General features: G+C 67.6%; 106 protein-coding genes, 3 pseudogenes and 2 riboswitches (2 of these 111 cut by a window edge). Of the genes and pseudogenes, 44 read left to right on the top strand and 65 right to left on the bottom strand.

Features of this window, described 5'->3' with window-relative positions:
* Positions 1-128, bottom strand: the 5' end (the start) of a protein-coding gene (locus K4G53_RS08965; protein ID WP_221385354.1) for a 3-hydroxybutyrate dehydrogenase. The gene continues 622 nt to the left of window position 1, outside the view; the window shows 128 of its 750 coding nt (coding positions 1-128); the start codon lies at positions 126-128; its stop codon lies off the left edge, out of view.
* 49 nt (positions 129-177) lie between these two features.
* Positions 178-1,554: an MFS transporter gene (locus K4G53_RS08960; RefSeq protein ID WP_221385353.1), complete on the bottom strand. Its 1,377-nt coding sequence runs from the start codon at positions 1,552-1,554 to the stop codon at positions 178-180.
* Between the two features lie 127 nt (positions 1,555-1,681).
* Here K4G53_RS08960 and K4G53_RS08955 point away from each other — a divergent pair, with 127 nt between their 5' ends.
* Positions 1,682-2,578, top strand: coding sequence for a LysR family transcriptional regulator (locus tag K4G53_RS08955; RefSeq protein ID WP_221385352.1), 897 nt, complete (start codon positions 1,682-1,684; stop codon positions 2,576-2,578).
* Here the strand turns inward: K4G53_RS08955 and K4G53_RS08950 are convergent.
* The 11 genes from K4G53_RS08950 to K4G53_RS08900 all read right to left on the bottom strand — a co-directional run bounded on the left by K4G53_RS08950 (position 2,575) and on the right by K4G53_RS08900 (position 14,486).
* On the bottom strand, positions 2,575-3,492 hold the full coding sequence (locus K4G53_RS08950) for a spermidine synthase (protein WP_221385351.1): 918 nt from the start codon (positions 3,490-3,492) through the stop codon (positions 2,575-2,577). The two genes, K4G53_RS08955 and K4G53_RS08950, sit on opposite strands and share 4 nt — an antisense overlap.
* Before the next feature lie 32 nt (positions 3,493-3,524).
* The gene (gene rfaE2 / locus K4G53_RS08945; RefSeq protein WP_221385350.1) at positions 3,525-5,060 is read right to left on the bottom strand and encodes a D-glycero-beta-D-manno-heptose 1-phosphate adenylyltransferase; all 1,536 of its coding nucleotides are present in this window, start codon (positions 5,058-5,060) and stop codon (positions 3,525-3,527) included.
* Positions 5,057-6,484 carry an aldehyde dehydrogenase gene (locus K4G53_RS08940; RefSeq protein WP_221385349.1) on the bottom strand — a complete coding sequence of 476 codons (1,428 nt, stop codon included), beginning with the start codon at positions 6,482-6,484 and terminating at the stop codon, positions 5,057-5,059. The genes rfaE2 and K4G53_RS08940 overlap by 4 nt, the downstream gene beginning before the upstream one ends.
* Positions 6,485-6,551: 67 nt before the next feature.
* Positions 6,552-7,268 carry an SDR family oxidoreductase gene (locus K4G53_RS08935; RefSeq protein WP_221385348.1) on the bottom strand — a complete coding sequence of 239 codons (717 nt, stop codon included), beginning with the start codon at positions 7,266-7,268 and terminating at the stop codon, positions 6,552-6,554.
* A gap of 51 nt (positions 7,269-7,319) precedes the next feature.
* Positions 7,320-8,753 (bottom strand): PfkB family carbohydrate kinase, encoded by a 1,434-nt coding sequence (locus K4G53_RS08930; protein ID WP_221385347.1) that lies wholly within the window; start codon positions 8,751-8,753, stop codon positions 7,320-7,322.
* Positions 8,750-9,475, bottom strand: coding sequence for an SIS domain-containing protein (locus tag K4G53_RS08925; protein WP_221385346.1), 726 nt, complete (start codon positions 9,473-9,475; stop codon positions 8,750-8,752). The genes K4G53_RS08930 and K4G53_RS08925 overlap by 4 nt, the downstream gene beginning before the upstream one ends.
* Positions 9,472-10,725 carry a glycosyltransferase gene (locus K4G53_RS08920; protein WP_221385345.1) on the bottom strand — a complete coding sequence of 418 codons (1,254 nt, stop codon included), beginning with the start codon at positions 10,723-10,725 and terminating at the stop codon, positions 9,472-9,474. The genes K4G53_RS08925 and K4G53_RS08920 overlap by 4 nt, the downstream gene beginning before the upstream one ends.
* Complete coding sequence (locus K4G53_RS08915) at positions 10,722-11,756, bottom strand: glycosyltransferase (RefSeq protein WP_221385344.1); 1,035 nt, start codon at positions 11,754-11,756, stop codon at positions 10,722-10,724. The genes K4G53_RS08920 and K4G53_RS08915 overlap by 4 nt, the downstream gene beginning before the upstream one ends.
* Positions 11,753-12,841, bottom strand: coding sequence for a glycosyltransferase family 9 protein (locus K4G53_RS08910; RefSeq protein WP_221385343.1), 1,089 nt, complete (start codon positions 12,839-12,841; stop codon positions 11,753-11,755). Before K4G53_RS08910 ends, K4G53_RS08915 begins: the two co-directional genes overlap by 4 nt.
* Positions 12,841-13,377, bottom strand: coding sequence for an HAD-IIIA family hydrolase (locus K4G53_RS08905; RefSeq protein ID WP_221385342.1), 537 nt, complete (start codon positions 13,375-13,377; stop codon positions 12,841-12,843). Before K4G53_RS08905 ends, K4G53_RS08910 begins: the two co-directional genes overlap by 1 nt.
* A gap of 146 nt (positions 13,378-13,523) precedes the next feature.
* The gene (locus K4G53_RS08900) at positions 13,524-14,486 is read right to left on the bottom strand and encodes a sigma-70 family RNA polymerase sigma factor (RefSeq protein WP_260323449.1); all 963 of its coding nucleotides are present in this window, start codon (positions 14,484-14,486) and stop codon (positions 13,524-13,526) included.
* A gap of 146 nt (positions 14,487-14,632) precedes the next feature.
* On the opposite strand from K4G53_RS08900, the gene K4G53_RS08895 reads away from it, so the two are divergent.
* Complete coding sequence (locus K4G53_RS08895; protein WP_221385341.1) at positions 14,633-15,676, top strand: NAD-dependent epimerase/dehydratase family protein; 1,044 nt, start codon at positions 14,633-14,635, stop codon at positions 15,674-15,676.
* A gap of 49 nt (positions 15,677-15,725) precedes the next feature.
* Here the strand turns inward: K4G53_RS08895 and K4G53_RS08890 are convergent, their stop codons facing one another.
* Positions 15,726-16,490: a hypothetical protein gene (locus K4G53_RS08890; RefSeq protein WP_221385340.1), complete on the bottom strand. Its 765-nt coding sequence runs from the start codon at positions 16,488-16,490 to the stop codon at positions 15,726-15,728.
* A gap of 187 nt (positions 16,491-16,677) precedes the next feature.
* Here K4G53_RS08890 and K4G53_RS08885 point away from each other — a divergent pair, with 187 nt between their 5' ends.
* From K4G53_RS08885 to K4G53_RS08865, 5 genes are all read left to right on the top strand, one after another.
* Positions 16,678-17,640 (top strand): hypothetical protein, encoded by a 963-nt coding sequence (locus K4G53_RS08885; protein ID WP_221385339.1) that lies wholly within the window; start codon positions 16,678-16,680, stop codon positions 17,638-17,640.
* Positions 17,640-18,071, top strand: a complete 432-nt coding sequence (locus tag K4G53_RS08880) for a phage holin family protein (protein WP_221385338.1) — start codon at positions 17,640-17,642, stop codon at positions 18,069-18,071. Before K4G53_RS08885 ends, K4G53_RS08880 begins: the two co-directional genes overlap by 1 nt.
* Positions 18,068-18,730 carry a DUF3618 domain-containing protein gene (locus tag K4G53_RS08875; RefSeq protein WP_221385337.1) on the top strand — a complete coding sequence of 221 codons (663 nt, stop codon included), beginning with the start codon at positions 18,068-18,070 and terminating at the stop codon, positions 18,728-18,730. Before K4G53_RS08880 ends, K4G53_RS08875 begins: the two co-directional genes overlap by 4 nt.
* Before the next feature lie 102 nt (positions 18,731-18,832).
* Entirely contained in the window at positions 18,833-20,038 is a 1,206-nt protein-coding gene (locus tag K4G53_RS08870) for a YihY/virulence factor BrkB family protein (protein WP_221385336.1), read from the top strand.
* Between the two features lie 344 nt (positions 20,039-20,382).
* The gene (locus K4G53_RS08865; RefSeq protein ID WP_221385335.1) at positions 20,383-20,640 is read left to right on the top strand and encodes a hypothetical protein; all 258 of its coding nucleotides are present in this window, start codon (positions 20,383-20,385) and stop codon (positions 20,638-20,640) included.
* Positions 20,641-20,738: 98 nt separating this feature from the next.
* On the opposite strand, the gene K4G53_RS08860 is transcribed toward K4G53_RS08865, so the two are convergent.
* From K4G53_RS08860 to K4G53_RS08835, 6 genes are all read right to left on the bottom strand, one after another.
* Entirely contained in the window at positions 20,739-21,518 is a 780-nt protein-coding gene (locus K4G53_RS08860) for a glycosyltransferase family 2 protein (RefSeq protein WP_221385334.1), read from the bottom strand.
* On the bottom strand, positions 21,505-22,896 hold the full coding sequence (locus K4G53_RS08855) for a bifunctional PIG-L family deacetylase/class I SAM-dependent methyltransferase (protein WP_221385333.1): 1,392 nt from the start codon (positions 22,894-22,896) through the stop codon (positions 21,505-21,507). Before K4G53_RS08855 ends, K4G53_RS08860 begins: the two co-directional genes overlap by 14 nt.
* Positions 22,890-23,900: an acyl-CoA dehydrogenase family protein gene (locus K4G53_RS08850; RefSeq protein WP_221385603.1), complete on the bottom strand. Its 1,011-nt coding sequence runs from the start codon at positions 23,898-23,900 to the stop codon at positions 22,890-22,892. The genes K4G53_RS08855 and K4G53_RS08850 overlap by 7 nt, the downstream gene beginning before the upstream one ends.
* 116 nt (positions 23,901-24,016) lie before the next feature.
* Positions 24,017-24,496, bottom strand: a complete 480-nt coding sequence (locus K4G53_RS08845; protein ID WP_221385332.1) for a Dps family protein — start codon at positions 24,494-24,496, stop codon at positions 24,017-24,019.
* Positions 24,497-24,595: 99 nt separating this feature from the next.
* Positions 24,596-25,273, bottom strand: a complete 678-nt coding sequence (locus tag K4G53_RS08840) for an O-methyltransferase (RefSeq protein ID WP_221385331.1) — start codon at positions 25,271-25,273, stop codon at positions 24,596-24,598.
* 61 nt (positions 25,274-25,334) lie between these two features.
* Positions 25,335-25,658: a thiamine-binding protein gene (locus tag K4G53_RS08835; protein WP_221385330.1), complete on the bottom strand. Its 324-nt coding sequence runs from the start codon at positions 25,656-25,658 to the stop codon at positions 25,335-25,337.
* 124 nt (positions 25,659-25,782) lie between these two features.
* Here K4G53_RS08835 and K4G53_RS08830 point away from each other — a divergent pair, with 124 nt between their 5' ends.
* On the top strand, positions 25,783-26,430 hold the full coding sequence (locus K4G53_RS08830) for a TetR/AcrR family transcriptional regulator (protein ID WP_221385329.1): 648 nt from the start codon (positions 25,783-25,785) through the stop codon (positions 26,428-26,430).
* Between the two features lie 194 nt (positions 26,431-26,624).
* Positions 26,625-26,849, top strand: a complete 225-nt coding sequence (locus K4G53_RS08825) for a hypothetical protein (protein WP_221385328.1) — start codon at positions 26,625-26,627, stop codon at positions 26,847-26,849.
* 152 nt (positions 26,850-27,001) lie between these two features.
* On the opposite strand, the gene K4G53_RS21300 is transcribed toward K4G53_RS08825, so the two are convergent.
* The 7 genes from K4G53_RS21300 to K4G53_RS08790 all read right to left on the bottom strand — a co-directional run bounded on the left by K4G53_RS21300 (position 27,002) and on the right by K4G53_RS08790 (position 31,871).
* A complete protein-coding gene (locus K4G53_RS21300; protein WP_260323448.1) occupies positions 27,002-27,430 on the bottom strand; it encodes a hypothetical protein in 429 nt (142 codons plus the stop codon).
* An 85-nt stretch (positions 27,431-27,515) separates the two neighbouring features.
* Positions 27,516-27,773 (bottom strand): hypothetical protein, encoded by a 258-nt coding sequence (locus tag K4G53_RS08815; protein WP_221385327.1) that lies wholly within the window; start codon positions 27,771-27,773, stop codon positions 27,516-27,518.
* Between the two features lie 128 nt (positions 27,774-27,901).
* Positions 27,902-28,213 (bottom strand): AzlD domain-containing protein, encoded by a 312-nt coding sequence (locus K4G53_RS08810; RefSeq protein WP_221385326.1) that lies wholly within the window; start codon positions 28,211-28,213, stop codon positions 27,902-27,904.
* Positions 28,210-28,998 carry an AzlC family ABC transporter permease gene (locus K4G53_RS08805; protein ID WP_308287853.1) on the bottom strand — a complete coding sequence of 263 codons (789 nt, stop codon included), beginning with the start codon at positions 28,996-28,998 and terminating at the stop codon, positions 28,210-28,212. Before K4G53_RS08805 ends, K4G53_RS08810 begins: the two co-directional genes overlap by 4 nt.
* Positions 28,995-29,510, bottom strand: coding sequence for a hypothetical protein (locus tag K4G53_RS08800; protein ID WP_221385325.1), 516 nt, complete (start codon positions 29,508-29,510; stop codon positions 28,995-28,997). The genes K4G53_RS08805 and K4G53_RS08800 overlap by 4 nt, the downstream gene beginning before the upstream one ends.
* Positions 29,511-29,558: 48 nt before the next feature.
* Positions 29,559-30,965, bottom strand: a complete 1,407-nt coding sequence (locus tag K4G53_RS08795) for a CoA transferase (protein ID WP_221385324.1) — start codon at positions 30,963-30,965, stop codon at positions 29,559-29,561.
* A gap of 6 nt (positions 30,966-30,971) precedes the next feature.
* Positions 30,972-31,871: a glycerophosphodiester phosphodiesterase family protein gene (locus tag K4G53_RS08790; RefSeq protein WP_221385323.1), complete on the bottom strand. Its 900-nt coding sequence runs from the start codon at positions 31,869-31,871 to the stop codon at positions 30,972-30,974.
* A 49-nt stretch (positions 31,872-31,920) separates the two neighbouring features.
* Between K4G53_RS08790 and K4G53_RS08785 the strand changes: the two genes are divergently transcribed.
* Both K4G53_RS08785 and K4G53_RS08780 read left to right on the top strand, forming a co-directional pair.
* Positions 31,921-33,282 (top strand): DUF445 domain-containing protein, encoded by a 1,362-nt coding sequence (locus K4G53_RS08785; RefSeq protein WP_221385322.1) that lies wholly within the window; start codon positions 31,921-31,923, stop codon positions 33,280-33,282.
* A 126-nt stretch (positions 33,283-33,408) separates the two neighbouring features.
* Positions 33,409-34,942 (top strand): annotated as a pseudogene (locus tag K4G53_RS08780) (DUF222 domain-containing protein).
* Between the two features lie 82 nt (positions 34,943-35,024).
* Here K4G53_RS08780 and K4G53_RS08775 read toward each other — a convergent pair.
* From K4G53_RS08775 to K4G53_RS21295, 6 genes are all read right to left on the bottom strand, one after another.
* Positions 35,025-35,774, bottom strand: coding sequence for a LamB/YcsF family protein (locus tag K4G53_RS08775; RefSeq protein WP_221385321.1), 750 nt, complete (start codon positions 35,772-35,774; stop codon positions 35,025-35,027).
* 18 nt (positions 35,775-35,792) lie between these two features.
* On the bottom strand, positions 35,793-36,575 hold the full coding sequence (locus tag K4G53_RS08770) for a hypothetical protein (RefSeq protein ID WP_221385601.1): 783 nt from the start codon (positions 36,573-36,575) through the stop codon (positions 35,793-35,795).
* Positions 36,576-36,712: 137 nt separating this feature from the next.
* Positions 36,713-37,549, bottom strand: coding sequence for a methylenetetrahydrofolate reductase (locus K4G53_RS08765; RefSeq protein ID WP_221385320.1), 837 nt, complete (start codon positions 37,547-37,549; stop codon positions 36,713-36,715).
* A 93-nt stretch (positions 37,550-37,642) separates the two neighbouring features.
* A complete protein-coding gene (gene purU, locus K4G53_RS08760; protein ID WP_221385600.1) occupies positions 37,643-38,506 on the bottom strand; it encodes a formyltetrahydrofolate deformylase in 864 nt (287 codons plus the stop codon).
* A 59-nt stretch (positions 38,507-38,565) separates the two neighbouring features.
* The gene (gene cycA, locus K4G53_RS08755; RefSeq protein WP_260323447.1) at positions 38,566-40,077 is read right to left on the bottom strand and encodes a D-serine/D-alanine/glycine transporter; all 1,512 of its coding nucleotides are present in this window, start codon (positions 40,075-40,077) and stop codon (positions 38,566-38,568) included.
* A 154-nt stretch (positions 40,078-40,231) separates the two neighbouring features.
* Positions 40,232-40,329, bottom strand: a riboswitch (glycine riboswitch).
* A gap of 11 nt (positions 40,330-40,340) precedes the next feature.
* On the bottom strand, positions 40,341-40,472 hold the full coding sequence (locus K4G53_RS21295) for a hypothetical protein (RefSeq protein WP_260323446.1): 132 nt from the start codon (positions 40,470-40,472) through the stop codon (positions 40,341-40,343).
* 135 nt (positions 40,473-40,607) lie between these two features.
* A riboswitch (glycine riboswitch) is annotated at positions 40,608-40,707 on the top strand.
* 158 nt (positions 40,708-40,865) lie between these two features.
* Between K4G53_RS21295 and gcvP the strand changes: the two genes are divergently transcribed.
* From gcvP to K4G53_RS08720, 7 genes are all read left to right on the top strand, one after another.
* The gene (gcvP, locus tag K4G53_RS08750) at positions 40,866-43,727 is read left to right on the top strand and encodes an aminomethyl-transferring glycine dehydrogenase (RefSeq protein ID WP_221385319.1); all 2,862 of its coding nucleotides are present in this window, start codon (positions 40,866-40,868) and stop codon (positions 43,725-43,727) included.
* Between the two features lie 8 nt (positions 43,728-43,735).
* A complete protein-coding gene (gene gcvT / locus K4G53_RS08745; RefSeq protein WP_221385318.1) occupies positions 43,736-44,848 on the top strand; it encodes a glycine cleavage system aminomethyltransferase GcvT in 1,113 nt (370 codons plus the stop codon).
* A gap of 45 nt (positions 44,849-44,893) precedes the next feature.
* Positions 44,894-45,277: a glycine cleavage system protein GcvH gene (gene gcvH / locus K4G53_RS08740; protein ID WP_221385317.1), complete on the top strand. Its 384-nt coding sequence runs from the start codon at positions 44,894-44,896 to the stop codon at positions 45,275-45,277.
* On the top strand, positions 45,274-46,605 hold the full coding sequence (gene glyA / locus K4G53_RS08735) for a serine hydroxymethyltransferase (RefSeq protein WP_308287852.1): 1,332 nt from the start codon (positions 45,274-45,276) through the stop codon (positions 46,603-46,605). Before gcvH ends, glyA begins: the two co-directional genes overlap by 4 nt.
* A 291-nt stretch (positions 46,606-46,896) precedes the next feature.
* Positions 46,897-48,294 (top strand): L-serine ammonia-lyase, encoded by a 1,398-nt coding sequence (locus K4G53_RS08730; protein ID WP_221385316.1) that lies wholly within the window; start codon positions 46,897-46,899, stop codon positions 48,292-48,294.
* 13 nt (positions 48,295-48,307) lie between these two features.
* Positions 48,308-49,321, top strand: a complete 1,014-nt coding sequence (gene lipA, locus K4G53_RS08725) for a lipoyl synthase (RefSeq protein WP_221385315.1) — start codon at positions 48,308-48,310, stop codon at positions 49,319-49,321.
* Positions 49,322-49,413: 92 nt separating this feature from the next.
* Positions 49,414-50,730 carry an MFS transporter gene (locus K4G53_RS08720; protein ID WP_221385314.1) on the top strand — a complete coding sequence of 439 codons (1,317 nt, stop codon included), beginning with the start codon at positions 49,414-49,416 and terminating at the stop codon, positions 50,728-50,730.
* Between the two features lie 47 nt (positions 50,731-50,777).
* Here the strand turns inward: K4G53_RS08720 and K4G53_RS08715 are convergent, their stop codons facing one another.
* The 3 genes from K4G53_RS08715 to K4G53_RS08705 all read right to left on the bottom strand — a co-directional run bounded on the left by K4G53_RS08715 (position 50,778) and on the right by K4G53_RS08705 (position 54,832).
* The gene (locus K4G53_RS08715) at positions 50,778-53,123 is read right to left on the bottom strand and encodes a glycoside hydrolase family 65 protein (protein ID WP_221385313.1); all 2,346 of its coding nucleotides are present in this window, start codon (positions 53,121-53,123) and stop codon (positions 50,778-50,780) included.
* Between the two features lie 150 nt (positions 53,124-53,273).
* A complete protein-coding gene (locus tag K4G53_RS08710) occupies positions 53,274-54,011 on the bottom strand; it encodes an HAD family phosphatase (RefSeq protein WP_221385312.1) in 738 nt (245 codons plus the stop codon).
* Positions 54,012-54,214: 203 nt separating this feature from the next.
* Positions 54,215-54,832, bottom strand: coding sequence for an alpha/beta hydrolase (locus tag K4G53_RS08705; protein ID WP_221385311.1), 618 nt, complete (start codon positions 54,830-54,832; stop codon positions 54,215-54,217).
* Positions 54,833-55,001: 169 nt separating this feature from the next.
* Between K4G53_RS08705 and K4G53_RS08700 the strand changes: the two genes are divergently transcribed.
* From K4G53_RS08700 to K4G53_RS08680, 5 genes are all read left to right on the top strand, one after another.
* The gene (locus K4G53_RS08700) at positions 55,002-55,253 is read left to right on the top strand and encodes a DUF6458 family protein (protein ID WP_221385310.1); all 252 of its coding nucleotides are present in this window, start codon (positions 55,002-55,004) and stop codon (positions 55,251-55,253) included.
* Between the two features lie 292 nt (positions 55,254-55,545).
* On the top strand, positions 55,546-56,352 hold the full coding sequence (locus K4G53_RS08695) for a DeoR/GlpR family DNA-binding transcription regulator (RefSeq protein ID WP_221385309.1): 807 nt from the start codon (positions 55,546-55,548) through the stop codon (positions 56,350-56,352).
* Positions 56,349-57,341, top strand: a complete 993-nt coding sequence (locus tag K4G53_RS08690; RefSeq protein ID WP_221385308.1) for a 1-phosphofructokinase family hexose kinase — start codon at positions 56,349-56,351, stop codon at positions 57,339-57,341. The genes K4G53_RS08695 and K4G53_RS08690 overlap by 4 nt, the downstream gene beginning before the upstream one ends.
* A gap of 2 nt (positions 57,342-57,343) precedes the next feature.
* Entirely contained in the window at positions 57,344-59,437 is a 2,094-nt protein-coding gene (locus K4G53_RS08685; protein WP_221385307.1) for a fructose-specific PTS transporter subunit EIIC, read from the top strand.
* 63 nt (positions 59,438-59,500) lie between these two features.
* Complete coding sequence (locus tag K4G53_RS08680) at positions 59,501-59,776, top strand: HPr family phosphocarrier protein (RefSeq protein ID WP_221385306.1); 276 nt, start codon at positions 59,501-59,503, stop codon at positions 59,774-59,776.
* Positions 59,777-59,925: 149 nt separating this feature from the next.
* Here K4G53_RS08680 and K4G53_RS08675 read toward each other — a convergent pair whose 3' ends face one another.
* The 3 genes from K4G53_RS08675 to K4G53_RS08665 all read right to left on the bottom strand — a co-directional run bounded on the left by K4G53_RS08675 (position 59,926) and on the right by K4G53_RS08665 (position 62,525).
* Positions 59,926-60,360 carry an SRPBCC domain-containing protein gene (locus tag K4G53_RS08675; RefSeq protein WP_260323444.1) on the bottom strand — a complete coding sequence of 145 codons (435 nt, stop codon included), beginning with the start codon at positions 60,358-60,360 and terminating at the stop codon, positions 59,926-59,928.
* Positions 60,357-61,202 (bottom strand): class I SAM-dependent methyltransferase, encoded by an 846-nt coding sequence (locus tag K4G53_RS08670; protein WP_221385305.1) that lies wholly within the window; start codon positions 61,200-61,202, stop codon positions 60,357-60,359. Before K4G53_RS08670 ends, K4G53_RS08675 begins: the two co-directional genes overlap by 4 nt.
* A 219-nt stretch (positions 61,203-61,421) precedes the next feature.
* Complete coding sequence (locus tag K4G53_RS08665; RefSeq protein WP_221385304.1) at positions 61,422-62,525, bottom strand: Ku protein; 1,104 nt, start codon at positions 62,523-62,525, stop codon at positions 61,422-61,424.
* A 40-nt stretch (positions 62,526-62,565) separates the two neighbouring features.
* Between K4G53_RS08665 and K4G53_RS08660 the strand changes: the two genes are divergently transcribed.
* Positions 62,566-65,046, top strand: a complete 2,481-nt coding sequence (locus tag K4G53_RS08660) for an ATP-dependent DNA ligase (protein ID WP_221385303.1) — start codon at positions 62,566-62,568, stop codon at positions 65,044-65,046.
* A gap of 122 nt (positions 65,047-65,168) precedes the next feature.
* Here the strand turns inward: K4G53_RS08660 and K4G53_RS08655 are convergent, their stop codons facing one another.
* Positions 65,169-65,426 carry a hypothetical protein gene (locus K4G53_RS08655; RefSeq protein ID WP_221385302.1) on the bottom strand — a complete coding sequence of 86 codons (258 nt, stop codon included), beginning with the start codon at positions 65,424-65,426 and terminating at the stop codon, positions 65,169-65,171.
* Between the two features lie 433 nt (positions 65,427-65,859).
* Here K4G53_RS08655 and K4G53_RS08650 point away from each other — a divergent pair, with 433 nt between their 5' ends.
* Positions 65,860-67,449, top strand: a complete 1,590-nt coding sequence (locus tag K4G53_RS08650) for an MFS transporter (protein ID WP_221385301.1) — start codon at positions 65,860-65,862, stop codon at positions 67,447-67,449.
* A 215-nt stretch (positions 67,450-67,664) separates the two neighbouring features.
* Positions 67,665-68,789 (top strand): FUSC family protein, encoded by a 1,125-nt coding sequence (locus K4G53_RS08645; RefSeq protein WP_221385300.1) that lies wholly within the window; start codon positions 67,665-67,667, stop codon positions 68,787-68,789.
* On the opposite strand, the gene K4G53_RS08640 is transcribed toward K4G53_RS08645, so the two are convergent.
* Genes K4G53_RS08640 through K4G53_RS08620 form a run of 5 tightly spaced genes read right to left on the bottom strand, consistent with a single transcriptional unit; the run spans position 68,757 to position 74,893 of the window.
* Positions 68,757-69,530, bottom strand: coding sequence for an SDR family oxidoreductase (locus tag K4G53_RS08640; RefSeq protein ID WP_221385299.1), 774 nt, complete (start codon positions 69,528-69,530; stop codon positions 68,757-68,759). The two genes, K4G53_RS08645 and K4G53_RS08640, sit on opposite strands and share 33 nt — an antisense overlap.
* Before the next feature lie 26 nt (positions 69,531-69,556).
* A complete protein-coding gene (locus K4G53_RS08635) occupies positions 69,557-71,434 on the bottom strand; it encodes an IucA/IucC family siderophore biosynthesis protein (RefSeq protein ID WP_308287861.1) in 1,878 nt (625 codons plus the stop codon).
* Positions 71,435-71,436: 2 nt separating this feature from the next.
* Positions 71,437-72,000, bottom strand: a complete 564-nt coding sequence (locus K4G53_RS08630) for a GNAT family N-acetyltransferase (RefSeq protein ID WP_221385298.1) — start codon at positions 71,998-72,000, stop codon at positions 71,437-71,439.
* Positions 71,997-73,337, bottom strand: a complete 1,341-nt coding sequence (locus K4G53_RS08625; protein ID WP_221385297.1) for a lysine N(6)-hydroxylase/L-ornithine N(5)-oxygenase family protein — start codon at positions 73,335-73,337, stop codon at positions 71,997-71,999. Before K4G53_RS08625 ends, K4G53_RS08630 begins: the two co-directional genes overlap by 4 nt.
* Positions 73,334-74,893 (bottom strand): aspartate aminotransferase family protein, encoded by a 1,560-nt coding sequence (locus K4G53_RS08620; protein WP_221385596.1) that lies wholly within the window; start codon positions 74,891-74,893, stop codon positions 73,334-73,336. Before K4G53_RS08620 ends, K4G53_RS08625 begins: the two co-directional genes overlap by 4 nt.
* Positions 74,894-75,326: 433 nt before the next feature.
* Between K4G53_RS08620 and K4G53_RS08615 the strand changes: the two genes are divergently transcribed.
* Positions 75,327-75,656: a hypothetical protein gene (locus tag K4G53_RS08615; RefSeq protein ID WP_260323443.1), complete on the top strand. Its 330-nt coding sequence runs from the start codon at positions 75,327-75,329 to the stop codon at positions 75,654-75,656.
* A gap of 43 nt (positions 75,657-75,699) precedes the next feature.
* On the opposite strand, the gene K4G53_RS08610 is transcribed toward K4G53_RS08615, so the two are convergent.
* The 7 genes from K4G53_RS08610 to K4G53_RS08580 all read right to left on the bottom strand — a co-directional run bounded on the left by K4G53_RS08610 (position 75,700) and on the right by K4G53_RS08580 (position 82,857).
* Entirely contained in the window at positions 75,700-76,029 is a 330-nt protein-coding gene (locus K4G53_RS08610; RefSeq protein ID WP_221385296.1) for a GNAT family N-acetyltransferase, read from the bottom strand.
* A gap of 15 nt (positions 76,030-76,044) precedes the next feature.
* A complete protein-coding gene (locus K4G53_RS08605; protein WP_221385295.1) occupies positions 76,045-77,382 on the bottom strand; it encodes an acyltransferase in 1,338 nt (445 codons plus the stop codon).
* Positions 77,383-77,467: 85 nt separating this feature from the next.
* Complete coding sequence (locus tag K4G53_RS08600) at positions 77,468-77,872, bottom strand: DUF1304 domain-containing protein (RefSeq protein WP_221385294.1); 405 nt, start codon at positions 77,870-77,872, stop codon at positions 77,468-77,470.
* Between the two features lie 46 nt (positions 77,873-77,918).
* Positions 77,919-78,782, bottom strand: coding sequence for a class II fructose-bisphosphate aldolase (locus tag K4G53_RS08595; RefSeq protein WP_221385293.1), 864 nt, complete (start codon positions 78,780-78,782; stop codon positions 77,919-77,921).
* A complete protein-coding gene (locus K4G53_RS08590; protein WP_260323442.1) occupies positions 78,782-80,248 on the bottom strand; it encodes a GntP family transporter in 1,467 nt (488 codons plus the stop codon). The genes K4G53_RS08595 and K4G53_RS08590 overlap by 1 nt, the downstream gene beginning before the upstream one ends.
* Before the next feature lie 172 nt (positions 80,249-80,420).
* The gene (locus K4G53_RS08585; RefSeq protein ID WP_221385292.1) at positions 80,421-81,320 is read right to left on the bottom strand and encodes an NAD(P)-dependent oxidoreductase; all 900 of its coding nucleotides are present in this window, start codon (positions 81,318-81,320) and stop codon (positions 80,421-80,423) included.
* 52 nt (positions 81,321-81,372) lie between these two features.
* The gene (locus K4G53_RS08580; RefSeq protein WP_221385291.1) at positions 81,373-82,857 is read right to left on the bottom strand and encodes a four-carbon acid sugar kinase family protein; all 1,485 of its coding nucleotides are present in this window, start codon (positions 82,855-82,857) and stop codon (positions 81,373-81,375) included.
* A 173-nt stretch (positions 82,858-83,030) separates the two neighbouring features.
* Between K4G53_RS08580 and K4G53_RS08575 the strand changes: the two genes are divergently transcribed.
* Positions 83,031-83,735 carry a FadR/GntR family transcriptional regulator gene (locus tag K4G53_RS08575; RefSeq protein WP_221385290.1) on the top strand — a complete coding sequence of 235 codons (705 nt, stop codon included), beginning with the start codon at positions 83,031-83,033 and terminating at the stop codon, positions 83,733-83,735.
* Positions 83,736-83,855: 120 nt separating this feature from the next.
* Positions 83,856-84,068, top strand: coding sequence for a dodecin (locus K4G53_RS08570; protein ID WP_221385289.1), 213 nt, complete (start codon positions 83,856-83,858; stop codon positions 84,066-84,068).
* Between the two features lie 93 nt (positions 84,069-84,161).
* On the opposite strand, the gene K4G53_RS08565 is transcribed toward K4G53_RS08570, so the two are convergent.
* Entirely contained in the window at positions 84,162-84,368 is a 207-nt protein-coding gene (locus tag K4G53_RS08565; RefSeq protein WP_221385288.1) for a hypothetical protein, read from the bottom strand.
* A 133-nt stretch (positions 84,369-84,501) separates the two neighbouring features.
* Positions 84,502-85,401 (bottom strand): helix-turn-helix transcriptional regulator, encoded by a 900-nt coding sequence (locus tag K4G53_RS08560; RefSeq protein WP_221385287.1) that lies wholly within the window; start codon positions 85,399-85,401, stop codon positions 84,502-84,504.
* A gap of 197 nt (positions 85,402-85,598) precedes the next feature.
* Between K4G53_RS08560 and K4G53_RS08555 the strand changes: the two genes are divergently transcribed.
* The 10 genes from K4G53_RS08555 (at position 85,599) to K4G53_RS08510 (ending at position 96,190) form a co-directional block, all read left to right on the top strand.
* Positions 85,599-86,420, top strand: a complete 822-nt coding sequence (locus K4G53_RS08555) for an aldo/keto reductase (RefSeq protein WP_221385286.1) — start codon at positions 85,599-85,601, stop codon at positions 86,418-86,420.
* 68 nt (positions 86,421-86,488) lie between these two features.
* The gene (locus K4G53_RS08550; protein ID WP_221385285.1) at positions 86,489-87,460 is read left to right on the top strand and encodes an aldo/keto reductase; all 972 of its coding nucleotides are present in this window, start codon (positions 86,489-86,491) and stop codon (positions 87,458-87,460) included.
* Entirely contained in the window at positions 87,454-88,479 is a 1,026-nt protein-coding gene (locus tag K4G53_RS08545) for an SDR family oxidoreductase (protein ID WP_221385284.1), read from the top strand. The genes K4G53_RS08550 and K4G53_RS08545 overlap by 7 nt, the downstream gene beginning before the upstream one ends.
* Positions 88,480-88,528: 49 nt before the next feature.
* Positions 88,529-89,260 (top strand): TetR family transcriptional regulator, encoded by a 732-nt coding sequence (locus tag K4G53_RS08540; RefSeq protein WP_221385283.1) that lies wholly within the window; start codon positions 88,529-88,531, stop codon positions 89,258-89,260.
* Positions 89,261-89,400: 140 nt separating this feature from the next.
* Positions 89,401-90,657, top strand: coding sequence for an acyl-CoA dehydrogenase family protein (locus K4G53_RS08535; RefSeq protein ID WP_221385282.1), 1,257 nt, complete (start codon positions 89,401-89,403; stop codon positions 90,655-90,657).
* A 37-nt stretch (positions 90,658-90,694) separates the two neighbouring features.
* On the top strand, positions 90,695-92,257 hold the full coding sequence (locus tag K4G53_RS08530) for a long-chain fatty acid--CoA ligase (protein ID WP_221385281.1): 1,563 nt from the start codon (positions 90,695-90,697) through the stop codon (positions 92,255-92,257).
* Between the two features lie 38 nt (positions 92,258-92,295).
* Entirely contained in the window at positions 92,296-93,129 is an 834-nt protein-coding gene (locus tag K4G53_RS08525; RefSeq protein ID WP_221385280.1) for an aldo/keto reductase, read from the top strand.
* A 133-nt stretch (positions 93,130-93,262) separates the two neighbouring features.
* Entirely contained in the window at positions 93,263-93,529 is a 267-nt protein-coding gene (locus K4G53_RS08520; protein WP_221385279.1) for a GlsB/YeaQ/YmgE family stress response membrane protein, read from the top strand.
* Between the two features lie 127 nt (positions 93,530-93,656).
* The gene (locus tag K4G53_RS08515; RefSeq protein ID WP_221385278.1) at positions 93,657-94,064 is read left to right on the top strand and encodes a YtxH domain-containing protein; all 408 of its coding nucleotides are present in this window, start codon (positions 93,657-93,659) and stop codon (positions 94,062-94,064) included.
* A 236-nt stretch (positions 94,065-94,300) separates the two neighbouring features.
* Positions 94,301-96,190 (top strand): HNH endonuclease signature motif containing protein, encoded by a 1,890-nt coding sequence (locus K4G53_RS08510; RefSeq protein WP_221385277.1) that lies wholly within the window; start codon positions 94,301-94,303, stop codon positions 96,188-96,190.
* A 64-nt stretch (positions 96,191-96,254) separates the two neighbouring features.
* On the opposite strand, the pseudogene K4G53_RS21290 reads toward K4G53_RS08510, so the two are convergent.
* Positions 96,255-96,440: pseudogene (locus K4G53_RS21290) on the bottom strand (IS256 family transposase); the annotation flags it as partial.
* A 175-nt stretch (positions 96,441-96,615) separates the two neighbouring features.
* Here K4G53_RS21290 and K4G53_RS08505 point away from each other — a divergent pair.
* On the top strand, positions 96,616-97,209 hold the full coding sequence (locus tag K4G53_RS08505; RefSeq protein ID WP_221385276.1) for a hypothetical protein: 594 nt from the start codon (positions 96,616-96,618) through the stop codon (positions 97,207-97,209).
* Positions 97,210-97,278: 69 nt separating this feature from the next.
* Here K4G53_RS08505 and K4G53_RS08500 read toward each other — a convergent pair whose 3' ends face one another.
* Positions 97,279-98,082 (bottom strand): putative protein N(5)-glutamine methyltransferase, encoded by an 804-nt coding sequence (locus tag K4G53_RS08500; RefSeq protein ID WP_221385275.1) that lies wholly within the window; start codon positions 98,080-98,082, stop codon positions 97,279-97,281.
* Positions 98,083-98,516: 434 nt separating this feature from the next.
* Here K4G53_RS08500 and K4G53_RS08495 point away from each other — a divergent pair, with 434 nt between their 5' ends.
* Together K4G53_RS08495 and K4G53_RS08490 are read left to right on the top strand one after the other, a co-directional pair.
* Positions 98,517-99,563, top strand: a complete 1,047-nt coding sequence (locus K4G53_RS08495) for a beta-propeller fold lactonase family protein (protein ID WP_221385274.1) — start codon at positions 98,517-98,519, stop codon at positions 99,561-99,563.
* A 300-nt stretch (positions 99,564-99,863) separates the two neighbouring features.
* Complete coding sequence (locus K4G53_RS08490) at positions 99,864-102,872, top strand: alpha-amylase family glycosyl hydrolase (protein ID WP_374226158.1); 3,009 nt, start codon at positions 99,864-99,866, stop codon at positions 102,870-102,872.
* 98 nt (positions 102,873-102,970) lie between these two features.
* Here the strand turns inward: K4G53_RS08490 and malQ are convergent, their stop codons facing one another.
* Positions 102,971-105,172 (bottom strand): 4-alpha-glucanotransferase, encoded by a 2,202-nt coding sequence (malQ, locus tag K4G53_RS08485; RefSeq protein WP_221385272.1) that lies wholly within the window; start codon positions 105,170-105,172, stop codon positions 102,971-102,973.
* 257 nt (positions 105,173-105,429) lie between these two features.
* Complete coding sequence (locus K4G53_RS08480) at positions 105,430-106,164, bottom strand: GAF and ANTAR domain-containing protein (RefSeq protein ID WP_221385271.1); 735 nt, start codon at positions 106,162-106,164, stop codon at positions 105,430-105,432.
* 119 nt (positions 106,165-106,283) lie between these two features.
* On the opposite strand from K4G53_RS08480, the gene K4G53_RS08475 reads away from it, so the two are divergent.
* A complete protein-coding gene (locus K4G53_RS08475) occupies positions 106,284-106,868 on the top strand; it encodes a DUF488 family protein (protein ID WP_221385270.1) in 585 nt (194 codons plus the stop codon).
* Between the two features lie 35 nt (positions 106,869-106,903).
* Positions 106,904-107,083: pseudogene (locus tag K4G53_RS21285) on the top strand (DUF3040 domain-containing protein); the annotation flags it as partial.
* On the opposite strand, the gene K4G53_RS08470 reads toward K4G53_RS21285, so the two are convergent.
* From K4G53_RS08470 to K4G53_RS08440, 7 genes are all read right to left on the bottom strand, one after another.
* Positions 107,039-108,226, bottom strand: a complete 1,188-nt coding sequence (locus K4G53_RS08470) for a DMT family transporter (protein WP_221385269.1) — start codon at positions 108,224-108,226, stop codon at positions 107,039-107,041. The pseudogene K4G53_RS21285 and the gene K4G53_RS08470 sit on opposite strands and share 45 nt — an antisense overlap.
* Entirely contained in the window at positions 108,226-108,819 is a 594-nt protein-coding gene (locus K4G53_RS08465; protein WP_221385268.1) for a TetR/AcrR family transcriptional regulator, read from the bottom strand. The genes K4G53_RS08470 and K4G53_RS08465 overlap by 1 nt, the downstream gene beginning before the upstream one ends.
* A gap of 67 nt (positions 108,820-108,886) precedes the next feature.
* A complete protein-coding gene (locus tag K4G53_RS08460) occupies positions 108,887-109,435 on the bottom strand; it encodes a gluconokinase (protein WP_221385267.1) in 549 nt (182 codons plus the stop codon).
* Positions 109,432-110,499: an L-idonate 5-dehydrogenase gene (locus tag K4G53_RS08455; RefSeq protein WP_374226153.1), complete on the bottom strand. Its 1,068-nt coding sequence runs from the start codon at positions 110,497-110,499 to the stop codon at positions 109,432-109,434. The genes K4G53_RS08460 and K4G53_RS08455 overlap by 4 nt, the downstream gene beginning before the upstream one ends.
* Positions 110,500-110,504: 5 nt before the next feature.
* Complete coding sequence (locus tag K4G53_RS08450) at positions 110,505-111,275, bottom strand: SDR family oxidoreductase (protein ID WP_221385265.1); 771 nt, start codon at positions 111,273-111,275, stop codon at positions 110,505-110,507.
* Positions 111,272-112,240, bottom strand: a complete 969-nt coding sequence (locus K4G53_RS08445) for a 2-hydroxyacid dehydrogenase (protein WP_221385264.1) — start codon at positions 112,238-112,240, stop codon at positions 111,272-111,274. The genes K4G53_RS08450 and K4G53_RS08445 overlap by 4 nt, the downstream gene beginning before the upstream one ends.
* 64 nt (positions 112,241-112,304) lie before the next feature.
* On the bottom strand, positions 112,305-112,450 hold the 3' end of the coding sequence (locus tag K4G53_RS08440) for an SDR family oxidoreductase (RefSeq protein WP_221385263.1). Its footprint extends 613 nt past the window's final position; the window shows 146 of its 759 coding nt (coding positions 614-759); the start codon falls outside the window, past its right edge; it ends in the stop codon at positions 112,305-112,307.

Below are 112,450 nucleotides of genomic sequence, written 5' to 3'. Positions count from 1 at the left end.
GCGGCGGAGTCGACGTCGGCCACCACCACCTTGGCACCCCGCGCCGCGAGCTCGCGGACGCAGGCGGCGCCGATCCCGCTGGCACCGCCGGTGACCAGCGCCTTGCGTCCGTTCAACGTGTTTTCCATTGCAGATCTCCTTTGTAGCCGAAGTGTCCAGTACGTCCGGTGTCCAGCGTCAGCGGCTGGCGGTGAGCAGCCCTTCGCGGGCGGCGTCTTCCTTGTCCACGTCCTCCAGGGCGATGCCCTTGGTTTCCTTCAGGCTCAGCACCGCTGCGGCGGTGATGGCGCAGGCAACCACCAGGTAGATGGCGGTGGGGACCCAGGAACCGGTGTCCTTGAGCCACTGCGTGGCGAGCAGGGGTGCCAGCGAACCGGCGAAGATCGACGTCACCTGCGAGCCGAGGGATGCGCCGGAGTACCGCATCCGGGTGGGGAACATTTCGGCCATGATGGCCGGCTGCCCGGCGTACATGAGGCCGTGCAGGCACAGGCCGATCGTCACCGCGAGGACAATGACCAGCGGGTTGCGGGTATCGAACATCGGGAAGGCAAAGAAAGGCCAGGTGGCACCGGCGATGGCGCCGGCGAGGTAGACGGGCTTGCGGCCGATCCGGTCGGCCAGCCGGCCGTACTGCGGAATGATCGCGAAGTGGATGACGTGCGCGATCAGCAGCGCCAGCAGCAGCGACGAGGTGTCGTACTTGTGCACGCTCTTGAGGTAGACGATCGCGAAGCTGACCACCAGGTAGTACATGATGTTTTCGGCGAACCGCAGGCCCATGGCCTGAAAGATGCCCTTGGGGTACTTGCGGAGCACCTCGAACACGCCGTAGCTGACGGCCTGTTCCTTCTCCACCAGCTCCTTGGCCTCGAGGAAGATGGGCGACTCGCTGACGTTGGTGCGGATGTAGTAGCCCACGAAGACGATCACGGCGGAGAGCCAGAAGGCGACGCGCCAGCCCCATCCAAGGAAGGCCTCACTGCTGAGGGTGGTGGACATGATGTACAGCACCAGGGTGGCCAGCAGGTTGCCCACCGGGACGGCGGCCTGCGGCCAGCTGGACCAGAAGGCACGCGTCTTGTTCGGGCTGTGCTCGGCCACCAGGAGGACCGCGCCGCCCCATTCGCCGCCCAGGGCGAAGCCCTGGATGAACCGCAGCACCACCAGCAGGGCGGGGGCAAGGTATCCGATGTCGGCGAAGCCGGGGAGGCAGCCCATCAGGAACGTGGACACACCAATAATGATGATGGTGAGCTGCAGGGTGGGCTTGCGGCCCAGCTTGTCGCCGATCTGGCCGAAGACAATGCCGCCCAGGGGCCGGGCAATGAAGCCCACGGCGTAGGTCAGGAACGCCTGGATGATCCCGTCCAGCTCATTGCCGGTGGACGGGAAGAAGTACTTGCCAAAGACCAGGGTGGCGGCGGTGGCATAGAGGAAGAACTCGTACCACTCCACCACCGTGCCCACCATGGAGGCGGCAACAATCTTCTTCAGTCCTGATCCTTTGGGTGCATGCCCGGCTTCATTGGCCTGGCGTTGCTCAACGCTCATGGTTCTCCTCAGTGTCCACATTGACACGTGCTGTGACCTCCAGCACAAGTGACTCAGATGAGTATTGCTGCACAATCCCTGCTCTTCAATGACCAAAGAGGCAGTTGGTGTGTGCACAATTGCAGATATGAAAGCGAACCCAGATGACCTGCTGGTCCTTCTCGCGGTATCCCGCTCTGCCAAATTCACGACGGCGGCCCAGGCCCTGGGCTTGAACCACACCACGGTCTCACGCCGGATCGCCGCCCTCGAGAAGTCGCTCGGCGGACGGGTCCTCGCCCGGGCGGCCGGCGGGTGGGAACTGACGGAACTCGGCGAACGGGCAGTACAGGCGGCAGAGCAGGTGGAGTCGGTGCTGGGGACGCTGGGACCGTCGGGCCAGGCACCGGACCCCATCACCGGCGTGGTGCGCATGACGGCGACGGACGGCTTCAGCGCCTACATCGCCGCGCCGGCCGTGGCGCGGCTGCGGCGGAAGCACCCCGGCCTGAGCGTGGAAGTGGTGACCATGACCAGGCGCGCCCTGCAGCAGCGCTCCGGCCTGGACATCGAGGTGGTGGTGGGCGTGCCGCAGGTGCACCGGGCCGAGGCTATCCGGCTGGGCGAATACCGGCTGGGGATGTACGCGTCCAGGGAGTACCTGGCCGAGTACGGAACCCCCGCGACCGTCGCCGAACTCAACGGCCACCCGCTGGTCTACTTCGTCGATTCCATGCTGCAGGTGGACGACCTCGATGCGCCGCGGCGGCTGGTTCCCGCGATGCGCGAGGGGCTGACGTCCACCAACGTGTTCGTCCATGTGGAGGCCACCCGGGCCGGTGCCGGGGTGGGGTTCCTGCCCTGCTTCATGGCCGACCTCCATGACGACCTGGTCCGGGTGCTGCCGGACGACATCGGCGAACTGCTCCCCTACTGGCTGGTCCTCCGCCCGGACTCGCTGCGCCGCCCCGCCGTGGCCGCCGTCGTCAAAGCCCTGCAGGAACGGATGGCCGAGCACCGCGAGGTGCTCCTGGGCCGGGGTTAGACCGCGGCGGGGTCATGGCGGACGGGTGTGCCGGCGGCGAAGGCCCGCACCTGCGCATCGTCCCAGAGGTGCGCCGGGACGGCCCCGCCCAGGAGGCGTCGGCGCAGCTGCGGGTCGTCGCCGAAGGGTACATCGCTGCCAGCCATCACCATGTTTCCGTAGCGTCGGCCCTTGAGCATGGCGGGGTCGGCGACGATCACCGTGTGCTTGAAGGCGGCCGCGATGGTCGCGGCGTCCTCACGGGCATTCTTCAAGTCCGGGGCATCGCCGGAATTGACGACGTACAGCCCGCCCGGTGCCAGGACCCGCTTCGCCTGGGCGGTGAATTCCGCGGTGGTCAGCGGCCGCGGGGTATGGGCGCCGGCAAAGACATCACGGATGATGAAGTCCCGGGTCTGGGCTGTGAGTGTCTCCGTCACCGCGCGGGCCTCGCCCACGCGGATCCGGAGCAGCGGCGCCTTGGGGAGGTCGAACCAGCCCCGGACGTACTCTGCCAGCTTGCCGTCCAGCTCCACCACCACCTGCCGCGCATCCGGGTACACGGCGGCGAAGTAGCGCGCCATGGAGCAGGCGCCGCCGCCCAGGTGCAGGCCGCGCAGCTTGTGCGCCGCCCCGGCAGGGGAAGGGCCCGACGGCGGCCAGCGGGACTCGATCAGCGCCGCCATCCACCGCATGTACTCGAAGTCCAGGAACAGGGGGTCGGCGAGGTCGATGTGGGAGCTCATCACGCCGTTGATCTTCAGGAGCCAGCCCGTGCTGTTGTCCTGGTCCGCGATCAATTCGCAGTCACCGGTATCGATGGGGTAGACGCCCTCAACGGGCCCCGCAGCACCCCTGGGTCCCGGGCCCTTGGGCGCCTCCACAGCGGCCGCTGCCGGCCGGCCCCGGCCTCCCGACTTTCCGCGTTTGCCCATTACCCGTGCCCCGCTTCAGTCATGCCTCAACCCTAGTTGACCGGGCTGGCGGCCCCCTCGCCGTCGCTGATCCTCTTCACCACGGCCGTAGTGGACCGCTCGGCCACGTAGTCGAGGATGGCCACCCTGCCGCCGTACTCCTCCACCGCGGACGTCTCGGCCAGCATCTCGGGGGTGTAGTCCCCGCCCTTGGCATACACCTCCGGCTGGAGCCGCTGGATCAGCGGCGTGGCGGTGGGGGTGTCGAACACGGTCACGTAGTCCACGCAGCTGAGGGCGGCCACCACCGCGGCGCGGTCTGCCATGGTGTTGATGGGCCTGCCGGCACCCTTGAGCCGGCGCACCGAGTCGTCGCTGTTGAGCGCCACCACCAGGATGTCGCCCAGCTGCTTGGCCTGGTTCAGGTAGCGGGTATGGCCGCTGTGCAGCACGTCGAAGCAGCCGTTGGTCAGCACGATCCGCTGGCCCTGGGCCCGGTGCAGCTCCACCTGGCGCTGCAGTTCGTCCCCGCCGAGGGCCGTGTCCGCGAACGCCTTGAGGTAGCGGCTCAGCTGGGCGGTGCTGCAGACGGACGTGCCGGGCTGGTGGACCACGACGTCGGCCGCCGCCTGGGCCAGGTCGAGGCTTGCCGTCAGGGGCAGGCCGGCGGCACGGGCCAGTGTCAGCGCGGCCACGAAAGTGTCTCCCGCCCCGGAGGCCTGTTTCTCGGCGGCCGGCCGTGCCCATGTCCGGTGCCGCACGCCGTCGGGCGTCAGCAGGACGGTGCCGTCCCGGTCCAGGGTGACCACCACCGCCCGCGCGCCGGTGCTTTCCAGCACAGCGTCCGACTGGGCCCCCACGGCCTCCACCCGCTCCTGCCCCTCCGGCAGCTTCCGGTCGAGGAGGCGCGCGGTTTCCTGCGCGTTGGGCGTCACCAGGTCAGGCTTCAGGGCAGCCCAGGGGCGCGGGTCGTGGGCGTCGACCACCACCAGCGGACGGTTCCCGCTTGCAGTGCCCTCCGCGAGGACGGCGGTGAGCGCGGCGCGGACGGGACCGTCCACCACCCCCGTGCCGTAGTCGCACACCAGCACGGCGTCCTGGCGTTCGACGGCGGCACCCACCGAAGCGGCCAGCGCGGCGAGGGCATCGGCCGGCACGGTCCTGGCCGAGTCGTCGAGGCGCAGCATCACCTGGCCGCCGCTGCTGATCCGGATCTTGGTGGTGGTCACCATGTCCGGGTGCGCGTGCAGGTTCCGGACATCGATGCCTGCCGCAGACAGCTGCCGCCGCAGGTCCTCGCCGGCGTCGTCGGTGCCGATGATGCCGGCAACGGAAACCTTCGCGCCCAGGGCCGCCAGGTTCATGGCAGTGTTGGCGGCTCCGCCGGGCACCGATTCACGGGACTGGATCTCTACCACGGGCGCCGGAGCTTCCCGGCAGAGCCGTTCGATGCTGCCGCTCCACCAGCCATCGAGCATGACGTCGCCGATCACCAGGATGGATGGCTGCTCCTCGGCCAGCCTGCCGGGCAGCCACTCGGACAGGGCCCGCTGGGTGGAGAGGTCGATGGATTCCGGGGATACGCTCATGGCAGGTCCTGCCCTTGGCTGGCGGCCGGTGGCGCAGCGATGTGCACCACCTTGACCTGCGTGAATTCGTCCAGCAGCTCCGGCCCGTACCCGAACCCGGCACCGCTTTCCCCGCGCGGCTGGGCCGCACCGCCGGGAGCGCCGCCAAAGACCTCGTTGATCTTCACGGTTCCCACAGGCAGCGACGCCACGGCCTGCTGGATATGGGCAATGTTGGCACTGAGGACGGTGGCGGCCAGCCCGTACTTGCCGCTGCAGGCCAGGCGCAGGCCGTCGTCGAACGAGTCCACCACCTGTACCGGCGCGACCGGACCGAAGGTTTCCTCCGCCATGACCTGCATCCCCTCGGTGCAGCCGAGCAGGACAGTGGCTGGGTAGAAAGAACCCGGCCCGCCCGGAAGGACGCCGCCCTCAGCAGCCGTGGCACCCTGGTCCAGGGCCCCCGCAACGTGGGCGTGGACTGCATCGCGCATCCGGCGGTCAACCAGGGGCGCCACCGTGCCGTTGCTGTTCCGGCGCGCGGCCTCGGCTTGGAGCGCACTGCAGAACCCCTCCGCGATATCCCGGTGGACGTAGATCCGCTCCACCGAGGTGCAGATCTGTCCGCTGTTGCTGAAGGCGCCGATGGCCGCCTGTTCAGCCGCCCACACAGGGTCCACGCCGCTGTCCACGAGCAGCGGATCATTGCCGCCGTTTTCCCGGATGACGTGTGCACCGGTCAGGGCCGCTGCCTTGGCGATCCGGGCGCCGGACGCGCTGGAGCCGACGTGGGCAATCACGTCGACGTCCGCCTGCGAGAGCTGCGCTCCCACCTCCGCGCCGCCCGAAACGGTCAGGAAGACGCCGGCCGGGAAGGCCGGCGCCAGGACCTCGCCCAGCGCCTCGCCCAGCCGCGGACACCGCTCACTGGGTTTGTGGATGACGGCGTTGCCGGTGGCCAGGGCGGCCCCGATGAGGCCGCAGGCTACCGCCACGGGATCGTTCCACGGAGTGAGGAGGACGGCAACGCCGCGCGGCTCGGCCACGGTGTAGTCGGACGCAAACCGGTTGCCGCGCAGGCTGTGTCCGCGGTGCACCGGACCCAGCTCTGCATACTGTTCCAAGGTGGAGACGGCGGCCCCGATCCCGGCGAGCGCTTCCTCCACCGGCCTGCCGGTTTCGCTGGCGTTGAGCCCGGCGAGTTCCTGTGCGGCGGCGTCGAGCGCCTTGGCGGCGGTGCGCAACGCGGCGCCCCGTTCTGCCGGGGCGGTGGCTGCCCAGCCGGCAGCGGCGCTGCGTGCCACCTTCACGGCATGGGCAATCTCCTCGGTGGAAGCCTGGGGCACGGTCCAGAGTTCTTCACCGGTTCGCGGGTCCTGGATGGTGATGCCGGAGCCCTCGACTGTTGCACTGCCCGGGGTTGTTTCGGTGGCTGTGGTTGGCATGGTGTTCCTCCCGCCTTTCGATGCTGGATAGGTCGGTGCTGGATGGATGGGTACTGCTGGTGCCGGTTTAGGGCCAGGAGCCCTCTTCCTCATGGCAGATCAGCATTTCGCGCACCTCGCAGCCCCTGGGCTGGTTCAGCGCGAAAAGGATGGCCTGCGCGGTGTTGGCAGGATCGTTGAGGCGGGAGTCGTCCTGCGGCTTGTACTGCTCGGTGCGGTCATCGAAGAAGCGGGTCTTCATGCCGCCGGGGATCATGGTGGTGACGCCGATTTCCCCGCCGGTTTCCGCGGCGAGGGCGTGGCTGAATCCCACCACGCCGAATTTGGAGGCACAGTACGCGGTGGCGTCGGCCACGGCGCGCTTGCCCAGGGTGGAGGCCACGGTGACCACGCGGCCGTGGGTTTCCTTCAGGTACGGCAGCGCGGCGCGGACCACGGAGACGGTGCCCATCAGGTTGACCCCGATGACCTTCTCCCATTCGGTGGCCTCGACGTCGGCGAGCTTGCCGCACCGGTCGATGCCGGCGGCGGTGACCACCGCGTCCAGGCCGCCCAGGGTCTCCGCGGCTTCCCGGACGGCGTGCTCCACGGCCGTTCGGTCGGCCACGTCCACTTCGAAGGCTTTCACTCCGGAGACGCTGCTGATGTCGCGGTCCAGGACCACCGGGGTGCCGCCCGAGCGCAGGACGGCGTCGACGACGGCGGCCCCCAGCCCGGAGGCTCCTCCGGTCACCAGGACGCGTCCGGGCGTGGGCGTGGCGTTGGCAGTTGACTCTGCGGTCATGGTGTTCCTTTCAACGGGGAAAACAAGACAGTTCGAAAATCGGGAATCCGGTCAGCTGACCTTGGCGAGTGCGTTGGCCAGGCCGGTGGTGGAACGGGCCGGATGGAACGGGACGGTGAGGCATTGGCCGCCCCAGCTTTCCACCAGGCCGGCTTCGGGCAGGCGGGCTCCCTTGTAGTCGCCGCCCTTGACCCAGATGTCCGGCCGGAGGCGGTCCAGTGCGGCTTCGGGAGTGTCCTCGTCGAAGACCATCACCGCGTCCACGCATTCCATGGCCAGGAGCAGTTCGGCCCGGTCGTGCTGGCCGATGATGGGGCGTTCCGGGCCTTTGAGCCGCCGCACGGAGTCGTCGGAGTTGAGGCAGACGATCAGGCAATCCCCGAGTTCCCTTGCCGCGGCGAGGGACCGGACGTGCCCGGCGTGCAGCAGGTCGAAGCAGCCGCCGGTGGCTACCACCTTTCCTCCGCTTTCCCGCACTGAGCGGGCCAGGAGCAGCGGTTCGGTGGTGCGCCGGCCGGAGGCGCCAGGTCCCGGCTTTCCGGCAGCAGCGTCATCGGCGCCGGTATCGGGCAGCGCCGACACTCCCCCGGCGGCGAGGAAGTCGGCTGCGTCATGCACTGCCAGGGCCGCGGCGTCCGGAAGATCGCGGCCGGCCAGGAGGTGCATGGCTAGGCTGGCGGCGAGGCGGTCGCCGGCGCCGCAGGGGTCGCCTGCTTCCACCCTCGGCGCGGGAACAGCATGGGCGTACGGGTCGCCCTGGCGCAGCAGGACGGCCCCTTCCTCGCCCCTGGTGACCAGCACTGCGCGGCTCTGCCAGCGCTCCAGCAGGATCGCGGCCACCTCCGCGGCCTGGTCCCCGGAGGAGCCTTCCGCCGCGGCAGGCCGGGCCCCGGACGTTTGTGCCGCGGCAACCGACTGCGCGGCCTTGGTGGCTTCGGAGATGTTGGGTGTCACCACGGCCACGCCCGGTACCGGGTCCGGGCCGGAGGGGTGGGGGTCCCAGACAATGGGGACATCGGGTGCCAGGCGGGACAGGAGCTCCCGCAGCCGGGGGTTGGCGGCCAGTCCCCTGCCGTAGTCCGCCACGATGATCACGCCGGCTTTTTCCACCGCCCGGAGCATGGCTGGGCTGACGTCGGGAACCGGGGTTTTCGCGCACCCCTGGTCGAAGCGGACCACGGGATGGGATCCGGCCCGTACCCGGGTCTTCACCGGTGACGGGTAGCCCGTGGTTCCGGCGACGAGCCGCACCCCGGCGAGGTGCGAGCGCAGCTGGCTGCCGGCGTCGTCCTCCCCCAGTACCGTCACCAGGGTGACGGGCCAGCCGTCCTGGGCCAGCATCCGCGCCACCAGGCCGGCACCGCCGGCACGGCGGCGGACGCCGGAAACATCGACGACGGGAACGGGCGCGTCGGGGCTGAGCCGGGTTGCCTCGCCGGAGAGGTCCACGTCCAGCATCACGTCGCCCACCACCACGACCCTCATGGCCTGCCGCCGTTCCGCCACCCGCCGTTGGCCGCACCTGGTCCGGCGTCCGGGGTGTGCCTGCCCACCTCGAGGTCGAAGGCGCGGCAGACCGCATGCAGGGCAATCAGGTGCCCTTCCTGGGCGTTGGCGTTGGGGGCGTCGACCATGACGGCCTCATCGCAGGCGTCTGCCAGTGGGTTCGGGCCGGTGCCGGTGAGTGCCCAGGTGGTCACGTTCAGCCGGCCTGCCGCCTCGGCGGCGCGCAGCAGGTTGGGGCTCTTGCCGCTGGTGGACAGCAGCATCAGCACGTCGCCGGAGCGTCCGTGCGCACGCACCTGGCGGGCGAAGACGTCGTCGTACCCGTAATCGTTGGCGATCGCCGTCACCGCGGACGATTCCGCGTGCAGGGAGATGGCGGAGAACGGGACGCGCTCGCCGTCGAACCGCCCCACCAGTTCGGCGGTCAGGTGCTGCGCCTCGGCGGCGGAACCACCGTTTCCGGCGGCGAGGAGCCGCTGTCCGCGCAGCAGCCGCTGCGCAAGCTCCACACCCCAGGCGGCCAGATGGCCGGACTGGCTCCGCAGGGAGTCCAGGGCCGGCAGCACGCTGTCCAGGTGCGCGCGGACGGCATCGGCACTGTCGGGATCCACGAAGGTGGCACCGGGCAGTACCGCCGGCAGTGCGGGGGGCGTTGTCAGGGCGCGAAGGTCGGCTTCACGCAGGGACCACTCGGCAGTCACAGGGCCGCTCCTTCCATCGGAATGGCGCCCGCCGGGGTTCCGGCGGCGGCAAGCTGGTAAGCCTTCTCGGTTTCGGCGGCAACCCGGTCCCAGGAGTAGCGGGTGCGGGCCCGCTGCTCGCCGGCGCGGCCAAGGCTGGCCCGCAGGGTGGGGTTCTCCAGCAGCAAGGACAGGGCCGAGCCGATGGCCTCCGGATCGCGCGGCGGCACGTGCAGGCCCGTGGCGTGGTCCACCACGGTGTCGCGCAGACCCCCGACGGCGGCGGCCACCACCGGCACACCGCAGGCCATCGCCTCCAGCGGCACGATCCCGAACGGCTCGTACCACGGGGCGCAGACCACGGCGTCGGCGCTGCGGAAGATGCCGGGCATTTCGCTGCGCGAAACCTGGCCCTGCAGCGTGACCTGTTCCGAGACACCCAGCTCGGCGGCAAGGCCCAGCAGGCGGCGGATCTCCGGATCATTGTTCAGGGTGTTGCTGTCCCCGCCGCCGCCGACGATCAGGAGTTCAACGTCGTCGAATCCTGCCGCTTTCAGGTACGGCAGGGCGCGGATCACCAGGTCGACGCCCTTGCGCGGCACCAGGCGGCCCACGGACAGGATGCGGTAACGGCGGATCCTGGGGGCGACGGGGCCGCTGGCTCCGAAGACGTCCAGGTCCACGCCGCAGGGGGCGATGGAGATCTTGCCCGTCGCGATGCCCATGGCCTTGAGTTCGAAGACCTCATCGGAGCAGGTGGCGATGATGCGGTCCGCGGCCCGGCCCACTCCGGGTTCCAGCCATTGGCGTTCCTCCGGGCTGGTGTCCTCGGCGCCCTGGTGCCGCCGCTTGACCGTCCCGAGCGCGTGGAAAGTCTGAAGCATCGGCACCCGGTACCCGGTCTCCGGCCGCCTTGCCGCGTCCAGCGCAGCGAGCCCGGACATCCAGAAATGGCCGTGCACCACGTCCGGCGGCCGCTGCCCCCAATCCCTGGCAACGCCGTCCGCCAGTTCACCCATGTAGGGCAGCAGCTCGTCCTTGGGCACGTGCCGTGCTGGCCCGGCGTCGACGTGGACCACCTCGAACCGGCGCCCCACCCGGACCCTTTCGGGAAGCTCCGTCGCATCCCTGCGCGTGTAGACGGTGACGTGGTGGCCCCGTTTGGCGAGCGCCTCGGATAATGCGGCGACGTGCACGTTCTGGCCGCCGGCGTCTACTCCGCCCAGTGCCGCCAGCGGGCTTGCGTGCTCGGAAATCATGGCGATTTTCATGAAATCTTCCTCTCCCCGGCCGGCACGAGGATCCGCTCGTCCCGGCGCTCGTTGACGGATCGGCGGGGCCGGTTGTGCAGGTCTGCCAGGAGCTCGTCCCAGCGGTCCTGGAACTTGCCCAGGCCGTAGCGTTCCAGCGCCGCCTCCCGGGCGGCGAGCCCCCGCCGCCGGGCTTCCTCCGGATTGGCGACCAGCCGCGCCGCGCAGCGGAGCAGCTCGTCGACGTCGGCGGACACCACGCCGGCTTCCTGCGGCACCGCACGCGGGGCCTCGGTAGCGGCAAGGACCACCACCGGCATGCCCAGGTGCATGGCCTCCAATAGCGAGAGGCCCAGTGATGTCCAACGCATAGGGTGCACATAGGCCCGGCAGCGTGCCAGTTCCCGGTGCAGGTCCTTCGTTTGCAGGTCGCCGCGGGCCGTCAGCCGGGACGCGTCGATCCCGGTGGCGGCGGCAAGTCCGTCGGTTTTCATCCCGAAGACCTGCAGCGGTGCCACTCCTGCGAAGGCCGGCAGCAGGTCCGTTCCTGTCACCCGGCCGCGCCGCACCGGCTCATTGACGACGACGCCGAGTTCCGGCAGCTCACCGGTGTAGAGGTGGCCCGGGTCCGGGATTCCGTGCTCGATGACGGTGGTGGGTGCGGAGCCGTTGTCCCACGCGAGCCGGTTGAAGTGGGTCACGTGGACGACCGGAATGAGGTCCTGGTCCGCCAGCGGGTGGGGGATGTTGGGGAAGTTTCCCTTGGGCGTGTTGTGTTCCACGAAAACCGCGGGCAAGTCGACGCCGGGGGTGCGTCCCAGCGAACGCGCCACTTCGTTGATTTCTTCGGGCCGTTGCAGCACGACGGCGTCCACGGCGTCTGCGTCGAGCGTCGCCAGGTCCACCTCCCGGACCGATTCGGGCCAATTCCGGCCCGCCCGGCCCAGGCCCCAGGCTCCGCCTTCGGGCAGGACGGGCAGCAGGTATTCATGGCGGCCGCGGACGAAGGCGTCCGTCCAGGATCCGTGGACATGCCAGAGCAGGATTCTCATCTGTTGCGGGCCTTTCTACGGGTGCTGACGTGGGTGCTGAAGGAGCTCACTCCGCTGATCAGGCGTTCCACTGCCGCCACTACTTCCTCCGGTGAGACAGAGTCCAGGCAGGGGTGGCCGGGGACCGGGCACACCCTGGCCCGGGTCATCCGGCAGGCCGCATTCTGGTCGCCCAGGAGCTCCAGCGGAACCCCGTAGGGTGCCCAGCGGATGGCCGGGACCACGGGGGAAAACAGGCAGGCCACCGGGGTGCCCACGGCGGCGGCAAGGTGGGCGGGGCCGGTATTACCCGTGACCACCGCCTCCGCGCCGGCCATGACGCCGGCCATGGTGTCAAGGTCGGTACGGCCGCCGAGGTCCAGTGCCGAAGGGCCCGCAACAGTGGCGGTGAGTGAGGTTTCACCGGGTCCGCCGGTGACCACCACACGGTGCCCCGCACCTTGGAGGAGTTCGACGGCGGCGGCGTGGTGCAGCGGGGGCCAGGCCCTGGCAGGGACCGCTGCTCCCGGGTGGACCACGATGTAAGGATCCGCCCCGACCAGCCCGGTGACGTCAGGAACAGATTTCACGTGCAGCTTTCCGTCGTCCCCGGCGGGCAGCCGGAATCCCGCGGCCTCGGCAATGCCAAGCGCGCGCTCCGCCTCCGGCTGGTCTTCGGGGAAGTCTTCCCCGGGCTTTAACCGGATGTCCAGGAGGGACCCGGCGTAGTCGGTGGAGGCCCCGGTGATGCGTTTCACGCCCGCGAGCCGCAAGAGCAGTGCCAGCGGCAGCGGCGACTGGTGGAAGGACGTCAGGATCACGGCTTCGGTGATCCTTGAGTTGCGGACGTAATCGATCAGCCGGTCTGCGTGCGGGCCGGTCATCTTCGGGGCCGGGTTCATGATCCAGGGGCTGTCCCAGCTGTAGACCTCGGCGACACCCGGCAGCAGGGTGGCGGCGGATTCCCCCTGCCGGCCGCACAGCATCACGACATGGTTGTTCCCACTGCCGCCATGGCCCCTTCCGTTTGCTACCGCCCGGACGGCGGGACCAGCGAGCAAGACGTCGCCCATGCTGTCCAGCCGGGCCACCAGCACGCGCCCCATCAGGGCGCCGCCTGGAGCAGGCCGACGGCGGAGGCGAGGTCAGCGGCCACCAGCCGCGCCCGGGCCACTTCCTCCGCGCGGGTGACGGGAGTGGGAACAAGGACGCCGATGGCTCCGGCGGCTTCCGCGGCTCCCACGTCGGCTCCGATATCGCCGATCAGGGCAGTCTGGGATGCGCTGATCCCGAGTTTGTGGCACGCATTGTGCACCATCCCCGGTGCAGGTTTGCGGCAGGCGCAGCGGTCCTGTTCGGAGTGGGGGCAGATTTCCCACACATCGAACGGGCCCAGCAGTTCTTCCACTTTGGCGTTGACCCTGGCCACGTCGCCGGGAGTTATCAGGCCCCGGGCGATGCCGGACTGGTTGCTGATGACGCCCGTGGCGATGCCTGCGGCCCGGAGGCCGTCCAGGACCTCCTTGGCTCCAGGCATTGGCTGGACCAGGTCCGGATCGCCGTTGTATGGCACATCGACCACCAGGGTCCCGTCCCGGTCGAACAGGACAGCCCTGAGGTTGGAGGTTTCGGAGCTTTCCATAACCACCCTGTTCCCTCCTCCTGCTGCTCCTAAACAGGGCCGCGGGCTTTTCCCGGCCCCCGGACCATGGCCAGGGGCCGCCACTGAACAGGCAAGATAAGGTTTTGCTGGTGCTGGTGCGCAGTCCCGGACCAACCCGCAGGCGACTAGTTCGCCCTGGTCCCGCCGCCGAACCGGCGGCGGGTTGCACCGCCCCCGGCGGACGGCTTTCCGGCGGTCCGCAGGTGCCGGAACGGCGTGCCGGAACCAGCCAGCCGGCCTGTGCCGAAAGCCCTGCTTTCGACTCCCATGCCGCCGTCGGCTTCGTGGCCGCAGGTCTGCGCGCTGGCCTCCAGCCGGCGCTGCAGTTCCACCAGGACCTTGGCCAGGCGGCGGGACACCTGCATTTGCGACATGCCCAGCCGTTTGCCCAGCTGGACCTGCGTTTCCTCGCAGAAGTAGCGGCGGTAAAGAAGCTCCCGGTCCGAGTCATCCAGGTCCTGCATGGCGTCGCGCAGGCACGCCAGTTCTTCGAGCCGTTCCAGCGGCGCGTCCGGGCAGGCCAGCATCTCGCCGATGGAGGGTGCCTCCGAGTTCGGGTTCACGGCATCCAATGAATCCGGGTGCATGCTGCTGGAGGCCGAGATAGCTTCCTGCACCTCTGCCGGGTCCGTTCCCAATTCGCCGGCCAGTTCCTCCACGCTGGGGCTCCTGCCGAGCGACTGGGTCAGCTCCGGCTCTGCCCGGAAAAGCCGGGTCCTCAGGTCCTGGATGTGGCGGGGCGGGCGCACAACCCACGTCCGGTCACGCAGGTACCTTTTGAGTTCACCTGTGATGGTTGGCGCGGCATAGGCGGGGAAGCTCTCGCCCTTGGCCTGGTCAAAGCCGCGGGCAGCCTTCACGAGGCCCAGGTAGGCAACCTGGTTCAGGTCTGCCCGTTCCCGGCCACGGGCCTCGAAGCGGGCAGCCAAGGCCTCGGCCAGGTCCAGGTACCTCAGGACCAGCTCATTCTCGAAGGTTTCCCGCAGCCGGCCCGACGAGGAGGGCGGGGCTGGATTCTGTTGTGGTTCTGGATGCTGTTCCTGGACTCGCGTAGTATCCACGGCAAGTGCGGCAAAGGATTCGGGCATGGATCGTTGTCCCTCAATCTGGGTTCCGAAAGCCTGCGGCAAGACTTAGAAGCAGCAAATCATAAGGTTGCTTATAATTCAATCCTTCCCAGTTGTAGGCTCGGGATGTAAGCGGCAACCGCCCCCACCTCCAAGGAGCCTTCGTCATGCGCATTGCCATCACCGGAGCCAGTGGAAACGCAGGGACCGCACTGCTGCGCAACCTCCAGGGCCAGCTTTCCCGGAAGCCCGGCAGCCTGCAGCTGGTTGGCATCAGCCGTCGCCTTCCGGACACCTCGGCGCCACCGTATGACGGCGTCGAGTGGCACACGCTGGACGTGGGCGCCGAACAGGACCGGCCACTGCTGGAACGGGCACTCGCCGGAGCCGACGCCGTAGTCCACCTTGCATGGCAAATCCAGCCGAACCGCGACCTTGAGCAGCTGCACCGGACGAATGTCACCGGAACCGCGAACGTCCTGGAAGCAGCACGCACAGCGGGCGTGAAGCAGATTGTCTGCGCCTCCTCCGTTGGTGCCTACAGCAGCTCAAGCAAGGACCAACGCAGGGACGAGTCCTGGCCGGCCACGGGTATGCCCGGCTCCCACTACAGCCGGCACAAAGCCGAACAGGAAAAACTCCTGGATCAGTTCATGGCCAGTGAACCGGCTATTTCCGTGGCCCGGCTCCGGCCGGGGCTGATCTTCCAGGCGAATGCCGGCAGCGAAATTGGGCGGTATTTCCTGGGGCACGTCATTCCGCGGCTCATTCCAGGGAAGCCCTGGACCCCACTGCTCCCAGCGCCGGACAACCTCATATTCCAGGCAGTGCATGCCGATGACGTTGCGGAGGCTTACTGGCGCGTGGTTGACCAGCGTGCCAGCGGCGCTTTCAACATTGCCGCTGAGCCGGTACTCAACCCACAGGAACTGGCACGCATCCTTGGCGCCAAGCGGATCCTCCCCATCCCCATGCGGCTGCTGCATGCGGTGGTGGACCTCACCTGGCGGGCCCGGATCCAACCCACGGACGCAGGCTGGGTTGTAATGGCGGCAGGGGCGCCCATCATGGATACGGACCGGGCGCGGCGAATCCTGTGCTGGGAGCCGAAAGTGTCCTCGGTTGACGCTGTGAAGGAAGTGCTCGCCGGCCTGGGAACCGGGACAGGAGTGCATCCGTCTCCGGTCCTCAGGCCGCGCCGCCAGCCTTAAACACGACGCACCGCCCGGCGTCCGCCGGGCGGTCGTCGAATTCCGGCCGCTAGATTCCGTCGCCGCGGTCCCGGTCCCTGGCTTCCCGGTTGGCTTCCTGGGCGTCCCGGCGCACGTCGTCTGGCGAAGCGGCAGCTCCTCCGGCGACATCCCGCTGGCCGGCGTCATCGCGCCGCACGTCCCGCCGGGACACCTCATCGTCCCGCAATCCATCGTTTCGCAATCCATCGTCCCGCAATCCGTCGTCCCGCGATTCCGCAGTAGCGTCGACGGGCCGCTCCTCCCGACGCGGGTGACCCGACAGGGCTTCACCACGCAGGCCATCCCTGCGGGCTTCGGGGTAGGCATCCCCGGCTAAACCTTCGCGGCGTCCGCCCCCGGCATGGCCACCGCCGGCATATCCGCCGTCGGCCCCTGCGCCCTCCACTGCCCCGCCCTGGGTACGGCCGCTCCGGGTGCCATCGACGGTGACGTCCGGATCAAGCTCGTCGGCCTTGCGGGCACGGCTGGCAACATCGCTGCGCAGCGACTGCGCCTCCCGGGCCTGCTGTTCCGCTTCCTGGCGCAACCGGGCCGCATTGACCTGCGCCTGCTCGGCATCGGCACGTGCCCTAATGGCCTTGGCTTCCCGTTCCCGGGCATCGATTTCCATGTTTTCGGCTTCGCGCCGGATTTCAGCGGCCTTTTCCCGGTGTTCCCGGTCGCGCTTTTCCTGCATTGCCCGCCGGCGCCTCCCGCCGGCCAGGAACAGCACGGCGACCAGCACCACTACGACAACGGCAACAATGACCCATACCCAGGGAGCTGTATCCATTTTTCCCACCACTTCCCACTTCGTTGTAACCGGGCAGGCCCGCGCCATTCCGGCTGTCTTATTCGTGAACGTTACATTCGGGTTAGCAAGGGTACTTACCTTTTATTAGTAATCATGCTTATTATTTTACGGCCAGTATTGCTGGTTCTTGATCAACAACCGGCCTTCTTGGAAAGAGAGAGCGAAGATGACAGAGAACCAATGGCCCGAGGACCCGACGTACACGGCGCCCCCGGCCAGCACAGGACTTCCTGGTGAGCGGAACGCCGCCACCTTCCCATCCGCCGCCACTCCAGGTGCCAGTGAGGCCGGTTACGGCACAGACGGCTCCGGGCCGTCCCGCAAGGACGCAGCCAAGGAAGAAGCAGCCGACGTTGCCCGCACCGCCGCTGGTTCCGCCCAGAACGTTGCCCAGACGGCGAAAGAGGAAGCCGCGAATGTTGCTTCCGAGGCAAAGGCCGGCGCGCAGGACCTGCTGCACCAGGCCCGCGCGGGGTTGACCAGCCAGGCCGGCGCCCAGCAGCAGAAGGCGGCCGAGGGCATCCGCAACATCTCCAGCCAGCTGCACAGCATGGCCAGCGCCCCTGACCAGCAGGGCGTCGCCGGCGACCTGATCCGCCAGGCGGCCGAGCGCACCTCGTCGATGGCCACCTGGCTGGAAAACCGCGAACCGGGCGACCTGCTCACTGAAGTCCAGCGGTTTGCCCGCAACCGCCCCGGCACGTTCCTGCTCCTCGCCGCCGGCGCCGGCGTCCTCGCCGGGCGCCTCACCCGCGGCCTCACCGCCGGAGCCCCCGAAAGTTCCACTTCCCGTACCGGCCAGGCCGGCTTGTACCCGGGCACACCCCGCGCAGACCAGTACAGCGGCACGTATGCTCCGGCAGGCGGGACAGTCCCGCCCCCGCCGGTCCAGCTCCCCGGCCCGGCAACCACAACGGCCGGCTACGACGGCGGGGCCCCGGGCAGCAGCTACCCGGAGACTGCAGGTACGGCCAGCGGCCTCGACAGCCCGCAACTGGTGGAGGAACCATGGTCCGGCAACCAGCTGTCCGATGACCCGCTGCGCGACCGCGCCCTCGCCGACGATCCGATGGCTAACGACCCCCTTACCCGGGACCGCACCAGGGGCGGCCAGACGGGTGGGCTCTGATGAGCAGCCAGATTCCTGAGACGCCGCCGAGTGCGGCGCATCTGAAGGCCGATACCGCCTCGCTGGGCGAACTGCTCGGGGACGTCACCCGGGACCTGTCCACCCTGATGCGCCAGGAAGTGGAACTGGCCAAGGCCGAAGCCAAGCAGTCAGCCACCCGCGCCGGGAAAGGCGCCGGCATGCTCGCCGGCGCCGGCGTCGGCGGACACTTCGTCCTGCTCTTCCTCTCCCTGGCCCTGATGTTCGCCCTCGGCGCCCTCATGCCCCTGGGCTGGGCCGCGCTGATCGTCGCCGTCATCTGGGCCATCATCGCCGCGGTCCTGGCCAGCATCGGCCGCAAGGAACTCAAAGAGATCAAGGGCCTGCCCCGAACCAGCGAAACACTCTCCGAAATCCCCCCAACCCTAAAACCAGGTGAGGTAAACCGATGAGCGAGAACCCTGACGTCATCCGCGCAGACATAGAAGCCACCCGTGCCCGCCTGGGCACCAACGTGGACGCCGTCGCCGACAAGGTCACCCCGTCCAACATCGTCCACCGCCAGACCGACAAGGTCCGCGACGCCGTCACCGGAGTCAAGGAGAAAATCATGGGCGCAGCCGACACCGCCACCACCAAAGTCCACGACACCACCACCACCGGCGCAGGACACACCACCAACGCCCTGCACAACGCCGGAGACAGCCTCCACGACGCCAAAGACACCGTCTCGGCCAAACTCACCGACGCCGGCCAGGCCGTCTCCCACACCCCCGACCAGGTCAAAGCCAAAACCCAGGGCAACCCCCTGGCCGCCGGCCTGATCGCCTTCGGCGCCGGCCTGCTCGTCTCCTCCCTGATCCCGCCAAGCCAGAAAGAACGCGAAGCCGCGGACCAACTCAAAACCGCAGCCCAGCCCCTGGCCCACGAACTCACCGACGCCGCGAAAAACATGGCCCAGGACCTCAAGGAACCCGCCCAGGAAGCCATGGAAAACGTCAAAGCCACCGCCACCGACGCCGCCCAAAACGTCAAAGCCGAAGGCCAAATGGCCGCCACCGACGTCAAAGACCGCGCCACCGACGCCAAAGACAACGTCCAAAACACCTAAACCAGGGCGCTGCACCGCAAGCAACAGAACTGTTCGACAGGCCGGCACCGCCTTCGCGGGGCCGGCCTGTCCGCTTCAGCCACTTGATGGAGAGGACACCCCATGGCCACTCACGACTCATCCGAGACCAGTACCGCGAAGGCGGGCCAGGCTCCGGATCCAAATGATGCAAGGAAGCCTGGCAGCCCCCGGGACCTGGATAAGCCGTCGTGGAAGTACATCACCAGGAAGACGTTCCGGGAGTTCAGCAAGGACCAGTGCCCTGACCTGGCGGCCGGGCTGACGTACTACGCGGTCCTGTCCCTGTTCCCCGCCCTGCTGGCGCTTGTGTCGCTGCTCGGCCTCTTCGGAGATCCGCAGAAGACCACCACGGCCCTGCTGGAAATCGTGCGCGGCTTTGCGCCCGCGGAAACCGTGAACACCATCAGCGGCCCCGTCTCGGAGCTCACGAATGCCCCGGCAGCCGGGTTCACCCTGGTCATCGGCCTTGTCACCGCGCTCTGGTCGGCGTCCGGATACGTAGGTGGTTTCGGCCGGGCGATGAACCGGATTTACGAGGTGGATGAGGGACGCCCGTTCGTGAAGCTGCGGGGCACCATGCTGGCCGTCACACTCCTTGCCGTGGTGATCGTGGCGCTCCTCGCGGGCATGCTGGTGCTCAGCGGTCCCATCTCCGAGGCCGTCGGCGGGCTGATCGGGCTCAGTGGCGCCTTCCTGGCTGTCTGGAACATCGCCAAGTGGCCGGTCATGGTCATTCTCATCATCGCCATCATCGCGGTCCTCTACTACGCCACCCCCAACGTCAAGCAGCCGAAGTTCCGCTGGATGAGCATGGGTTCGGCCATCGCCCTGGTGGTTTTCCTGGTGGCGTCCCTTGCCTTCGGTTTCTATGTTGGAAACTTCGGAAACTACAACAAGACCTACGGCGCGCTGGGCAGCGTGATCATCATGCTGCTGTGGCTCTGGATCCTGAACATGTCGCTGCTGTTCGGCGCCGAATTCGACGCCGAAGTGGAGCGTGGGCGTGAGCTCCAGGCCGGCATCAAGGCGGAAGAGACCATCCAGCTGCCTCCGCGGGATACCAAGAAAAGCGAAAAGATACAGCAGCAGATCGAGGACGACATTAAGCACGGGCGTGAACTGCGGGAGAAGTACGCGGCAGACAACGGCGACGGGCAGGATGTGCAGGACCGGCAGGCCGAAAGCAATGCCGGGGAAAGCCACCGGGACCGGGTCCGTGACAAAGTGCAGCACCGCGCCGGCGATGCAGGGTCCGACGCCGGCGGCCGGCAGGGCGGCCAGAGCTAGTCCGGGCCGGAGGCTGAGGAGAGGTACTAGGCAGGACCTCAAACTTGGAGGAAAATTGAGGTGGAGGTCCTGCCAGGGTTTCCCGGGCTGGGGGAGCCCGGGGCGATGCGGGGCCGGCGGTGAGATGGCCTCTTCTGAGACCGAGGCCAGTCCCCCCAGTCGCCGTCGGCCCCCTCAACCTGGAGTAGTCCGCAGCGGCCGGGCGGCCCGGCCGGATACCAGCGAGTTGGACAAGGTGGGCCGCCCTGTCATAATTTCTTCCATACCTTGCGGGTCCCTTCCAGGGGCCGCAAGGCCGCTGAAGCAGATACGGCGGCATCACGGTCGACCCTTAATGAGCGGACATGCCTGCTACCCATTTTGAACAATTTCTTGCCGAAGCAGTTGTCCCGGACAAAGAGCCCGGACTGGGCCTCGGACGCGATGAGCTCTATGGCCTGTACACAAGTTGGTGCCTTCTGCACAAGGCCGAGCTCCAGGCTCCTGCTGCCCTTTGGGAGGCATTGCAGGAGCACGGAATCGATCCTGACAGCAACAACCTCTCCATGACCGGACCTGCCGCAGCCGACTACATCGTGGCCAGCGCTCCGGACCTGGTGTAACGGGCACAGTCCCACGAAGTTTTAAGCGGAAGGGTGCTGCCGGCGCTGTGAATTTTCACTGGCTGGCGGCACCCTTTTCTGTGCAACCGTCTGTCGGCCTATTGTTGGGCAAGCGCCAGGAGATAGGCGGCGAACCCACGCGGTGCCCTCCCCAGCGTCCTGCCCGATGTGAGGACCCGCACGGTGTCCGTGGCAACAATCCGCGCCCCGCTGGCGCGCAGCCTGTCCACTAGAACCCGGTCCTCACTGGAAGCAAGGCCTGGAAAACCGCCTGCCCGCAGGTAGGACGAGCCACGCACGCCCAGGTTTGCCCCGTACACATGGGAGTGGTTTTCGGCCAGGATATGCCGGGCATGCCAGCGGGCAATGAGGGCGTTCTGCATGCCATCGCCGTCGGGTTCCACCGAGCCGAGGACGACGTCGGCGCCGGTGGCCGCCAGGTCCAACTGCCGTGACAGCCAGTTCGGGGGCACCATCGAGTCGGCGTCGGTGTTGGCCAGCCAGGCACGCGCCGCGGCAGCACGGCCGTTCAGCCCGAGGGCTTCCGCGCCGGCCCGGCGGCTCATCCCAACATTCCGGAAGCCGACAGTCATAACGTTGAAACGGGCATCGGACGCGGCGAAGTCCGTGGCAAGCCGAAGGGAACCATCAGCGCAGCTGTCCAGCACCATCAGGACGCGCACACTGACGCCCGGATGGTAGGCCGCCACCTCGTCTGCCGCTGTCCGGACGCCCGCGAGTGCCCGTCCGAGGTGCTGCTCCTCGTTGTGTACCGGAATCACCACTGCCACGTCCCCGATGGACGCGCCCTCCCGGCATCGCTGGCCGGAAGCTGGAGCGTCCAGGCCTGTCCGGCAGCCCGCGTCAGCCTCCTGCATGAAGGTCCCCGGCGGTTGTCGGCGCAATGAGGATTTCCAGGACGAAGTCCCGCTCCTGGTACAGCCCGGCGCTCCGCCAGCCCAGCCGCTTCCGGGCAAGGGCGTGCACGGCGTCGCCGTCAAGCTCCCAGCCGTCGATCGGATGCCGCCAATGGCACAGCACCAGGGTCCCGCCTGGTTCAAGTGATCCTTCGACGCGGTCCCAGAGCACCGCCAGTTCCTCCGGTGCCAGGTAATAGCCCACCTCGGATACCACCAGCAGCCCGAACGTGCCTTGCGGCCAGGAGCCCGGCACCACCCGCTGTTGGACGCTGACGCCGGGGTATTCCGCAAGCCGCCGCTTGGCTTGCCGGACCGCAGCGCTGCTCGCGTCCACGGCAAGTAGTGCCCGGCACCGGGACGCCAGGTCAGCGGTGAGCGTGCCGATCGAGCATCCGATTTCCAGGCCGCGTTCATAGGACTCCACCGGAAGGGCGGCCAGGGTGAGGGCGCGCTTACGCCTCTCATACCAGCTGGCTGTGTAGTTCCAGGGGTCCTCGGCTCCGGCGTGGACGGCGTCGAAGACCCGTTCGGCGTCACCGCTGCGGTGCGGCGCCACACTGGTGTCCCGCGCCGGGGTCCAGGCGAAGACTTCGAAGGTGCGTGCAAAGTGCCCCAGGAACTCCGCATGCAGGAGTGCTTCGTCACCGGCCGCCGGCGAAAGCGGCAGGATCTGGGAAGCGTGGGCAAGCATGGCGTTGCCCTTCGCTTCGCGGGCCTGCCGGCTGAGGTGGAACCGGACCCATTCCTGCCAGTCGTCCCGGTCCGGCGTGGCCCAGTGCCAGTACCAGACGGGGTATTCCAGCAAGCCGTGCCCGTCCTGGCCGGCCACCGCTGCTGCCGCCGCTCCCAAGGCATCATGGTCGGCGTGGCCGTCTGCCCGGTAGGGCGCCACCAGCACAATCCGCCGGCCGTCCCGGGAGAGGCGCTGGGCAGCTTCCCGCACGGCGCGGCTGATCACGCCGGTGCGCCCGGCCAGCCCGCGGTCCGGCAGGCCGAGGAACCGCCAGTTGTCCTTCATGCCCAGGGCGGAAAGGCCCGCTCCGAACTCGGCCAGGCGGATCCCCGCGAGCCGCTCAGCAGTGATGGTGGTGGACTCGGGATGCGAGCCCTCCCCCGCGGTGCACAGGATGACTTCCACCGTGGCCCCGAGAGCGTGCAGGGAGGCGACGAGCCCTCCGGCACCGAGGGTTTCGTCATCCGGGTGGGCGGCCAGGACCACGAATCCCATGCCGCCAAGTTCGGCAGGCCCGAGCGGCAGCTCGGGCAGCGTCTGCAGTCCGCTCGCGGCCCACGCCGCCTCGGCGGTTCCCTGGTCCGCGTGCGAGAAGGTCACCATTGGCAGTCTCCGGCCAGGACCAGGTTGCCCAGTTGCGCATCGTCCCGATGGCCGTGGTGCTGGCGCACGTAAAGGGCCAGGTCCGCCATCCTCTTGGCGTAAGGCTCGTCGAAGGCCAGCGGACCGGGCCCCCTGTTGGTGCCCACCAGATGGAGGACGCGTTCGACGGCGGCCGCGACAGTTCCCCGCACCCGCTGGGCTTCGCTCCAGGTGCTTTGGCCCGCGCCGGTGGCCAGGGTGCCGTCGTCAAGGCGCGAGGCCGTCCGGGCCAGGTACTGCAGGGCCGCGGTGATGACCCTGTCCGCCTCACCCAGCGCCGCGAGTGCCAGCTGGTCCGGCTGGCGTCCGGCGTCCGCGCCGGCCTGCAGGCCGTGCCGGAATTCCCGGGCAGCTCCCACCGCACCTCCCAGCCAGCAGGCGGCGACCCCCATGCCGCCCCACGCGAAGCCGGGCCTGCTGTGGTACCAGCCCGTTCCGCCCACCGGTACCGCCGGAACCTGGTCGAAATGGACAGTCCCGCTGGGTATCTCCCGCAGCCCGCGGGCCACCCATTCGGGCTCCTCGCAGTCCACACCGGGGTGGCGGAGGCTGACGGCGAAAGCTGCCCGGCCGTCGTCCGTGTGTGCCGTGACCACCGCATTGTCCAACTGCCCCGCCAGGGAACACCAGGGCTTGGACCCACTGAGGACCACTCCGGCCCCGGCAAGCGTGGCGTCCAGCCTCATACCGGGCCCTTCCGCGGCGAACACGCCCCAGCTGCCCCCGGGAGCCGTTCCTGCGGGAGCCGTTACCCCGGCCTGCTGCAGGATTGCCAGGGCGTCAAGGTGCGGCTCAAAGATGCGGGCCGCTGCGACGTCGGCTGCAGCCACGGAGGCCAGGAGCTCCCACAGGGTACCGGTGCCCCCGCCACCTGGGAGCGGCCAGCTGCCGCCCGCCTCGGCGGCAAGGCCGAGCAGCGCGGGAGGGTTGCCCACGAGCGGGCCCACCCGCCCCAGGAGCGGCATCCACTGGGCGAACTCCTCCGGAGTGGATGCCGTCAGCACGGGGGCGGCGGTCCCGGTGCCGCGCGCTGCCTGCTCCGGGCGGCCCGGGCTGTTGGCGGGAGCCGCGGGGGACGCCACTACTTCCCGGCCGGCTCGGTAACGGCCGCAGTGGGCGCCATGGTCTCGGCGTTCACCATCCAGGCCAGTTGTTCCAGCCGCTCGATGATGGCGTGGAGAAGGTCCGCGCTGGTGGGGTCTTCGCCGTCCACCTCATCATGGACGTCCCGCATGGTCTGCACAGTGCGTTCCAGGCGTTGGGTGATCAGCTTCACGGTGTCCTTGGTGGAAACCAACCCCTCCGGGAACTCTTCCAGGCGCGTGCCGGCCGCCACTGCGCTGCTGCGGCCGTCGGGGAGGGCATGGAGGGCGCGCATCCGTTCAGCTGCCTGGTCGGCGAAGAGCCGGGCGGCCGCGACGATTTCGTCGAGCTGGAGGTGCAGGTCGCGGAAGTTGGTGCCCACGAGGTTCCAGTGGGCCTGCTTTCCCTGCAGGTGCAGCTCGATCAGGTCCGTCAGGACCATTTGGAGATTGCTGGCCAGAGTGGGTGATGCCTTCATGATGTCCTCCGTTGCTGCTCTTTCAGGCCGGCACGGCCACTGGCCCTAAGCATACTTACCGCTTGCGTCCCGCGACTCCGCCGCAGCGTGCAGGCCAGCTCAGGTGATCCGTGCCAGGGCGAACCCGTCCCAGCCTTTGGAACCCACGGTCTGGATGACGGTGGCGTCCAGCCGGGGATGGTCCCCCAGCAGTTTGAGGGCTTCGATGATTCCGGGAGCGTTGACCGGGTCCATGCCGGGATCCAGGATGGCCCCTTCCCAGACGGCGTTGTCCAGGACCACTGCTGCACCGGGCCGGCCTAACCGGACGGCCCAGTCGAGGTAGCGGCTGTCGTTTTGCTTGTCCGCGTCGATGAAGATGAAGTCGAAGGGTTTGCGTTCCTCCTCGGCGAGCGCGGCGAGGGTGTCCAGCGCCGGGCCCAGCCGGATCTCCACCTTTTGGCCCAGCCCGGCGGCATCGATGTTGGCCCACGCCACTTCTGCGTGCTGGGGCAGGTACTCGCAGGTAACGATGCTGCCGCCAGGGGGAAGGCCCCGGCCCATCCAGATGGTGCTGTAGCCGGCGAGCGTTCCGATCTCCAGGATCCGGTGTGCGCCCGAGAGCTGGACCAGGAGCTTAAGCAGCTTCCCGGCATTGGGTGCCACCTCGATAGCGGGCATCCCGGCCTCGGCGGCCGACGTGACGGCACGCTGCAGCGCCGGGTCCGGATGAACCACGGTTGTGGACAGGAACTCTTCAGCGGCTATCCATTCCGGCCGGGGTTTGTGCTCGAACATGGGCACAGTTTGGCACGGGCCGTCCTGCCGGTCCAGATGCTTCCGGCCGCTTGCTCCCGGGTCAGGAATCCCGCGCGAGTGCACCTTCCAGGCGGTCCACCTTGGCCGTGAGCTCACCGGCGTAGCCGGGCCTGATATCTGCCTTGATCACCAGGGAAACGCGGCTGCCGAACTGCCCCACGGCCTCGGTGGCGCGTTTGACGACGTCGAACACTTCGTCCCACTCCCCCTCGATGGTGGTGAACATCGAATCCGTTTGGTTGGGCAGCCCGGACTCGCGGACGATCTTTACGGCGGCGGCAACGGCGTCGTGCACGGAGGCATCGTTGGGGCGCGAACCCCCGGCAGGAACGCCTGACGGGGCGACAGAGAATGCAAGCAACATGCCCCCAAGTGTGCCACGCAGCCATGGACCACCGCAGGGCAGCGTCCCTGGCTGCGGCCGTCACATAAGCGGCTACCCTCCGGTAACGGTGAACGCCGCAGGCTCCGTTGCTACCCTTTTGGGCATGAGCCTCGCAGTCGCCCGCAAACCCCTCCGTGCAGACGCAGCGCGGAACGTGGACAAAATCATCACGGCGGCGCGCCAGTGTTTCCGGGAATTCGGCCCCGAAGTTCCGCTGCAGACCATCGCAGCCACCGCAGGCGTTGGTCCCGCCACCCTCTTCCGGAACTTCGCGGACAAGGAAGAACTGGTCCTCGCAGCACTCAACCGGCAACTGCGGCTCACCGTGGACCCCGTCATGGACGGCGCGCTGGCGGACATCGACGCCGCCGCCGGCCTGCTGCGCGTGCTTGAGGCGCTGATGGCGGCTGCAAGCGAGGACGCCAACCTGCTGTGCGCCGTCGCGGGGCGCCGCGAACTGCTCACCGGGATTACCGGTTCGCTGATGGATTCGATCAGCGTGCTGCTGGTCCGCGGCCAGGGCCAGGGCAGCCTGCGGGCGGACATTTCGATGACGGACATGTTCCGGCTGCTGGCCATGCTGATCGGCGTGGTGGACACCATGGAACCGGGTTCGGACGCCTGGCGGCGGCCGCTGGCCCTGGTGGAGGACTCCATCCGGGCTGTCCGGCCGGCGCGCCCCCTCCCTCCGCATGTCCCTGTCCCGGCCGCTACGGCACTCGGCGCCGGGCTCCTGGGTCCCCGGGCATGATGGCCGCGTCCTGACACCTGCGGCCTTTTCCCTCAGGCTGCCCGCGCGTTTGTGGGCTGCCACGCCATTGTGGGCCTCCCCCCAAGTGCAATAGACTCAGGACGGGTTACGCAGACAGCCTGGATTCTTTCTTCCGAGATGGAGCGACCCATGCAGAAATCCGCGCGTTCCGGCCGGACACCGGTTCCCCAGCTATGAACGGCTCGAAACTTTCCCAGTACCTCACCGACCCCCGCGGTCCCGAGGAAGTGCTGCCCACCCTTAGCGCCGGGGAACTTGCCGAACTTTTGGATGCCCTCTACCAGAACCTTGATACTCCCGAGCCCGAATTCGGTGCCGACGTCTGGTACGAGATGGGCGTCGAAGAAAGCAACCGCCGGAGCGTAGGCGCGGAAGGCGCCGCCCACGGAGTGGCGTAGCAGCACCGGTTCCCCAACTCTCTGCACGCATCAACAACGCTGCACGCACCAACACCCTGCACTGGAAGCCAACCCTGCACTGAAAGCCACCTGGCAGCCGGCCACCGCCGCCCGGCTGCCAGGCCCACTTTCAGGACGTGGTTCCTGGACTTTCAGGACTGGTGACCGTCAGGGCCCTCCGCCTGGGCTTCACCGTCGTTCCCGGCTTTACCTTTGTGCAGGGTTTCACCTTCGTGCAGGGTTTCACCGTCATGCCCGGCTTCACCTTCGTGCCCGCCCGGTTGTGCCCGGCGGTCCCCCTCGTGCGCGGCCTTGTGGTGCGCGTGGAACTCGTTGGGGACGTGCTCCTTGGCTTCCATCAGGTGCTGCTGGAGTTTCTCTTCGGCGTCCCTGCGGCGCCGGGCGGTATCCCTCAGTTCCCTGGTGGCCTCGGATCCGCGCGGATCAAGGTAGGCGGCCCGGGTCCGGCCGGTCTGCTCGGCGGCGGGTACGTCCGCACCCCGTTTTTCGGCGCTTCTTCCTTCGGCGTCCGCGGTTCCCTGGCCGTCGTCCGGCGCCGTTGGCCGTGACTGTTCGCTCATCCCGATTCCTCCTTGGTGGCTGCCGCCGATGTGGGCTGCCTCTCTTCCAGTGCACCACATCCGGCCCGGGCCCTGCCGAGGGCCGTTAGCCCCTGGCGGCGTCCCGCCGTTTCCTGATCTCCCGGCCCACCAGGGCCTGCAGCGATGGAATTGGCGACGACGGGTCCAGGTCGAGTGCGTGCCGGAGCCTTTGGGACAACAACTCCAGGTCCTCCGCCGGGACGTCGGAAAGGCGGGCGAAGTGGGTAAAGAAACGCTTGGCAGGCAGCCCTGCCCGGCGTCGAATGATTTGACGTTGCGGCCGGCCTGCCCTCTCTCCTGCCGCGTGCAGCTTATTGTCCATGGTTGCCGTTCTGAAGGAGTCCTTGGCCAGCTGCATAGCCGATCTCATAGTACAACCGGCGGGACGCCGCGGCAGTGGCCAGGACCCCCCTTTTGCGGTGGGTTTTTGCGCCGGCAGGGGACGGCCGGTCAGCTCCAGCCGAGGAACCTCAACAGCGCCGCGGTGCCGGCGCCGGCGATCACCACCACCAGGAAGGGTGCGCGCAGTGCCAGCGCAACGGCTGCCGCGCCGAGTGCGCCGAGCCGTGCGTCCGCCGCCAGCGCCTGCCCTGATGCCACCGCGTTGACTACGGTCAACGACGCCAGCAGGCCGATTGTCATGGTGCCCGCAATTCTCGACGTCCGCGGGTCTTCCAGGAACTTGGCAGGGACGAAGTAGCCGACGAGTTTCCATGCATACGCCAGGACGCAGGCCAGGATCAGCCAGATCCACAGATTCATGAGCCCGCTCCCGGCTGTGCGCTGCCTCCGTGCTCCGTCCGCTGTCCGGGGCTCCCGCAACCGTGACGCCCGTAATGATGCTCCGCGTACGGCTCGATGTCGGGTTCCAGTCCTTCGTCGCGGCGTCCGTGGCTGAACCAGCCGGCCAGCGCTGCCACGACGGCGGCCACCAGGATGGGCACGCCCGCCGGCACGAACGGAACGGCAATCACCGTGGCCACGGCACACACCACCGCGATGGCGACCGGTTCCCGTCCCTTGAGGCGCGGCCACAACAGCGCCAGGAAAGCTGCCACGGCGGCACCGTCCAGTCCCCACTGCTTGGGATCGCCAAGCCCGCTGCCGGCAAGGGCACCGATGGCGGTGAAGACGTTCCACAGCACGTAGATGCCGATGCCGGCGGCCCAGAACCCGCGGCGCTGCTCCGCGGGATCCTCCTGGCCGGTGCTGGTGGCCGTGGACTCGTCAATGGTCAGCTGGGCGCCAACGTACTTCCGCCAGCCGCGGGGCCGCAGCAGGGCGTTGAGCTGCATCCCGTAGATGCCGTTGCGCATGCCCAGCAGGGTGGCGGCGCTCATGGCGGCGATGCCCGAACCGCCGCCGCCCACGACTCCGATGAACGCGAACTGCGAGCCGCCGCTGAACAGGAGCAGGCTTAAGGCCATGGTCTGCAGGATGCTCAGGCCCGACGTGACCGAGAGCGCCCCGAAGGACACCCCGTACAGGCCCGTGGCGATGCTAATGGAGATCCCCACCCGGACCGCGGGAGAGGCCAGCAGCTTCACGGCCGGACCGGCCAGGCAAGGCCGGGAACGGCTGGCTTCCGCAGGCCCGGCTTCCGGAGGCCCGGCTTCCGCAGGCTCCAGGCCCACAGGATGAGCGGTGCCTGCAACGGGAGCCGTGCGGTGTGGATTTTCCGTTGCCGTGGGGTTCCGTCGGGACCATAGGCCCGTATGAGTGCGTCGACATGCCCTGCCAGGAATGCGGTGAACAGCCCGGCGAGGGCGGTGGCGGCCACCTTCCGCGTGGGCGGGAGGAGGATTCCGACGGCGGCGGCCAGCTCAAGCAGGCCGGTGGCAGCGACCCATTCCTCGCGGGACAGGACGGCCAGCGGATGCCGGCCGTCAGCTTTATTGGCTTGGCCTGAAGCCGCGCCGTCCCGGCAGAGGTAGCCGGGAACCACGTCGCCGTAGAACATCGGGTCCCGGAAATGCTTGTTGGCGCTGGCCAGCAGGAGGACTCCCATGGCGGCAGCGGACAGGCTCTGGACGGCAGGTCCGGACCGGGGAAAAAGCATGGAACCACTCAACCACAGCCGGCACTGGCGGCCGAAACCGGCGTGGGCTCAGGTCCAGGTGAGGTCCGAGCTGCCGTAGGGTGGCGGCGGAGCCGAGTAGTCCAGGATCCGGCCGGACATGAGCAGCGGCGGCGGAACATAGCGGAGCGGCCCGTAGGAGCTTTCCATGGAGCGATAGCCGGGCTCCGGCAGTTGCGCCGTGTCCGCTGTCTCTGGGGACAGGGAATGCAGGGGTCCGGAACTAAGGGGCCTGGGATTAAGGGGCAGGGCAAAGAGTTCCTCGGCGGTGCGTGCAAGCGAAAGGCGGGCCGCACCTCCCCTTCCCGTTTTCCTGCGTTCAGCCAGCAGGAGCACCACTGCCGCCGCCGCGCCGTACCCGGTGGCGTGATCCAATGCCTGGACCGGCAAGGCACCCGGGCGCCATCCGCCGTCGTCATCTTCCCTGCCATAAAGGTGGGCGATGCCACTGGCCGCCTGGACGATGCTGTCGAAACCGCGCAGGCCGCTCCATGGCCCCGCCCTGCCCCAGCTGTCAAGGGTGACCACCACCAGCCGCGGATGCGCGGCCAGCAGGTCCCGGGGATTGAGGCCAAAGCGGTCCAGGGCGCCGCCCCGGTAGCCGGTGACCACCACGTCGGCGTCCGTCAGGAGCTGCTGCAGGTGCTGTCGCGTCGAGGGCAGCCCAAGGTCCGCTTCCGCGCTGCGTTTTCCGAAGGCCGTGTCCACGAACTGGTCCACGATCTCGGGCAGGGCCGGCGGGTCGACGCGCAGGACGTCGGCCCCCAGCGCCGCCAGCAGCCGGGTGGCGACAGGTCCGGCGATGACCCTCGTCAGGTCCAGCACCCGGAGGCCCGCCAGGGGCAGCTGCTGGCTGCCGCCGGCGGCCTGGGCAGGGCCGGCAGCCGCGTCTCCTGCAGGCCCTGCTGCGCCGGCCGGGAAGTCCTTCAGCCCCCAGCCGGGTGTGCTGCCGCCGTCGCGAATGATCCACGGGCCGGTGGCGGCGGCCCGGCCCATGTCCGAGGCAAGCCATTCGCCGCGGGTCCTGACGGCCGCGGCGATCCCGCCATGGTCCTGGATGGCCGCTTCTGCCTCCAGGGACGTCATGGAACCAAGGGCCGCCTCCACGCCTGCTGCCGTGGCCGCCCCCAGGGCCCGCAGCAGCCGCTGCTCGTGGTGGGGGTAGTTTGCATGGAGCCTGATCCAGCCGTCGCTGGTGCGGCGGAAGCCCGACAGGGGCGCGAAGCCCTGCAGGGCCCGCCCGCCGATCCGCAGGTGTCCAAAGGAATCGAAAGCGGCGGCTGCCAAAGCGGGTGCAGTGCGGAACCTGCCCGGCGCACCGGTATACAGGTTCAGCGCCTCCGCCGCGGCTCCCACCGAGCGCAGGGCCAGCCCCTCAACGTCCAGCGGCCCGGCCCACCAGCGGAGCGGGGAAGGTGCGTCTGCCGCGGCACCCACTCCGGCCTACTTTCCCTGCGGTGCGCCCAGCCGGAGCTGGTCAAGGACCCGGGCCGGCACGTTGCTGGTGATCTCCTGGATGCCCAGGTCGCGGCACAGCGCCACGTCCTCCTCAGAATCCACCGTCCACACCCGGAAGCGGCGGCCGGAATCCAGCCATCGGCGGACGGTGTGCGGGCGCTCCCGGACGTAATCGATGCCCGGCCCTGCCATCCCCACCAGGCCGTCGTCCAGGATCTGCTCACCTTCAAGCTGCGCGGCCTTCATCAGGTTGGTGACCGCTCCGCCGGCGATCGGCCCCAGGCCCAGGCCGCCGCGGATCTCATGGATGGTGAGGTCGTCCACCAACTGGCAGATGAACTGCGGCGGGACGGAGTGCAGCAAGTGCCGGACGGAGTCGGGGCTGAAGCTCATGAAGGTCACGGCCACGTTGTCAACAGTGGAGCTTTCCGGGTCCCAGCCTTCGCTGCGGAGCACCTCAAGCACCCGGTCTTCCAGTTTGAGCTGGTACGGGCTGGGATGTTTGAGTTCGACGGCAAGCCGCACTGGCCGCCCAGCACCCCGGAGGATGTCCAGCAGTTCGGAGAGGGTGAGGAACTGATCGGAGCGTGCCCCGTATTCCTCGGGGATGCGGACGCCCTTCCAGGAGGAAAAGTCGAGCTGGCGCAGCTCGTGCAAGGTCCGGTCAGCCACCGGCCCGGTCCCGTCGGAGGTGCGGTCCAGGTTGGCGTCATGCAGCAGGACCACGTGCTGGTCCCGGGTCAGGTGGACATCGCACTCCACCCCGTCCGCCCCGTCCGCCAGGGCCTGCAGGTAGGCCGCGCGGGTGTGTTCGGCAAAGGCTCCGCTTGCGCCACGGTGGGCAAAGACCAACGGCCGCTGCGGCATTGACTCGTCAGTTGTCATGGACACACGGTAGCCGACCGGCCCAGGCCTTCGGGGCTAGGCTTGGCACATGCAGGTGAACTCTGAGGCAACAACTGAGCCAACTACTCAGGATGCACACAGCCGGCCCGCACCATCCGCCGGCCCGGGCAGCACGGTGCCGGCCGCCGTCGTACGCCAGCACCTTGGTGCCGGAGACGCCGAAAAGGCGGCAGCGCTGCGGAAAATGAAGCTCGTGGCGCTGGGCCTGCTGATCGCCATGGCCGTGATCTTTGTCTTTGCCTTCGCGCTGCAGAAGGACTATCCGTGGCTGCAGTACGTGCGCGCGGCCGCGGAAGGCGGCATGGTGGGCGCGCTTGCTGACTGGTTCGCGGTGACCGCCCTCTTCAAGTACCCCATGGGCATCAAGATCCCGCACACAGCCATCATTCCGCGCCGGAAGGACCAGATCGGCGCCTCACTGGGCGAGTTCGTGGAAACCAACTTCCTCTCCGAGCAGGTGGTGCAGGACAAGCTGGCCACCGTCAACGTAGCCCGGCGGGCAGGCCAATGGCTGGCTGGGCCGGGCGGTGCTGAGCGCGTCGCCAAGGAGGGGGCCGCCGTCATCCGGGGCGCCTTCACCGTGCTGAACGACGACGACGTCCAGGCCGTGATCGAGGGCATGGTCCGCAAGCACTTGCTCACTCCGCCGTGGGGGCCGCCCGTCGGCAGGCTGGCGGAGCGGATCTTCCACGACGGGCACCACCACACGCTGGTGGACCTGCTGGTTGACCGCGCTGCCGACTGGGTGGACGACAACCACGAGACCGTCACCCGCCTGGTCTCCGACCGCTCCCCCACCTGGGTTCCGCAGTTCGTGGACGGGCTTGTGGGAGACAAGGTCTATGTCGAGATCCTCAAGTTCGTCCGCGCCGTCCAGGCCGATCCCAACCACCAGGTGCGCCAGTCGATCGACAAATACCTCAACGACCTCGCCCGGGACCTGCAGCACGATCCCGCCATGATCGCCCGTGCCGAGGTCATCAAGGCACAGGTACTGGGCGATCCCGAGGTGCGTGAGCTCGCTTCCCGGACCTGGGGGACGGTGAAGAATGCGCTGCTGGGCGCGGTGGACGATCCCCACAGCGAACTCACCATCAAGTTCAAGGCAGCGGTTCGCGACTTCGGCTCGCGGCTGGTTGACGACCCCGAGCTGGCGGGGAAGGTCAACTCCTGGATTGCCGATGCCGCCGGGTACCTGGTGCGGACCTATCGCTCGGACATTGCAGGGGTCATTACGGACACGGTGGCGCGGTGGGATGCCGAGGAGACCTCGCAGAAGATCGAACTGCAGGTGGGCAAGGACCTGCAGTTCATCCGGATCAACGGCACGGTGGTGGGTTCCCTGGCCGGACTCGCGATTTTCACGGTGGCGCAGCTGATTTTTGGGTGAGGGTTCCGTGGCGCCCTGTCAGCAGTGGCTTGGGCGGCGGGCCATGAAGGTCTGAATGTCACACCCCCGTTGGATGATGTTCGTATGGGAATCAGCGGCGGCGCAGTGAGCGTTTCAGGGGCGGGGATGGAGGGTGTTCATGCCTCTGTTGCAGCCCTTGATGCACTGTTCCTGGAGGAGGCTGCGCTTTGCTCCGCTGGCGCTGCTGATGGTCACGGTGCTGGCTCCGGTGTGGATGTGTTGCAGCGGCAGTACGGGATCCTGTTGGAGCGGATGGAACTGAGGTCCAGGCTGGAAGCCCAACTCAAGGCCGGGCAGGCGCAGGACGCGGCCGACTGCATCCGGATCCAGCAGGCCATGACGCCGCCGGAGGCGTCCGCGCCGGAACACACCTACGCCGAGATGTCCGCGGTGGAGGAAATCGCCGGGGTCCTGACCATCAGTTCCGCCTCGGCCGGGGCGTTCGTCCACCAGTCGCAGCAAGTCTGTTCGCTGCCGCCGGTCACGGACGCACTGGCCGCCGGAGCCATCTCGTGGCAGCACGCGCGCGTCGTCGTGGATGAAACCGAAGGCCTCAGCCCTGCCGGGGCGGCCTCGTTGGTGGCGCACTTCTTCGACCCCGGAGCACCCTGCCCGCGGCGCGGCCCCCGGGAAGCTGGTCCCATCACGGTTCCGGGCCAAGGCCCGCGCCTGGCGCGAACGCCACCACCCCGAGTCTTTGGAGAAGCGGCACACCAAAGGGATCGCGGACCGGCGGATGGAATACCGGCCCGACCGGGACGGCATGGCCCGGATAACGCTCCATCTGCCCGGCGACACCGCCAGCGCGATCTGGAACCGCACCACCGCCACCGCCCGCGGCCTCCAAGGCCCAGACGAACCCCGCACCCTCACCCAGCTGCGCCCCGACATCGCAGCCAGCCTGCTCCTCGGCGCCGGAAGCTCTCCCCACTCGGGCAATACAGACCCCGGCAAGGTCCCCGTCCCGCGGGCGGATGTGCTGGTGATGGTTCCGGTGTTATCTCTCCTTGGCGTCACCGAGGAACCCGCCATCCTCGACGGCCACGGACCGATCCCCGCCTCCATGGCACGGCGGCTGGTCGCGGACGGCGCGGAGTCGTTCTACCGCGTCCTGGTCGACCCCCGCGGCGGGGCGCCGCTGGAGATCGGGCGCAGAAGCTACCGGCTCCCCGGGACAATCAAACGCTGGATCAGGATGCGGGACGGCAAATGCACCTTCCCCGGCTGCACCAACCGATCACTGGACAACGACACCGACCACCTCACCGCCTGGCACAACGGCGGAGAAACCGGCGCCTCCAACCTGGGACAGCTCTGCCCCAAGCACCACCGCCTCAAACACCACAGCGGCTGGACCCCCACCCCGGCCACCGCCAAGGAACCACCCGGCTGGACCTCACCCACCGGCCGCCACTACGACGCCGAACAACCCGACCCCGAACCAACCCACTGGCCTCATTGGCCGACGTTCGGGGCCAGCCCATTTGAAGATGCCAGCCCGCGTGAAGATGCCAGCCCGGGGGACGTCCCGCAGTGGGAACCCGAGGACGACAACCTCATCGACCCCGACGACTTGTGGCCGGACGACCCCCTCTGGGCGGAATTCTTCGCAAAGCCATTTGCCCTGTTGACGTGCTAGCCCTGCCGCGATCCGTGGCCTGGCCCCGGTGTGCCGCCGCGGCCTATGGTCATGTCGTTGTGCTGCAGAACTGCAGCAGGCGCTAGGCGAAGGATTCCAGTTCCACGCCGGCAGCCTCCAGCCCCGTCCGCACGCGTGCGGCCATCTCCACCGCGGCGGGAGTCCCGCCGGAGAGGCGCAGGGAGTCCGGGCGAACCTGCACCACTGTCCCGTCCACGGCTGCCACTTCCCCCTTGAGGGCCATGCGCACGGCCCGCTCGACTACCGCGTCGGCGTCGAACAGCACTGCGCCCTCCTGGGAACGCGGAACCAGACTGCCGTCGGCAAGGTAGGCGCGGTCGGGGAACGCTTCGACAAATACCGGGAGTCCCGCCTCCCCGGCCTGCTTCAACAGCTCCGAGCCAGGGAAGCCCAGAATGGGGAGGCCGGGATCGTAGGCACTGACTGCAGCCACCACGGCGGCGGCCTGCTCGGCGTCGTCCACCAGCCTGTCGTACAAGGCACCATGCGCCTTGACGTAGTCCACGGATGCACCCACCGCGTGGGCCACTCCGTCGAGAGCGCCCAGCTGGTACAGCACGTCCCCGAACAGCTCGTCGAAACTCACATCCAGGGCGCGCAGGCCAAAGCCAGCCAGGTCGCGGTAACCCAGGTGCGCGCCGACGGTGACATCCAGTTCGTACGCTGCCCGGCAGCTGTCCAGCATGGTGACGGGGTCGCCCGCGTGGAAGCCGCACGCCACGTTGGCACTGGTCACCAGCTGGAACATCGCGGCGTCGCCGCCCATGGTCCAGGAGCCGAATGCTTGGCCAAGGTCAGCGTTAAGATCCACGTGTTGTGCCTTCCAGCGTCAGGGTGTCAGCGCCTGGTTATCCGGCGCCGCGGCCGCCGTCAGCTCGCCGGGAATGGTGTCCGGCATTGGCCCGAACGCCTCCCGGGCGTTCGCTGCCACCGCACGGCCCATCACGAGGTTACCCGCTCCGCCCACCACCGCGCCGATGCCGAACGGAAGGGCCCTGCCGAACAGCGCCGTCCCCTGCCGCTTGAGCAGGTTCTTCAGGAAGGCGTGCTGGATCCTTTTCCGGACATTGCCGAACCCGGGAAGCGAGGACCTGGACAGGATGTTCCCCCAGACGTCCGTGGGCTTGGCCCCACCCGCTGCCTGGCCGCTGAGGGTCCCCAGCAGCGCGGTGCCCTCCTCGCCCAGCATGATCGCCATGACCATGGTGCCGGCCTTCTCGGGATTGGTAAGGCGGATGCCGTGCAGTTCGGCAAGCGAAGTGGCATAGAGGGCCGTTGCCTCCAGGAAGCCAACGGTTGCGGCCGCGGAAAGTCCCAGCGATGCCACGGTTCCCACGCCGGGGACGACGGCGGTCGCACCCACCAGGGCGCCGCCGCCGGCGACCGCGCGCAGGTAGTCGCGCTCGGCGATGTCAGCCAGTTGCGCAGCGGTGGCACGGGGGTGCTTCTTTTGCAGCCGCCGGATGTAGGCAACCACGAGCGGCCGCTGGATCTGCACCGCTTTCAGGAGCACGTTGTGCACCCCAGGTTTGGGCTTGCCGTCGGCATCGAACATTGCGCTGTGGGCGGTTTCCTGTGCGATTCGTACTGCGGGATTGCTGCGCCTGGCCATGGTCACCTTCATTCAAATCGACCTGCAGCGGGTGGCTGCCGTGCCTTTCCATCCTATGTGGATAGACACTAAGCATGCTTAACTTTCGGCTCCGGCTTCCCAATCAAGCGGCCGCCGGTACGGCCCCGGTTTCCGTTTCACACACCCGTCACGTTGTTAAAGGTGCAAAGGTGCACCCCGTCCACGGCCCCGCTGTCCCGCAGTTCCGCGAGCATCGCCTGGGGTGAATACTGGCCGCCAGTAACCAGCCGTCGGCCAAGGGGACCCCGTCGGCTCAGCAATTTGAGCGATGGACCCACCCCGATCCTGGTCACAACGGAAATCAACTGGGCCCGCGGAACCGCTCCCGCGACTCCCGCCCAGACCGGCAGCCGGACTCCTTCGCGGCGCAGCGTTTCGGCATACCACCGGACGCGTGCCGCCGAAAAGCACAGTTGCGTCACCACCGAGGACGCCAGATGCTGCTTTTCCAACAGGGCATCAAGCATGTGCAGTTCGCTGTGGCCCGGGTGTCCTTCCGGGTAGCCTGCAACACCTGCACCGATCCGGCCGCCGGACAAGTCGGCGAGGTCCTCAAGCAGCGGAAGGCTGCTGGCGTACGGCCCGGCAGTTTCACCCGCATCACCACCGACGACGAACACCTCGCTGATGCCGGCGTCGTGGAAATTGTGGACAAGACCTAGCAGTTGCTGCCGGCTCTCGATGCTTCGTGCGGCCAGGTGCGGTACAACCTCGAAGCCAAGGTAGGCAAGCTCGATAGCCGTCCTGACCGTGGCACCCACACCTTGATGGGGCAGGCACGTCACCGTCAGGACAGACCCTGCAGGTGTGCTGCCCTGGACCAGGGCGACAATGCCCTCAGCAGGAGTTATCTCCAGCCGGACAGGGAGAATGTCCTTCTCTTCGGAACCAGGGGCCCGCCCTTCCGCGGGGCGTGAACGAGTGGTTAGTGCCTTAAGGGATTGAATCGTCATGAGGAACTCCAGGTTCGGCCGGCCACCGGTGGTGCGGCCGGCGCCTGCCCCTCCGGATGGGGAGCAGGCACCAGCCACGTAGATGACCCGCAATTAGCGGAGGATGACCGTCCGGTTGCCGGAGAGGACTATCCGTCCTTCAGCGTGCCAGCGGACGGCATTCGTGAGGGCCTTGCACTCGGCATCGCGGCCAACGGTGACCAGGTCCGGGGCGGAGTACGTGTGGTCCACCTCGATGACCTGCTGCGAAATGATGGGCCCCTCATCGAGCTCCGAGTTCACGTAGTGGGCTGTGGCGCCCACCGTCTTGACGCCGCGCTCGTAGGCCTGGTGGTAGGGCTTGGCACCCTTGAAACTGGGCAGGAACGAGTGGTGGATGTTGATGGCCCGGCCGTCCAGCTTGCGGGTCAGGCCGTCGCTGAGCACCTGCATGTAGCGGGCAAGCACCACCAGCTCCACGGAGTAATGGTCCACCAGGCCCAGCAGGCGCTCCTCCGCATCCGTCTTGGTGTCCGGCGTCACGGGGATGTGGTGGAAAGGAACACCGTGCCACGCTGCAAGCGGTTCCAGGTCCGGGTGGTTGGACACCACGGCAGCGATCTCCACGGGCAATTCCCCGCTGCGGGCGCGGAACAGGAGGTCGTTCAGGCAATGCTCGTACTTGGAGACCATCACCAGGATGGGCTGCCTGCGTCCGTGGCGTTCCAGGCGCCAGTCCATCTGCCATTCCTGGGCCACCTGCCCGAAACCGGCACGGAGGCGGGCAAGGTCAATGTCAACTTCGGAGGTGACGTGGACGCGCATGAAGAACCGGCCGCTTGCCCTGTCGCCGAACTGCTTGATGTCCACGATGTAGCATTCCTGATCCAGCAGGAATGCCGCCACCGCCTGGACAATGCCCAGGGCATCCGGGCAGTGGAACGTCAACACGAATTCCTTGCCCGTTTCCGGCGGCATGGGCTGGAGCCGCCCGGCTGCAGACACACTGGTCCCGGCGGTGCGGTCCTCGGTGCCGATCACCGCTTGACCCGTTCGTCCGCGGCTTCAGCGGCGGCACCCGGCCGGACAGCCTTGCCTGATGCTGCCTCAGCGAAGTCCTGGTCTGCCTGGAGTTCAGCGTGGAAGGTGGCATAACGGGCCTGGTGCGCGGGCCGGCGCCGGAGGACGAACCATGCAGCGCCCAGCATGATGAACCACACCGGGGTAACCAGCAGCGCCATCAAGGTGTCCGGCTGGGTGGTGAGGGCCCAGATCACGAAGGCGAAGAAGGCGAAGACTACCCAAACCATGGCAACGCCGCCGGGCATCTTGAACTTCGATGCCTCATGCAGGTGCGGCCGCCGGCGGCGGAAGGCAACATAGCTGGCCAGGATGATGGACCAGACGAAGACAAAGCAGACGGCGGAGACGGTGGTCACCATGTCGAACGCCTTGCCCACGTCCTGGCCCGCGTACATGAGGACGACGCCGGACAGCAGCAGCACGCAGGAAAGGAACAGTGCGTTCTGGGGTACCTTCCGCCGGGACAGTTTGCCAAAGACGTCCGGTGCGTCGCCTTCCTGGGCAAGCCCGAAGACCATGCGGGAGGTGGAGTAGATGCCGGAGTTGGCGGAGGACATCGCGGAGCTCAGCACCACGAGGTTGACCACTGTGGCTGCGGCGCCGAGCCCCGCCAGGGAGAACATGGCGATAAAGGGGCTGTGGCCGGCCTTGAACTCGGTCCAGGGGGTGACAGCCATCAGGATGATGAGGGCACCTACGTAGAAGAGGAGCACCCGGATGGGGATGGAGTTGATGGCCTTGGGCAGGTTCCGCTCCGGGTTCTTGGCCTCGGCAGCGGTGGTACCCACCAGTTCGATGCCCACGAAGGCGAAGACGGCGATCTGGAAGCCGGCCACGAAGCCCATGAATTCGTTGGGGAAGAATCCGCCATGGCTCCACAGGTTGGTGAAGGTGGCAGGGCCGGCGTCGGACTGGAAACCGGTGAGAATCATGAACAGGCCAACGATGATCAGCGCGGCAATGGCGATGATCTTGATCAGGGCGAACCAGAACTCGGTCTCGCCGAAAGCCTTGACGGTGACGAGGTTCAGGAGCAGGAGGATGGCCACGGTGGCCAGGCCGGGAATCCACAGGGGAACCCCGGGCCACAGTTCACGGGAGTAGCCCGCGATGGCGATGACATCGGCGATGCCGGTGATGACCCAGCAGAACCAGTAGGTCCAGCCGGTAAAGAAGCCGGCCCACGGACCCAGCAGATCAGCGGCGAAGTCACTGAACGACTTGTAGTTGAGGTTGCTGAGCAGCAGTTCACCCATGGCACGCATGACGAAGAACAGCATGAAGCCGATGATCATGTACACGAAGATCACTGAGGGGCCGGCCGCCGAGATGGTCTTGCCGGAGCCCATGAACAGGCCGGTGCCGATGGCGCCGCCGATGGCGATCAGTTGGATGTGGCGGTTGCTGAGCTGCCGCTCCAGGTGCGCGGCTCCGCCGCCGGTGGACGTCGGGGAGTGGGTCGTCATTGAGGAACTCCATCGTTCGAGCGGCACCGGGGTGTCGCAAAGATTGGATTTCCTCCCCGCTCTGTCTGGGACCTGAGAGATTCCGCAGACCCAGCGAGGGCCCGCTTGCACCGTCGGTGAGCCAGGACAGGGCCCGGCTACTTTCCAGAGTTGCCTCACCGCGGCGGTACGTGGGCCTGAGAGTTTCCTGGGGAGGGTTTGCTCCTACGGCGCCTGCTGAACGTACCGGCAGGGCTCTCCCGCCGCAGGTCGAAGGCTCATTTTCAGTTGGACGCCACCGCCTCCGGGCTGCGGAGGTTGGGCGATGGGACCGGCGCCGGAACGGGGCTGCTCCGGTTACGCTGAGCCAGCCAGGCCTCGGCGCCAATCCCGGGGATCAGTGTGGTGCCCGTCACGATCGGATGTCAACCCGGGATGTCTTTTCGGGGCAACAGAGCGCCAAGGCCCCATTAGCGTGACGCCGCAATTTGTTTTTGCTTCAACAAACCTGTACCGTGTGAGCCGAATCACCCACATTTGAATAAGCCTTTCGAGCTGTGACGGGAGAGCCCTCCCGGCATCCACCGGACAGGCGCCGTAGGAGCAAATCCTCCCCAGGAATCTCTCAGGCCCATGTACCGTCACGGCGAGGCGACTCTGGAAAGCAGCGCTGCTCCGGCAGCACTCACCGACGGTGCAAGCGAAGTCCTGCCAAGAGCAGGCAACGCGGAATCTCTCAGGTCCAATACAGAGCGGGGAGGAACCCACCGCACGCCGTGCCACTTGGCCGGCCAGACCTGGAGTTCCTCATGACGATTCAATCCGCATCAACATCATTCGTTGACCGCCATATCGGCGCGCGCCGGCAGGCCGACGTCGACACCATGCTGAAAGCCGTCGGCTACGACAGCGTGGATGGCCTCGTCGACATGGCCGTCCCGGCCTCCATCCGGCAGGAAACCGCGCTGAAGCTCGCCGATGCCCTCAGCGAAGTGGAGGTCCTGGCTGAACTGCGCCGCCTCGCCGCCAAGAACAAGACCGCCGTGCAGATGATCGGCCAGGGCTACTACGACACCATCACCCCGGCCGTCATCCGCCGGAATGTCCTGGAGGCGCCGGCCTGGTACACCGCCTACACGCCCTACCAACCGGAGATCTCCCAGGGCCGGCTCGAGGCGCTGCTGAACTTCCAGACCATGGTCCAGGACCTGGTGGGACTGCCCATCGCCAACGCCTCGCTGCTGGATGAAGCCACCGCCGTGGCCGAAGCAGTCCTCATGATGCGCAGGGCCAATAAGAACAAGGCTGCCCGCGACGGCAAGACCGTCCTGGACGCCGACGTCCTGCCGCAGACCATCGCCATCGTCAAGGGCCGCGCCGAGGCGCTCGGCTTCGAGGTGGAGGTTGCCGACCTGTCCAAGGGCCTGCCCGAAGGCGACATCAACGGCATCGTGCTCCAGCAGCCCGGCGTCTCCGGCCGCGTCTTCAACCACGCAGGCGTCATTGCCGAAGCAAAGGAGCGCGGCGCGCTGGTGACGGTGGCCGCCGACCTCCTGGCGCTGACCCTGATCACCCCTCCGGGCGAGCAGGGCGCCGACATCGCCGTCGGCTCCACCCAGCGGTTCGGTGTCCCGCTGTTCTTCGGCGGCCCGCACGCCGCCTACATGGCAGTGGCCAAGGGCCTGGAGCGTTCCATGCCCGGCCGCCTGGTGGGCGTCTCCAAGGACGACGCCGGTGTTCCCGCGTACCGACTGGCGCTGCAGACCCGCGAGCAGCACATCCGCCGCGAAAAGGCCACGTCCAACATCTGCACCGCGCAGGCGCTGCTGGCCATCGTCTCCTCCTTCTACGCCGTCTACCACGGACCCGACGGGCTGAAGGCCATCGCCGAGCGTGTCCACAACAACGCCCGCGCCCTCGCCACCACGCTCAAGATCGCGGGCCGGGAACTGGCCACCGAGGCGTTCTTCGACACGGTCACGGTCTCCGTCCCCGGCAAGGCCGCCAAGGTCATCACCGCTGCAGAAGCACGCGGCATCAACCTGCGCCACATCGACGCCGACACCATCGGGGTCTCCGTCGATGAAACCACGACGCCGGAAATCCTCTCCGCGGTCGCCGTCGCCTTCGGCGCCGGCCCCGTGGTGGACGCTGCGGGCTTCGACCTGCCGTCCGGGGTGCTCCGCACTTCTGAGTTCATGCAGCACCCGGTCTTCAACACCCACCGGTCCGAAACCCAGCTCCTGCGCTACATCCGCAGGCTCTCGGACCGGGACCTGGCGCTGGACCGCACCATGATCCCGCTGGGCTCGTGCACCATGAAGCTGAACGCCACCGCCGAGATGGAGGCCATCTCCTGGCCGGAGTTCGCCTCAATCCACCCCTTCGCCCCGGAGTCACAGACCAAGGGCTGGCGGGAACTGATCAGCGGCCTGGAAGCCGACCTGGCGGAAATCACCGGCTACGACCAGGTGTCCCTGCAGCCGAACGCCGGATCCCAGGGCGAGCTGGCCGGCCTGCTGGCCATTCGCGGCTACCACCGCGCCAACGGTGATGCCCAGCGCAACGTCTGCCTGATCCCCGCGTCGGCCCATGGCACCAACGCCGCCTCCGCGGTTCTCGCGGGCATGAAGGTCGTCGTCGTCGCCACCGCAGCGGACGGCACGATCGACCACGAGGACCTGTACGCGAAGATCGAGGCGAACAAGGACGTACTCTCGGCGATCATGATCACCTACCCGTCCACCCACGGCGTCTATGACGCGGACGTGACTGAGATCTGCGAGGCTGTCCACGCCGCCGGCGGCCAGGTCTACGTTGACGGTGCCAACCTGAACGCGCTGGTGGGCCTGGCCCAGCCGGGCAAGTTCGGCGGCGACGTGTCCCACCTGAACCTGCACAAGACCTTCTGCATCCCGCACGGCGGCGGCGGGCCCGGCGTCGGACCGGTCGCAGCCAAAGCGCATCTGGCACCGTTCATGCCCGGCGACGCCAACAACGCTTCCTCCGAGGGAACAGTGGAAGGCCACGGCGTGGCCATCAGCGCCTCGAACTTCGGTTCGGCCGGTGTCCTGCCGATCTCCTGGGCTTACGTGAAGCTCATGGGCGGCGAAGGGCTGACCGAGGCCACCAAGGCAGCGCTGCTCGCAGCGAACTACGTCGCGACCAGGTTGAACGAATACTTCCCGGTCCTCTACACCGGTGAGGGAGGGCTCGTGGCGCACGAGTGCATCCTGGACCTGCGCGACCTGACCGCCAAGACCGGCGTCACCGCGGAGGACGTGGCCAAGCGCCTCATCGACTTCGGCTTCCACGCCCCCACCCTGGCGTTTCCGGTGGCCGGCACCCTGATGGTGGAGCCCACCGAATCCGAGGACCTGGCCGAGATCGACCGCTTCATCGAGGCCATGATCACCATCCGCAAGGAAATCGACCAGGTGGCCAACGGCGACTTCACTGTCCAGGACTCCCCGCTGCGCAACGCACCCCACTCCGCGTCCGCCGTCGTGGACTCCGAATGGACCCGCCGGTACAGCCGTGAGCAGGCCGTCTTCCCCGTCCACCACCTCAAGCAGGACAAATACTTCCCGCCGGTAGGCCGCATCGACGGCGCCGGTGGAGACCGGAACCTGATCTGCTCCTGCCCGCCGCTGTCCGAGTTCGAAAACTAAGGATCCCCATGACCGAGAACTACACAGCTCTCTACGAAGAGCACAAGAAGCTTGGCGCCTCCTTCACCGACTTCGGTGGCTGGCAGATGCCGCTGAAGTACAGCTCCGAACTGGCCGAACACCACGCCGTCCGGAACGCCGCCGGCCTGTTCGACCTCTCCCACATGGGCGAAGTCTGGGTGACCGGCCCCCAGGCCGGCGCCTTCCTGGACTACGCCCTGGTGGGCAAGTTGTCCGCTATCGCGGACGGCAAGGCCAAGTACTCGCTGATCTGCAACGCCGACGGCGGCATCATCGACGACCTCATCACGTACCGTTTCGGCGATGAGAAGTACCTGGTGGTTCCCAACGCGGGGAACGCACCCACTGTGGCCGCCGCCCTGGCAGAGCGCGCTGCGAACTTTAACGTGACAGTGGAGGACGCTTCGGCCGCAACTTCGCTCGTCGCAGTCCAGGGACCCAAAGCCGAGGCCATCCTGCTCAAGCTCACGGATGAGTCCCAGCACGCCCTGGTCACCGGCCTGAAGTACTACGCGTTCAACGAAGTCAGCGTGGCCGGCCACGATGTCATCCTGGCCCGCACCGGCTACACCGGTGAAGACGGCTTTGAGCTCTTCCTCCCGAATGAAGGCGCCGCTTCCCTGTGGGAGTCCGTTGCCCAGGCCGGGGAAGAGTTCGGCATTGTCCCCTGCGGCCTCGCATCCCGCGATTCGCTCCGCCTTGAAGCGGGCATGCCGCTGTACGGGAACGAGCTCTCGCTGGAGCGTTCACCCTTCGATGCCGGCCTGGGCCCTGTGGTGGCGCTCACATCCAAGGAAGGCGACTTCGTGGGCCGGGCGGCACTCGAGGCAGCCAAGGAGGCCGGCACCAAGCGCAAACTGGTGGGCCTGAAAGGTCATGGCCGCCGCGCCGGCCGTGGCGGCTACCCCGTCCTCAAAGACGGAAACGTGGTGGGCGAGGTGACCTCGGGCCAGCCCAGCCCCACCCTGGGATACCCTGTGGCACTGGCCTACGTCGACGTCGAGCACGCCGGGCTGGGCACCGCCTTGGACGTGGACCTGCGCGGCAAGGCCGAGCCCTTCGAAGTCGTCGCACTGCCCTTTTACAAGCGCCAAAAATAGCCCGGCGCGCCCGCACACTGAACCCCTAACTTAAGGAAACACACCATGGCTAAAGTTGCCGCTGAACTGAAGTACTCCGCCGAACACGAATGGATCGCCGCTGATGGCTCCGGCCCGTCCGTGGTGGGCGTGTCCGCTGTTGCCGCCGAGGCGTTGGGCGACATTGTGTACGTGGACCTGCCCGAGGTTGGTTCCACTGTGACCGCAGGCGAGACCTGTGGCGAGATTGAGTCCACCAAGTCCGTGTCCGACCTGTACTCCCCCGTGACCGGCGAGGTCACGGAGGTCAACGACGACGTGGTCAGCGACCCTGCCGTGATCAACAACGACCCCTACGGCGCCGGCTGGCTCTTCAAGGTCACCGTCACCGAAGAGGGCCCGCTGCTGTCTGCACAGGAATACGCCGAAGCAAACGGCGGCGAACTGTGAGCGGCGCTTCATCTGCCGCGGGCACCGTGGCGTTTGAACAGGTGGTCTCCCCCAGCCTGAACGAGGACCTGTCCGTGCTGGACCCCGAGATCGCCGCGAAGATCGACGACGAGCTCACCCGCCAGCGTGACGGACTTGAGATGATCGCCTCCGAGAACCACACCGCCGTCGCCGTGATGCAGGCGCAGGGCTCGGTCCTGACCAACAAGTACGCCGAGGGCTACCCGGGCAAGCGCTACTACGGCGGCTGTGAGCACGTGGACGTCATCGAACAGCTCGCCATCGACCGCGTCAAGGCACTGTTCGGCGCGGAGTACGCCAACGTCCAGCCGCACTCCGGCGCTCAGGCCAACGCCTCGGTGATGCATGCGTTGATCAAGCCGGGCGACACCATCATGGGACTGAACCTCGCCCACGGCGGCCACCTCACCCACGGCATGAAGATCAACTTCTCCGGCAAGCTCTACACAGTGGTCCCGTACGGCGTCCGCGAGGACACCCACACCGTGGACATGGCCGAAGTGGAGCGCCTGGCCCAGGAGCACAGGCCCGCGCTGATCGTGGCCGGCTGGTCCGCCTACGCCCGGCAGCTGGACTTCGCCGAATTCCGCCGCATCGCCGACTCCGTCGGTGCGTACCTGATGGTGGACATGGCACACTTCGCCGGGCTGGTGGCCGCCGGGCTGCACCCCTCCCCTGTGCCGCACGCGCACGTCACCACCTCCACCACGCACAAGACCCTCGCCGGTCCGCGCGGCGGCATCATCCTCACCAACGACGCCGACATCGCCAAGAAGATCAACTCCGCCGTGTTCCCGGGCCAGCAGGGCGGCCCGCTGGAACACGTGATCGCGGGCAAGGCCGTGGCGTTCAAGATCGCCGCGTCTGCCGAGTTCAAGGAGCGCCAGGAGCGCGTCCTGGCCGGCGCCCGGATCCTGGCCGAGCGCCTGGTCCAGCCCGACGTCACGGCCAAGGGCATCAGCGTGGTGTCCGGCGGCACCGACGTGCACCTGGTCCTCGTTGACCTGCGGAACTGCGAACTCGACGGCCAGCAGGCCGAGGACCGGCTCGCCGCGATCGACATCACCGTCAACCGCAACGCCGTCCCGTTCGACCCGCGCCCGCCGATGGTCACCTCCGGCCTGCGGATCGGCACCCCGGCCCTGGCCACGCGGGGCTTCGGCGAGGACGCCTTCCGCGAGGTGGCGGACATCATCGCCGAAGCATTGACGGCCGACGCCGACGCGGACCTTTCCGGGCTTCGTCACCGCGTAGAGGCCCTCGCCAAAGCGCACCCGCTCTACCCGGGCGTCGCACCCCTATCCTGATCGTCCGGTCACCCTTTTGCCCGGTGGGGCCGGCATCCTCCGCGTGCTCGGTCGCGTAGACGCCCGCTGAGCGGACGTGACGCTCCCTTAGACGCACGCTTCCGGATACCGGTCCCACAGGGGCGAGAGTCGCCTACCTTGAGAGTCCACGGCGATAGCAGCCTGCGAAGCTGCTACGAGGGTGGCTGGGGGGATTCCGGAAGCGTGCGTCAGAGGCGAGGAACGAGCCAGCACGCGGAGGAATTCCGTCAGCCGCCCACCCCAACCACCGTTTAGTTAGGAATACCCGTCATGGCTGTTGGAGTCTTTGATCTGTTTTCGATCGGGATTGGGCCTTCGAGCTCTCATACTGTGGGGCCGATGCGGGCTGCTGCCGTTTTTGCGGAGGAGCTCAAGGGCCTGGGCAAGCTCGCGGACGTGGCGTCGCTGCGGGTGGATCTTTACGGGTCCCTCGCCGCCACTGGCCACGGGCATGGGACGATGACCGCAATCCTGCTGGGGCTGGAGGGGTTCCATCCGGAGCTGATCCTGCCGGAGGAGGTGGAGGAGCGGCTGGCCGCGATCGCGGAGACCGGGACCCTGAACCTGGCGGGCGCGGTGCCGCTGCCGTACGGCGTGCAGGACATGGTGCTGCGGCCGCTGACGGTGCTGCCGCGGCACACCAACGGAATGACGTTCACGGTCTCCGACCCCGATGGCAACGTCCTCCACACCGCCACGTTCTTTTCCGTGGGCGGCGGGTTCATCGTCCGTGAAGGCGAAGAGGACGCGGCCCTGCAGGAGCTGGAGGAGTCGAAGAAGGAGCTGCCGCTGCCGTTCCGGACCGCCGCCGAACTGCTGGAGCACTGCCGGGACACCGGACTGGGGATCAGCGACATCATGCTCCTCAACGAGAAGTCCTCGCGGGACGAGGAGGAGATCCGCGCCGGCCTGCTGCACATCTGGTCCGTCATGGAGGCCTGCGTGCAGACCAGCCTCAAACGGACCGGACTGCTGCCCGGCGGGCTGAAGGTCCGGCGCCGGGCCCCGGACTGGCATGACCGCCTGCTCAAGGAGGACAAGGACCGGGACCCCAAGTACTGGCAGGAGTGGGTGAACCTGGTGGCCCTGGCGGTGAACGAGGAGAACGCCTCCGGCGGCAGGGTGGTCACCGCCCCGACCAACGGCGCCGCCGGCATCATTCCCGCCGTGCTGTACTACGCCCTGCATTTCGCGCCCGGGATGGAGTCCGCCACGCAGGAGGACCGCGACGGTGTGGTGGTGAAGTTCCTGCTCGCCGCCGGCGCCGTCGGCGTGCTCTACAAGGAGCAGGCCTCGATCTCCGGGGCCGAGGTGGGTTGCCAGGGCGAGGTGGGATCCGCGTCGTCGATGGCCGCCGCGGGCCTGGCCGAGGTGATGGGCGGGACCCCGGCGCAGGTGGAGAACGCCGCGGAGATCGCGATGGAGCACAACCTGGGCCTGACCTGCGACCCGATCGGCGGGCTGGTCCAGGTTCCGTGCATCGAGCGGAACGCGATCGCCGCGGCCAAGGCGATCAACGCCGCCAAGATGGCGCTCTGGGGCGACGGCACCCACCGCGTCTCGCTGGACGAGGTCATCATCACGATGCGCGAAACCGGCAAGGACATGAGCGACAAATACAAGGAAACAGCGATGGGCGGCCTCGCCGTCAACGTCGTGGAATGCTAAGGAAAGAGTACTGATGACATTGGCACCTGAGGGCCGGAAGATGCTGCGGATCGAGCAGCGTAATGCTGCGGTTCCGGTCGAACGCAAGCCGGAGTGGATCAAGGCCAAGGTCCAGATGGGGCCCGAGTTCGTCGGGCTGAAGAACCTGGTCAAGAAGGAAGGCCTGCACACCGTCTGCGAAGAGGCCGGCTGCCCCAACATCTTCGAGTGCTGGGAAGACAAGGAAGCGACCTTCCTGATCGGCGGCTCCGAATGCACCCGCCGCTGCGACTTCTGCCAGATCGACACCGGCAAACCCTCACCCCTGGACCGGTTCGAACCCACCAAGGTGGCCCGCTCCGTCCAATCCATGCAGCTGCGCTACGCCACCGTCACCGGCGTCGCCCGCGACGACCTCGACGACGAAGGCGTCTGGCTCTACGCCGAAACCGTCCGCAAGATCCACGAACTGAACCCCGGCACCGGCGTCGAACTGCTCATCCCCGACTTCTCCGGCAACCCCGACCACATCAAGGCGATCTGCGACTCCAAGCCCGAAGTCTTCGCCCACAACGTCGAAACCGTCCCCCGCATCTTCAAGCGCATCCGCCCCGCGTTCCGCTACGACCGCTCCCTGGACGTCATCACCCAGGGCCGCAACCACGGGATGGTCACCAAATCCAACCTCATCCTGGGCATGGGCGAAACCCGCGAAGAAATCTCCGAAGCCCTCCGCGACCTCCACGACGCCGGCTGCGACCTGATCACCATCACCCAGTACCTGCGCCCGTCCGAACGGCACCTGCCCGTGGACCGCTGGGTCAAACCCCAGGAATTCCTGGACCTGCAGCACGAAGCCGAAGACATCGGCTTCCTCGGCGTCATGTCCGGACCCCTGGTCCGCTCCTCCTACCGCGCCGGCCGCCTCTGGGCCACCGCCATGCGCAAGAAAGGCCGCGACATCCCCGCCGAACTCGCCCACATCGCCGAAGGCATCCAGGACTCCGGCACCACCCGCCAGGAAGCCAGCACCCTCCTCGCGGGATAATCCTGCGAAGAGGGCGCTGCCTGGTGCCGTGGGGGACACCAGGCAGGACCGGCCGCAGCACGACCGCATAAACTGCCCCCTAAACTGGCCCTATGCCCACGCCCAAAGCCTTGCGGCCCTTTGCCCATCGAGAGTACCGGGTGCTGATCGCGGCACTGGCCATCTCCATCTTCGGGTCCGGTATGTGGGCCGTTGCCATGGTGTACCAGGTGATGCGGCTCGGCGGCGGCCCGCTGGACCTGTCCCTGGTGGCCGCCGCCGGCAGTGCCGGCCTGGTGGCGTTCGTCCTGGCCGGCGGCATCGCGGCGGACAGGGTTCCGCAGCGGCGGCTCATCGTCGCCGTGGAGGGCGCCAACCTCGCGGTGATCGCCGCCGTCAGCGGGCTCGCCATGGCGGGCTGGCTCCAGCTGTGGCATGTGGCGGTGGCCGCGTTCGTGCTGGGTGTCGGGGCCGCCTTCTTCTTCCCCGCCTACTCGGCCATCCTGCCGCGCATCCTTCCCGCGGAGGACTTGCTGGCGGCCAACGGCATGGAGGGATCCATGCGCCCGGTCCTGCAGCAGGCGGCAGGCCCTGCGGTGGCGGGCGTCCTGGTGGCCGCCCTGTCACCCTCCCATGCGGTGACGGCCGTGGCCGCATGCCACCTCGCGGCCTTCGCCATCCTGAACTTCCTGCGCAGCGGGAAGCCTGGGAATCCCGCCCCCACCGCAGACGGCGAAGAAGCAGCGGAAGGCGGGGACCGCCGTCGTCCGTCCTTCTTCCGGGACCTGCGCGAAGGCGTGGCCTACACGCTGGGCACCCCGTGGCTGCTGTGGACGCTGCTCTGGGCGTGCATCTCCGTGCTGTTCCTGATTGGCCCCATCGAGGTCCTGCTGCCGTTCGTGGTGCGCGACCAGCTCGGCGGTGATTCGAGCATGTTCGGGTTCCTGCTCGCGGTCATGGGCGTCGGCGCGGCCCTGGGCTCGCTGCTCACGGCGTCCTTCCGGCTGCCGCGGCGCTACCTCACGGTGATGATGGTGTCCTGGGGCGCGGGCAGCCTGCCGTTGGCGGCGATCGGCGCCATGGACAACTTCTGGGCCATCGGCGCGGCGCTGTTCGTTTTCGGCGCCACCGGCAGCGTGGGCATGGTCATCTGGGGGACGCTGCTGCAGCGGAGGGTTCCGCCGCACCTGCTGGGGCGGATTTCCAGCCTGGACTTCTTCGTGTCCCTGGCCCTGATGCCGGTGTCCATGGCCTTGGCCGGGCCGGCCGCGGCGGTCCTGCCCGTCTGGCTGATCTTCCTGGTGGCCGGCGGAGTGTGCCCCGTCATGGCCGTGGTGGCCCTGGCCGCTGCGCGGATGCCCCTGGACGAAGTGGCGCATCCGCTGGACGCTGCACCGGAGGCGGAACGCACGACGGCGGCAGGAGACTAAGGCGGCACGGCAGGGAAAAGCTGCCGTGCCGCCGTCGACCGTCCTGTTCAGCTGTTGCCGCGCACCACGGGGATGCTCGCCGTCGGCAGCCCGCTCGGGAACACGGTACGCACCGGCTCGGTGACCCGTTCCAGCGGCATCTGCACAGGCTCACCGCCCACCAGGAGGCGCCGGCCGCGGACATCAACCTCCAGCGGCTCGCCCTCCTGCACCGCAAGCGTGATGTCACCCGGTCCGAGCTGGACCAGCAGGAGCCGGCCACGGATCTTCAGGTGGAACGTCAGCCCCTCCCACTCGGCGGGCAGGCGCGGATCGAAGTACGGGACCGGGCCCTGGTCGCGCATACCGGCGAACCCGCAGACCAGCGAGCTCCAGACGCCGCCGGTGGAGGCGATGTGCACACCGTCGATCGTGTTGCCGTGGGTATCGTCAAGGTCGATGAATGCAGCGTTGGTGAAGTGGTCCAGCGCTTCCCCGGAGTAGCCCACCTCGGCCGCCATGATCCCCTGGACGCAGGCGGACAGGGTCGAGTCGCCGGTGGTGATGGGGTCGTAGAAGTCGAAGGCGCGGTGCTTTTCCTCCGCCGTGAAGTCCTGCCACTGCAGGAACATGGCCAGGACGGTGTCCGCCTGCTTGAGGACCTGGTGGCGGTAGATCACCAAGGGGTGGAAGTGCAGCAGCAGGGGATACTTCGACCGGGGTGTGGTCCAGTCCCACGCCTCCAGGGTCATGAAGTCGTTGTCCTGCGAGTGCACCTGCATCCGGTCATCGAACGGCAGCTGCATGCGGTTTGCGGCCGCCTCCCACAGCTGGCGCTCCTCCTGCGTTACTTCCGCGTGGTCCAGCGCGGCAGCGGCGCGCAAATTGAAGCGTGCCATGACGTTCGTGTACAGGTTGTCGTTTACTACGGCGGTGTACTCGTCCGGGCCGGTGACCCCATGGATGTGGAACAGCCCGTCCTTGCCGAAGAAGCCCAGGGAGATCCACATCCGGGCCGTCTCGATCAGCAGTTCGGCGCCCATCCCGTCGCGGAAGGCCCCATCCCCCGTTGCCCACAGGTACCTGTTGGTGGCGAAGGCGATGGCGGCGGCGATGTGGAACTGCGCGGTGCCCGCCGCGTAGTAGGCGCTGGCTTCGAGGCCGTTGATGGTGCGCCACGGGAAAAGGGCGCCGTCCACACTCAGCTCCTTGGCCCGGATCTTGGCCTCGGGAAGCATGCCGTGCCGGAACTCCAGGACCTGCCGGGCGCCGTCGGGGTTCGTGTAGGTGAGGTAGGGCAGCAGGTACACCTCCTGGTCCCAGAAGTAGTGCCCCTCATAGCCCGATCCGGTGACGCCCTTGGCCGGGATGCCGGCAACGTCCGCACGGGCGGTGGCCTGCGCCAGCTGGAAGAGGTTCCAGCGGATGGCCTGCTGCAGCCCGGGGCCGCCGCCGTCCACCACGATGTCCGAGGTGGCCCAGTAGCCGCGGTAGTGCGACTCGCTCTCGGCGAAGATATCCTGCACCGGACGGAGGCCTGCTTCGGCCATTTCGGCCGCGTCGGCGTCGAGGTCCTGGACTGCGCGGCCGGCTGCGTAGCTGACGCTCTTTTCCAGCCGGAACGGCGCATCGGCGTCCACGGCCAGGACGTAGCGCACGCTGCTGTCGTCCTGGTCCACGAGTGTCTCAAACGGCTGGTGCCCTGCGGAGGTCCAGTGCTCCACGGCGATGCCGACGCGCTGCTTGGATTCCGCGGCTTCCCAGGCCATGCGCAGGGAACCGTCGCCGCCATCCAGCCGCAGCGGCAGCAGGACGCGTCCGGCGTGGCGGCCTGCCCGCCGCGGATCGTGCACCGAGTGGTCTTCCACCGGCTGGTCCTGGCGGTTGATCACCGAGGACGTGACATCCAGCGACACCTGCCGGTCCGTGGCCACTTCCAGCGAGATGCCCAGGCTCCCGCGGGACGCGAAGCCCACCGCCCGCCGCTCCGTGGTGGTCACGACGGCGCCCGACCGGCACTGCCAGGTGATCCGGCACTCGTAGATTCCGGTGGCGAAGTCAACGGAGCGCCGGTAGGCGAGCACCTCGGATTCGGCCAGCGTGAGGTTTTCCCCGTCCACCACCACCGTGAAGTTGTTGGCGTCCGGGATGTAGAGGATGCGCTGGCCGGTGCGCGCGAACCCGAACGCGTTTTCGGCGTGCTTGATGTCCCAGATTTCGTGCAGCCCGTTGATGAAGCTGCCCGGCAGTTCGGAGTCGGCCGCGGCCCAGTGGGCGCCGCGGATACCCAGATGCCCGTTGCCCAAGGCAAAGAGGGTTTCTAAAGTTCCCGCGTCACCCGCTTCGTGGCGGGTTTCGAGGAGCTGCCAGGGGGTGTCGGGGAACCGTTCGCGGTCCGCGTTGAGAATAGCCATGGTGTTGGGGTCCTTTGGCCTTGCTGTCCTGCCGGTGGGGGGCCGGCCGGGGTGCGTGTTGAAGACGGGGGTGGGGTGGGCGGGACGGTGGCCAGCGGGGGTACTGGGCGGGCCGCCCCGTTGTGGCTGCTGCCGGGGGAAGGCAGCGGTTTAGGGGATCAGCTCCTGGAGATCGCCGACCACCACGGTCGCGCCGGCGTCAAGGAGGGCCTGCCGGCCGGCGCCGCGGTCAACGCCGATGACGGAGTGGAACGATCCCGCCTGCCCGGCCTGTACGCCGGATACGGCGTCCTCGACCACCACGCAGTCCTCGCTGGGCAAGTCCAGCAGTTGCGCGGCGTAGTCGTAGGTGGCGGGGCTGGGCTTGCCCGGAAGGCCCTGCTCCGCGGCCACCACGCCGTCCACCACCACGGGGAAGTGGCGGCTGAGGCCGGCCGCGGCCAGGACGGCGGGGGCGTTCCGGGAGGAAGAGACGACGGCGACCTTGAGTCCGCGCGCCAGGGCGGCTTCGAGGAAACGCACGGACCCTTCGAACGGTTCGACGCCGTCGCCCACGATGTCATTGAAGATGCGGTTCTTCCGGTTGCCCAGGCCCTGGACGGTTTCGTTCGCGGGGTCGTCGTCCTGCGGGCCCTCCGGAAGCGTGAGCCCGCGGGATGACAGAAAGTCCCGCACTCCGTCAAAGCGGGGCTTGCCGTCGATGTGGTCGAAGTAGTCGCTCTCGCTATAACCACGGGCCTGGGGGTGGGAGGCCAGGTAGCCTTCGAACAGTTCCTGCCAGGCGCGCTCATGTACGGCGGCCGTGGGGGTCAGCACGCCGTCCAGGTCGAACAGGATCCCCGCCGCCCCGGTCCAGACGGCGGCATGGGGTGAGGATTGCTGTGTCATCGGCAGTGCGTTGTCCTTTCAATGTGCGGATGGCCGGCCCCGCCGGGGCAGCCAGCGGAGGAGCCGGTAGACAACATGCACACGGCATTGCCTCCTTTATCCGCCCGCTGCAGGACCGATCATGACCGTAGGAAAGTGTAAGCGCTTACAAATTTGGCGTGCAACTGTTTTTTCCGCCCATGCCACTGCCGGCGGCACGGGAGTCAGCGGAGCACGTAGTGCCGCAGGAATGCGCTGACATCCACCATCTCCGTTTTGGACATGGCGTGCCCCATTCCGGGGTAGGTGCGGGCCGTCAGCCGCGTGTTCTTCTCCAGCCATTCGGCGGTGTAGGCGATGGCGTCCTCGTTGATCACCAGGTCTGCTTTATCCCGTCCCCAAAAGAACGGCGGCTTCTCGTCGAAGGAGTCCGTCATGGTGAGCAGCTCGTTGTTGAGCACGAAGCCCGACAGGCCCACCACGGCCCGGTACTCCTCCGGGTGCAGCCGCAGGAGGGTGCTGGCCATGGCCATGCCCTGCGAGTACCCCATCAGGGTGACGCTGCTGTGCTGGTCCTTGACGGAGTTGATCCACCCCTGCACGGCGTTCGCGGCAGCGATGACGTCCGCAAAATCGTTGGCCAGGAAGTAATCCAGCAGGAACCAGCCCCAATGGTCGCCGATGGGCATGGGAGCCCTCAGGGCGGCAAACGTGAACTCCTGCGGCAGGTATTCAAAGAGCCGGACCATCCGTGACTCATCAGTGCCGTAGCCATGCATCATCACCAGCAAGGGCGTGCCGGCACGCTGGCCTTCGGGCCTGGACCATACAACTGTTTCCACCGGATCAGCCTAACGAGGGATAACGGTCCAGCCACGGTCATTGAAACCGCCAATACCGGGAGGTAGCGTGGCGATTGATAGACAGCAGGCTTAGCAGTGGCAGTGTACGCAACACCAACAGGCAGCACCCACCCAGCGCCGCGCAGCACGCGGCCGTAAGGAGCAAGTCATGAGAATCGGCTCGTCAATCTTCCTCATCGCCCTCGGTGCCATCCTCGCCTGGGCCGTGGCCCCGGGCCTGATCCCGTTCATTGACCAGCAACTGGTGGGGTACATCCTGATGGCCGTCGGCGTTATCGGGCTCATCGCCTCGCTCATCCTCGCCTCCCCCAGCCGGCGCCGGGTGAGCGAATCCCGTTCCGCCATCGACCCCAACACCGGCGAGCGCATCACCCGGCACGAAACCCGCGACGGCATCTAGCCCGGGCGGGACGGCGGCGGGAAGCGGCACCACGCATAGATCCCGCAAAGCCGGGCTGGGCCTTGATGGCTCCAGCCCGGCTTTTTCCATGCCCGCGCAGAGGGTGTTCGGACGGACATGAAGGAGTAAACGGCAGGGAAGCCCCGGTATGCGCGCGAAAACCCGCGCCCGGGGTGCTGGATTTTGTTTCATGTTGGTTTCCATTGACAAACCCACAGAAGCAAAGATAAAGTCAAGTAACTCAACATCAGAGTGATCCAGGTCACGAGAGCAGCTACGCAACGGAGGGTAAGTGTTCGCGGAGGAGCGCCAGCAAAAGATTGCCGAGCTTGTGGCCGGCAGTGGCCGGGTCAGCGTGACCCTGCTGGCCGAGCGCTTCCGCATCACCACCGAAACTGTCCGCCGGGACCTGGCAACCCTGGAAAGCGCAGGAACCGTGCGCCGCGTCCACGGGGGTGCAGTGGCGGCGGACCGTTTCAGCACCACCGAGGAAAGCGTGACGGAGCGCGCCATCCAGCGCCCGGAACAGAAGATCCGGATTGCCGAAGCCGCGCTTGCCCTGATCCCCCGCAACGCTCCCGCCAGTGTGCTGGTGGACGGCGGCACCACCACCGAAGTGCTCGCGGACCTGCTCGCCCGGCAGACCGCCGCCGAACCCGCAGAGGGCAACGGGACCCGGCCGGAACTGGTGGTCATCACCCACGCGGTGCCCATCGCCAGCAAGCTCTCCACCGTTCCCGGCATCGCGCTGCAGATCCTGGGCGGCCGGGTACGCGGAATCACCCAGGTGGCCGTGGGCCAGGCAACCGTCGACGCCGCTGCCAGGCTTCGGCCGGACATCGCCTTCATCGGCACGAACGGCATCCACGCCAGCTTTGGCGTCAGCACTCCCGATCCCGAGGAAGCCGCCGTCAAGGCAGCTTTCGTCCAGTCGGCACGCCGCATTGTGGTGCTGGCCGACTCCTCCAAGCTGGACACGGAAACCCTGGTCCAGTTCGCCTCCCTGAAAGATCTGGACACCTTGATTACAGACAGCCAACCCGGACCTGAACTCGCAGCCGCCCTGGAAGAGGCCGGCGTGGACGTGGTGATCGCATGATCGTCACCTTCACGGCCAACCCCAGCCTGGACCGTACCGTCGCCCTGCCGGGTCCGCTGCAGCGCGGCGAGGTCCAGCGGGCGGTCTCCGTCAGCCAGGAATCCGGCGGCAAGGGCGTCAACGTCTCCCGGGCGCTGGTGGCCTCCGGCCTCGAATCCTTGGCAGTCCTCCCCGGCGCGGACAACGATCCCGTCCTTGCCGGGCTGCGGGAGCAGGCGGTGCCTTTCGTGTCCCTTCCCATCGATGAGACGCTGCGCACCAACGTGGCACTCACCGAGCCCGGCGGCGTGACCACCAAGATCAACGAACCCGGGCCCGTGCTCGACGAAAACGAGCAGGAAGCCCTCCTCAAGCTGCTGGTGGAAAGCTCGCGCGGCGCCAGCTGGGTGGTCCTGGCCGGCTCCCTGCCGCCCGGCTTCCCCGGGGACTTCTACGCGACGGCGGCCCGCCGCCTGCGTTCCTCCGCCGACGGCGCATCCTCGGCACGTACGCCACTGATCGCCGTCGACTCGTCCGGACTGCCCCTCGCCGCCGCCCTCACCGGCGGCCCGGAGGGTATGCCGGACCTCCTCAAGCCCAACGCCGAAGAACTGGCGGAACTGGCCGCAGCCGCCGGTTTCGCCCCGGCCACCGGCGACGAACTGGAAGCGGACCCGGCAGCTGCCGCCGCAGCCGCAGCCGCCGTCGTCCGTTCAGGTGTGGGTGCTGTGCTGGCAACTCTCGGATCCAAGGGAGCTGTCCTGGTAACAGCCGACGGCGCGTGGCTGGCCACGCATCCGCCGGTCTCCGCGGTCAGTACCGTCGGCGCGGGCGACTCCGCCCTGGCCGGCTACCTGCTCGCCCACGGCCAGGGCGCGGCCCCGGCCGACTGCCTTCGTCAGGCGGTGGCCCATGGTGCCGCCGCTGCCTCGCTGCCGGGTTCCACTGTTCCGGCAGTACACCAAACCACCCCGGATGCCGTAACCATCACGGCCCTTCGAAAGGATTGACAGTGACTCAGCTCATCACCACGGAACTGGTCGAGCTCGACCAGAACCTGGGCAACGCGCCCGAGACGGTGATCCGGCATCTGGCAAGCAAGGTAGCTGCCACCGGACGCGCATCAGAAGTGGAGGGCCTCTTCGCCGACGCCTTCGCCCGCGAGCAGAAGACCGCCACGGGCATCCCCGGCGGCATCGCCATCCCGCACTGCCGCTCGGCCGCCGTCACGGTGCCCACCCTGGCCATGGCACGCCTGAACCCGAAGGTGGACTTCGGCGCCAAGGACGGCCCTGCCGACCTCGTGTTCTTCATCGCCGCGCCCGACGGGGCCGACCAGGAACACCTGAAGCTGCTCTCGAAGCTGGCGCGGTCCCTTATCAAGAAGGACTTCACCGCTGCCCTGCGCAACGCGTCCTCCGAGGCTGAGATCGTCGAGCTCGTCAACGGCGCCCTGGCTGACAAGCCGGCGGCCCACGCCGCAGCCGCCCCCGCTGATGCGGTACCGGTCGGCGCGAGCGTCGGCGCAGGTTCTGCCCCGGCGGCCGCCACCACCGGCGAGGCTCCGGCAGGTTCCGCCGCCCGCGGCCCCAAGCGCCTCGTCGCCGTGACTGCCTGCCCCACCGGCATCGCGCACACCTACATGGCCGCCGATTCCCTGGTGGCAGCAGCCAAGGAAGTCGGCGTGGACCTGCAGGTGGAGACCCAGGGCTCCTCCGGTGCCAAGGCACTGGACCCTGCCGTCATCGCCGCAGCGGACGCCGTAATCTTTGCCGTCGACGTGGACGTTCGCGGCAAGGAACGTTTCGCTGGCAAGCCCGTGGTCAACGCACCGGTCAAGCGCGGCATCGACGAACCGGACAAGATGGTCCAGGAAGCCCTCGCCGCGGCCGACAACCCCAACGCCCGCCGCGTCCCGCACTTCGGTGCGGAGGAGCAGGCCGAGCACGAGGCCGAGGAAAAGGGCGAGCACATCGGCCAGAAGCTCAAGAAGGCCCTGCTCACGGGTGTCAGTTACATGATTCCGTTCGTGGCCGGCGGCGGCCTGCTGATCGCCCTCGGCTTCCTCATGGGCGGCTACCTGATCACCAAGTACGCGGACACCATCGTGGTCCAGAACAGCCTCTTCAACCTGCCCACGGAATTCCCTGAGAATGCCTGGGGCCCGCTGGGTGCCTACCTCGGCGCCGTGCTGTTCAAGATCGGTGCCCTGTCCCTTGGCTTCCTTGTTCCGGCGCTGGCCGGCTACATCGCGTACGCCATCGCAGACCGTCCCGGCATCGCCCCCGGCTTCGTCGCCGGTGCTGTTGCCGGGTTCATGGGAGCCGGCTTCCTTGGCGGCATCGTCGGCGGCCTGCTCGCCGGCTACATCGCCCACGTGGTGGGCCGCCTGCAGGTGGCACGCTGGCTGCGCGGCCTGATGCCCGTTGTCATCATCCCGCTGCTGGCCTCCCTGGTGGCGTCCGGCCTGATGTTCCTGATCCTGGGCGGCCCGATCGTCGCCATCACGAACGGCCTGAACGGCTGGCTCTCCGGCCTCACCGGCGCAGGAGCCATTGCCCTCGGCGTGATCCTCGGCCTGATGATGTGCTTCGACCTCGGCGGCCCGGTCAACAAGGTTGCCTACTCCTTCGCCGTCGCCGGCCTGGGCGCCGCAACCATCGACAACCAGGCCCCGTGGCAGATCATGGCAGCGGTCATGGCGTCCGGCATGGTTCCCCCGCTGGCCATGGCGCTGGCTTCGACCGTCCTGAACAAGAAGCTGTTCAGCCTCGCCGAGCAGGAAAACGGCAAGGCAGCCTGGCTGCTGGGTGCCTCCTTCATCTCCGAAGGCGCCATCCCGTTCGCCGCGGCCGACCCGCTGCGCGTCATCCCTGCCAGCATGCTGGGCGGCGCCGTCACCGGAGCCATTTCGATGGCTGCAGCCGTGGGTTCGAAGGCCCCGCACGGCGGCATCTTCGTCTTCTTCGCCATCGACAACTTCGTGATGTTCGTCGTCTCAATCGCCGTCGGAACCGTCGTCACGGCACTGTCCGTGATCGCCCTCAAGCGCTGGGCAGTGAAGAAGACCGTTGATACGGTTGAACCGGTTCCCGTAACCGCCTGAGCCGGTCCCACCCACCTACCTTCCGGTGCTGAACATCAGCCGCCGAACGACAAAGGAGCAAAAATGCCAGAACGCACCGCAACCGTCGCCAGCCGCGTGGGCCTGCACGCACGCCCCGCCGCCATCTTCGCCGAGGCTGCAGGCGAGTTCGACCTGGACATCACCATCGCCCGTGAAGGCGAGCCCGCGGACGAGGCCATGGATGCCGCCAGTATCCTGTCCCTCATGAGCCTGGGCGCCGAGCACGGCGACGTGGTGGTCCTCCGCGCCGAAGGTGCGGGTGCGGACGACGCTCTGGAACGCCTGGTGCAGATCCTGGAAACGGACCACGACGCCTAGTAGCACTTAACGCACTGACCAGCCGGCCGCCGTCGGGCGCCTTCCCACCAGGGAAGTGCCCGACGGCGGCTGCTTGGCTTAAGCGGCGGCCCCACCACTGGCGCGTCCACCCAACTGGGTCAGCCGGGCCCCAACTGGATCAGCGGGGGTCAGCCGCGTTCGGCGAGCGCCTTGACGTCACCCACGAGCTTGTCCCACATGGCCTTGGAATGGGCGGCCGCCTCGGGGGTGGGGTTGTTGTCCTGGGCGAGCGTCAGCCGGGTGGCGCCGCCCTGGTCCTCAAGGGTCCATTCCAGCGTGTGGTAGTTTTCCGGCTTGTCCTCCTGGCCGGACATGGGGCTGAAGTGGGTGTAGACCAGCTTCCGGCCCGGGACGATGTCCCTGATTTCGCCCTTGTCCTGGAACGGCTTGCCCTCCCACTCGCCCTGCCAGGTGATCGGGCTTCCCACTTTCCAGTCGGTCTGCACCTCGGCCCCGAACATGAACTCCTTCACCGCCGCCGGGTCGGTGATCACTTCCCAGACGCGGCCGGGCCGGGCTTCGATGGTAGTCGTGGAGGTTGCCACATGGTCTTCCGGCATCATGATGCCTTCCGTGCCGTGAACAGCAGGTACTCCCATTCCATCTGGAACGGGACGTCACCGTGTGCGTCGCCGAAGGAGTCGGCGAGTTCGGTGAGGGCCTTGTCCAGTGCGGCCACCTTCTCCTGGTCCTCGCCGAGGAACTTGTAGACGGAGATGATGGGGCCGTAGTGGGATTTGAAGTAGCGGACAAAGTCGGCCGGCTGGTGGAAACTGCGGACCGCCAGGTTCTTTTTGCGGGTCTGGATGTCGGTGATCCTGCTGCCCAGCAGTTCGCGGACATGCTCTTCATTCCCCCAGAGCGGCGCCGGCTGTGCACCCGGCGGAGGCGGCGGCGCGAAAGGCTTCAGCACGGCGAACATCTGCCCGATGAAGCCTTCCGGCGTCCAGCACAGCAATCCGATGCTGCCTCCCGGCTTGCACACCCGCAGCAGCTCGTCGGCGGCCGCCTGGTGGTGCGGGGCGAACATCACGCCGATGCATGACATCACCGCGTCGAACTCGCCGTCGCCGAACGGCAGGGCCTCAGCGTCGCCTTCCTGCCACTCCAGGCTGACGCCCCGGTTGGCCGCCTCCCGCCGTCCTGCCTCGAAGAGTTCCGGGGTGAGGTCGCTGGCCACCACTGAGGCGCCCATCATTGCCGCGGGAATGGCGGCGTTTCCGGTTCCTGCCGCCACGTCCAGGACGCGCTGCCGCGGCTTGATCCCGCAGGCCTCAACCAGGACAGCCCCCAGTTCCAGGAGCATTTCGTCCGCAAGGGCCGGGTAGTCCCCCGAGGCCCACATCGCCCGGTGCTTCTTCTTGAGCTCCCGGTCCGCCTCCACCGTGCTGGTCTGGTCGTCCATGCCCGCGCCCCTTTACGTGTCCGTTCAATGAGTATCAGCACGCTGTTGGCACAGCGGAGGCTGTGATGCGACCCATTGTGGACGCGCCCCGTCACGCTGTAAAGGGAGTGGCGCTGTAACGCAGGCCCGCCGACAAGGGAGTGGCGCTGTCAAGGCAGGCCCGCTGTCAAGGGACGGCCCCCTGCAAAGGGGACGGCCACTGACAGCGGGACAGCAGGATCAGGCCGGCTTGCGCGCCCTGGTGGTCTTGGCTGCCGGCTTGGCTGCGGTCTTGGTTCCGGCGGTCTTGGTCGCTGCTGTTTTGGAAGCCGTCGACTTGGACGCGGCCGCTTTGGAGGCTGTGGACGTGGACTTCGCGGAAGACTTGCCGGCCGCAGTCTTTCCTTCGTCCGCGTTCGAAGCTGCAGTCTTCGAGGCAGCATTCTTCGAGGCAGCGGCCCTGGTCCCGGTCTTGCGGGCCGGTTTGGCGGGGGCTTCCTCGTCGTCGCCGGTGTCGGCTTCGTCCCCGGCTGCCCCGCTGGCGGCAGCTTCCCCGCCGCCGCGCTTCCGGTCCAGGCTGCGTTTCAGGGCCTCCATCAGGTCGATGACCTCGCCCTTGCCGCCCTGCCCGGCTTCCACCCCAAAGGTTTCCCCGGTGTCCAGCGATTCGCCCTGCTCCAGCTTGGCGTCGATGAGCTGGCGGAGCTGCACCTGGTAGTCGTCCGTGAAGGCGGCGGGGTCGAAGTCGGCCGCCATGGATTCCACGAGCGCGGCGGACATGTCGCGTTCCTGCGCGGAAATCCTGATCGAGGCGTCGAGGGAGGGGAAGCTGGCTTCGCGCACTTCGTCGGGCCACAGGAGCGACTGCAGCACCAGGACGTCGTCCTTGATCCGGAGGGCCCCCAGCCGGGTCTTCTCCCGCAGCGCAAACTGGACAATGGCCACGCGGTCCGTGTCCTCGAGCGCCCGGCGCAGCAGCACGTAAGCTTTGGGCGATTTGGAGTCCGGTTCCAGGTAGTAGCTCTTTTCGAACATCATGGGTTCGAGCTGCTCGGACGGGACGAACTGCACCACTTCGATCTCATGGCTGTTCTCGGCCGGGATAGCCTTGAGCTCATCCTTGGTGAGGACCACCGTCCGGCCGTCCTCCTCGAACGCCTTTTCGATGTCCGAGTAGTCGATCACCTCGCCGCAGACCTCGCACCGCCGCTGGTAGCGGATCCTTCCGCCGTCTGCGTTGTGAACCTGGTGCAGACTGATGTCATGATCCTCAGTGGCGCTGTAGACCTTCACGGGCACGTTGACCAGCCCAAACGCGATGGCACCTTTCCAGATGGCTCTCATTACTACAGTCAACAGCACACCGGGCCGGAGGTGAAGCCCCATGGCGGCCGCTAGGGAGCGCGTCAGGGTTGCGGGGCGTGAACTGACCCTGACCAACCTCGACAAAATCATCTACCCGGAGACCGGCACCACCAAGGCGGACGTGCTGGCCTACTACGCCGCGGTGGCCCATGTGCTGATTCCGGCGGCAGCGAACCGGCCGGCCACGCGGAAGCGGTGGGTCAACGGCGTGGGCACGGCGGACAAGCCCGGTGAGGTGTTCTTCCAGAAGGACCTCGAAGATTCCGCCCCCGGCTGGCTGCCGCGTGTAGGTATCACGCACAAGGACCGGACCATCTACTACCCCATGGTCAACGACGCCGCCACGCTGACCTGGTTCGGCCAGATCAACTCCCTGGAGGTCCACGTCCCCCAGTGGCGGGTGGACTCGCACGGCAACCAGCTGAACCCGGACCGGCTGGTGCTGGACCTGGACCCCGGCGAGGGGGCGGGCCTGGCCGAATGCCGCGAGGTTGCCCTCCTTGCCCGCGCGATCCTGCAGGACGTCGGACTGGACCCGGTCCCCGTCACCAGCGGCAGCAAGGGAATTCACCTCTACGCCGCCCTGGATGGAACCCAGACCTCGGACCAGGTCTCCGCCTTCGCGCGTGAGCTGGCACGGGCCCTTGAGGCCGACCACCCGGACCTCGCCGTCAGCGACATGAAAAAGACCCTGCGCACGGGCAAGGTGCTCGTTGACTGGAGCCAGAACAACGCTGCAAAAACCACGATTGTCCCGTACTCCCTGCGCGGCAGGCCCACGCCCATGGTCGCCGCGCCGCGCACCTGGCGCGAGATCGGCTCGGCCGGGCTCAGGCACCTGGACTACCAGGAGGTGCTGCGGCGGGTGCGGGACGGCAAGGACCCGTTTGCCGCCGTCGTCAACGCAGCGCCCGGTGCCACGCAGCATGGCCACGGGAAGGACGACGGCGATCCCCGCCTGGGCAAGTACCGCGCCATGCGCGATCCCGGGGCAACGCCCGAGCCCTTCGCCGGGATCCCCACCGGCGGCAACAGCTTTGTCATCCAGGAACACCACGCCTCCCGCCTGCACTGGGACCTGCGGTTGGAGCATGAGGGGGTCCTGGTGTCGTGGGCGCTGCCGAAGGGCGTCCCGGAATCCGGCGGCAAGAACCACCTGGCCGTCCAGACCGAGGACCATCCCATGGATTACCTCACCTTCCACGGAACGATTCCCAAGGGGCAGTACGGGGCGGGCGAGATGAGCATCTGGGACACCGGAACCTACGAATTGCACAAATGGATCAACGGCAAGGAAGTCATCGTCACCCTCACCGGCTCCGAGGGCGGCGGGCTGGGCGGGACCAGGAAGATTGCCCTGATCCACACCGGGCGCGGGCAGGGCAAGGACGCCGAAAGCCAATGGCTGATCCACCTGATGGACAAGGAGCAGCCAGGCGCACGACGACGGGCGGCACCGGCGGCGCAGGAGCCCGGGGACGGCGGCGAAGCGCCTGCACCCGACGCCGAGGACGAGATGCCGGCCGCTGCGGCGGCCGGGGACCCGCTGGAGTTCCGTCCCATGATGGCCACCTCCGGGACCACCGCCGACCTGCAGGGCAGCAGCTGGCAGTACGAACTCAAATGGGACGGGGTCCGGGCCGTCCTGGTGGGCGACGGGGAGAAAGTCCGGATTTTCAGCCGCAACGGCAACGACGTCACGCGCACCTATCCGGAGTTCACCGATCCGGAATGCTGGCCGCGGAAACCGTTCGTGGCGGACGGGGAGATCATCGCCCCCGGCCCCGGCGGCAGGCCCGACTTCGGGCTGCTCCAGGGCCGGATGAAGCTCACCCGCGCCGCCGACGTCGCGAAGGCCCGTGTGGCCATCCCGGTCCAGCTGATGCTCTTCGACCTGCTCTTCAGCGGCGGAAAGGACCTCCGGCGGCTGCCACTGGCCAGGCGGCGCCAGCAGCTGGAGGAGTTCTTCGCGCCCTCCGGCTGCCCCGTGGAACTCTCCCCCGTACTGGACGAGCCCGTCCGGCACCTCCTCGACAGCGCGCAGGAACTGGGGCTCGAGGGCGTGATGGCCAAGCGGACGGACAGCCGCTACGTCAGCGGCCAGCGGACGCGCACCTGGATCAAGCTCAAGACGGAGCAGACCCAGGAAGTGGTGGTGGGTGGCTGGCGTCCGGGAAAAGGCGGCCGCCAGGACACGGTGGGCTCGCTGCTGGTGGGCATCCCGGACGGCGACAAGCTGCAGTACGTGGGCCGGGTGGGCAGCGGATTCAGCACGCGCGAACTCACGGAACTGCGGCAGACCGTGGAGCGACTGGGCCGGAAGACCTCACCATTCCACGACGTCCCCCGACCGGACGCCGCGGATGCGCACTGGGTCGCACCGGAACTGGTGGGCGAGGTGACGTACGGCGAGTGGACCGGGCCCGGGCGGCTGCGGCACCCCCGATGGCGTGGCTGGCGGCTCGACAAGGACCCGTCGGAGGTGGTCCGCGAAGGGTGACTGCATGCCGTCGACGCGCAAAGTACCTGGCGCTTGCCACGTATCGGGGCGCCAGGTACTTTGCAGGTCGGCTGCCGTTTTAAGTGCCGCTGGTTTTTGCTGCCGCAGGCTCGGGGTGCTGCCTACGAGGAATGCGGCATCTGCGGCCGGCCAGTCCGGTGCACCGCCGTCACCGCGGCTTCGTGCCCCATCCGGCCGTGGCCTGCGGACTGTTCCTTCGGGTGCCGCCGCTTACCGCTGCCGTCCGGCCACGCGCTCTGCTGCGCGAGGGGTAGGGCGCCCGTGGACGCAGGACCAGGAACGGCGGACGCCTTCATTGCTGCCGCAAGGTGGTCAGCCACCTCCGGTTTGATGCGGGGATGCTTAGTGTCTTCACCCATTGTGTTCTTCCCTTCTTCCCTTCGTTCTTTGCTGAAACGAAACGCTGAATCAAGCGCCGGGCGGGCGCGGACTACTGCCCGAAAAGAAGTGTTTCCATCGCTCCACGATAGGCATCCGGTGCGCTCCTGTGAACCCCTTCGGATCTGGTGGCCTCCGTCACTTCGGGAAGCCGGACAGCCGGAAAACCGGTCCGCAAACGGGTGTTAAAGGAAAAATTTTGGTAACGAAGCCGTTGATCACCCTGCTTCCCAGTGATGGCGCGGGAAAAGCGGGAACAAAAATCCGTGGGATCACCCGCGGAACGGCCCCAAAAGGGCGCACTTTACGCCATCGAACTGCCAGTGCGCCAGAGGTATCGCGTAAAATTGAAGGCCTGCCCGGAGCGGGGCAGCTACAAGTCGCAAGCAAATGACCTCCACAGGAGTTGCCCAAATGCCCACAGACCGAAGCATGACCGACTCTTCAGCAGGCGCCAGGAACGCCAGCGGAACCAACCCTGCAGCCTCAGCGGCTGCCAAGAAGCCCCGGCTGCTGCCACGCCGCCGACTCAAGGAATCCGACGTCAACGTGGTTGACCAGCCGATGCTCAAGAAAGCCCTCGGCGGAACCATCGTCGGCAACACCATGGAATGGTACGACGTAGGCGTTTTCGGCTACCTGATCACCACCATGGGCCCGGTGTTCCTCCCCGAATCGGACCCCACCACGCAGACGCTGTTCCTGCTGGGTACCTTCGCCGCAACGTTCATCGCCCGCCCCCTCGGCGGCGTGATCTTCGGCTGGCTGGGCGACAAGATGGGCCGCCAGAAGATCCTGGCCGCCACCCTGATGATCATGGCTGCCAGCACGTTCGCCGTCGGCCTCCTGCCTGGCTATGCACAGATCGGGCTGTGGGCCGCCGCACTGCTGGTGTTCCTGAAGGTCGTACAGGGCTTCTCCACCGGCGGCGAATACGCCGGTGCCACCACGTTCGTCAGCGAGTACGCTGCCGACAAGCGCCGCGGCTTCTTCGCCAGCTACCTGGACATGGGCAGCTACCTTGGCTTCGCCATCGGCGCGGCACTCGTGTCCGTCCTGCAGCTCACCCTGGGCCAGGCCGCCATGGAGGACTGGGGCTGGCGCATTCCCTTCCTGGTCGCCGGGCCGCTGGGCCTGATCGCCATCTACTTCCGGAGCCGCATCGAGGAATCCCCGCAGTTCCAGGCAACCCTGGACGCCCAGGAGGACCTCGCGAAGAACGCCACCGCAACTGACGAAGCCGCAGCCAAGGGCCCGGTGGGAATCATCAAGGCCTACTGGCGCTCCATCATCGTCGCGATGATCCTGGTGGCCGCTGCCAACACCGCAGGCTACGCCCTGACCTCTTACATGCCCACGTACCTCACCGAATCCAAGGGCTACGACGAGGTCCACGGCACCCTGCTGACCATTCCCGTGCTGGTGGTCATGAGCCTCTGCATTCCGCTCACCGGCAAGCTGTCCGACCGCATCGGCCGCCGTCCCGTCCTCTGGATCGGCGCCCTGAGCACCGTCGTGCTGGCTGTGCCCGCCTTCCTGCTGATCGGCGTCGGCCAGATCTGGTCCACCCTGGCGGGCCTGGCACTGATCGCCTTCCCCGTGACCTTCTACGTCGCCAACCTTGCCTCCGCCCTGCCGGCACAGTTCCCCACCTCCAGCCGCTACGGGGCCATGGGCATCGCCTACAACTTCGCCGTGGCGATCTTCGGCGGAACCACGCCCTTCATCGTGGCGGCCCTGATCAGCGCCACCGGCAATGACATGATGCCTGCCTACTACCTGATGGGCACGTCCCTGGTGGGCGCAGTGGCCATCTACTTCCTCAAGGAGTCGGCCCGCCGTCCGCTCCCCGGCTCCATGCCCAGCGTGGACACCCCGGAGGAAGCGAAAGAGCTGGTCGAGACCCAGGACGAGAACCCGCTGATCAACCTGGACGAACTGCCGTTCGAGACCCAGGACGCCACGGATCCGCACGCGCAGCGCGGTGTTCCGGCGGGGGCGTAGCCCGGTCCGGGCACGCTTGTAGCCCACGCTCAGAAGGCCCGTCCCGCGTGCTTCCTTGGGGGAAGCACGCCGGGCGGGCCTTTGCGCGCACTGGATGTCTCTTTGTGTCCGCCACCCGGCAGGGAATATGACGCGGCCCGGCGGCCGGTGATACGTTCCCAAAGGCCCTTGGGGCCGTTGCAGGACAGAGGAACAGATACAGGACGGGTCGGTACATGAAGCGGGTGGCGGAGCAGGTGCGCGCACTCCACCGCCTGGAACCGGCCAATGCCGACCACCTTGCCGCCCTCCGGGTGGCCGCCAGCGTTGCCGTCCCGTCCATGCTCCTGATGGCGGCGGGCCGGACCGACCTCATCATCTATGCCGTGTTCGGCGCCCTCACTGGCATGTACGGCCGCTCCGAACCCCACCAGCTGCGCCTGCGCCACCAGGGCCAGGGTGCCCTGGTCCTGCTCAGCGGCGTGGCGGTCGGCACGGCCCTGTCCCTCTACCACCTCCATTCGTGGTGGCTGGTGGCCGTGGAGGCCACGCTGGCTGGAGTGGGTTCGGTCTACTCCGACCGGGTACGCCTGAAGCCGAACGGCCCCTTCTTTGGGATCCTGGCCTTGGGCTTCTGCGCTTCCGTCCCCTTGGCCGTGCCCTGGTACACGGCAATGCTGATCGCGGCCGGATCATCGGTGTTCTCGATCCTGGTCGGGTTCAGCGGCTGGATCCGCCGCAGGTCGTGGCAGCCGGGCGCGGTCCGCGCCGCGCCACGGCGTTCAGCGGCACGCCGCCGCGAGCTGCTGATCCACGCCGCGAGATACGTGCTGGCCGTGGGCGCTGCCGGGACGGTGGGAGTCCTCAGCGGCAGCGGCCACCCGCACTGGGCCATGGCAGCCGCCGCCGTCCCGCTGGCCGGCGCGGACCTGCCCAGCAGCGTCCGCCGCGGCGTCCACCGCATCGTGGGGACGTTCCTGGGACTGGTGGTCACCGCCGTCGTGATCCTTCCCGCCCCCTGGACCCTGGCGGGGCTGTACCTTTCACATCAAGGGCCCGCGCACCAGGCCGTGGTGCTGGCACTGCTGGTGATCCTCTTCCAATTCACCACGGAGCTGTTCATGACCAGGCACTACGGCCTCGCCATGGTCTCCTTCACGCCCGTTATCCTGCTGATCACCCAGCTGGCTGCCCCTGCCGACCCCCAGGTCCTCATCCTGGAGCGGGCGGTGGAAACCCTGGTGGGCGCACTCACGGGCATCCTGGTAGTGGTGGCCGTCCGCCGCGCAGGTTCACGGACCTGGGCAGGCCTGCTCGGGTCCCCGCGACTATCGGGGCTTCCGCGCCGGTCCCGCCATTAGCCTGGCCGGCGCCACCCTGGCCACCGCCGCCACCACCTTGTACCGCTTGGACGGGATGGACACGGCTTTACCGTTCGCGTTGTCCGCCAGGCCCTCACGGACCACCCGCTCCGCCCGCAGCCACGTCCAGGCGGGGGCGACCGACTTGTCCATCCCCATCCGGTCGTGGAATTCGGTATGCGTGAAACCGGGGCAGACGGCGGTGACCTTGATCCCGCGCCTGCGGTAGGCCATGTTGGCCCAGCGGCTGAAACTCACCAGCCACGCCTTCGCGGCCGAGTACGTGCCCCGGGGCAGGAACGCGGCCACGCTGGCCACGTTAATGATCCGCCCCTCCCCCCGTTCCAGCATGCCCTCCAGCGCCGCGTGCGTGAGCACCATGGCCGTCTCGGTATGCAGCTTCAGGTGGCTCCTTTCCTCCCCCACGTGGTTGTCCTCGAAGTTGTGCAGCAGGCCGATCCCCGCGTTGTTCACGAGCATCCCCACCGGGCGCCGGGTGTCCTTGAGGCGTTCGACGACGGCGGCCACGTCGTCGTCGTCCGTCAGGTCGGCGGGAAGCACCTCAGCCGTGATTCCGTAGCGCCGGCGCAGGTCCTCCGCTGTTTCTGCAAGCCGGGACGCATTGCGGGCCACCAGGACCAGGTCGTGGCCCTGGGCCGCGAGCTGCCTGGCGAATTCATGGCCGAGCCCTGCGCTGGCCCCGGTGACGAGTGCGGTTGTTCGGAAGCTGGATGGCGTCATGCTGCAAGCCTAGCCAGATGCGGCGCCTACCGGCCCAGGAACCGGGCCAGCGGATTGGCCAGGCGCCCGGCTTTCTGCAGCCCGCCGGAGGGATCGGCTAGGTCCAGCATGTGCTGGTTGTTCCGCAGCTGGAGCCGGTTCAGGCAGGACAGCTCGAAGTCCGGGGCGAAGAGGTCGTGACGTGCGAACTGGTCCGCGAGGTCGGGGTGCTGCCGCTGGTAGTCCCGGATCGCTTGGGCGGCGGTCCGCCAGAAGTCCTCCCCGGACAGCATTCCGTCTTCCTCAAGGAGCGCGGCCAGGAAGCGGAAGATGCAGTCGAAGACGTCCGTGAAGATCGCCAGCACCTGGTCCCCGTCCGGAACGTCAGCCTTGATCCGCGACACCTCGTCCGGCAGGTCCACCCGGTCCCCCATCACCACGATCTCCTCGGCGATGTCCTTCATGATGGCCCGCACGGGCACGCCGTCTTCGAGGACCAGGATGACGTTTTCACCGTGCGGCATGAACGCCAGTCCGTACCGGTACAGGCAGTGCACCAGCGGGATGAGGTAGGCCTCGAAGTACCGCCGGAGCCAGTCGGCAGGAGCGAGGCCTGACCGCCCGATCAGGGCGGAGGCCATGGGCTTGCCGGCTGCGTCAACGTGCAGGAGCGAGGCCATGGTGGCCAGTTGCTGGCCGTCCCGGAGCAACGGCAGCGGACTTTCCCGCCACAGGGCGGACAGCATCTTCCGGTAGGGGGAACCCTCGGCTGAGCCAGCCTCGTAACAGGGGTTGTGGTATCCGACGGCGGCCACCTCGCCGATCATGGTAAAGCCACGGCGCTGCAGCGCCTCGTCGGATGTGATCAGCGCCCGCAGCCAGTCGTTGATCGCCGGCGTCGCCTTCATGTACTGCGGCGAAAGTCCCCGCATGAAGCCCATGTTCAGCACTGACAGGGCCGTCTTCACGTAGTTCCTGCCCGGCGCGCTGGTGTTGAAGAAGGTCCGGATGGATTGCTGCGCCTGGTACTGGTCAACACCGGTGCCGAGGTAAACGATGCGCCGGCCGGCAATCTCCGCGGCGAAGGTTACCGTGAGCTTGTTCTCCCACTGCCAGGGGTGCACCGGCAGAAGGAAGTAGGCGGCCGGGTCCAGGTCCTGTCCCTGCAGCACGGCGTGGAAGGTACCCAGCAGCGGCCCGAGTTCGGCGGCCAGGTGCGTTGCGTAATCAAGCCCGGCGCTGGAGGTGAAGACGGCGTGGCCGCGGTGCACGGCAATCCACTCCAGCTGCACCGGGGCGCCGGTTTCGGGTGCGAACGCGTGGTAGTCGGTAATGCCGAAGCCCAGCCTTCCGTTGTTGGCGACAAAGCAGGGGTGGCCCTCGGTCATGCTCCGTTCGATGGCCTGGAAGTCGGCGGCCACGTCACCGCCGCGGGTCACTCCTGCCGCCAGTTCGGCGGCGGACGGGTGCCCGGCCGCTTGCTTGTAGGCGTGGCTGGCCAGGGTGCTGCTGATTTCCTCCAGGTATACCGGGAGCATCCCGATCCTGATGCCCAGGACCTCGTGGAATATGGTGATGAATTCGACGGCGTCCAGCGGCGCCTCGGTGCCGCGGTGGAAGTGCCGGATGGACGCGGCATCAATGGACCAGTGGTCCAGTTCCAGGACCCGGGCATCAAAGCGGTACTCGTGGGCGCCGTCGGGGCTGCCTATGCGGTAGGTGCCGGGCTCCGGCGTGGAGACCGGCTCCGGGCTGGAGACCGGCTCCGGGCGAAGGATCCGTTCGTGCGAGAACTCCGCGAGCGCCTTGCGGAGCAGGTGCCGGTTGGCCGCTTCCCAGCGGCCGGGGGTGAGGTGGGATACCGACGAGGGGGACGCGGCGGGAAGAGCCGGGGCCGGGCGGTCAAGTGGTTGGTGCAGATCGATGGTCACAGGAGTGCTCCATTGCTATTCGGAAACGGGACAGCCAGGGTCCGGGCGGCGAGATAGTCGTGGCGGCTGCAAAAACTCAGCAGTGCGTCCTTGCCTGGAAGCGCCACCACGCTGGCAGCGCGGAAGCCAAGGCGTTCGTTGAGGGCGTGGATCCGGCTGTTCCGGACGTCCGGTTCCACCACGATCCTGTCCACCCCGGGTTTGGCGAACAGCCGGGCCAGGACGGCATCCATGACGGCGGTGGTGAAGCCGGCTTCCGGGGCGCCCGACGGCGGGGCCACCAGCAGGTGCATCCCCATGTCGCCGGGCAGGACCGGGTACACCGCGGCCAGTGGCGAGGACGCTGGAAGGTACTCCTCCATCAGGAAGGCGGGCGCACCGCCGTCGAGCCCCAGCAGGGCACGGTGGTGCCCGCCCGCCGGGATTGCTGCGTATTCACGCGCAACGTCCTCCACGCTGGCTGACAGCATCCCCCAGAACGAGGCGTAGGGCTGCGTCACCCAGCTGTGCAGGAGCGGGGCATCTGCCATGGGGTGGACGTCGCGGAACGTGAACCTCATACCGTGGCCCCCGCCGGGACCGCGGCGGGCACGCCGAACTGCTGGAAGGCGATGCTCCGCTCCACGGGGTACACCTCGCGGCCGGTGATTTCGCGCAGAATGCAGGAGTTGCGGTAGGCGCCCATGCCGAGGTCCGGGGTGGCAAAACCGTGGGTGTGCAGTTCGGCGTTCTGGACGAAGATCTCGTTGGGTTCCACGCCGATGCTGTAGTTCCGGTCCACGGCGAACCGCCCGGCGCTGTCCCGGGCGATCCGGCCCTGGACGCCGGCGAGGAACGCAGGTTCCCGGTAGCCGTAGCCGGTGGCGAAAACCACGGCTTCGCTGTCCAGGCTGTAGGAGTGGCCTTGCTCGTGGTGGTGCAGGTGCAGTGTGTAGGTTCCGGCAGCCGCATCCCGTTCGGCACCCGTGAGCGTGGAAGAAGTCAGCAGCCGGGTGTCCACCATGCCGGTGAGGCTCCTGGTGTAGAGCAGGTCGTAGATCGCGTCGATGAGGTCGGAGTTGATGCCCTTGTACAGGTTCTTCTGCGTCGTGGTGAGGTGGTCGCGCTGCTCCGCCGGGAGGTTGTGGAAGTAGTCCACGTACTCCGGGGAGGTCATCTCCAGGGTCAGCTTGGTGTACTCGAGCGGGAAGAACCGGCCGGAGCGCGTCACCCAATCCAGCCGGTAGCCGTGGGCGTCGGCTTCCTGCAGGAGCTCGTAATAGATCTCCGCCGCGCTCTGGCCGCTGCCGATGATGGTGATGCTGCGCCGCTGCTGCAGTTCGGCCTTCCGGGCCAGGTAGTCGGCATTGTGGATGGCCAGTCCCCCAATTCCGGAGGCCGTGGCCGGCAGGATCCCCTCAGCGGCGGCCGGGACGTACGGGGAGGTGCCGGTGCCGAGCACCAGCCGCCTGGCAAAAAGTACCCCGGGACCGTCCGGGCCTGACACGGACAGCCGGTACACGCCGTCGTCGTACGCCGTTTCCAGCACGGTTGTGCCAAAACGGACGGAGTGCAGCTGCCCGGCCACCCACTGGCAGTACTGGTTGTACTCGGCCCGCAGCGGGTAGAAGTTCTCCCGGATGTAGAAGCGGTACAACCGGCCCGTCTGCTTGAGGAAGTTCAGGAATGAGAATGGCGAGGTGGGGTCGGCCATGGTCACCAGGTCCGCCATGAACGGTACCTGCAGATGGGCGGGCTCCAGCATCATTCCGGGATGCCAGTCGAAGGTTTCCCGCTGCTCGAGGAAGACCCCGCTGAGGCCTTCCACCGGCTCGGCGAGGGCGGCCAGGCCCAGGTTGAAGGGCCCGACGCCGATAGCGGCGAAGTCGTGCACCACGCCGTTGACGGAGGTGCTCATGCGGCTGCCCCGCCTTCGAGGAGGCCGGCGCCGGTGCGGCGCAGCAGGCCGATGATCCCGGAGATGTCTTGGAGGGTGGCCTCTGCATTGAGGAGGGTGAACTTCAAATAGTGCCGTCCGCCCACCGTGGTGCCGGCCACCACCGCTTGGCCGGAGGCGAAAACAGCGGAGCGGATGGCGGGGTTGAGCGTGTCGGCGGCCTCCTCGGCGAGCCGCTCGCCGTTCCCGAGGCGCGGGCGGTAGCGGAACACCAGGGTGCTGAGCTGCGGCGGCGCCGCGAGTTCGAAGTCATCGTCGGCTTCAAGGAGCGAACCGACGCGCCCGGCGAGGTCGATGGCTTCATCGAACAGCGCGCCGATGGCATCCGCCCCCATGATCCGCAGGGTGAGCCAGAGCTTCAGGGCATCAAAGCGGCGGGTGGTCTGGATACTCTTGTCCACCTGGTTGGGGATCTCGGCGAGCGCCGCACTCTCGGGGTTCAGGTAGTCCGCGTAATAGGTGACGTGCCGCAGCATGCTGCGGTCAGCGACCAGCAGGGCGCTGGAGCTGACGGGCTGGAAGAAGGTCTTGTGGAAGTCGACGGTGACCGAGTCCGCGAGGCCCGTCCCGTCCAGGAGGTGGCGGTATCGCCCGGAGGCCATCAGGCCGCCGCCGTATGCGGCGTCGATGTGGAACCAGGCACCGTGGGCGCGGGCAAGGGTGGCGAGCCCTGCGAGCGGGTCCACCGCGCCAAAGTCCGTAGTCCCGGCGGTGGCCACGACCGCCATGGGCACCAGCCCGGCGTCGCGCGCTTCCGCCATGGCCCGGGCCAGCGCGGCCGGGTCCATCCGATGGTCCGGCGTGCAGGGGACGCTGACGACGGCGTCGTAGCCCAGGCCCAGCATCGATGCCGACTTCCGGATGCTGAAGTGGCTGTCCGCGGAGGTGAAGATGCGCAACGTGTCCAGCAGGGCCGGGAGACGGAGGCTGCTGCGGGCGGGATCGCGGCGCAGGCCTGCCACCGCGTGGTTGCGGGCGATCAGCAGCGCCTGCAGGTTGGACTGGCTGCCGCCGGAGGTGAAAATACCGTCGGCGTTGCTGCCCAGGTGCAGCCGCTGTGCGGTCCAGTCGATGAGGCGCCGCTCGATCATGGTGGCGCCGGCGCTCTGGTCCCAGGTATCGAGGGAGGAGTTGACTGCGGAGAGGACCGCCTCACCCACGAGGGCGGGGATCACCACGGGGCAGTTGAGGTGGGCGGCGTATTTGGCGTCATGGAAATAGACGGCGTCGCGCAGGTAGACGTCGTCGAGTTCCTGCAGTGCCGCGGCCGTATCCGGCAGCGGCATGTCCAGGTCAACAGCGCCCACGCGCGCCGCCAGGACGGCAGGTTCGACGCCGGTGAACGGGCGGGTGGTCCGCTCCACTTTGGTGGCGACGGCATTGACACCCTGCAGGACCTGGGCCACGTACCGGGCGGAGTTCCTGGCGTTGAAGAGGTGGTTGGTTGCCCCGAGCGCCAGCTCGAGCCGCGAACCAAAGTCCTGCTCCTGCCTGCCGCCTGCGTCCGGCGGGTTCATCGGGAAGGACCCATGCGGGGAAAGCGGGTCGTCAACGGGTGGGGCGTCGAGTCGGGGCAGCAGCGGCACAGGGTTTCCTTCTGTTGACGTTCGTAAGGCAAGGCAAGCCTTACTTAGGTAACCCTTTTAGTCAAACTTTTGTGATGTATTTCTTTACGTGCAATGATCGAACGGCCATCAGTCTGAGCTGGGGAAACGCCGACCAAGCCAATGGGGGCGGGACGCGGCCAAGCCCGGCATGGCCCGTCCGAGCGGCAGCCCGGAGGGGTGGTGGCAGCCCAGGGCAGCACCCCAAGGGGGTGCGCTGCATCACATTCGATTTGCGAAGTGATTAGTAAGCATGCTTTGCTTATGGGGCAAATGAACCTCCGCAAGCAGTTCGCGGCGGGGCTGCCGACGAGGGTGGCTCCGTGAAAGAAGCCCAAGGATGACCATGATTACCACCGCAACCGAACATCAGCTGACCGCGCCTGGGGAGCGCACCGATGCGGCTGAGCGCCTTTTGACCGCCACCGTACCCGTGGACGCAGGGCTTCTGGTCACCATGAACTCGCGGATGCATTGCCGCATGCCAATGGAGCGCGTGGACTACGGGGAACTGCCGGTCCGCCAGCCTGTCTACGTCGACGGCACCTCGGTGGTGGCACTGCATGCCGGATCAGCGCCCGAAAGCGTGGTCACCTACCGCTGCGCGTGCGGCTTCACGCTCGATGACCCCGGCACCGGGTTGTCCCTGCCCGAACCGGCAGCCCTGGCCAGCTGACGAGGCACGCCGGCTGCGGACAATCCGGTTGGCGCCGGCCCGGCTAGCGCTCCGGCCAGTCGACGAACTGTTCGTAGCCCTCGTGCTTGCGCAGGTAGCTGGACATGAACGGGCAGTGCGGGATGATGCGTTTACCGGTGGCCACGACGTCGTCCAGGGCGAAGTGCGCCAGCACCCTGGCCAGGCCGCGGCCCTCGAAGTCCTTGCCGGTTTCGGTGTGCGTGAAGTCGATATGCCCCGGAAGGTCACGGAAGAAGGCCTGGACGGCGAGCTTGCCGTCCACCAGCAGCTCATAGCGGTGATGCGCGTCGTTGCGCCGCAGGGAAACGTTGGCGGTGAACTCATCCTCTGTGGACATGGTGTTCTCGGTCATGGTCTGACACTGGCACTACTTCACTCCGCTGGCAATGCCCCCGCCGCCGCGCCCCCGTCCTGCCACAGGCTTCGGTATGCGGCGCCGCCGGCGGACCGGCAAGCCACCGAGGAGCAGGATCGCCACGGTGAAGCACAGCGCGCCGGCGGCCAGCAGTCCCAGCGAAAGTCCGCTGAGTGCGGCGTCCGCCACCGGAAGGAAGACCACGACGACGGCGGCCCCCGCCGAGGCGGGCCGGCAGCGGTAGGTCTGCGGCGCCGTCGGGCGTTCCTCCAGGCGCCCGAACGCAACCGCTACCGGCAGCAGCAGGAGGACCAGCGCCAGGACCACTACAGGCCGTGACCACCACCACTCAGGCGTTCCGGCGGCTGGCTTGTAAACCGGGGTGAGCAGCAGCAGTCCGGACATCCCCACCAGCAGCGGAAGATGCCAGAGATAGACGGTCAGCGAGCGGCCGCCCACCAGTCCCAGCAGCCGGCGCACCCAGCCGACCGCCGCCAGCGGGCCCAGCGCCGGCCGCGCCAGCTCCATGGCCGCCAACTGGGCCACGCCCAGCAGGAACAGGGTGAGATTGGGCGGGTTGAGGTTCACCAGCATGTTTCCCGTGTACAGCCCGAGGCCGGTAACAAGGCCCAGCACGAGATTCGCGGCAACAGCCATGCCTGCCAGGCCGGAACGGGAAAGCCTGGCAAAGTGGCCGTCGGCGGCCAGGAACCCAAGCTGCTGCACGGCGCACCAGACGAAAACCAGGTTGGCATAGGAAAGGGCCGGCAGCGCGCCGCGCAGGCAGTCCACAGCCACCACCAGAGCGGTAAGCAGGCCGAGGGCCAGCCATGGCGCCCGGGCGTGGAGGGCGGCCAGGACCGGAATGTTCAGCTGCGCCGCGAGGTAGGCCGCCAGGAACCACAGGGGCATCGCGGCGCCGGCGGCCATCAGCTGGACTGCCTGGCGGTCCACGCCCAGCACTGCGGCCGCCCCCAAACCCACGACCATCACGGCGAGCAACGCGGTGGCGGGCAGGAGCAGGCGCAGCAGCCTGGCACGGATGAACTGCGCCGCAGTGCCCCCGCTTCCCTTGAGCCGCCGCCAGGACTGCAGGCCGGTCATGCCTCCTGTGACGAAAAACAGGGGCATCACCATGAAGATCCAAATGACGGGAACAAACCAGTCCTGCACGGCGAGCGTGTTCTCCGTGGTCACCGTGCCGTCCGGGTGCAGTACCGGGCTGACCATCATGGAGTGTCCCACCACCACCAGCGCCAGGCAGGCGAAGCGGACAAGGTCGATGGCCGGATCACGGCCGTTTGCCGGGTCCGGCCCCCTCGGTGTCCCCCGCTTGCTGGCGCCGCCCACGGTGGGACCTACTGAGACCTGCTGCTGCCCACAGCACTATTGTGCCCCCACCACCGGCGCTGTCTACGGTCTTTCGCCCCGACCGTCAGGACAGCACAGCGGCCAGCCCCAGCACGACGGCGAGCAATGGCAGGGTGCCCTGGGTTGCAGCGGCGCGGAGGTACTTCCGTCCGGTGACAGCCAGGACGGCGGCGGCCAGGAGCATGGATCCGCAGCTGCTGAAGACCAGGGTCCAGCCGGCCACCGCCTGCCCTGATCCCTGCCCGCCAAAGGCCACCAGGCCGATCCCGGTAAACGCCCCGATGGCGAGGAACAAGTTGTAGAAGCCCTGGTTGTAGGCCATGGGAGCGGTGGTGTCCGCGTCCGCCTGCGAGGCCACGCCGAAGCGCTTCCACGTGGCAGGCCTGGTCCAGGTCACGGACTCCATGCTGAAGATGTACACGTGGAGTGCGGCGGCCAGGAAGGCAAAAAGAAGGGAGGCCAGGATCATTGCTCGATCCTAGCCTCCCTGCCTGGCGGCTTCGCGGGCCTTGCAGCTACCGTGCCAGCGTGGCCAGCGTGGTGGTGGCGAAGTCCCGCGCGCTGTTGTTCCACTGGCCCAACAGGCCCTGGAGGTTCTCGCCGTCCGCGCGGTGGGCGGCGAGCTGGTCCTGCAGTGTAGCGAGCACGCCGGTCCGCAGTTCGGTGTTGAAGTTGACCTTGCCCACGTTCATGGCGGCGGCCTTGACCAGTTCTTCGGCGGGGATTCCCGAGGCGCCGTGCAGCACCAATGGGATGTGGGTCCGCACCGCGATGTCCTGCAGCACGTCCCAGCGGAGCCGCGGCTCGCCCTTGTACTTGCCGTGGACATTGCCGACGGCGACGGCCAGCAGCTCCGCTCCGGTGCGGGAGACGAAGTCCTCCACCTGCGCGGAATCGGTCAAGCCGGCCACGTCCGCCCCGGACTGGTCCGCCGGCTGATCGGCGGAGAAGGCGCGGTCCTCGTCGCCGGCCAGGCCGCCGAGTTCAGCTTCGAGCACGACGTCGGGGCCCAGCAGGGCGCGTGCGGCCCGGACCAGTGCGATGTTGTCCTCGTAGGTAAGGGACGATCCGTCGGCGAGGACGGAATCCGCCCCTGCCGCGACGGCGTCGGCCATCACTTTCAGGTCGCTTGCGTGGTCAAGCTGCACCGCGACCGGAACCGCAGCGGCGTCGGCCAGGCCGCGGAGGGCCGCAATGAGGCGCAGGCCATTCGCCGTGGCGGCGGTCCTGGGTGCCACGAGCAGAATGGCGCCCCGCCCGGACTCTTCTGCGGCTGCCACCACGGCCAGCGCGGTGGTGAAGTCGTAGCAGGTGAAGGCCGGAACGGCGGAACCCTGCTGGAGTGCGGACGTCACCAGGTGGTCGAGTCGGGTTCGCATCAGACGCCCAGGCCTCCCACCAGGATCCAGACCAGGAAGGTCAGGACGAAACCGGCCAGGCCCAGGATGGTGGTGAGGACGGTCCAGGTCTTCAGGCCGTCCGAGACCGTGAGGCCGTAGTAGCGGACCACCACCCAGAAGCCGGCATCCGTGACATGCGAGAGGCCCAGGGCACCGAAGCCGATGGCGATCACGATCACTGCGATCTGCGCCGGGCTGTAGCCGCCGCCGCTGACCGCTGCGGACAGCAGTCCGGTGGTGGTCACGATGGCAACGGTGGCCGAACCCTGTGCGGCGCGCAGGGCCAGCGAAATGATGAAGCCGAGCAGAAGCAGTGGGACGCCGAGGGTGTCCAGGGTCTTGGAGAGCGCGGAGCCGATGCCGGAGACCTGGAGGACATTGCCGAACACGCCGCCGGCCGCGACCACCATCAGGATGGAGGCGATGGGCGGCAGCGAGCCCTCGAAGATTTCACCGGTTTCCTTGAACGACCAGCCGCGGCGGACGGCCAGCAGGAAGAAGGACAGCGCCACGGCCACAAGGAGCGCGAGGAACGGGTTGCCGATAAAGGCTGCCAGCCCATACAGCGGGTGGGACTTGGGGAGGATGAGGGTGCCAACGGTACCCAGGAGGATCTGGACGATCGGAGCGGCAATCAGGAAGATGATCAGTCCCGGGCGAGGGGGTGCCACGGCGGCGGCACCGGGGCCGTCGTGGCCCACTTTGACCAGGGATTTGGACCCGAACTCCTCAACCTGAACCTTCACTGCCGGCAGCAGTTCGTAGTCCTTGCGGTTCATGATGGACGCCACCCAGTAGGACAGGAAGCCCAGCGGCACGCAGATCAGCAGCGAGATCAGGGCGATCAGCCCGATATCCGCGCCCAGCACGCCGGCGCCGGCCACGATTCCGGGGTGCGGCGGGACCGCCACGTGGATGGCGAGCATGATGCCGGCCATGGGCAGGCCGAACTTGACCGGGTGCACCTTGGCGATCTTGGCGAAGGCATAGACGATAGGCACCAGCACGATGATGCCCACCTCGAAGAAGACGGGGATAGCCACGAGGAAGCCGACGGCGGTCAGCGCCACAGCCACGCGGCGTGCACCGAGCTTGCGGGTGAAGTGGTCCGCGAGGGACTGGACGCCGCCGGAGACCTCGATCATCCGGCCCAGCACGGCACCGAGCGCGATCAGGATGGCCACCTTGCCCATGGTGCTGCCCACCCCGCTGGACACCACGGTGAAGATGTCCTGCAGCGGGATGGTGGCAGCCATGGCCACCAGGATGCTGACGGTGAGCAGGGCCACGAAGGCCTGGATCTTGAAGCGGATGATCATCACCAGCAGGATGGCGATGCCAACGGCTGCGATGGTGAGCAGCAGCGGGGTGCCCAGCTCAACGGCGGGCTTGATGGCCGGGGCATCGGCCGCCCGCACTATCAGCGGGTTAATCAGGTGGTTCATAAGGGGAGGTGTCTCCTTTGACGTGCCGGCCTGGGGGAAGGCGGGCAGCAGGTCTTACGGCGGGGATAAACGTTGCGGGACGGCGCCGGCAACGCTGGGAGGTACGGCGACGGCGAAGGGGGGACCGCCGTCGTCGTACCTTGTACGGGGAAAGGCTTCTTGGTGCGCCGGGTTACTTGGTCCGCTTGGCGGGGGCAACCACCTTGATGACCGCCGAGTCATCGGCGGCGGCGAGGCCCTGGGCCTGGCCCAGCAGGTAGAGCTGCTCGGCGGCGGCGGCAACGGGGGCTGCCAGGCCGGCGGCGCGGGTTGCCTTGCCCACGATGCCCATGTCCTTGACGAAGATGTCCAGGCGGGACAGGACCTCGGCGCCGTCCTCGTTGTACGCCTCGAGGATGCGCGGGCCGCGGTTGGACAGCATGAAGGAGCCGGCGGCCCCCGCTTCCAGGGCAGCCAGGGTCTTGGCCTGGTCCAGTCCGAGCGCGTCGGCCAGGGCAAGGGCCTCCGCGGCGGCGGCAATGTGGACGCCGCACAGGAGCTGGTTGACAGTCTTCAGCGCCTGGCCGTCGCCGGGGTTGTCGCCCACCACGGTGAGGGTGGAGGCGAGCAGGTCCAGGGCCGGCGCTGCCTTTTCGCGGGCTTCGGGGGAAGCGCCGACGACGATCAGCAGGTCGCCTTCGCCGGCGCGCTTGGGGCCGCCGGACAGCGGGGCGTCCACCAGGTCCACGCCGTATTCGGCCAGCTTGGCGACCGTAGCGGGGATGGCGTCGGTGCCCACGGTGCTGCCGAGGATGACGACGGCGCCCGGCTCAAGCACCGAGGCCACGCCGTTTTCGCCGAAGAGGACGTCGTTGAGCTGTTCACCGTTGCGGACGGCCAGGAGCACGGCGTCGGCGCCCTTTGCAGCCTCACGGGCTGTTGTGAAGGTGGTGATGCCGGCTTCTTCGGCGAGCTTGAGACGGGGCTCGGCGATGTCGAAGCCGTGGACGGTCAGCTGCGAAGCCAGGCGGGTGGCCATGGGCAGGCCCATGGCGCCAAGGCCCAGGACGGTGACGGTGTAATTGCTGGTCATGGTGTTTCTCCGTTGAATTCTTGCGGGAAATTGGGGTTTGTTCGACGCGCCGTCAGAATGCGGTGCTGAGTTTGCGGGTGACCTGGGCGAGGGAGTCGTCGTCGCCCACGTTGCCGGCGAAGACGATGTACGGGATGCCCTTGGCGGGGCCGTCCACCGGTTCCCAGAGGCTGACGATGCCCGGGAGCATGGGGCCGCGGACAATGGCGTGGCGGATTTCCAGGCCGTGGGCTGCCACGTCGGAGGAGGTGATGCCGCCCTTGGCGATGACGAACCGGGGCGGGAAGGTCTTCAGGGTCCGGTTCACCACGTCGACGACGGCGGCCGAGACGGTGCGCGCGATCCGCAGGCTTTCGGCAGGGTCGTCCGTCTTGATGAGGAGGCGGCTGGTGTGCACGATGACGTCGCCGGCGCGGAGGGCTTCGACCACGGCGTCCACCGTTTGGTCCAGGTGCGCCTTGGCTTCCGTTTCATCGGCGAGGAGCTTCTCGACGTCGATCTCGATGATGCGCGCGGAGCTGTGTTCGGCGGTGAGGACGTTGAGCTGGCGGGTGGTGAGTCCCACGTGCGAGCCCACCACGATCAGGCCGCCTGCTTCCGACGGGGTGTTGCCCGCGTAGGCCTCTTCGGCTGTCAGCGCGGTGCGGACGTCCTGGCCGATGCGGCCGCGGACAAACGGCGGGCCGACACGGTAGAGGAGCTTCTTGCCGCGGCGTTCGGCCTCTTCAAGACCCAGGGCGAGGGCACGGAAGTCGTTCTCGGTGACGATGTCGGCCACGATCGGGGTGGAGTCGGTGGCTGGTTCCAGGGCGTCGGCGATGGCCTTCGCGGAGATGGCAGGATCCTGGGCGGAGGCGCCGGCACGGATGATGTCCAAATCCAGGACAATCACGGACTCTGCGGGGAACCGGCCCTGCGACTTTTCGGCAACGTACTCTGCCATGACGGACGTGCTGAAGCCAAAGGTGGCATCTTTGGCGAACTCGGTTTCGGAGACGGGAACCAGGGTGCCCTTGGCGTCACCGGTGCCGCGCATGTAGTGGACACCGCCGATGGTGACGCGGCCGGCGTCCGGGAAGGCCGGAACGATGACGACGCCGTCGGTTGTTCCGCCGCCGGCCTCGGCAACCGTGGCTGCGATGACGTCCGGTTCCAGGGGGTAGTGGCCGCGGAGGGTGGAATCGCTGCGGCTGACGAAGCCGAGGCGAAGCTTGTCGGGCGAACCTGCCGCGGCAAGCGCGTTGCGGACGACTTCTTCATTGCGTGCCGCTGCCTCTGCCGGATCAAGGCTGCGGGTGTTGGTGAGGACGTACACGGCGGGCTTGCCCTGGCCAAAAGCCCACGCGAAGTCTTCCACTTCCCAGCGGGTGAGCACGGGCAAATCCGCCACTGACTGCGTGCCGGTGGGGTCGTCGTCGAGCACTACCAGGACGCGGGGAACCTCCGCGTTGGAAGCGGCCAGCGTGGCGGCAACCAGCGCTGCCGGGATATCCAGTTCTGCCGGGTAGGCGGCCAGCAGGTCGGCTTCATGCGTCACAGTGCACTCCGTTGTGTTGCGATCCGGGGATCGGGATCCTGATGTAAAGGTAACTGTAAGATGTCTGACATCTTGCATTTGAATGTTAGTGTGGCACACGGCATAAGGACGCGCAAGTAGACTTGTCTGACATATCCGCCGGGCGTGGGCCGGGAGCAGGAAGCGGGGGAAATATGGCAAGGAAATCGCTGGTCGGCATCGTGGCCGACGAGTTGCTGGACCGCATCATCGAAGGCGAGTTTCCGCCCGGGGCCACCGTGCCCGGAGAGCACGAGCTCAGTGCGCGCCATGAAGTCAGCCGCATGACGGTCCGCGAAGCGATGAAGACACTGCAGGCCCAGCACATCCTGAGTGTGGAGCGGGGCCGGGGCACATTCGTCAACCCGCTCAGCCGCTGGACCTCCCTCGAGGCAGTGCTTCGCGCCGCCTCGGAAGGCAAGAACGACGCCGATGCCTCCATCCAGCTCATCGAACTCCGGCGAATGCTGGAGACCGGGGCCTGCGAACTGGCCGCCGGGCGGATCTCGGAAGAGGACATCGACACCCTCTTCGCCCACGTCTCGGCAATGAAGGCCGCCCACAGCATCAACGACGTCGCCGCCTTCGTGGAAGCGGACCTCGCTTTCCACGACGTGATCCTCCGCGCCTCGGGCAACGTCTTCGTGTCCGTGCTGTTCGAGCCGCTGCACCGGGTGCTGGAGAAGCGGCGGACAGAAACATCGGCCGTTCCCACCATCCAGGAACACGCCATCGGCCATCACCAGAGCATCGCCGAAGCCCTGCAGTCGCGGGACGCGGTCAGGTCGCGGGAAACCATGGACGCGCACATGCAGCAGACCCTGGACGACCTGAAGAACCTGGTGCTGGAGGCCCGGTAGTCCCCCACCCGGGACTTGCTGCCGCTCCTGGCCCCAAGGGTCTGGCCAACGCTCCCGGAGTCCTACTAGGCTTCAGGGACGGCCCGCAACCGGGGGCATCGACGATCACGAGGAGCGAAGTTGTCCAACCACACGTACAGCATTTCTGAAATTGTCGGCACCTCCACCGAGGGCGTGGACGATGCCGTCCGCAACGGCCTCGCCAAGGCATCCCAGACCCTGCGGCACCTCGACTGGTTCGAGGTCAAGGAGATCCGCGGCCACCTGGAAGAGGGCAAGGTGGCGGACTGGCAGGTCACCATCAAGATCGGCTTCCGGCTCGAAGAGCACTGACCAACACAGAGCACTGATTCAAAGCAAAACTGACCCGCAGCCGGCGGAGTGTCAACGACGCCGGCTGCGGGTCAGTTCTGCTTTACGGATGGCTTAGTTCGCGGTGCCCGGGCTCCGGCGGCGCCAGACTGTCGGGACGCCGTCGAACGCAGGAAATACGTGGCCTTCGAAGAAGGAGAGCACGGTATGCGGATCAAGTTCCGGGCTCCACAGGCCTGACGCGGGGCAGTGCGAGCCGGTGGCAGTGGACGCGGCGCCGGCAGACGCCTGGCGCTCCTTCAGCAGGGCGATGCGCTTCATCGTTGAGACCATCCTTGGGGCGGGAACCTTGTTTCTCCAGCCTAGGAACCCCCGGCCCCGGCACCAATGGGCGGCTGGCCAGAATTGGGCACCCTCTCTGGACAAATGTACAGAAGAAGGACTCCCGGGCGCGTTACTCCGCGCCAGCACCGTCGGCGGCCGGGGCAGGCCGACGTTCCAGGGCACTCCCGGGCGACGCCCCGAGGCTGCCAAGGAGGGCCAGTGCGTCCGACGACGGCGACCCGGGCCGGGCGGAATATACCCGCAGCATCTGGTCGGGGTCCTCGGGCAGGATGAGGTTTTCAAAGTTCAGTTCAAGGTCGCCCACTGCCGGATGGTGCAGGCGGACGGTGCCGGCCGAGCGGGTGGCCACGCGGTGGCCCGCCCACCACTGCCGGAAGTGTTCGCTGTGGACCGCCAACTCCCCCACCAACTGGTTCGCCTGGGGATCGTTGGGGTGGCGCCCCACGTCCAGGCGGAGGGAGCCCGCAGCTTCGGCAGCCACGGTCTTCCAGTCGCGGAAAAGTTCCCGCGCCGCGGGGTCGAGGATCGTCCAGCGGGCAAGGTTCCGCTCGGCGGCGGGCAGCGCGGTGAAATCCGTGAAGAGCAGGAAAGCCATCCGGTTCCCGGCAAGCACGTCGCTGCGCCTGCCCAGCACCATGGCGGGGACATCCCCCACCGCATCCAGGAGCTGGCGGAGTGCGGGCCGGACCCCCTGGGCTGCCGACGGGCCGGACTCACGGGGAGAGCCCGCACAGTTTTCGAGCAGGTCCAGCATGTGTGCGTGCTCGCTGCTGTCCAGCCGCAACGCCCGGGCCACCGCGTCCAGGACTGTGCGCGAAGGGTGGATATTACGGCCCTGCTCCAGCCGGACGTAGTAGTCGGTGCTGACACCAGCCAGCCGCGCCACCTCTTCCCGCCGCAGGCCAGGGACCCTGCGGGAACCGTTGGTGGGGCCGGTTCCGGCCACCTCCGGACTCAGCCGCGACCGCATCGCTTTGAGGAATTTTCCGAACTCGGCGCTTTGACCCATGGTCCCCATTCTGCCTGCCGTATCGGGCATCGCTCTACAACGAAGGTAGGACTGGCAATCCTAGGAAAAACAGGATCAGCCTTTCCTGCTGACTTGGCGGCCAAAAGTGCATAGGCTCAGGAGTGAGCCAGCGGAAACCGCTTTCTCGCTGTCGAGCATCCGGCACTGATTCCACCACCACCGTTCAAGGAGCACCCATGTCAGAGCTGACACTGAACAACGGCGTCACCATCCCGCAACTTGGCTTCGGCGTTTTCCAGGTTCCGCCGGAAGATACGCAGCGCACCGTGGAGGACGCGCTGGAGGCGGGCTACCGCCACATCGACACCGCGGCCGCCTACCGCAACGAGGCCGGGGTGGGGGCGGCGCTTGCCGCCACCGGCATCGCACGCGAGGACATCTTCATTACCACCAAGCTCCGCAACGGCGAGCAGGGCCGGGCGCAGGAGGCCTTCCAAAACAGCCGGAAGGCGCTGGGCCTGGACTTCATCGACCTCTACCTCATCCACTGGCCCGTGCCGTCGCAGGGACTGTTCGTGCAGGCCTGGAAGGAGATGGAGCGGCTGTACGACAACAAGGAGGTCCGCGCCATCGGTGTCTCCAACTTCCTCTCCGACCACCTGGACACCCTGCTGGAGTCCGCCGAAACCGTCCCCGCCGTCAACCAGATCGAGCTGCACCCCAGCTACCAGCAGGCGGACCTGGCGGCGAAGTGCCGCGGCCTCGGCATCGCCGTGGAGGCCTACAGCCCGCTGGGGCAGGGCGGGGACCTGAACGGAAAGGCCGTCACGGCAATCGCCAACGCGCACAACGCCTCCACCGCCCAGGTGGTGCTGGCCTGGCACCTGGCCCAGGGAAACATCGTCATCCCCAAGTCGGCGAACCCTGACCGGATCCGGGAAAACTTCGCGGCATCCTCCCTGACGCTGTCCGACGACGAACTGGCCGCCATCACGGCGCTGGAATCCGGTGCCCGCATCGGTTCCGATCCCGCCGTCGCCTCCTTCACCCAGATGTGAATCCCCACAGTCTCCACCGGCCGGCAGGCCAACCCCATCCGGCAGGCTCCCCGAAAGGAACTCCTTCCATGCAGTACACCCACCTGGGCCGCTCCGGCCTGAAAGTCTCACGCCTTTGCCTGGGCACCATGAACTTTGGTCCGCAGACGGAGGAAGCGGACGCCCACAGCATCATGGACTCGGCCCACGAATCCGGAATCAATTTCTTCGACACCGCCAATGTCTACGGCGGCGCCGGGCACCGCGGCTGGACCGAGGAAATCATCGGGCGCTGGTTCGCCAAGGGCGGCGAGCGCCGGGAGCACACCGTGCTGGCCACCAAGCTTTACGGCACCATGACGGACCGGCCCAACGAATCCAAGCTCTCGGCGCTGAACATCCGGCGGGCCCTGGATGCCAGCCTCAAGCGGCTGCAAACCGACTACATCGATGTCTACCAGTTCCACCACATCGACCGGGACACCCCCTGGGATGAAATCTGGCAGGCCGTCGAAGTGGCGGTCCAGCAGGGCAAGATCCTTTACTCGGGCAGCAGCAACTTCGCCGGCTGGCACATCGCCCAGGCACAGGAAGCAGCACGCCGCCGGAACTACACCGGCCTGGTCAGCGAGCAGTCCATCTACAACCTCTTCATGCGCCAGGTTGAGCTTGAAGTCATCCCGGCCGCACAGCAGTACGGGCTGGGCCTGATCCCTTGGTCTCCCCTGCAGGGCGGACTCCTTGGCGGGGTGCTGAAGAAGGAGCGCGAAGGCGTGCGACGCACCGAAGGACGGGCCGCTGAAACGCTGAAGAAGCACCAGGACCAGATCCGCCAGTACGAGGATTTCGCGGATGAACTGGGCCACGAACCCGGCGATATTGCCCTTGCCTGGCTCCTCCACCAGCCCGCCGTGACGGCACCGATTGTGGGTCCGCGAACTCAGGAACAGCTGGACTCGGCGGTCCGCGCCCTGGACGTCAGCCTCGACGCCGACGCCCTCAAGCGGCTGGACGACATTTTCCCGGGACACCGTACGGCACCGGAAGACTACGCGTGGTGACCCCACCCGAGGCCGCGGACACGGTGGCGCCGCGGAGCATCCTTTTCATCGGCGGCACCGGGGTCATCAGCGCGGCGGCGGCAGAACGCGCGGTCGCGCTGGGCCACCGGCTGACCATCCTGAACCGGGGACAGTCCACCAGGCCCGTCCCCGATGGTGCGGAAGTCCTGCACGCGGACATCCGCGATGCGGCGGCGGTCCGCGACGTGCTGGGCGGGAGGACGTTCGACGCCGTCGCGGACTTCATCTCGTACACCCCGGACCAGGCACAAACCAGCATGGACCTGTTCAGGGACAGGGCCGGGCAGTACGTCTTCATCAGCTCGGCGTCCGCGTACCAGAAACCGCCCACCCGGCTGCCGATCCTGGAATCCACGCCACTGAAGAACCCCTTCTGGCAGTATTCCCGGGACAAGATCGAGTGCGAGGAACTGCTCTTCCGCGCCTACCGGGAGCAGGACTTTCCGCTGACGGTGGTGCGGCCGTCACACACCTATGACCGCACCAAGATCGCCATGGTGGGCGGCTGGACGGATGTCCACCGGATGCGTGCCGGGCTCCCGGTCATGGTCCACGGCGATGGCACCTCGTTGTGGACCCTTACGCACAGCCGTGACTTCGCCAAGGCTTTCGTGGGGCTGCTCGGCCGGCCGCAGGCTGTGGGCGAGAGCTACACCATCACCTCGGACGAGTACCTGCCATGGAACCAGATCTACCGGCTCTTCGCACGGGCGGCGGGCGTGGCGGAACCGGAGCTGGTGCACGTGGCGTCCGAAACCATTGCGGCGCACGACCAGGAACTGGGCTCCAACCTCCTGGGCGACCGGTCCCATTCCGTGGTCTTTGACAACACGAAGATCAAGTCCCTGGTCCCGTCGTACACCGCCACCATCCCGTTCGCGGACGGTGCCCGCGAGATTGTCCAGTGGTTCGACAGCCACGCCGAGCTGCAACAGGTGAACGAGGACTACATGCAGCTTTCGGACAAGCTCACCAGCTGGGCCCGCAGGGGCGCCTGAGGAGCGGGCACCCGGGGAGGAGCCCTGCCCGTGTGCTAGATTTCGGCGCATGACCGCCAACGCCGAGGGCCGCAATGCTGACGAACCGGTCGCCGCCGCAATCGGGCTGCTGGCGCGCCAGGGTTTCGATGCCACGTCTGTGGAGGGGCTGGCAGAGGCTGCGGGAATGAGCCGCAGCACCTTCTTCCGGAAGTTCGGCTCGAAAGAGGACGTGGTCTTCGCAGACCATGAGCGGATCCTCGGCCACGTGAACGCCCTGCTGGCGGGATCAACGCGGGACCCCCTGGCAGCGGTTTGCGACGCGGCACTGCTGGTCTTCAACCACCACCTGCGGAATCCGGAGACTTCCCGGGCGAGGTACCGGCTCCTGCAGGCGGTACCGGCCCTCCGGGACCGCGAGCTGGTTACCTCCCACCGGTACGAGCGGGCGTTCCTGCGGCACGTGATGGACGGGCTGCCCGACGGCGGCGCGCACGAACACACGGCAGTGGCCTTCGCGGCGTCAGTCGTTGCCGTGCACAACGCCTTCCTCCGGGAGTGGCTTCGCTCCGGCCCTGAAGCGGCGGAGGACGCCGCGGCCGGGGCTCCTGATGCAGCTCCCGGCGACCGGCAAAGGGCCGCCTCCCTGGCCACCGAACTCCATGCCTTGTCCCGGATGTTCCGCCCGGTCCTGCTTGGCCGGGGGCGCGCACCCCAGCCGCCCACCGTCGTCGTGACCGTGCTGGCGGACGCCGTGGACAAGGAGGCCATTGCCCAGGCCGTTCGCGACGCCCTTCCCTAAGCTGTTCCCTGAACCGCATATGGCACTGAGTCCCTTGACGTGGAACTGCGTTTCAGTGCATCCTTGACCGGTGTGGTCCCCGCCACACCTTCACCCGCGGTTGGCGCCGCGGTTGAACCGCAAATCCAGAGGATGCAGACATGACAACGACGTCTCCCGGCCTGGGAGTGGCCGATACCAGCTTTCCGGACGGGTTTCCCGCCGGCACCGTAGAACCGCACTATGTGGTGACGGAGGCGCTGGGCACGGACCCGGCCGCTGTCTTTGCGGGCATCAGCGCCGGGGACCGCGCTTACTGGGAGCGGGCCCGCAGCTTCGTCCAGGATGAGGTCCTCCCCGTTATCGACGGCTATTGGGAACGCGGCGAGTATCCACTTCACCTGCTGGAGCGCCTCGGCCAGCAGGACCTGCTGCGCGACGGCGTCCCGGTGGACGGATTCGCGCCGATGAGCAGCATGGCCGCCGGGCTCGTGAACATGGAAATCAGCCGCGGGGACGGCTCCGTGGCCACGATGATCGCCGTCCAGGGGGGCCTGGCCCTCCGGTCGATCGCCGAATGTGGCTCCGCGGCCCAGAAAGAACGTTGGCTGCCCGCTGTCGCCAGCGGAAAGGAATACGCGGCCTTCGCCCTGACCGAGCCCACCCACGGCTCGGACTCGGTGGCACTGGAATCCACCGCAACCCGGACCGACGGCGGCTTCCTGCTCAACGGTGAGAAGAAATGGATCGGTAACGGCTCGGTGGGCGGCGTCACCGTGGTGTGGGCGCGCGGCGAAGACGGCCAGGTGCACGGCTACCTTGTCCCCCAGGACTCCCCCGGCTACACCGCCACGAAGATCGAGGGAAAGCTGGCCCTGCGCGCCATCTGGCAGGCACATATCCGGCTCGAGAACGTCTTTGTTCCGGACGCGAACGTCCTACCCGGGGCGCGCACCTTCAAGGACACGGCACGCGTGCTCCTGGCGACCCGCCTGGGCGTGGCGTGGTCCGCCGTCGGGCATGCCACCGCGTGCTACGAAACCGCCGTCCAGTACGCCAGGCAGCGCCGCCAGTTCGGCAGGCCACTGGCAGCCTCCCAGATTGTGCAGGAGCGGTTGGCCCGCATGCTCAGCGAACTGGCGACGATGCAGTTGATGGTGGTCCAGATGACCCGCCTGGACGAGGCCGGGACACTCACCCCCGAGCAGGCGTCGTTGGCGAAGTACACCTGCACACGCATCGCCAGGGGCATCGCCTCCAATGCGCGCGACCTGCTGGGCGGCAACGGCATCCTGCTGGCAAACCGCGTGGCACGGCACCTTGCCGACATCGAGGCGATCCACACCTACGAAGGCACCGAGACGGTGCAGGCCCTCATCATCGGCCGCGGCATCACCGGCATGTCCGCCTTCGCCTGAGCCCCCGAAAAAACACCTCCCACCGAAGAAGCAGGCCATGACCAACAACAACTCCGCCGAGGGATTCGCAACGATTTCCGTGGCCGCCATCCTGGCTGAATCCGCCCGCAGGACGCCGGACAGCATCGCCCTCGTGGTCGGCGGGGACGAGGTCAGCTACGGGGACCTGTGGCGCCAGACCCGCGCCTACGCGGGAGCGCTGCGTGCGCGTGACATCGGCCCGGGCGACGCCGTCGCCGTCCTGATTCCCAACGTTCCGGACTTCGCCCGGGTCTACTACGCCATCCTGTCCCTCGGTGCCATCGTGGTTCCGGTACACGCCCTGCTCAAGGCCCGTGAAATCGAGTACGTCCTCCAGGACAGCGGCGCCCGGCTGCTGGTATGCGCCGCTCCGCTGCTCCCGGAAGGAGCCGCAGGCGCGGAAGCCAGCGGAGTCGGCGTGCTGACAGTGATGGCTCCGGACGACAGCGGGTTCCCCCGGCTCGAGGCGGAAGCTGCCGGCGCCGAGCCGATCCGCACATACGAGCCGTGCCGCCCCTCGGACACCGCAACGATCCTCTACACCTCGGGCACGACGGGTAAACCGAAAGGCGCGCTGGGCACACATTTCGCCCTCGTGGAACAGACATCGGTGCTGCTGACCAGCGTGATGGACTTCCGGCCCGGTGACGTCCTGTTCGGCGGCCTGCCGCTCTTCCACACCTTCGGCCAGACAGTGGTTCTCAACACCGGGCTGCGGGCTGGCGCCACCATCGTGCTGATGCCGCGCTTCAACGGGGAGGATGCCCTGAAGCTGCTGGCCCGGCACGATGTCAACGTCTTCCTGGGGGTTCCCACCATGTACGTGGCACTGCTGGAGGCAGCCAAGACGTTGCCCGACCGGCCTGCCGCCCTGCGGTACGGCATCTCCGGCGGAGCGTCCCTTCCGCTGGCTGTGATGGACAAGTTCCGGGACGTTTTCGGCGTGGAGATCCACGAGGGCTACGGGCTGACCGAAACCTCGCCCGTTGCAGCCTTCAACCATGTCGGCACGCCACCCCGGCCTGGAACCATCGGCGTACCGATCTGGGGCGTAGATATCGAAATTGCCCGGCCCGAGGTGGTGGAGCGCATCGAACTGCTGCCCAACGGGGAGCTTGGCGAACTCGTCATCCGCGGACACCTGCTGATGAAGGGCTACCTCAACCGGCCAGAGGCTACGGCCGAGGCGGTGGTGGACGGCTGGTTCCGCAGCGGGGACCTTGGGACAAAGGACGACGACGGCTACCTCACCATCGTCGACCGCAAGAAGGACATGATCATCCGGAATGGATTCAACGTGTATCCCCGGGAGGTGGAGGAGGTCCTGCTCACCCACCCGCAGGTGGTCAGCGCCGCCGTCTACGGGATACCGCATGACGTGCACGGCCAGGAGATCGCGGCGGCCATTGTGCTGGATGCCGGGGCCACCGTCTCCGAAGCGGGCCTGATTGACTTTGCGAGCGCCCAGCTCGCGGCATACAAGTACCCGCGGGTGGTCAGGCTTGTCTCCGAACTCCCGCTGGGCCCGAGCGGAAAAATCCTCAAACGGAAACTGGCTGAGGATTCCAGCGGCAGCTAGGGGTGGACCCGGGTGCACCGGCCCGCAAGACTGTTCGCATGACACTTGCACCGCTCATCGAACTCAATGACGGCCACAGCATCCCCCAACTGGGCCTTGGCACCTGGCCGCTGGACGACGACCAGGTGGCGACCGCCGTCGTACAAGCCCTGGAAGCCGGGTACCGGCACATCGATACCGCCGTGAAGTACGGCAACGAGCGCGGCGTGGGCAACGGCATCCGGGCCAGCGGCCTGGACCGCAGCGAACTCTTCGTCACCACCAAGCTGGATGGTGAATTCCAGGGCCACGACCGTGCCGTTGCCGGCCTGGAGGGGTCCCTGGAGCGCTTGGGGCTGGACTACGTGGACCTGCTGCTGATCCACTGGCCGCTTCCTGGCCGGGACCAGTACATCTCCACGTGGCAGACGTTCGAGCGGCTCCAGGCGGAGGGGAAAGCCCGGTCGATTGGGGTGTCCAACTTCAAGCCCGCCCACCTGGAGCGGCTGATGGCAGAGACGGACGTGGTGCCTGCGGTTAACCAGATCCAGCTAAGCCCGGCGATCACCCGGGAGGCGGAACGCGAATTCCACGCGAAGCATGGAATTGTCACGGAGTCCTACAGCCCCCTGGGTGGCTCCGGCGCGGGCCTGCTCAGCGCTCCAATTCTTTCCCAGCTGGCGGAAAAACACGGCAAAACACCGGGACAACTGGTCCTGCGGTGGCATATACAAAACGGATTGGTAACGATTCCCAAGAGTGCTTCTCCCGAGCGCATGAGGGAGAACCTGGACGTGTTCGATTTCGCCCTGGATCGGCAGGATCTCGCGGAACTTGCGGTCCTCGACGAAGGCCCCGGGGCGGGCAATGATTCGGACCATACGGGCCACTGAGGCATGCTTGAACTGGGCTTTTTTCCTGACGCGGGGTTGGCAAATAGATAGTAAGCATGATTACTATTGAGCCAGAAGGACGAAGTGCCTCCGGAACATGGGGGCCTCCTTTACCTAGGAAGAGAGCAAAAAAATGGGATTTATTGCATTTCTGATTCTCGGACTTATTGCCGGTGCGATCGCTAAGGCGATCCTCCCGGGCAGGCAGGGTGGCGGCTGGTTCATCACCCTGATCCTGGGCGTTGTTGGTGCCATCCTCGGCGGCTGGCTGGGTGGAATGATCTTCGGCAGCGGACTGCAGGAGTTCTTCTCGATCCAGACCTGGCTGCTGGCGATCGTCGGCTCGCTGATCGTGCTCGCCATCTATGGCATGGTCACCAAGCGCAGCGTCCGCGGATAACTGCCCGGGCAGTGCCAGGAAACCGGCTTGGGGGGCACACATCCCCCAGGCCGGTTTTCATTTCTCCGGCTAGGCGCCAAGCGTCCCGGCCAAAACTGACAACCTTCTCACGGAGCAGGAGTTCATGATGAAAAACAAGCTTCTTTTGGGTGTTGGCATCGCCGCTGGCTACGTCCTGGGCTCACGGTCCGGCCGTGCCGCATATGACAAGCTGAAGGCCCGCGCCGCCAGCATTTGGGACAGCAAGCCCGTCCAGGACAAGGTGGCTGTGGCCACGGGGACCATCAAGGAAAAGGCGCCCGAGGTTGCGGACCAGCTGGGCGAGGCGGCGCGCAGGGCAGGCACTGTCATCGGCTCCGCAATTCACCGCGACGGCTCGACCGGCACGGGGAACACCTCCGGTCCCACCGGCGCTGGGGCCGGGACAGGCGGAGCAGCCGGGACGGGCGAGCTGGGCGAGGACCACATCCCCGCGCACAGCACCCACCCGGAAACCACCAACCTGGGTACCGCAGACGGGACCAGCAAGACCTGATTACCGCCGCAGTGCTGAATATGACGCCTGCCCTGTCTGTGACAACAGGCTGGTGCGGGCCGTGTGTTACAACTTGATACCTTGCTGGCCGCCGCGATCCTTGGGGGACGCGGCGGCCAGCAGTATTTAAGGGGCAGCTGCAGCACTTGAGGGACGCAGCACCGCGCGGGTGCGGGTTTTCCACATACGGGCTTTCGTGGGTCCTCAATGTCAGTGGTGGCCGGCAGAGTTGGGCTATGGAGGCTATTGGGGAACAGCTCGAGGAGGCGTACGACGTCGGCGCCCGGCCGCCGCGGCTCCCCCGCCTTCAGGCCGTCCCCGGCGGCGCGGCGAAAGACAGTGCGGCGAGAGACAGCGCGGTACAAGACAGCGCGGCCGCTGCTCAGCTGGATGGCCTGCGTGCGCAGCTCGCGGCGGCCGCCCTCGCCGCTCCCAGCTTTCTGGCAGGGGCCAGCTACGTTGGGGCAGCCCAATACGCTGCCCATGTGGAAGAGCTCGCACGGAGCGTGGAGTGCTTGCAGATTGCCGCGGCCGGCACCGTGGACCGGACCCGCGGGCAGGCTATCGCCGAGGCCGCCACAGCCGGACGCAGGCGTCACGGCATGAGCGGCTGGGACACCAAGGGCGTGGAAACCTTGAACGGCACCCACGCCGTCAACGAAACGGACATCAGCTGGCCCAGCGGTTCGAGCCGCCCGGCCCTGACCTCGCCCGCCGACGACGGTTGCAGGAACACCGCCGAGTTCCTTCGGGTCTGCCTTCGGATCCCCATCCGGGAAGCCCGCCGCCGCCTCACCCTCGCGCACCACACCCTGGCCGGCGCTGCCCTCACTGGTGAACCAACACCACCCGTCCGCGAACACCTCGCCGCCGCACTTGCCCCCGCGACGGAGCTGGGTCCACATGACGGCGGCCCGGCAAGCCTAAGGGCGGAAGCCCCGGCTGTGTCCTCACACTCCGCGACGATCATCACCGCCACCCTGGACCGGCTCCAGCACCACGCCTCTCCGGAGGTCCTGGACCGGGTCGAACAGCATCTCACTGCCGAGGCCGCCACCAGCGACCCCGATTTCCTCGCCCGCCTGGCGCAGCGCTGGGCGGACACCATCGATGCCGACGGCACCGAACCCATCGAAGAAGCCCTCCGCCACACCCAGGGCGCCTTCATCCGCAAACCCCGCCACGGCCTGCACCACCTTGAGATCTTTGCCACCACCGATCAATACGAACACCTGTTGACCGTCATGAACACGGCCACCAACCCCCGCACGTCGGTCCCCGGTAACCCAGGCCCGGGCGATGCGAAGACTGGCACGCACCTGGAAGCAGATCCAGGAACAAGTCCCGGGCCAGCACCACAATCCGACGGGATGGACCTGGACAGGCGCACCCGCCCCCAGAAGCAACTCGACGGCATCGTCACCGCAGTGAAAGCCGCCTTGGCCACCAATACCCTGCCGACGACCGGCGGCAACCGGCCCCAAATCATCGCCACCATCGACTACCAGGACCTCTTTCCCGATGCTCGCAGCACAGCAGCCACCAGCGCCGGTGCCGATGCCGGTGCCGATGCGGGCGGGATATCGCGGACCATGTCCCGTCCGTGGCCGCACACAGGCCAAGAGGTCGACAGGCTGGCACTTGCCGGGACAGCCGCAGGGACAGGGCCCCGGACAGGGACAGGGACGGGATCCTTTGTGTTCACCGGACCGGTCGCGGCCGCTACCCTGCGCAAAATCGCATGCGACGCAGACATCATCCCCGCCCTCCTGGGCACCCATGGCGAAATCCTCGACCTCGGCCGAAAAGCCCGCCTCTTCAGCCCGGCCCAGCGCCTCGCCATCACGGCGCGCGACCAAGGCTGCGCGTTCCCTAACTGCACTATTCCTGCACCCTGGTGCGAGGCCCACCACATCACCTACTGGTCACAAGGCGGACCAACCAGTACCAACAACGGCGTCCTGCTCTGCAGCCACCACCATCACCTCATCCACAAAGAACAGTGGAGCATCAGCAACACGCACGGCACGCCAACTTTCATTCCCCCGCCCCACATCGATCCCGCACGAAAACCCCGACAAAACCACTACTTCAAACCTCCGCCACCGCCCACCAAGCGGGAGTGAGAACGGCCAGGCTTACAAGCTGGGACTGTCCGATAGACGGTGTGTGGAGTCCGGCCGGTTTTCATTATTGAGTGGCTTTTTCGAACCGGCCCGCGAAGATAATCGCGAACGCGTTTAGCGCAGGCTTCCACCTCATTACCCGGAGTGCCACTTCCGCCGCCGGTGGGATCAAGGGTTCTGGTGACCAGGTAGGGCATTTCAGGGCAGCCGTTTCGTTCGGAAAGTGCCCGGCGGCCCTCACTGCCCGTCGGCCCTTGCCGGCTTGCTCGGACGGGGCCGTGTAGACCGGGCTTGAGCGGTGGCAACCAGGTCCCGCCAGATACCGCCTCGTCCAACTCTCGGCGGGAATGGGCCCAGCTCTGGCGCGAGCGACGTTCCGGCCCAGTGGCGCCGGAGGGCAATCGGCACGGCTAGACTCACAGCCCATGGGGACAGGGGGAATACTTAAGGACGCCTTATACGCGCCCGTACTGCGCCGGCTGGAGGTCGCATGCCTGGCGCTTGCCGCCATGGCTGCCGTTGCGCATCTTTGCGGGCTGCTTTTAGTTATCGGCGGGACCGTGTTGGCGTTCTGGGCTGTCCGTGGCATCATGCTGGCCGTTTCGGTGGTGCTCCGCGTGGTGTCTTGGCGAGCAGCCCGCCGCACCGCTGCGCCTCCGATTGCGGCGCGTGTTCGTCTGCTGCGCAGCATCCTCAGCTGTGGCGTGGTCCTCGTCTGCATGGGCGCTGCGTTTGTCGACCTGAGCGCCAGCTACCGGCTCTTGGAGCCTCCTGGCGGGAACGGTTGCCGCGCGGTGGTGCGGGAGCATTCGTTCCTCTTCGCCGGCGGCGGCACAGTGTACGGAGTCGGCTTCGGCGGAATCGGAACCCGGGCAAGCTCCTGGACCACGGATGACGGCTATGAACCAGTAGCCGACGGCTCCTATACGCTGCGGTGGGACGGCGACACGGGTGTGCTGAGCCTTGTCGGAGGTGTTGACCCCGTCTGGCCTGCCGTCCACACCATTCCGTGCAGTTGACCACGTGCAATTGACCCCGTGCAGTTGACCAGGGGAACCCCTGGGCCGAATCTGGAGCGCACGTTGCCTCTACAGGCAAGTTGCGGCAGGCCCAGCGACCGTTCCGACAACCGCGGTTCCGTCAAGTTCCTCTGATCGGACCGTCCTTACACCAAACCCTTCTGCCACCAGGATTGCGGCGGTCCCGGCAGCCTGGCGCTCGCTCGTTTCGATGAGCAGACGCCCTCCAGGTGCGAGCCATTCGGTAGCCTCGGCAGCAAGCCGCCGATGGAAGTCCAGGCCGTCCGGGCCGCCGTCCAGCGAGAGAGCAGGCTCGTACAGGCGCGCCTCCGGTGGCATGGTCCGGATGGCCTCAGTCGGCACGTAGGGAGCGTTGACGGCCACTAACTGGACTCGTCCGCGCAGTCCTGGCGGGAGGGCCTTGAACAGGTCGCCCTCGTGTACTTGTCCTCCCAGCGGCTCAACATTCCGTCGCGCGCAGGCAACGGCGGCGGGGTCAATGTCGGCGGCGTGCAGTTCTGCTCGCGGCAACCTGCACAGGATTGCGGCTCCCACTGCCCCGGATCCACAGCAAAGGTCCACAACAATCGGGGCTGAGGGGCCGGCTTCCGCTGTCAGCAGGGCCACGGCTTCATGGACCAGCAGTCCGGTCCGCCGCCGCGGCACGAACACTCCTGCCTCAACCACGATCCTCCGGCCTGCGAATTCCGCCCAGCCCAGGATGTATTCGAGCGGGACGCCGCCGATCCGGCGCCGGACATTTTCCGCGAGTTGCGCAGGCCCAGGAGCTTCAGCCAGCAGGAGCCTGGCTTCCTCCTCGGCGAAGACACAGCCGGCAGAACGCAATTGCGAGACGATCCGGGAATAAGGCATCGGCTCGGGCAGAACTGCAGACGTGGCCGGAGCCCGGGGTGTGGCCGGAGCCCGGGGCGTGGGCGGAGCCTGGGGTGTGGCCGGAGCCCGGGGCATGGGCGGAACGGAGGGCGCAGGCGCCGGCGTCCTGGCCGCGGCCGGACGTGTGGACAGAGAGGGGTCCGTGGAGCGAGCCGCAGATGCCGGCGAATCCGGGGCAGGTGACGATTCAGCAGGGGGCATAACAGCGCCTTTCAGTGGGCTGCCGGGCACCCTCACGCTGCTTAAGCCAAGCTCTCCGGGCGGCAGCGGGAAGAGGTATCCGGGATTGATGAAGCGGTAATCGGACCCACCTCCTTCTGCCGTTGCTGGAAAGCCCATGCTAGCTTCCCCCGGCGCGAAACAGGAATGGCTGATGAGCAGGAATGCGCAGACCTTATTGGCAGGATGGGAGCATGACATCCGGCACCGGCGACGACATTCTGTGGATCGGCACCTACACCCCCGATGGCGGCGGCCGCGCCGAAGGTATCGGCGCCGTCCGGGCACACCAGGACGGCAGGCTCGAGTGGCTGGGCACGGCAACCAAGGCCCAGTCGCCGTCGTTCCTTGCCGTCCACCCAACCCTGCCCGTTGTGTATGCAGCGGCCGAACAGCGCCGGAAAGTGCAGGCCTACCGCCGGACAGGGGAGTCTGGCCTGGAACCCTTTGGTGAACCGCAGCAGGCTGGTGACGCCACCTGCCACGTTGCCGTCGATCCCGGCGCGCGCTTCCTGGCGGCCACGTGCTGGGGCGACGGCCAGGTCCTCTTGTACGAATTGGACGCCGACGGCGGCATGACCGGGCGGTTCCCGGCCGCACCGTCGGTTGACCCACACGCCGGCCTTGCACCGGGCGAGCCCCGGCAAAGCCGTGCCCATGCCAGCTTGATGCTGCAGGATGGCCGCATCATGACGACGGACCTGGGCCATGACACCCTCCGCATTTGGAACTACGAACCGGGCGCCGGGCTGGTGGCCGACCATGAGGTGGTCCTCCCTTACGGCAGCGGCCCCCGGCACATGGTGGAACATCCCAACGGCAACGTCTTTGTGCTGTCCGAGTACTCAGTGGAGGTCTTTGTGGTCCGGCCCGAGGCAGGCACCTACGAATTGGTCTTCCGCGGACCGGCCACCGCCGGCGGCAGCCAGGACGGCGATTCGGCCGCGGAAATCTGCCTCGGCCCACACCATGGGTTCGCCTACGCGGGCGTGCGCGGATCCAACATCATCAGTGTCCTGGAGGTGGCCGCCGACGGCACCGAACTCATCCCCGTCAAGGACTTCAACAGCGGCGGGAACTGGCCCCGGCACCACCTGGTCCGGGGAAACTGGCTGCATGTTGCGCATGAGCGCTCCGACAACATCGCCACGTTTGCCCTGGACCCGGCCACAGGCCTTCCCGGGCCGGTGCTGCACAACCTCCGGACGCCTTCACCCACCGCGCTGATACCGGCCACCTGAACAGTTCTTGCCACAGCGCAGTACCTTCCCTAAACACTGGAGTAATTCAGTGCAAGCGCTTACAGTTGTGACTTGGTTCACAGGACCACGCGCTGTCCTTCGAACCCTCCTGCCGCATCCCGACATCAACGTCAAGCCTGTACAGCAGCGCTGCTTCCCAGGAAGGTCTCACCCTTGTTATTCCGCACCCCTCCCGGCGCTCCCCTACGCGCCCAACTGCCGGCCAGGCCGGCAGGAACACACCCTGCGCCCCGGCGCCTGATCCCAGGCCGCGCCGCGGTCCGTTCGGCGGCCGGCCTCGTGGCAGCCGCCGTGGCCGTCTCCGCCGCCGTCCTCCCTGCCGCCGCCGCGCCGGACCCCAAGGGTCCCGGCACCAAGGATCCGGCAGTCACGGCGGCACTGCACTCACTGCGCGGCCCTGTGACGGACGAGAACTTCTACTTCGTCATGGCAGACCGCTTCGACAACGGCAGCACCGCAAATGACCGGGGCGGCCTCGGCTCAGACCCGATGGTCTCCGGTTTCGACCCCACCAGGAAGGGCTTCTACAACGGCGGGGACCTGGCCGGCCTGCGGGAGAAGATCGACTACATCCAGGGCCTGGGCACCACCTCCATCTGGCTGACCCCAAGCTTCAAGAACAAGGCGGTCCAGCCGGCGGACAAGTCCGCCGGTTACCACGGTTACTGGGTTACCGACTTCACCCAGATCGACCCGCACCTGGGCACCAATGATGAACTCAAGGCCCTCATCGACGAGGCCCATGCCCGCGGCATGAAGGTCTACTTCGACATCATCACCAACCACACCGCGGACGTCATCGGGTACCAGGAGGGAGCGCGCAAGGGCTATGTCTCAAAGGATGCCGTCCCCTACAGGACTGCATCAGGCCAGGCGTTCGACGACCGTGACTACGCCGGCACCGGGACGTTCCCGCAACTGGACGTCAACACGTCCTTCCCCTATAAACCAGTCCCGGCACCGGGCGAAGAGAACCTCAAGGTTCCCGCCTGGCTGAACGACCCCACGCTGTACCACAACCGGGGCGATACCACCTTCACTGGCGAGGACTCGATGTATGGGGATTTCTTCGGCCTTGATGACCTCTTCACCGAGCACCCCACCGTGGTGAAAGGCATGGAGGACATCTACAAGTCCTGGATCGGCAACTTCGGCGTGGACGGCTTCCGGATCGACACCATGAAGCACGTCAACAACGAGTTCTGGCAGGAGTTCGGCCCCAACGTCCTGGCGTACGCCAGGGAGCACGGCAAGGACGAGTTCTTCATGTTCGGCGAGGTTTTCGACACCACCAAGAGCTTCACCTCGCAGTTCACCACGCGCAACAACATGCAGGCGGTCCTGGATTTCCCCTTCCAGGACGCCGCCCGCAACTTTGCCTCCAAGAGCCAGGACGCACAGTCGCTGCAGGCCTTCTTCGCCGGCGACGACTGGTACACCGACTCCGATTCCAACGTCTACGAACTGCCCACCTTCCTGGGCAACCACGACATGGGCCGCATCGGCAGCTTCATCGCCCAGGACAATCCCGCCGCCAGTGATGCGGAGAAGGTGGCCCGCGACGAACTCGCGCATGAGCTGATGTACTTCTCCCGCGGCAACCCGGTGGTCTACTACGGCGACGAACAGGGCTTCACCGGCCCCGGCGGCGACCAGGACGCACGGCAGACCCTCTTCGCCAGCAAGGTTCCGGACTACCTGGACGACGACCTGCTGGGCACGGACGCCACCCACGCCACGGACAACTTCAATCAAGGGCACCCGCTGTACGCAAAGATCCGCGAACTGGCTGCCCTCACCAAGGAGCATCCGGCGCTGCGGAACGGCGCCCACCAGCACCGCTACGCCGCGGAGGGCCCCGGCATCTACGCCTTTTCCCGGACCGATGCGAAGGACCAGCGCGAGTACGTGGTGGCCCTGAACAACAGCGGGCGGGCCCAGACCGCGGCCATCCCCACCTACATCGGCAAGCGCAGCTACACGCGCATCTACGGCCAGGGCGCCGACGAGGTGAAGACCTCCGAGGACGCCAAACTCACCGTAACCGTCCCGCCGCTCTCCGCCGTCGTCTACGAATCGTCAGGCCGGATCCCGCACTCCAAGGAAGCCCCCGCCGTCGCCCTCCAGCAGCCGGCGGCGGCTGCGGGTGACAACGGGCGCATCAACGTGGCGGCCGACGTCGACGGTGCTTCGTTCTACGAGGTCACCTTCGAAGCAAGGACAGCAGGCGGGGACTGGAAGCCGATCGGTACGGATGACACCGCCCCGTACCAGGTGTTCCACGATGTTGCCTCCCTGGACGCAAGGACTCCGCTGGAATACCGGGCCACCGTGCTGGACAACGGCGGGCATGTTGCCACCAGCCAAACCCGGACCGCGAGTGTCCCAGCGCCTGTCCTGACCCTCCAGAAACCTGTGGAAGGCAGCAGCGTGAAGGGCAAGGTGGAACTCAGCGCCACAGCAGATCCGGAGAAGTCCAGCCATGTGGTGTCGTTCGAGCGCAGCGTGGACGGCGGAGCGTGGACCGGCGTGGGCACGGATGACTCTTCGCCTGTGTACTCGGCCACCGACGACGTGTCAGCCCTGGCGGACGGCACCGCCGTCCGGTACCGGGCAGCCATGGCCGGCCCCGGTTTCAACGTCACCAGCGGGACCCGGACGGTCACCGTGGGTGAGGCACCGCAGCCTGACTCCGTAGCGGTGGCCGGGTCCCTCAACCAGGCGATGGGCTGCAGCGCGCAGTGGGATCCGTCCTGCGGCAAGGCGCAGATGGTGCTCGACCCGGCCGACCGGATCTGGCGGCTGACCGTGGACCTGCCGGCCGGGCAGTACGAGTACAAGGCCGCGCTCAACGGCGGCTGGGATGAGAACTACGGTGCCGACGGCCAGCCCAACGGCCAGAACATCGTCCTGGACCACCCGGGTGGCCCGGTGACCTTCCGCTACGACAACAGCACCCATCTCCTCAGCGCCGTGTACGCGTCGCAGCAGCCCAAGGCAGTGGCCGCAGCTGGCAGCATGGACAGCGAACTGGGCTGCGCCTCGGACTGGGAACCTGCCTGTGACCAGGCACAGCTCACTCTGGACCCGGCAGACCTCGTGTGGAAGCTGGCCGTGCCCGACCTGCCCGCGGGAAGCTACGAGTTCAAGGCGGCCCTCAACCGCACCTGGGACGTCAGCTACGGGGCAGGGGGAGCTTCCCCCGGCGCCAATATCGTGTTTGAGCACGACGGCGGCCCGGTCACCTTCCGGTATGACCACTTCACCCACGTGATCACTGCGGGCTAGGTGTACTGCCCAGCCAGGGACAAGGACACAAGCAACGCGGCCCGTCATGAAGGCGGGGCCGCGTTGCTTGTGTGCCGCGTTGCTTGGGCAAGGTCCCGTTATTGGCCGTGCATGGCACCCTCTACCGCCCCGAGCAGCGCATTGAACCGCCCGTTGGCGGGAAGGTCGTCAAGGTACACGGGTTTGCCGTCCGGGCCGCCCAAGGGCACCTGCCAGTTTGGATAAAGGGCCGCAGTGGTTCCGGGCTGGTTCTGGACCCGCCGCTCCCCCACCGCATCCACCAGCGCCACGCCCAGGAGCACCGACGGCGCCTGCGCCAGCAGCAGGTGCAGGGCTTCGATGGTGTGTTCGTCCCCGTCGGCTGACCCTCCAGGCAGGTAACCGCGCTCGCGCAGGAGGGCGAACATCTTCTCCAGGGAAGCATTGTGCTCAGCCCGCTCTTCCGCCTCGGACCGTTCCAGCAGGCCCAACCGGCTCCGCAGTGCGACATGGTCCCCGGCGAGGTAGCCGGCGGTGGGGGGCAGGTCGTGGGTGTTGACGCTGGCGAGCGCCTGCGTGCGGTACTTCTCCGGCGCAAGGGGCGAATCGCCGTCGTACTCAAACCAGAGGATGGACGTTCCCAGGATGCCGCGCGCGGCAAGGTAGTCCCGCACCCACGGCTCGAAGGTGCCCAGGTCCTCCCCGATGACCACGGCGCCGGCGCGGTGCGCCTCGAGGGCGAGGATGCCGATCAGGGCCTCGTGGTCGTAGCGGACGTAGGCGCCGTCGCCGGGGGCGTTCCCGGCGGGGATCCACCAGAGCCGGAACAGGCCCAGGATGTGGTCCACGCGGATGCCGCCGGCGTGCCGCAGCACCGTGGCCAGCATGTCGCGGAACGGTGCGTAGCCGGCCTCGGCCAGGCGGGTGGGGTGCCATGGCGGCTGTCCCCAGTCCTGGCCCTGCTGGTTGTACATGTCCGGCGGCGCGCCCACGCTGGTGGCCGGGGCCAGCACGCTGCGCAGCGTCCAGGCGTCGGCGCTGCTGTGGTCAACCCCCACTGCGAGGTCGTGCACCACGCCAAGGCGCATCCCGGAGCGCAGTGCGGCGTGCTGGGCGTACTCGAGCTGCTCGTCGCAGATCCACTGCAGCCACCGGTGGAACCCGATCCTGTCCGCCAGCTTCTCCCGGAGCGCCTCCGCCTCCCGGGTGCCAATCGCGCAGGCCGGGTCGGTCCACAGCGGATCGCCAGGGGCAAGGTCTTCACGGATGGCGGACCACAGCGCGAAGTCGTCCAGCCCCTTGCCGGAAATCCGGCAGAACTCGTCGAAGGCGGCCTGCCGGGCCGGGGAACGCCGTGTGTGGTAAAGCATCTCCAGCGCCTGGAGCTTGGCGGCGTAAACGGCGTCCCGGTCCAGCCGTCCGCCCTCCTTGTTCAGCACGGCCACTTCGGCGTGGAGCTTTTCCAGCGCTGCCCGCTTGCGTGGGCGGAGGTAGGCGAGCTCGGGAACGGCCTCGATGCGGATGTACAGCGGATTGAAGAACCGGCGCGTGGAGGGCGAGTAAGGCGAGGGCTGGACCGGCGGAACCGGCTCCGCCGCATGCAGCGGGTTGACCAGCACGTAGTCGGCGCCGCGCGACCCGCTGATCGCTGCCAGGTCCGCAAGGTCGGCGAAATCCCCGATGCCCCACGAGCGTTTGGACCGGACCGAATACAGCTGCGTGGCGAGCCCCCAGCCCCGGCGTTCCTCCAGCGGTTTGGCTGTTGCCAACCGCGCCGGCGTCACCACCAGGGCGGCGGTGGCTGTGGCCCCCTCCGACTCCGCGTGCAGGGTATGCCAGCCCAAGGGCAGGTCCTGCGGAAGGGAAAAGGTGGCTCTTCCGGTGGAGACGCCGTCGACCTCCCTGGGCTGCACCCAGATGTCCTGCTGGACTGCCTCCCGTGATCCCGCTCCCCCTTCGAGGGTGACAGTCAGGCTGGCGGTGGCCCCGTCCCGCACATGGACCGGCACCTGCGCCGGCTCACCCTGCTGGATGACGACGGCGGGCGGCAGCATCCGGCGCCACGGCGCCAGTTCCGCCTCCGCCAAGGCTGCCTCGATCTCGCTGTTGGTGCGCGCCTCGACGCCCAGGGCAGCCAGCACCTTGACCAGCGTCTCCTCCGCCACGGAATGCGGCAGCCCGTCCCAGCCTTGGAAGGAGGTGCCCACCCCGTACGCGTCCGCCAGCTGCTGCAGCAGGTGCGGATCCACGGGCTCATGGGCGGCAGGAGGGTCTGCGGGCACTTCCGGTCGTGATGCGTGCTGCTGATCTGTTGCCGTCATGGGTGTCCGCCTCGTTCGTCTGTGATGGTCCCGAAACTTACAGTGCTGCCTGCTGCACAGCGGGCGCCACCCCGGTGCACAGCCGTTGGTTCAGATTATTGCAGGGCGCCGCCGGGGTGAAACCCGGACGGGACGCCACGGTGTTCCGTCCCCGCGGTGTTCCGTCCCCGCGGTGTCCCGTTCCCGCGAACCGCGTCCCGGCCGCGCGCCGCCCCCATCAAGCCCGGAGGAATGGCCCGAGGTTCCCGGGCGGCGGCTCAGGGATCGAAGTGCGTGTTCACCGCTCCGTTGCTGACCCTGCCAAGGACGTCACCCGCCAGGTCCCGCAGTTTCTGGTTCCGGTGGCTCGATGCCTTGGTCAGCAGGGCCATCGCTTCGTCCTGGGTGCACCGGTTCTGCGCCATGATCACCCCGCAGGCGAGGTCGATCGTGGTGCGGCTCTGCATGGCGGCCCGAAGATCGTCGGCCAGGTTCTGGGCATCCGCGATCCTCAGGGCCAACCGCAACGCACGGCCGGCCAGATGCGCGAACCCTTCGGCCCGGGTGACCACCGCCGGGGCATAGACGTTCGGCTCCGAGGAAAAGAAGTTCAGGGCGGCGGACTGGTTCTCGTCCAATGCCAGCGGAACGCCCAGCACGCTCCGGCAGCCGTTGTCGGCCAACACTTTCTGGTACTCCGGCCAGCGGGTGTCAGTGGCCACGTCCCCCAGGACCACCGGCGTCATGCTCTCCAGGGAGGCAATGCAGGGCCCGTCCCCGAGGGCCTGTTCCAGCTTGTCCAGCATCGCGGCGCGTTCGCTGCTGCCCGCGATGGTGGCGGTGCGTTTGCGCCGGCGAAGGGTCACCCCGCACTCGATGAACACGCCCGAGGCGTCGCTGAGCGTGGACGCCGCCACGATGGACAGCTCCGTCAGGAACCCACCCACGTTCGTGCTGCCAATGATGAGGTCGTGCAGTTGGACGAACTCGTCGTCGCTAGCGGGGGTGGCCATGCCCCAATATATGCGAGATCGCCGGGCCGCCGCGCGCCACAAAACGTCATCCCCGCGATGCAGGGTTCCTCCGTGCGACGTGGCACCATGAATTTCGGCACGCGCCTAACATGGCTTTGATGAAGGCCCTGTTCACGATAGGTCACGGCACGTCCTCACGGGAGGAGTTCACGGCGCTGCTCACCGCGGCGGGCGTGGCGTCCCTGGTGGACGTCCGGATCGGTCCCGGCAGCCGCAAGTATCCGCATTTCGGCAAGGACAGCATGGCCGAGTGGCTCCCGGCCGCCGGCATCAGCTACCGCTGGGAACGCCGGCTGGGCGGTTTCCGCAAGCTTCCACCCGACTCCCCTGACACGGCGCTGCGCAACGAGTCGTTCAGGGCGTACGCGGGCTACATGCGCTCGCCCGGCTTCGCGGCCGCCGTGGCCGGGCTGCTGACGGAGGCGCAGGACCAGCAGACCGCCATCATGTGCAGCGAAACAGTTTGGTGGCGGTGCCACCGCCGACTCATCGCAGACCATTGCCTGCTCCTTGCGGACACTCCAGTGGAGCACCTGATGCCGCCGGCCAAGCGGACCCCGCACGTCCCCACGAAGGGTGTCCGGGTCATGGGCAACGAGCTGCGGTATGACGTCCCGGACGGGCAGCAGCCAGGCGCACCCGGGGCCCTTGACTCTGCGCGGGAACGCTCCTACGGTCAATAGCGATAGCCGCGTCTCATGGAATCCAGGGGCATGCAATGCCAATGTCCGAAGAAGAGCGGAGGCTGCTCAAGGAGCTGGAGCTGGGACTGATCGCGGACGATCCCCACCTGGCCATGGAGCTGCTCTCCGGTTACCCTGCCCGCCGCATTCCGGCGGGGCTCATAGCCGGGTCACTTGTTTGCCTGCTCGCGCTCGCGATCGTCGTGGCGGGCATCGGCAGCCAGGAGGTGGTCGCCGTCGTGGTGGGTTTCCTGCTGCTGGCGCTGGGCGGGTGCCTCCTGCTCAACCGCCCCTTCCCGGGCCGGAGCGGACGGCAACAGCCCACCGGCTGACTCAACCGTCCGCCGGGGTTGGCTGAGCGGGCTGAGGATAAACAGGCTTCCAAGAACGACGGCGGCGCCAAGCCACCCAAGTGCCGGAAGCCGCTCCCCCACCACCAGCACTGCCAGGGCGGCCGCCACCACCGTTTCGAGCAGGGAGATGCCGGTGGCCGTGCTCGCCCGGATCCGCGCCAGTCCCCAACCGAACAACAGATACCCGGCGAACATGGGCACCACCGCCATGTACGCCCCCACCGAGGCGTTGGTCCACGAGGCGAGCAGCGGGGCGCCGGTGAGGGCGAGGACGGGCATCAGCAGCAGCCCGCCGAGCCCGAACACGCTCCCCATCGCGGCCCGTGAAGTAACGCCGCCGGCAATCAGTCGGTGTGCGCCCCACGAATAGAGCGCGTAGGTTCCGCCGGCCACCAGGCCCAGGGCGATGCCGGCCGTGGAGGCCCATTGGGTGGCCGATTCGGCGGCGGATGTGCCGCCATCGGCTACGCCGACGTGTCCCGCGGTGATGGGTCCCGCAGAGCTGGGTCCTGCGGAGCTGGGTCCTGCCGGGCTGTGTCCGGCAAAGGACAGCAGTGCCGCGCCGCCGATGCCCAGGACAGCGCCGACAGTCCACCGGCCCGTCAGGGGCTTGTGGTCGGCAAACCGTTCGATGAGCGCCGCCGCCACTGGTGCGGACCCGATGGAAACGACCGTCCCCACTGCCACGCCGGAGAGGTGCATGGAACTGTAGAAGGCCAGCGGATAGATGGCCACGGCCGCGGCCGCCGGCAACACCAGGCGCCAACGCTGCCTGATTCCGCGCCACTGCAGCCTGATCAGCCGCGCCGCCAGCGCTGCCTGGAGAAGCCCACCGATGCCCATGGCGACGGCGCCGATGGCCAGCGGACTTACGGACGGGGCGAAAGTGGCCGCGGTGCCGGTGGTGCCCCACAGGACGGACGCGGCGACGACGAACAGGGCGCCCCAGAGCGCCCCATTGGAGTTGCCGGCGGTCGCCGGGCTTCCGGTTTTAGCCCTTGCCATTACAGGGCTGCCAGGATCTGCCCGGCGATCAGCCTGGCGTCCTGCAGGCATTTGTCCCCGCCCTCCAAGCCGGCGCGCGTCATGGCCCCCTCGAGCAGGAAGGAAAGGTGCCTGGCCGTTCCGTCGGCACGTTCCGGCTCGTCCGCCAGCAGTTCGCGGACTGGCTGTGCCAGCAGCTCCTCGACCTCTTCCTTGTGCTTGCGCACCGCCAGCCGCCCGGCGTTGCCCACCGGCAGTTCGGCTGCGGCGTTAAGGAGCCCGCATCCCCGGAACCCGTGCTCGTAGGAAAAGTTGGCGTGGTCCCCGTGGGCGTCGAAGACTGCCAGCACCCGGTCCCCGGGAGTTGCTGCGGTGTCCACCCTTTTCCGGTACAGGGCCAGCCACTCCTCGTGCCGGGCTTCGAGGTACGCCACCACCAGCTCCGCCTTGGACGAGAAGTTGTTGTAGAGGCTCTTTTTCGCCACGCCCGCCTCAGCGGTGATGGTGTCGATGCCCGTCGCGGCAACTCCCTGCGCATAGAACAGGCGTGCCGCAGCGGCCAGCAGCAGCTCGCGCGCGGGGCGGCGGGAGGGACCTGCATCAGTAGTGGGCATGGACTGCTCCTTGGGTAGGTAGACCAGTCTACCTACCCAAGGAGCAGTGCGGGGTCGCGTAGCGTTCCTACAGCGCCGCAGGATTGCGGACAGCTCCCGCGCGCACCTCAAGCGCCTGGACGACCGTCTCGACGAGCGTGCCGGGTTCCAGCGAGATGTCGGCCAGCACGTGCGCTTCGTCCGGTCCCAGCCCCTCGAGCGTGGCGAGCTGGGACTCAAGCAGGGTGCGCGGCATGAACTCGTGGGCCCTGGCGTCCATCCGGGAGCCGATCGTGGCAGCGCTGCCGCTGAGGTGGATGAACACCACCTCCGGGGCGCTGCTGCGCAGGAGGTCCCGGTAGCTGCGCTTGAGCGCCGAACAGGCGACGACCGGCGGAACTGTCGTGCCGCCGTCGACATCTCCAGCAAGGAGCTGGCCGATCCGGGCGAGCCAGGGCGCCCGGTCGTCGTCGGTGAGCGGGACGTCCGCGGCCATCTTCTCCTTGTTGGCCGCCGGGTGGAAATCGTCACCGTCCAGGAAGGGCACGCCCAGCCGCTCGGCCAGGAGGGCGCCCACCGTGGATTTGCCGCACCCCGAAACACCCATGACCACCAGCGGGGGCATCCGCCCGCTCACTGGTCCGGCCCTTCACCGTCAAAGCTGAGCAGGACCTTGCCCGACGTGGTGGAGTCCTTGGCCACTTCGAACGCATGCAGGGCGTCGGCCAGCGGAAATTCGTGCGTGATAACGGGCTCAATGTCCAGGGACCCGTCGGCGAGCGCGGCGATCACGTCGTCGATCTCATCGTTGAAACGGAACGAGCCCTTGAGCTCGAGTTCGCGGGTGATGGCCAGCGAGATGGGCACGGGCTGCATCCCCGTGGGGAGCAGGCCGACCATGACCACAGTGCCGCCGCGGACGGCGCCGCGGACGGCGGAGGCCAGGCCGTGGTGGTTTCCGGAGGATTCGATCACGACGTCGGCCTCGACAGCCTCGATCGCTGCCGTGTCAGCGGCATTAATCACCTGGTCGGCGCCAACGGCCGCAGCGATTTCCAGCGGTTTGGCGTGCAGGTCCACCGCGGTGATCCTGGCAGCACCGCCGCGCTTGAGCACGGCGACGGCCAGCGCACCGATGGGTCCCGAGCCAATCACCAGGGCGGATTTGCCCTTGATGTCGCCGGCCCGGGACACTGCATGCCACGCCACGGAGGCGGGTTCGATCAGGGCGGCGGTGCGCAGGTCGATGCTGTCCGGCAGTGGCCGGAGCATCCGCACGGGCAGGTTCACGTAGCGGCTGAACGCCCCGTCCGTGTGCGGGTAGCGGGCCGCGCTGCCCAGGTAAGTGCAGCCCGGCGAGAGGTTGGGCCGGTCCGCAGGGTATTTCGCCGCGCCGGGGCCCGGAGTGGCGGGATGGACGGCGACCGCGGTCCCGGCCTGCGGGCCTGCACCACCGGCTGCAGGGCGCACCACGACCCCCGAAATTTCATGGCCGAGGACCAGCGGCGCCTTCAGGATGGACTCCCCCGCCGCGCCGTGCAGCCAGTAATGCAGGTCGGAGCCACAGATCCCGCCGTAGCTCACCTCCACCACCGCCTCATCGGCGGCAGGCCGGGCCAGCGGGATGTCATCGATACGAAGGTCACCGGCGGCGTGCGCCACCAGCGCCGGGCCCGAAGCGGGAAGGGATTCAGAATCCATGGACATCAGACCACCACCGTCATTCCGCCGTCGATAAAGATCGTCTGGCCGTTCACGAAGTCGGAACCGCTGGAGGCCAGCCACACCACCGGGCCGGCCAGGTCCTGCGGGGTGCCCCAGCGGTTGGCCGGGGTGCGGCCCAGGATCCAGGAATTGAACTGCTCGTCATCCACCAGGTTCTGGGTCATCTCGGTATGGATGTACCCAGGCGCGATGCCGTTGATCTGCAGGCCGGAGGCAGCCCACTCGGCCGTCATGGCGCGGGTGAGGTTGCGAAGCCCGCCCTTGGCCGCAACGTACGGGGCGATGGTGGGCCGGGCCAGGTCCGTCTGGACAGAGCAGATGTTGATGATCTTGCCGCGGCCGCGTGGAATCATGTGCCGGGCGGCTTCCCGGCCCACCAGGAATGCGCTGGTGAGGTCGGTGGAAATCACCCGCTCCCAGTCGGCCACGTCCAGGTCCAGCATGGGAACCCGGTGCTGGATGCCGGCGTTGTTGACCAGGATGTCCAGCGGACCGACGTTCTCCTCGATCCAGGAGATGCTGCGGGCGGCGGCATCGCCGTCGGTGACGTCGAAGGCGACGCTGGCGATGCGTCCGGGCGGGAAGTCGGCTGCAAGCGCCGTTTCGGCTTCCTTGAGCCGCTCCGGGTTGACACCATTGAGCACCACGGTGGCACCGGCGTCGGCCAGGGCCAGTGCCAGGGAGGAGCCGATGCCGCGGCTGGAACCGGTGACGAGGGCGACGCGGCCGGTCAGGTCGAACAGCGCGCTCATGCGGACGGCCCCTGGAATGGGCCCTGCTGGAACGGGCCCTCCTGGACAAGGTTCGCCGGGGTTTCGCCGGCGGCGAGGGCTTCGAGCTGGCGCTTCAGCAGTTTGAGGATCCGTGGTTCGAACGCGGAGGCGTTGCCGCCCACGTGCGGGGTGATCAAGGCATTGTCCGTGGACCACAGCGGATGTCCCTTGGGCAGCGGTTCGGGGTCCACCACGTCCAAGGCGCAGTGGAGCCGGCCGGAGACAACCTCCGCCGTGAGCGCCTCGGTGTCGATCACGGGGCCGCGTCCCACGTTGACCACCAGGGCGCCGTCGGGCAGGGCGGCAAGGACCTGCGCGTTGACCAGGTGCTCGGTGCCAGTGTTCAGCGGCAGGACGGAAACCAGGATGTCGTGGTCCCGGGCCAGGGCTTCCAGGTCCGCCGAGGAGTGCACGTGGCCGTGTTCGTCGGTGCGGGCGGTGCTGCCCACGCGGGTGATGCCGACTTCGAAGGGCTCCAGCCTGCGGGCCAGTTCCTGCCCGATGCCGCCGACGCCCAGCAGCAGGACGCGCCGGTCGGCCAGCGACTGGCGTCGCTGCGGTGCCCAGTTTTCGGTCTGCTGGTCACGGACCGCCTGGTCGATGCCTCGCAGTTTGGCCAGGATGAGGCCCACGGCCAGCTCCGCGGTGGCGGCTGCGTGGACGCCCGAGGCGTTTGCCACTGCGGCGGCCGGCCCGGCCGCCTCGCGTACGCCGTCGTACCCTGTTGACTGGGTCTGGACGAACTTGAGGTCCGGGACCTTGCCCAGGTTCCCCAGCACGGCCCCGGCATTGATGTAGGGCAGGATGACGCCGTCGATGCTTCCGTGGGTCTCGTCCGGCGCCCCCTGCATGTCCCACACCACGCCGTGCAGTCCCTCGGGAAGCGGGGAGAGGCTGGCAAGGAGCTGGGGTTCGGGGAAACTGACGGTTTGTACTAGCTGCATCGGTAGGGGCCTAACGGTTGGTGGTGGGGGTTGGAGCTGCAGGCGGGCGGAACGCGGTGCTGGGTCAGTCTTCAGCCCGACGGTCGAAGGTCAGGCCGCCGGGCACCTGGAACGTGGGCATGAGCTCAAGCATGCCAACATTTACGTGGCGCGGGGTCTCGATGGCGTAATCGAGACCGTTGACGATGTCATCCGTGGTCAGCGACTCGT

The sequence above is a fragment of the Arthrobacter sp. MAHUQ-56 genome, assembly GCF_019710585.1.
In the GTDB taxonomy this organism is placed as follows: domain Bacteria; phylum Actinomycetota; class Actinomycetes; order Actinomycetales; family Micrococcaceae; genus Arthrobacter.
This window is presented reverse-complemented; position numbering and strand designations above follow the sequence as displayed.

Coding starts and splice junctions, on each gene's coding strand:
- K4G53_RS08505 (WP_221385276.1), top strand. CDS start 96,616: ATGGGGACAGGGGGAATACTTAAGGACGCCTTATACGCGCCCGTACTG.
- K4G53_RS08905 (WP_221385342.1), bottom strand. CDS start 13,377: ATGGAAAGCTCCGAAACCTCCAACCTCAGGGCTGTCCTGTTCGACCGG.
- K4G53_RS08830 (WP_221385329.1), top strand. CDS start 25,783: ATGAGCCTCGCAGTCGCCCGCAAACCCCTCCGTGCAGACGCAGCGCGG.
- K4G53_RS08680 (WP_221385306.1), top strand. CDS start 59,501: ATGCCAGAACGCACCGCAACCGTCGCCAGCCGCGTGGGCCTGCACGCA.
- K4G53_RS08640 (WP_221385299.1), bottom strand. CDS start 69,530: ATGACGCCATCCAGCTTCCGAACAACCGCACTCGTCACCGGGGCCAGC.
- K4G53_RS08845 (WP_221385332.1), bottom strand. CDS start 24,496: ATGAAGGCATCACCCACTCTGGCCAGCAATCTCCAAATGGTCCTGACG.
- K4G53_RS08525 (WP_221385280.1), top strand. CDS start 92,296: ATGACACTTGCACCGCTCATCGAACTCAATGACGGCCACAGCATCCCC.
- K4G53_RS08555 (WP_221385286.1), top strand. CDS start 85,599: ATGTCAGAGCTGACACTGAACAACGGCGTCACCATCCCGCAACTTGGC.
- K4G53_RS08665 (WP_221385304.1), bottom strand. CDS start 62,525: ATGAGAGCCATCTGGAAAGGTGCCATCGCGTTTGGGCTGGTCAACGTG.
- K4G53_RS08880 (WP_221385338.1), top strand. CDS start 17,640: ATGAGCAGCCAGATTCCTGAGACGCCGCCGAGTGCGGCGCATCTGAAG.
- gcvT (WP_221385318.1), top strand. CDS start 43,736: ATGACCGAGAACTACACAGCTCTCTACGAAGAGCACAAGAAGCTTGGC.
- K4G53_RS08900 (WP_260323449.1), bottom strand. CDS start 14,486: ATGCCCGAATCCTTTGCCGCACTTGCCGTGGATACTACGCGAGTCCAG.
- K4G53_RS08535 (WP_221385282.1), top strand. CDS start 89,401: ATGACAACGACGTCTCCCGGCCTGGGAGTGGCCGATACCAGCTTTCCG.
- K4G53_RS08785 (WP_221385322.1), top strand. CDS start 31,921: ATGCAGGTGAACTCTGAGGCAACAACTGAGCCAACTACTCAGGATGCA.
- K4G53_RS08450 (WP_221385265.1), bottom strand. CDS start 111,275: ATGAGCGCGCTGTTCGACCTGACCGGCCGCGTCGCCCTCGTCACCGGT.
- K4G53_RS08495 (WP_221385274.1), top strand. CDS start 98,517: ATGACATCCGGCACCGGCGACGACATTCTGTGGATCGGCACCTACACC.
- K4G53_RS08935 (WP_221385348.1), bottom strand. CDS start 7,268: ATGACCGCAGAGTCAACTGCCAACGCCACGCCCACGCCCGGACGCGTC.
- K4G53_RS08930 (WP_221385347.1), bottom strand. CDS start 8,753: ATGAGGGTCGTGGTGGTGGGCGACGTGATGCTGGACGTGGACCTCTCC.
- K4G53_RS08960 (WP_221385353.1), bottom strand. CDS start 1,554: ATGAGCGTTGAGCAACGCCAGGCCAATGAAGCCGGGCATGCACCCAAA.
- K4G53_RS08710 (WP_221385312.1), bottom strand. CDS start 54,011: ATGACACAGCAATCCTCACCCCATGCCGCCGTCTGGACCGGGGCGGCG.
- K4G53_RS08465 (WP_221385268.1), bottom strand. CDS start 108,819: ATGCCCACTACTGATGCAGGTCCCTCCCGCCGCCCCGCGCGCGAGCTG.
- K4G53_RS08815 (WP_221385327.1), bottom strand. CDS start 27,773: ATGGACAATAAGCTGCACGCGGCAGGAGAGAGGGCAGGCCGGCCGCAA.
- K4G53_RS08595 (WP_221385293.1), bottom strand. CDS start 78,782: ATGCGAACCCGACTCGACCACCTGGTGACGTCCGCACTCCAGCAGGGT.
- K4G53_RS08540 (WP_221385283.1), top strand. CDS start 88,529: ATGACCGCCAACGCCGAGGGCCGCAATGCTGACGAACCGGTCGCCGCC.
- K4G53_RS08565 (WP_221385288.1), bottom strand. CDS start 84,368: ATGAAGCGCATCGCCCTGCTGAAGGAGCGCCAGGCGTCTGCCGGCGCC.
- K4G53_RS08615 (WP_260323443.1), top strand. CDS start 75,327: ATGATTACCACCGCAACCGAACATCAGCTGACCGCGCCTGGGGAGCGC.
- K4G53_RS08920 (WP_221385345.1), bottom strand. CDS start 10,725: ATGAAAATCGCCATGATTTCCGAGCACGCAAGCCCGCTGGCGGCACTG.
- K4G53_RS08455 (WP_374226153.1), bottom strand. CDS start 110,499: ATGGATTCTGAATCCCTTCCCGCTTCGGGCCCGGCGCTGGTGGCGCAC.
- K4G53_RS08590 (WP_260323442.1), bottom strand. CDS start 80,248: ATGAACCACCTGATTAACCCGCTGATAGTGCGGGCGGCCGATGCCCCG.
- K4G53_RS08715 (WP_221385313.1), bottom strand. CDS start 53,123: ATGGCTATTCTCAACGCGGACCGCGAACGGTTCCCCGACACCCCCTGG.
- K4G53_RS08825 (WP_221385328.1), top strand. CDS start 26,625: ATGAACGGCTCGAAACTTTCCCAGTACCTCACCGACCCCCGCGGTCCC.
- K4G53_RS08950 (WP_221385351.1), bottom strand. CDS start 3,492: ATGGGCAAACGCGGAAAGTCGGGAGGCCGGGGCCGGCCGGCAGCGGCC.
- rfaE2 (WP_221385350.1), bottom strand. CDS start 5,060: ATGAGCGTATCCCCGGAATCCATCGACCTCTCCACCCAGCGGGCCCTG.
- K4G53_RS08835 (WP_221385330.1), bottom strand. CDS start 25,658: ATGTTGCTTGCATTCTCTGTCGCCCCGTCAGGCGTTCCTGCCGGGGGT.
- K4G53_RS08955 (WP_221385352.1), top strand. CDS start 1,682: ATGAAAGCGAACCCAGATGACCTGCTGGTCCTTCTCGCGGTATCCCGC.
- K4G53_RS08860 (WP_221385334.1), bottom strand. CDS start 21,518: ATGCAGGAGGCTGACGCGGGCTGCCGGACAGGCCTGGACGCTCCAGCT.
- K4G53_RS08470 (WP_221385269.1), bottom strand. CDS start 108,226: ATGGCAAGGGCTAAAACCGGAAGCCCGGCGACCGCCGGCAACTCCAAT.
- K4G53_RS08865 (WP_221385335.1), top strand. CDS start 20,383: ATGCCTGCTACCCATTTTGAACAATTTCTTGCCGAAGCAGTTGTCCCG.
- K4G53_RS08480 (WP_221385271.1), bottom strand. CDS start 106,164: ATGGCCACCCCCGCTAGCGACGACGAGTTCGTCCAACTGCACGACCTC.
- purU (WP_221385600.1), bottom strand. CDS start 38,506: ATGCCGCCGGAAACGGGCAAGGAATTCGTGTTGACGTTCCACTGCCCG.
- K4G53_RS08560 (WP_221385287.1), bottom strand. CDS start 85,401: ATGGGTCAAAGCGCCGAGTTCGGAAAATTCCTCAAAGCGATGCGGTCG.
- gcvH (WP_221385317.1), top strand. CDS start 44,894: ATGGCTAAAGTTGCCGCTGAACTGAAGTACTCCGCCGAACACGAATGG.
- K4G53_RS08875 (WP_221385337.1), top strand. CDS start 18,068: ATGAGCGAGAACCCTGACGTCATCCGCGCAGACATAGAAGCCACCCGT.
- K4G53_RS08520 (WP_221385279.1), top strand. CDS start 93,263: ATGGGATTTATTGCATTTCTGATTCTCGGACTTATTGCCGGTGCGATC.
- K4G53_RS08620 (WP_221385596.1), bottom strand. CDS start 74,893: ATGAACCCGCCGGACGCAGGCGGCAGGCAGGAGCAGGACTTTGGTTCG.
- K4G53_RS08690 (WP_221385308.1), top strand. CDS start 56,349: ATGATCGTCACCTTCACGGCCAACCCCAGCCTGGACCGTACCGTCGCC.
- gcvP (WP_221385319.1), top strand. CDS start 40,866: ATGACGATTCAATCCGCATCAACATCATTCGTTGACCGCCATATCGGC.
- K4G53_RS08575 (WP_221385290.1), top strand. CDS start 83,031: ATGGCAAGGAAATCGCTGGTCGGCATCGTGGCCGACGAGTTGCTGGAC.
- malQ (WP_221385272.1), bottom strand. CDS start 105,172: ATGACGGCAACAGATCAGCAGCACGCATCACGACCGGAAGTGCCCGCA.
- K4G53_RS08610 (WP_221385296.1), bottom strand. CDS start 76,029: ATGACCGAGAACACCATGTCCACAGAGGATGAGTTCACCGCCAACGTT.
- K4G53_RS08700 (WP_221385310.1), top strand. CDS start 55,002: ATGAGAATCGGCTCGTCAATCTTCCTCATCGCCCTCGGTGCCATCCTC.
- K4G53_RS08445 (WP_221385264.1), bottom strand. CDS start 112,240: ATGCAGCTAGTACAAACCGTCAGTTTCCCCGAACCCCAGCTCCTTGCC.
- K4G53_RS08720 (WP_221385314.1), top strand. CDS start 49,414: ATGCCCACGCCCAAAGCCTTGCGGCCCTTTGCCCATCGAGAGTACCGG.
- K4G53_RS08840 (WP_221385331.1), bottom strand. CDS start 25,273: ATGTTCGAGCACAAACCCCGGCCGGAATGGATAGCCGCTGAAGAGTTC.
- cycA (WP_260323447.1), bottom strand. CDS start 40,077: ATGACGACCCACTCCCCGACGTCCACCGGCGGCGGAGCCGCGCACCTG.
- K4G53_RS08850 (WP_221385603.1), bottom strand. CDS start 23,900: ATGCCGCTCCTGGGGCGGGTGGGCCCGCTCGTGGGCAACCCTCCCGCG.
- K4G53_RS08675 (WP_260323444.1), bottom strand. CDS start 60,360: ATGATGCCGGAAGACCATGTGGCAACCTCCACGACTACCATCGAAGCC.
- K4G53_RS08500 (WP_221385275.1), bottom strand. CDS start 98,082: ATGCCTTATTCCCGGATCGTCTCGCAATTGCGTTCTGCCGGCTGTGTC.
- K4G53_RS08530 (WP_221385281.1), top strand. CDS start 90,695: ATGACCAACAACAACTCCGCCGAGGGATTCGCAACGATTTCCGTGGCC.
- K4G53_RS08915 (WP_221385344.1), bottom strand. CDS start 11,756: ATGAGAATCCTGCTCTGGCATGTCCACGGATCCTGGACGGACGCCTTC.
- K4G53_RS08475 (WP_221385270.1), top strand. CDS start 106,284: ATGAAGGCCCTGTTCACGATAGGTCACGGCACGTCCTCACGGGAGGAG.
- K4G53_RS08765 (WP_221385320.1), bottom strand. CDS start 37,549: ATGACGATTCAATCCCTTAAGGCACTAACCACTCGTTCACGCCCCGCG.
- K4G53_RS08800 (WP_221385325.1), bottom strand. CDS start 29,510: ATGCTTTTTCCCCGGTCCGGACCTGCCGTCCAGAGCCTGTCCGCTGCC.
- K4G53_RS08855 (WP_221385333.1), bottom strand. CDS start 22,896: ATGGTGACCTTCTCGCACGCGGACCAGGGAACCGCCGAGGCGGCGTGG.
- K4G53_RS08630 (WP_221385298.1), bottom strand. CDS start 72,000: ATGAGGTTCACGTTCCGCGACGTCCACCCCATGGCAGATGCCCCGCTC.
- K4G53_RS08650 (WP_221385301.1), top strand. CDS start 65,860: ATGCCCACAGACCGAAGCATGACCGACTCTTCAGCAGGCGCCAGGAAC.
- K4G53_RS08515 (WP_221385278.1), top strand. CDS start 93,657: ATGAAAAACAAGCTTCTTTTGGGTGTTGGCATCGCCGCTGGCTACGTC.
- K4G53_RS08670 (WP_221385305.1), bottom strand. CDS start 61,202: ATGGACGACCAGACCAGCACGGTGGAGGCGGACCGGGAGCTCAAGAAG.
- K4G53_RS08510 (WP_221385277.1), top strand. CDS start 94,301: ATGGAGGCTATTGGGGAACAGCTCGAGGAGGCGTACGACGTCGGCGCC.
- K4G53_RS08790 (WP_221385323.1), bottom strand. CDS start 31,871: ATGACAACTGACGAGTCAATGCCGCAGCGGCCGTTGGTCTTTGCCCAC.
- K4G53_RS08550 (WP_221385285.1), top strand. CDS start 86,489: ATGCAGTACACCCACCTGGGCCGCTCCGGCCTGAAAGTCTCACGCCTT.
- K4G53_RS08625 (WP_221385297.1), bottom strand. CDS start 73,337: ATGAGCACCTCCGTCAACGGCGTGGTGCACGACTTCGCCGCTATCGGC.
- K4G53_RS08910 (WP_221385343.1), bottom strand. CDS start 12,841: ATGGGGCGCGTGCTGGTGGCCCGGCTGGACAGCATGGGCGACGTCTTG.
- K4G53_RS08655 (WP_221385302.1), bottom strand. CDS start 65,426: ATGGGTGAAGACACTAAGCATCCCCGCATCAAACCGGAGGTGGCTGAC.
- K4G53_RS08810 (WP_221385326.1), bottom strand. CDS start 28,213: ATGAATCTGTGGATCTGGCTGATCCTGGCCTGCGTCCTGGCGTATGCA.
- K4G53_RS08870 (WP_221385336.1), top strand. CDS start 18,833: ATGGCCACTCACGACTCATCCGAGACCAGTACCGCGAAGGCGGGCCAG.
- K4G53_RS08660 (WP_221385303.1), top strand. CDS start 62,566: ATGGCGGCCGCTAGGGAGCGCGTCAGGGTTGCGGGGCGTGAACTGACC.
- K4G53_RS08895 (WP_221385341.1), top strand. CDS start 14,633: ATGCGCATTGCCATCACCGGAGCCAGTGGAAACGCAGGGACCGCACTG.
- K4G53_RS08890 (WP_221385340.1), bottom strand. CDS start 16,490: ATGGATACAGCTCCCTGGGTATGGGTCATTGTTGCCGTTGTCGTAGTG.
- K4G53_RS08645 (WP_221385300.1), top strand. CDS start 67,665: ATGAAGCGGGTGGCGGAGCAGGTGCGCGCACTCCACCGCCTGGAACCG.
- K4G53_RS21300 (WP_260323448.1), bottom strand. CDS start 27,430: ATGAGCGAACAGTCACGGCCAACGGCGCCGGACGACGGCCAGGGAACC.
- K4G53_RS08885 (WP_221385339.1), top strand. CDS start 16,678: ATGACAGAGAACCAATGGCCCGAGGACCCGACGTACACGGCGCCCCCG.
- lipA (WP_221385315.1), top strand. CDS start 48,308: ATGACATTGGCACCTGAGGGCCGGAAGATGCTGCGGATCGAGCAGCGT.
- K4G53_RS08585 (WP_221385292.1), bottom strand. CDS start 81,320: ATGACCAGCAATTACACCGTCACCGTCCTGGGCCTTGGCGCCATGGGC.
- K4G53_RS08940 (WP_221385349.1), bottom strand. CDS start 6,484: ATGCCAACCACAGCCACCGAAACAACCCCGGGCAGTGCAACAGTCGAG.
- K4G53_RS08600 (WP_221385294.1), bottom strand. CDS start 77,872: ATGATCCTGGCCTCCCTTCTTTTTGCCTTCCTGGCCGCCGCACTCCAC.
- K4G53_RS08730 (WP_221385316.1), top strand. CDS start 46,897: ATGGCTGTTGGAGTCTTTGATCTGTTTTCGATCGGGATTGGGCCTTCG.
- K4G53_RS08770 (WP_221385601.1), bottom strand. CDS start 36,575: ATGGCCAGGCGCAGCAATCCCGCAGTACGAATCGCACAGGAAACCGCC.